This is a genomic window from Bdellovibrio sp. BCCA (assembly GCF_037996825.1).
In the GTDB taxonomy this organism is placed as follows: domain Bacteria; phylum Bdellovibrionota; class Bdellovibrionia; order Bdellovibrionales; family Bdellovibrionaceae; genus Bdellovibrio.
In genome coordinates this window covers 3,601,310-3,716,652 of record NZ_JBBNAC010000001.1, presented here as the reverse complement: position 1 = coordinate 3,716,652, position 115,343 = coordinate 3,601,310, and the positions used below count along the sequence as shown (strand labels likewise).

Here is a 115,343-nt window from a genome sequence, read left to right as displayed (position 1 = left end):
TTAAAGGATCGACATGACATTTTCCCCGTGGATAAGCCCGGGGAAAATGTTGATTTCTATAGGGTTTGCAAGAAGACGATGAGGTTCTTTTTATCTTCTTTAGACAAAATCTCTTTGCCGTCTTTGATGAAAATACGCTCGTCATGGCCAGCATTGCTCAGGCCTTTTTTGCGAGTGTCAAAATAATGGTCACGGGTCATCCATACTTTCGGAGTCTTATCTCCCAATGGGTAACCGTTGCACTCAAGATCAAAATCTGTCGCCGGATTGTTGGCTTCTCCAGAGTAGTAAGCCACAGGTCTTCTTTGAGAAGGCGTAAGAAGCGCGCAGAGATTTGGAATGGAGTTATTGTGGAAGTAAGGCCATCTTGCCCAAATACCCACAAGTGGCGGCGGCACATAACCGGGTTGGGCTTTGATCACGATGCCATTCTTTTTAGAGATCGCCAAATCATTGAGTTGTTCCAAAGACTTCATTCCAAGACGGCGATAGGGATCCGTACCGACATCCACCACAGGAGTTTTTTCTTTGTAGCGAACTTGCACAGTCTTAAGTTGGTCCTTGAGTGGAAGCGCTTCCGAACCTGCCACATTCCAAGCCTTGTCATAGTGACCATGGCATTTCGCACAGTTTGTATTGAAAACTTGCTCGCCTAGTTTTGCGCGACCCAAATCAATTTTTTCTGCAGGAATAAAGTCAGTGATAAGGGGCGCCTGGATTGAGAATACAGCCGTCGTAAGTTCTTCAATCACGTGGCTATTTTCATCAAGCCACTTTTCAAGTTTGACCAGATCAGCTCCACGACCGATTTCATTCCAAATAATATTGGTGAAAATAGGATTGCCGCTCAAAACGCTTCCGTCAGAAAGCCAGCGATTTTTATATTTTAAATTCCACCACACCGCAGGTTTCGAATCGGCAGGGTTGTTATCCAAGATCGCATCATGACGAGGGAAGGTTGCATACCATTCGCTGTAACTTGCATAAGGATCTTTAGAACGACGATTGAGTGAGAGACTCACTTGAGCCAAAGACGTATCAAGTCCTAAAGCGATCGGCTGCTTTAAAGACACGAATCGCAAATTTCCCATCGACTCTTCAAGAAGTTTTCTTTCCGCCGTCGTTGCGCCCGTGTAGGCTTGGAAAATAAGCGGATCAGAAACGGCCATGACTCTTTTTGCTTTAATGAAAAACTCGTTGGCTCTAGAAAAACGATTCGTCATTCCGAGAACTGTTTTACCAAAAAGGTTGCTTGAGTGGCAGGCCGCACAGCTAAATGTAAAGCCTTTGGCGCCATTTCTTTCAATAAGACCAAAACCCATCAACTCATCGGGGCGAATATTGTTGGGATATGGAACAGAATAAACGCCGTCGTCTGTTTGTTTTGGATAAGGGTGAAGACCTAAGTTTTTAAGGACGTCGTTAAATGTTTTATATCCGCTGATTCCTTGAAGAATTCCTTGCAGCCATTTTTTAAATGGATTGTTGGAGTCTTCATCAATCAGTTTTTTAATCGGAGCATAAGGAGGCAGCATTCCCGTCACAGTCACAGGATAAATCTGGGTGTGGATCTTGCCTTGATTTTTGTAGTGAAGAAAGTCAGTGTCGGACCACTGATAGATATTCTCGCGGCCACCTTCTGGAATCAGTGTGCCTTCAGACCAATCGGGCGTGTAAGCATTTGCAGAAATTGAAAGCAGAAATGTGAACATTGCAAGAATGTATGTCTTCATGCCCCAGTTTAATTACGAAGGCGCAACACAAGACAATCATATTCTGCTCTTTGACAGGGAGTGTAGGGCTCCGAAGCAGGAGCCCTGAAATATTTTCACCAATTAGTCTTCGCCATCAACGAGGGCATCGATCTTTCCAGCGCAGTCCACAGTGTACCAACCCCAGCATGAAGCGCCAGCAGCACAGTAACCGTCAACAATGGCAGCCGTCTGATATTTGAAAGACTTTGAATCCCAGCTTAAAGACTTCAACGCACGTTTCACGTCGTCTTTTGTAAGGATAAATTCGCCGTCGATGATCCAATAAAAATCATCATTCAAAGAGCGACCTACAAGCGGAGAAAGATAATTATTCAAAGCCGTTTTTGCCTGATCAAGAGTCACGCATTGTCTTGGCTCTAAAGGCAATTCGAGCTGTTCAGCGAAACTAGATGCAGAAAGGAATAAAGAAAGGACAACGAAAGCAACCGACTTCACAAAAACCTCCATTTGTTTTGATGGGGCTTTGTACATTGCGAACGCCCGAAAGAGTAGTGCGGTTGTGAAGTTTACATGGCGTTTATTGTTCTGATTTGGTCAGGATCCCCCCTAGGACCCACTGATTTCATACGTGATAAATTTTTTGATAATCGTCGGCTTTTGCGGCACTCTGATTCAATGCGAACCGCTTTAGTATTGGCCTTCCTCATATCAACAATGTCTATTTTCGCATTTGCTGACGAGACAGCTCTACGCGGAGGATTGCCTGCGGGCTTAGCGCCGCCGCTCTTATATAGCGGCAAAGTCGGAGAGACAAAAGGTCTCGTTGCCGACTACACAGTGGCCCTTGCAGAAGCCATGGGAAGAAAAGCAGAGCTAAGTCTCATCACTCGTTACCGTCTTGATGGTTATCTCCTTAAAGGTCAAATGGATGTTCTTTGTTATACTAGCAAGGCGTGGGCGAGCAACCAAGATGCCTTGGATTTTTCAAAACCACTTTTCACTAAAAGAGAAGTGATTCTTGGGCCGGCACCAATGCCAAAAAAGGTGAGTGATCTTAAGGGGAAGACGATCGGAACAATCTTGCAGTATGTGTATCCAAAATTAGATCCCCTTTTCGAGTCAAAGCAGCTTAAAAGAGAAGACAGTCCCAGTGAAGAGGCCAACCTAAAAAAGCTTCTTCATGGACGACTTTCTTATGTCGTTACAGATGAACTCTTCATCGATTATTTTAAGCTGGAAAATCCCAAGTTTGAAATCAACCGCGAGCGACTTTTCATGCAGGAATATCCGGTGGTATGCTCAATCAGTCGTAAGGGACGTGTCACAGAAAAAGAACTTAACGCCGCCATTGATAAAATCAAAGCCAATGGAAAACTTGAGGCGATTTTCAAGAAATACGGCGCAACTTCAAAATAAAAAACCCACGATGTCTCCACCGCGGGTTTTCAAATCTTAAAGATTTTTCTAGTCGAAGAATTACTTCAACATAGATTTCAACGTCACACCCATATCAGCAGGTGAACGAGAAATTTTGCAACCTGCAGACAACAAAGCTTCGAACTTCGCTTCTGCTGTGCCTTTGCCGCCGCTGATGATCGCGCCGGCGTGGCCCATACGTTTACCCGCTGGAGCTGCCGCACCCGCGATGAATGCAGTGACTGGTTTTTTGAATTCGCGCTTGATGTAATCCGCAGCTTCTTCCTCTGCAGAACCACCGATTTCACCGATCATGATCACGGCGTCAGTGTCTTTATCTTTATTGTACATTTCAAGAACGTCGATGAAGTTTGTTCCATTCACTGGGTCACCACCGATACCTACGCAAGTAGATTGGCCAAGTCCCAATGCTGTCAATTGACCAACGGCTTCGTAAGTCAATGTGCCAGAACGCGAAAGAACGCCGATACGACCTGGCATGTGGATGTGACCAGGCATGATACCGATTTTACATTGGCCAGGAGTGATCACGCCCGGGCAGTTTGGACCTACCAAGCGAGTTTTCTTTCCTTGCATGAATTTCTTTACTTTCACCATGTCCAAAACTGGAATGCCTTCAGTGATACAGATCACAAGATCCAACTCAGCATCAACAGCTTCCATGATAGAGTCTGCTGCAAATGGAGGTGGAACGAAGATAACAGAAGCGTTACAGCCCGTTTTTTCTTTCGCATCGTGAACTGTGTTGAAAACAGGAAGACCGATGTGAGTTGTGCCACCTTTACCCGGAGTCACACCACCAACCATCTTAGTTCCGTAAGCAATCGCTTGCTCAGAGTGGAAAGTGCCTTGGGCGCCAGTGAAACCTTGGCAGATAACTTTTGTGTCTTTGTTAATAAGAATAGCCATCGTTATTGTCCTTTAACTGCCGCTACGATTTTCTTCGCAGCATCTGTGAGGTCATCTGCAGGAGTGATGTTCAAACCACTTTCCTTCAAGATTTTCTTACCAAGTTCTACGTTTGTACCTTCAAGGCGGCAAACAAGTGGAACTTTCAGACCCAATTCGCGAGAAGCTGCAACCACACCTTCTGCGATGATGTCACATTTCATGATACCACCGAAGATGTTCACCAAGATCCCTTTTACGTTTGGATCTTTAAGGATGATTTTGAAAGCCGCTGTTACTTTTTCTTTATTAGCACCGCCGCCTACGTCCAAGAAGTTCGCAGGAGAAGCGCCGTGAAGTTTAATAATATCCAAAGTCGCCATCGCAAGACCCGCACCGTTCACTAGGCAGCCGATGTTTCCATCAAGCTTGATGAACGCAAGGTCAAATTTAGAAGCTTCGATCTCAGAAGGTTCTTCTTCGTTCAAATCGCGCATCTCAACGATGTCTTGATGACGGTAAAGAGCGTTGGAGTCGAAGTTCATTTTCGCATCCAAGCAAAGAACATCACCTTCTTTAGTCACGACAAGCGGATTGATTTCAGCAATCGAGCAGTCTGTCGTGATGAACGCGTTGTAAAGACCTGTAAAGAACTTCACAGCTTTATTGACGATCTCAGGAGACATGCCGATATCGAAAGCCAATTGACGAGCTTGGAAAGCAGCCAAACCGATTGTTGGATCGATATCTACTTTCTTGATCGCATTTGGATTGTGTTCAGCCACTTCTTCGATGTCCATGCCACCTTCAGAAGAAGCCATCATTGCCGCTCTTCCAGTTGCACGGTCGATCAAGCAAGCAACGTAGTATTCTTTAGCGATGTTGCAACCTTGTTCGATGTAAACTTTCTGAACAACTTTACCTTCAGGGCCTGTTTGGTGAGTCACCAAAGTCATGCCGATCATTTTTTTTGTAAGCTCGCCCACTTCATCCAAAGTTTTTGCGATCTTAACACCGCCGCCTTTACCGCGGCCACCAGCGTGGATTTGCGCCTTAACGACCCAAAGACTTCCACCGATTTCTTTTGCTGCAGCCACAGCTTCCTCAGGGGAGTGAGCGATTTTACCTTTTAAAGTCGCCACTCCAAATTTTCTGAGGATCTCTTTGGCCTGATACTCATGAATATTCATCTTGATAACTCCAGACTACTGAACGTTTTTAAGAGCAGAAACAAGTGTGCGAACTGCGTCTACTGATTTTTTGAATTCTTCTTGTTCAGCTGGGTTCATTTCGAACTTGTGAACTTTTTCGATACCTTTTCCGCCGATAGTTGCAAGCACACCAACCATCAAACCTTCGTTAACACCGAACTCACCAGTCAACTCAACAGCTACTGGAAGAACGCGTTTTTGATCTTTAAGAATGGCTTCTGCCATTTCAACGGCGCCACGAGAAGGAGCGTAGTAAGCAGAACCTGTTTTCAAGTGGCCGCCGATTTCAGCACCCGCTTGTTTTGTACGAGCCACGATCGCTGCGATTTTATCTGCAGGAAGAAGTTCTGTAAGAGGAATACCAGATACAGAAGCTTGACGAACAAGAGGCATCATCGCGTCACCGTGGTTACCGATAACGATACCAGTTACGTCTTTCACAGACACGTTCAACTCTTCAGCGATGAATTCACGGAAGCGAGCTGAATCCAAGCAACCGCCCATTCCAAGAACGCGCTCACGAGGGAAGCCCAAGATTTGTTTTGCGTAAACAGCCATAACGTCCATTGGGTTACAAACAACGATCACGAATGAATTTGGAGCGTACTTCTTAACACCTTCGCAAACATCTTTTACGATTTTCGCGTTGATACCAACAAGCTCGTCACGGCTCATGCCTGGTTTACGTGGCATACCTGCAGTGATGATCACAACATCAGAATCAGCGATGTCTTCGTACTTGTTAGTTCCTTTGATTTTTGTATCAAACATTTCGATCGGACCTGCTTGAGCAAGATCCAACGCCTTACCGATAGCTGCGCCCTCATTGATGTCCAAGATAACAACATCGCCAAGTTCTTTTTGAGCTGCCCAGTGAGCAGTTGTTGAACCTACGAATCCTGCGCCGATAACGGCAATTTTATTTCTTTTGTGAGCCATGACTAATCTCCTTAAGGCTTCAAAATGAATGGAAAAATTTAAAACTTGCGTTCGATGACACATTCAATATCAAATCATATATAGAAACAAGATTTACTGCTCGGCGCAGAGACCTTAGAGAGCAAGAACTGGACGACCCGATGAGCATCATCAGCCTGCAAGACATTACGGTGGCCTTTGAAGATCATGTTGTTTTAAAGCAAGTGAATCTCAATATTGCCGCTGGCGAGTCCTTCGTAATTGTGGGTCCGAGCGGGCAGGGCAAAACGACCTTGCTAAAAACCATGTCAGGCTTGATAACTCCGCAGAATGGCAAAGTTTTTATCGAACAGAAAGAGTGGATGACGCTAAGTCCCAAAGAGCGTTTGCCGCTGCTTAAAAAGATGGGAATTTTGTTTCAAAAGAACGCTCTTTTTGACTCATTGACCTGCGTTGAAAACATCAGCTTTCCTTTAGGCGAGACCACAAAACTCACGGAATGGGAAATAACAAAAAGAGCTGAGACTTTCTTGGATGTGGTCGGAATTCCGCACGCACGCGATCTTTATCCCGATGAAATCAGCGGTGGGATGCAAAAGCGCCTCGGAATTGCTAGAGCGCTGGCTCTAGATCCAGAGATTATTTTCTACGATGATCCGACAGCGGGACTTGATCCGATCACTTCGAAAAAAATCATCGAACTCATTTTGAAACTCAAAGCTGAAAAAGGTTCGACGATTGTGGCGATTACGAACGACATGAATCGCGCTTACCAAATGGCAGATCGCATCGGTGTTGTGATGGACCAACAACTCATCATCACTGGAACTCCTGAAGAAACACAAAATCACAAAGACCCGCGCGTGCACCAGTTTGTCAGAGGTCTTCTTGAGGGTCCTCTTACGACAATGGCTTAATATTCTTAGCGGTTGATCCGCGAAGAATATTCTATGGCGATTCAAAATGCGGAAGTGGCACAGACATTCAATGAGCTGGCGGATCTTCTTGAAATTCAAGGAGCCAATCCTTTTCGCATTCGCGCCTATCGAACAGCAGCGCGCACTCTGATAGAACTTTCGCAGAATGTTGCCGACGTGATTGAGGCTCACGGAAAACTTTACGAATATCCCGGCATAGGAAAAGATCTCGCCTCAAAAATTGAAGAGATTGTGCAAACAGGACACTTGCAAGCTTTCGATGAAGCCGCAGAAAAAACGCCGAAGTTCTTATTGGATTTTTTAAAAATCCCCACGCTGGGACCCAAACGGGTCAAAATTCTGCATGAAAAATTGGGAATCAAAAGCCTTGAAGATCTGCAAAGAGTAGCTGAAAGCAATGAAATCCTGAAGGTGCGCGGGTTCGGAGAAAAAACGCGTGCGGAAATTCTGGAAGGTATTAAAAAAATTCAACAAGAACAGAAAAAACATGTTTTGCTCTTAGAGGCGGAAGAGGCCGCAAATTTATTATCGCGCTATCTTTCGCAGGCACCGGGTCTACAAAAACTGGAAGTGGCGGGGAGTTTCCGACGAAGAAAAGAGGTCGTCGCAGATCTTGATATTCTGGTGACGGCGAAAAAAAGCCAGCCGGTCATGGAGCATTTTCTAAAATTTGAAAATATCGCAAAAGTCATTTCAAAGGGTTCAACACGATCTACGGTGAATTTGAAATCCGGTTTGCAAGTCGACCTTCGCGTCGTTGATAACAACAGTTACGGAGCCGCTTTGCTTTATTTTACGGGCTCAAAAGCACACAACATCGCCTTGCGTGCGAGAGCCTTAAAAAGGGGTCTTAAGATCAATGAGTACGGAGTTTTCAAAGGCGAAAAAAGCATTGTCTCTGCAAAAGAAGAAGAAATCTATGAACTCCTAAAGCTTCCCTACATCGAGCCTGAGTTAAGGGAAAATAGAGGGGAGATCGAAGCGGCACTGAAAGGACAGCTACCCCATCTGATTCAGATAAAAGATCTGCAAGGTGATTTGCACATGCATACGACGGCTAGCGACGGGCGCAACTCTTTAAAAGAGATGGCCTTGGCTGCTAAGAAACTGGGCTACGCTTACATCGGGATCACGGATCATTCTCGCCGAATGGCGGTAGCGCACGGTCTCGATAAAAAGCAGCTTTTAAAACAGATCGATCAGATTGATAAATTGAATGCAGAAATTCAGGGGATAACGATTTTAAAATCCGTCGAAGTGGATATTCTTGAGGACGGCCGTCTTGATTTACCCGATGATGTTCTAGAAAAATTAGACTACACAGTCGGCGCCATTCATTCGTATTTTCAACTGTCGTCACAAAAACAAACCGACCGTATTTTGCGCGCGATGGAGAATCCCCACCTTCGAATCTTTGCGCATCCGGCAGGGAGATTGATCGGAAAACGCGAACCTTCCGCAATGAATATCGAAAAAATCATGAAAGCCGCCAAAGAGCGATCCGTCGTCTTGGAACTTAATTCTCAACCAGAGCGGATGGATCTTTCAGACATTCTTTGCCGAATGGCGAAAGACCTGGGAGTCAAAATCGCGATCTCCACGGATTCTCACAGCGTCAATCAGCTAAACCTAATGAAATATGGAGTCGGTCAGGCTCGTCGCGGATGGCTTGAAAAGAAAGACGTCATAAACACTTTGCCTCTTACAAAACTTAAACAAATTTTCCAGTCTGGATATGATTAAATGGCACAAAAAACAGATATAAAACTTGTTTTAAATGAAGCTTATTTGCCGGTTCTTTTGGATCTTCTAGATCGGGCGCGTTCAAACATTGATATTCTGGCTTATTCGTTTGCCATTGGCAGTGCCAAAGGAATCTTATCCACAAAAAATGCTCCTTATAAAATCGCCGAAAAACTCGTCGAAGTTAAGAAAAAATATGGCAAGAAGATCTCCATTCGTCTTTATGTCGAGGGGCTCAGAGAAACCGTGACCCGCAATAAAACCACGGTCGATTTTCTGGAAAAAGCGGGAATAGAAATCATGTATGGTTCAACCCATGCTAAAGGTTTCTGCGTCGACAATCGCTATCTGCTTTTTGGTTCAACCAATTTAACAAATCAAAGCATTCTTAAAAACTACGAGACAAATTTACTCATCGATGATCCGCACACCGCTCAAGTATTTGATCAATACTTCATGCATCTTTGGAACGGTGGACATCACGGAGAAATCAAACTTGATTCACCGATGTTGGCCGATGGAGATTTTAAAGACGTCCTTATTGAAATGATTGATACGGCCAAAACCTCTTTGGATTTTTCGATTTACTTCTTTATTCATTCTGAGATTGAAAAGGCTTTTATTCGCGCGGCTCAAAGAGGTATCAAAATCTCAGGCTTTATTCATCATCATAACAGTTTTGCTCTTTGGTACGTGCGGCGCACACGTGATACGGCCATGAGGCTCATAAAAGCCGGAATTACCGATCTTCATTTCGGTCCCGGTCATCTTTTTACACACTCAAAATATCTTATTAAGGATGAAAAAGAAATTTTACTTGGAACGGGAAATTGGCTTGTCGAAGATGTAAAAATTCATCCGCAACTCTACATTCATTTGAAAAATCCAAAACTGGCTCGGGATCTTTTGAAAGAGCTTAAAAAACAGATCAACGACCATCGCAGTGTCTATAACTTTGCCGAAAAATAGCGGCATTTTCCCTCTGAAAACGGAAACTCGTGTTGCAAAAAATTATTTGTAAGCTCGGCGCACGTTAAATTTCTTATCAATCTTCGAAGAACCGTCGCCAAGATCGACACTTTAAAAGTTCTCTACAAAAAAGCGAACACTCGCGTTCGTCTCATTTTGAATTTTTACCAATGAAACAAGGGTTTGCAGAAAAATTATTGGCTCACATATAGGAACAGACTTTGAAAACAAGCCCACTTGGAGGACGTTATGAGATCACGTGATCTGTTCGTATCGGTGGTGATGGCAAGTTCGGTTTCTTTAGTGGGATGCAATAATCAGCTGCTCTTTTCTAGCAATCAGTCGGAAGGCCGGCTGTCTGTGCCGTCAATCACTCCTCCTGTTTTGGCACCGCAACCGACAATGGTTCTTAAAAGTGGAACATGCTCCGTTGCGGGTGAAAATGTTTTATCTTGTTTAAGCTGCAATTCGACAGAGGCTGTGAACCCTCCACCTCTTCTTTCTAGAAAAGCAGAAGAGCTTTTAAATATCATGGCAGCAGGGTGCTCGGTTCCCAACAAAAGTGATCCGTCGGGTTATATTCCGCCAACAAAAGAGCAACTTTTAGCGCGCCTGATTCAGTGTTCGCCCACTGATTATCCAGACACGGCGTTTGAAGGAACTCAGTTTGCAACCATTCAATCACTGCTTCACGATCCAACGTCACAGCAAAACGCGTTTGGAAGTCTGTATTACAATGGGGCTTCAAAAGATTTCTAAACTTATTTTGGCCTTGAAATCGGAGAAGCCCGTTACGCTTTTTGCCGCGGAGACGCGAGTTTCAAATCGGGCGGTGTCTATCCCAAAGAGTATTACGATGCACTTTACAACGGAACAAACTACACTTTGCCGGCAGTTTATCAGCGCGCTCAAGTCATTCGTGAAAACTTAAGAAATTGCATGGCGCAAAGCTTGAGCAATCCCACACGCAATCAACCCTCACCCGTTCCGGGGAGAAAATGTTCTTTTGAATCCGCAGAAGGTAACATGAGTTCACTTATTGTTGATAAAATTGATCAATGGCGAAACGGCGGACTGACAGTTTACTTTGAAGGCTTCGGTCAATGCGGTGTCATGACCAATCCTCGCAGTTATCTTGATAGAAATGAATTCGTAAAAGTAGCAGTGAAGAAGTGCGAATGATCCATATTGTGAGTTGACCCACGATCTTGAGCCCATCTAACATAACTAGGTGATTGAATTTAGGAACCTCGTTAAGAGATTTGGCACAAGAACAGTTCTTAATGGATTAAGTCTAAAAATCCATGAGGGCGAAATCATTTTCATCTTGGGGACATCCGGGACAGGTAAATCCGTCCTTCTAAAAAATCTTGTAGGGCTGATGACTCCTGACGAGGGAGAAATCTGGATCGACGGCGAAGAAGTTTCAAAATTCAGCGAAGAACAATATCTTCCTATCCGCAAAAAATGCGGAATGGTGTTTCAGCATCCCGCTCTTTTTGACTCTCTTACAGTTTACGAAAATGTAGCCTTTGGACTTCGTCGCCATTATCAATTGGACGAAGAAACCATTCGCGAAAAAGTCACAAAGGCTTTAAAGCTTGTGCATCTTGCTGGCATTGAAAAGAAAAAACCCGCGCAAATTTCTTACGGAATGCAAAAGCGTGTGAGTCTTGCACGTACGGTGGCTTTAGAGCCCAGAATACTTTTGTTCGATGAACCCACCACAGGTCTAGATCCGGTCACGACAACAGCCGTGAATCAATTGATCTATGATCTTTCACGAGAGCTTAAAACAACATCCATGGTGGTCAGTCACGATATGAATTGTGCGCTTTCCATCGCCGATCGGATTGTGGTTCTTGATAAAGGACAAATTGTTGCGCTGGGAACGCCTGAAGAATTAAAACGCTCGGAACATCCTCTGGTGAAAGATTTCTTAGCAGAGGTTTTTAGCGCATGACCGTTTTCATATCTATTTTAGATGAAATCGGGGGCGCACTCCTTTTTCTGCAAAAAATCCTGAGAACAATGTTTGTGAAGAAGATCAAATCGCACGAAGTCTTCGAGCAGATTTGGAAAGTCACAGCCGACAGTTTTGCAAATACAGCGATGGCAGGTTTTTTTGTGGGCGCCATCATGACGGTGCAATTTGCTATGCAAATGAAAGAGTTCGGTGCTCTTGGCTACCTGGGTGGCCTTGCCACCAGCGGAACATTCCGCGAAGTAGGACCTCTTTTAATTGCCTTCATGCTCAGCGGAAAAGTCGGTGCATTTACATCTGCCGAACTAGGAACCATGCGCGTAACAGAGCAAATCGACGCAGTTCGCTGCTTAGGGGCTGATCCTCTTCAAGAAATCATTGTTCCAAGATTTATCGGCATTATTATTTCAAGTTTTTTTCTACTCGGAGCAGGCCTTATAATGTCCGTCTTTGGTGGAATGCTGATGGGACAAGCTTTTGCCGGAGTTAATTTTGAAGAATATCTCCGTCATGTGCCGTTGATCGTAAGCCCGATTTCCATTTTAAATGGTCTTATTAAATGTTTTGCGTTTGCTGTCGTGCTTGCGACCATTTGCACTTACAAAGGTTTTACAACATCAGGCGGAGCAAAAGGCGTAGGACGTTCGGTCGTCTCCACGGCTGTTGCGACAATGATTTGTATTGTGGTGATGGATTGGCTCACAAGTTTTATCGGTGAAATTGTTCTGACAATGATAAGAGGATATCGCTCATGATTGCTCTTATTGCAGAAACTTTGACTGGTCTTTTTATGCCTCCTTTTCGTAGAAAAGAGTTCTTCCAGCAGCTCCATTTTGTTGCGAATAAAAGCTTAGTTATCATTGTTTTCTGCGTTTCTTTTGCAGCCGTAGTTACAATTCTTGAGTCGTCGTTTCATATGAAACTGGTGATTCAAAACGACTCTATGGTTCCAGGGTTTGCAGCATTGCTTATCTTAAGAGAACTGGGTGCGGTCGTAACAGCGTTGCTTCTTACCTCACGGGTGGGCGCTGGATATGCTTCTGAAGTAGGAACAATGCAAATCACAGAACAAGTCGATGCACTAAAAATGCTCGGTATTGATCCTGTGAATTACCTCGTTGTCCCAAGATTTTTGGCCTGTGTTCTTGGCGGCATGATGCTCACGGTGATTGCGAACATGACGTGCATCTTTGCGGCAATGGCCGTGAGTCAGTCCTACTTGGGATACACTCCTTCGATGTTTTTGACCTCTATGCATCGCTTTGTGCAGTTCAAAGATATTATTTTTGCGACCATTAAAGGCGCTTGCTTCGGTGGAGTGATTCCTCTCGTCGCTTGTTACTATGGATTTCGTTGTGAATCGGGTGCAGAAGGTGTGGGACGCGCGACAACTAACACTGTGGTCGTGGCTTCGATTGCAATTATTGTGATTGATTTTATTTTATCTTATACTTTTAGCTATCTTTACTAATCCGGCGTGACCGGTCAGAAGGACGTTGTATGAAGGTTGAAACCAAGGTGGGTTTGCTGGCTCTTGTCTCGGTGGCACTGATTGTGGTGTTTGCTTACTTCATGGGTTTCATTTCTCCATTCTCAAACGCAAAAGAACTCAACGTCATGTACAACTATGCCGGTGGTATCGAAGAAGGTTCTCCTGTTCGCGTGATGGGAATTAAAGTGGGCAAAGTAAAAGCGATCACTTTTGATCCGTCTTATAAAATGGCCAACGGTGAAGAAGTGAAACTGCGCCTGACAATCACGATTGATAAAAAAGCCTGGACCAGTGTCCGTAAAGATTCCAAATTCTTCATCAACTTAGCCGGTGTGATTGGGGAAAAGTTTCTGGAAATCTCTCCGGGAACAGCAGAAGCTTCCGAATTTTCTGCCGGAGATTATGTTCGCGGTGAAGATCCTCCAAGAATTGATCAATTGATCTCGCAAAGTTACGGATTGGCCGGAAAAATTATTGATTTGGTGGAAAAAAACGAAGGATCCGTGACGAATATGATCCAACAGCTGGATCGACTTACGACAAACTTCAATAAAACTCTGGCGCTTTTAGATAAAACGACAAAAAATCGTGAAGTGGCTAGATTGCTTGATAATGCGGTCAAAATCAGCGATGACATGGCGTACATGACAAACAACTTGAGATCTAAGAAAGCGGAAGAAACTTATGACCTCGTTCATAAGCTCCTTTTTAGATTGGAACCTCTTGATGGTCCCGCACTTAAAAAGTTCTTCCAAGAAGAAGGCGTAAAAGCCCGCATTTTTTAGATCTCCGTAAAAGGGAGGTCCTATGTTTAAACTTTCAGCGTGTTTCGGGGGAGCCATTCTTTTCCTTGGCTTGACGCAAGCCCAAGCTGCAACCCTGAACCTGGGTTCTGATCCCAACACGATCAAGGCAAAATCCCGCTCTATCGAAGTGGAATACAGCCGCAATATGCGCAATCAAAATCAACAAGCGGTAGACCCTGACAATCTTCCTCATCAAGGTGCGATTGTGATTGAAGAAGGTGGCGGAAATTCTGCGATGACGGCGCCAGCACCAGCTCCAACAAATAAAAATGTCGATCTTCATTCCATTCCGGGTGCAACGAACACTTATTATTCCGGCACAAACAGCTTCTCTTATCCTTCCACATTAAAAATGCGCGCGGACCGTAAAGTCGGTGCGGGCATGGCTGTGGGTGGAACTTTGGGCGTCGTCGGATTTAATATGGAACTTAATTTCGAAGATGCTGATGGAGTTCTTGCGGGATTCGGCACAGGTCCCGGATATAATTCGTTTCAACTTGCATGGAAACATGCTTTTGATGGCGACTATTTAGCTCCATACACTTCTGTGGGTTATTCACGGTGGTATAATTCACGTGGACGAGGTGATGACCTTAGCAAATCCAACATTCTGGACCGTGTTTTGAGCGATAATGAGAAAAAAGAAGGCCGTTTTGGCACGGATTTTGTGAATGCGTCACTCGGTTTGCAGTACAACCAGCTTTCTGGCGACTTCGCAGGCATTTCCTTTTTCGGTGAATTGACGGCGATGTACGAAATAAATCGCTCAATGCTGTTACCAAATGGTTCTGTTGGAGCGATTTACTACTTCTAGGTCCTTTCATTAAAAAGGGTCACCGGCACTCCAAAGCAGCATGGAACCCAAAATACTTTCCAATCCTGAATTGCAACGCAATTCAGGATTCAACCAACGAAGCAAAATTTTTCGTGTGAAATTCAAATCAAATAGAGGCGGTTCAGTGAAACGACGTCCGTCGTAGAACCCGCTCCCACAGCGGATCTCCGGTCGATATCCGGAAATAAAAAAACCCCAGAGTTTCCTCTGGGGTTTTCGTTAAGAACTAAACTAGTTCCGTAAGAATTACTTCTTAGAAGCTTTTTTAGTAGCTTTTTTTGTAGTTTTCTTAGCGGCTTTCTTAGTAGTTTTCTTAGCTGCTTTTTTAGTAGCTTTTTTTGCTGCTTTCTTTGCCATGTGCTCCTCCTAGGATGCAAACGTTGTTGTTGTTTCTTAACTTAAAAACTTTACTTACCTTAAGTCTTCACAATTCGACCAGCGCCGTCAACAAAAAATTTACCTTGCATATTTTTTGCGAGCATTCGTGTTCATGGAGGTGCCCTTTGCTTATTGTTTTTTCGATTTCGATGCTCGGACATATGCTCGTTCATCGAATTCTTTCAATCATGGCGCGCGATTTCGCGTTCTCTCAACAATTGGTTCGTCTTCTTTCGACTTCAAACCTTGTTTTGATCTGCTTCATCACGTTCAGCAGCACCTCCGCCGCCACATGCTGGCTTTTCATCGGCATTCTTTTAATAACTTTAAAGTTTTTTCCAAACATTTTGCGTTTTTTCTTATTAAAAAGACTGCGAAGCGCACTGATTCCGTTGCTTGATTGCGTGATCTTGGGGCTGCAAACGGGAAAATCTTTCCGCATTTCTCTTCATGCTGCGATCGAAAATCAAACCGGTTGGGTGCGCCTTCAACTCATGGAAGTTTTTGAATCACTGGCGATGTCGGAAAATGTCATCGCCATGAAATCCGCTCTGCTCAAGGATTTCCGCGAAGAGCTTTTGGAAATTGATCGCTCGCAAACTCGTTGCGTGGAACAAGTTCGCGCGCTTCGCAGAGAATATAAGATGCTCGAAGATTTTCGACGTAGGTCTGGACAGGTCACGCAGCAAATAAAAATGCAGGCGATAATTGTCACCGCGCTTTATCTTGCGCTTCTAACTTTTGTAATTGTGCAATTTGGATTTAAGGACCACCGAAATCTTATTTTGATGTCCTTCATAATCTTTATCAGCGGTCTTTTGTGGATATTTTTAACGGGGAGGAGGATGAAATGGAAGGTATAGCACCACCACTAGAGCTTTTAATGTGCGTAAAACGCTCCATTGAAAAGGGTCAATCGGTCAAACAAGGTGTTCTTCAATATATAAAAAAGGGCGAAGGTGAATTTGCAACGGTTGTCACTCGCTGGCTTGCGCTATTACAACAGGGACAAGACACCCGCGAATGCTTGCAGGCCGTGGTTTCGCTGCATCGGCGCACTCTTTTGCAAATTTTGGAGCGCGGACTTCGCGGTGAGTCCATCCACGGCGTTTTAATGCGCTTAGAAGAAGAAATGGTGGAGGCATGTCATGAGGAAATCACAAATAAAATTGCACAACTGCCATTTATAATGCTCATCCCGCTCTTATTATTTCAATTTCCCGCCTTTTTGATGCTCCTTTTTGGACCGCTGCTGAAAAATTTTTTTCACTCTTTCGGAGGGGGGTGATAGAGTGGCCCTGTTGGAGGATAAGCCATGGCACAGCTCGATAAAAAGAAAGCCGCTCTTGCGAAATTGGTGGATGAGTTGATGAAGGATCAACCCAGCCGTCAACTTGTAAAGCAGCTTACTACCGAACTTGGTATGACCTATTCTGTGGACCCGATGACTCAAATGAATACAGTTTTGCAGTCCATGAATTCAGTTATTCTTCCTTCCAACAGAAGAAAAGACTTAGAAAGATAGTAAATCATGTCACAAATCTATAATTCGATCTTGGATACTATCGGAAACACTCCGATGGTGGCTCTTCACAACGTCACAAAAGGCTCTAAGCACAAATTTTTCGCGAAGGTTGAGTACTTCAACCCAGGTGGCAGCATTAAAGACCGCGTGGCCGTAGCGATGATTGAAGAGGCCGAAAAAAGAGGCGATCTAAAACCAGGCGGCGTCATCGTTGAAGCCACTTCCGGAAACACAGGTGTGGGATTGGCTCTGGCAGCAGCTGTTAAAGGCTATAAATGTATTTTCGTAATGCCAGAAAAAATGAGCGATGAAAAACGTGCGATCTTGCGTGCGTATGGCGCTCAAGTGGTGATCACACCGATGGTGGAACCTGAAGATCCAATGAGTCACTACTCCGTCTCAAAAAGAATCGCTGAAGAAACTCCGGGAGCTTTCTTGGTGAACCAATTCTTCAATCCTGATAACCCAACTCGTCATTATCAAACGACAGGTCCAGAAATTTGGAAGCAAATGGATGGAAAGATCGACATGCTTGTGGGTGGCGCGGGAACAGGCGGAACTCTTTCGGGTTGTGCGAAATATTTAAAAGAACACAAATCAGACGTGAAAGTGATCTGTGCAGATCCGATCGGCAGTATTTTGTATGATCTTTATTATCATAAAAAGATCGTCGATCCTCCTGGGTCTTATAAAGTGGAAGGAATCGGGGAGGACATGCTTCCTGGAAACGTTCACTTGGATATTTATGATGGTTTCATTCGCGTAAGTGATCCGGAAGCATTTGCGATGACTCGTCGTTTGGTGTCTGAAGAAGGCCTGTTGGTAGGTCCTTCCAGCGCAACGGCACTAGTTGCTGCAATCAAAGCTTCTGAAAAAATGGAAAAACCATCGAACATCGTTGTGATTTTCCCTGACAGTGGTCGTCAATATTTGAGCAAAGCCTTTAACGACACTTGGATGATCGAAAATGGCTTCTTAAAAGCTGAAGACACGAAAAATGCATTCAACCGCGTGATTTCAGCAGCGGATGCTTTAAAAAATCTTTCTAAAAAATAGGTGTGAGATGAAAAAAGTAACAGAGAACCTAGGTTTTTCAACACGTGCTATTCACGCAGGACAAGCTCCTGATCCAACAACAGGGGCGATCATGACTCCTGTGTATTTGACCTCGACTTATGTACAAGAATCACCTGGCGTGCACAAAGGTTGGGAGTACACACGCACACACAACCCCACTCGCCGCGCTTATGAAAATTGCTTGGCAAGTCTTGAGAGCGGTAAGTACGGTTTCGCATTCGCTTCTGGTTGTGCAGCGACGACAACAGTTTTGCATCTACTTAAAGCGGGCGACCATGTTGTCGCGATGGATGACATGTACGGCGGAACTTTCCGTTTGTTCGATAAAATTTTGAAACACGATGGAATGGAATTTTCATTCGTGGATCTAACAAAAGTAGAAAACTTTGAGAAAGCCGTAAAACCAAATACAAAATTGGTATGGCTTGAAACTCCGACGAATCCTACTTTAAAACTTGTTGATATCAAAAGAATCGCAGCGATTGCGAAAACAAAAGGGATCATCGTGGCTGTGGATAACACATTCATGAGTCCTTACTTCCAAAGACCATTGGAATTGGGAGCAGACATCGTTGTTCACTCCGCTACAAAATATATCGGTGGTCACAGTGACGTGGTTGGCGGTATTGCAGTGACGTCTCGTGAAGATATTGCAGAAAGAATGGCGTTCTTAAGCAATGGTATGGGTGGAACGCAAAGTCCGTTTGATTCATTCATGTGCTTAAGAAGTTTGAAAACTTTGCCTCTTCGTATGAAGGCGCACCAGGAAAACGCGATGGCCGTTGCGAAATTCTTGGAGTCTCACCCGAAAGTGGAAAAAGTTCTTTATCCGGGTCTTGAAAGTCATCCTCAACATGCTTTGGCGAAAGAACAAATGCATGGTTTCGGCGGCATGATCACGTTCTACATCAAGGGCGGCTTGGAATCGGCTCGTAAGTTCTTGGAAAATGTGAATGTTTTTTCTTTGGCCGAGAGCTTAGGTGGGGTTGAAAGCTTGATAGAACACCCTGCAATTATGACGCATGCCTCCGTTCCGCCAGAGAATCGTAAGGCTCTGGGTATTGATGATTCGCTCATTCGCCTCTCTGTAGGAGTTGAAGACCTGAATGATCTACTCGCTGATTTAAAATCTGCCTTTGATAAAGCCTAATTGTTGACATCATAGGGGCCAAAAGATACACATTTGGTCTCTTGATTTCCGTGGCTTGGTAGCTCAGTTGGTAGAGCAGAGGACTGAAAATCCTTGTGTCGGCGGTTCAATTCCGTCTCAAGCCACCATTTTAAAACCCGCTAGATGCGGGTTTTGTAGTTTCTAGGGTCTTAATTTCCAAAAAATTTAAGTGAGATAAAGCAGAACGCAAAGGTACTGGAATGCGGTTCCGCCCATTACGCAAAGATGCCACATGCCGTGGCCGTGTTTGATTTTTTCGTCGTTGAAAAAGAAATAAACGCCGATCGCATAAGAAGTAAATCCCGCCATGATCATCGCAAATCCCATTGGAGGAACAGCGTCCATCAATTGTTTGAGTGCGGGAAGAACGGTGACACTCATAATTCCATAAATTGCTAAAGACATGCTGCGATTTTTCGGAGCGACAACAAGTTCCCACAAAATTCCAACGACGGCGAGAGCCCAAACAACTCCAAGAACCGCCCAGCCTGTTTTTCCACGCAATGCTAAAATTGCATACGGCGTGTAGTTGCCTGCGATCTTTAAATAAATTCCGATGTAATCAAGTTTGCGGAAGAAGTCTTTTTTTTGCCCGCTAGAGCCGTGATAAATAGTGGAAATGCAGTAAAGGCCGACTGTCGTCACAGCGTAAATTCCAAATGAAAAAAGACGCCACGTATCTTGTTTGTAGGCCGCAAGATAAAGCAAAAGAACCGAACCAATAAGCGTAAGAAATGCTCCTAGAGCGTGAGAGAAGGTATTGAATCGTTCGCCGTATTGGACTTGCGGTATCATTATTTAACGTGCCTCTTTCTAAAAAGAACGTTCCAGTTCTTTCCATAAATGGTATCACTGATAGAGAAAAAATTGCAGCTGATAAAATCTTTCAGAGGGGTTCAAGATGAGATTTTTTATTGTGATCGCGATGTTATTGCCAGGATTTTCATTCGCAAAATCAAACGTTGGTCCTGAGTTTACATGTATGACGGAGCTTCCAAGTACGACGTTTTATGTAAAGTCCAACGGCTCTCAAAGTGAACCTCTGACAGAACTCAAAGTTGTTCACCATTTTGGAGCGAAAACAATGCCGATTCATCAAGGTGTCGTGCTGGCGTCTGATTTTCCTTATCTGCAGCAGAAAGCAAACCTGATGAAAAAGCTCGGCGATACTTTCACTGTTCGCTTTAAGTCTGACAAATGTGAAAACTTCGGACCGGGTTTGTATTCCTGCGGTTCAGGTGACGCGATTGAGATCAATGGTTTGGACATCAAAGGATACAGCCTCGTGACCCGTGTGATCGAAACCAAAGTTTACGAATACACATTCAAGTCCTATCAAGTGACGTTTTCATTTAACTTTGAAGGCATGAACTACGACATGCCGATGGTGTATTCACCAGAAGAGTGCAACTTTAAATAAGACGGGTCTTTCCCGACCTACCTTTTTGCACGAAGTTCTTGGTCCAAACGTTCGGCGATCCAAATTTTAAGAAGTGTCTGATATCCGACGTCTCCTTTTTGTTTCGCCACCTTTTCTGACTTAGAATCGTCCCACTCGTTGGGATTGTATTTATAGTTTTTCGACTTAATCTTTTTCATATATCCCATCCAGTAATAATTCGCGCTTTGCAGCTTCCCAAATCTTGAAAAATAATCCGAAGAGATCTCCCGGCATCAGTCTTTCCATCTATTCTGAATCTTTTAGGCCCGTGCTTCTTTTTGTTGGGAGTAATAATATCTGATATCGGACAGTTTACTTTTTAGAGATAAAAAGATTGTCTTTAAGATAGAAGCGGAGAGGCCATTTTGCGGCTTCTCCGGCGTAGTCGACGCCGATTCTGGGGCAGGCGACGATTTGTTTCGGAGCGACCTTGAAATCGTCGTCGCTAACATAGAGTTCAGAATTCTTTTTCCAGAGTCTGAGACCATCGTGCTCTTTGGTGATGCCGTAGTGCTTGCATAACTTTCCGGGGCCGTTGGTTTTCAAATCTTTTTTCTTAGGATAGTGATCGGCTTCAAAAGGTTGAACGGCGCGAATTAAAACTGCTTCGGGATGTTCTGTTGTGCGAGTCACGAAATTTAAACAGTGATACATTCCGTAAATCAGATACACATAAGAATGCCCGCCGTCTAAATACATAGACTTGGTCCGTTGGGTTCTGCGATCTCCGAAAGTGTGGCAAGCAGGATCCTCAACGCCTAAGTAAGCTTCCACTTCGACAATACGAGCTTTGTGTTCTTTTCCACCAGATTTGATGTGCAAAACTTTTCCGAGCAGAGCTTTTGCAACGGAGGTCGTGTCTTCAAAATAAAACTCTTGAGGCAAAATCATGAAGTGCGGCAGATAAAACTAATCTGTCTTCCGGCTTTTTCTTTATCGCGGCGATGTGAGTGAAACAGTGGATCTGTCACAGTATCAATGTGCAAAGCAAAAACATTATCAAGTTCGACACCTTCTTGTTGCAATTGAGTGCGAACGACTTGATTTAAATCTACAAGAGCCTTCGTCGGTGAAAGAGATTCTGCATAAATATTTCTTTCAGCAGGACTTAACGGCCCCAGGCTTGAAAGAATCTGATCGCGCACATCAATGCCGACTTCAAAACTTTGTTTTTGAATATGCGGTCCGATAATCACACTTAAACGATTGGCAACGGCCCCTTCGCTAACAAGTTTCTGAATTGTTTTTGGAATGATTCGCGCAGCAACGCCGCGCCAGCCGGCATGAATTCCGGCGATCATTCCTGTCGGATGATCATAAAGAAACACAGGTACGCAATCCGCCGTGATCACACACAGTGCGAGATTTTTTTCACGAGTAAAGTGAGCGTCAGCAATGACTTGATAATCCTGTTCAGGATTTGTGGTTTCAACAACCGCATCACAGTGGATTTGTTTTACGCGCACAAGTTTGTAATCAGGATAAGCGGGTGTGAGTTGCGGAAGTTGAGATTGAACACCGCCCATAAAGACCGTGATATGCGGCGTGCGCATTTCATATCCAAATTGAGTTTGTTCCAAATTCATCTTCACAGTCCCCATTTATCCAAAAGACGTCGAATATCTTCCGGCCAATCCTTCTTAAAGGACATTCTCTCTTGAGTGCGGGGATGAGTAAATGCCAATTCAGCAGCGTGAAGCAAAAAGCGTGGTAAACTCCGAATATCTTCTTGGATAACCCTGGCCTCGACATTTTTTACTTTTTTGTCGGCCCCATAAAGTGCGTCTCCCGCAATGGGAAGACCATTTTCTGAAAGATGCACACGTATTTGATGAGTGCGTCCTGTCTCAAGTTTAAGTTTCAAATAACTAAGACCGCTTTTGCGATTCAGAACCTCAAAATGAGTCACAGCCCATTTGCCGGTGAGAGGCGGATCTTCTTGATCTTGCAAAGGTCTGCGATCATCACCAAGAACAGAAGCGTAACGTTTGCGATCCACAGGATGACGAGCTAAATAACTTTTAAAAGTTCCAGATAACGTTCGCGCAGTTCCAATGCAAACTGCATAATAAATTCTGTGAGTGCTACGTTCTTTAAACTGAGCCGTCAGTGCTTCATGTGTTTTATCATTCTTTGCAACGACGATCACACCACTGGTTTCTTTATCCAAACGGTGAACAATGCCAGGACGTTCTTCGCCAAACTTCATGGAAAGATCATCGGTGTGAGCGAGCAGCGCATTCACCAAAGTATCGTGCGCATGTCCTGCGGCCGGATGAACAACAAGGCCTGCAGGTTTATTGATGACGATCAAATCTTCATCTTCAAAAAGCACATCAAGTTTCAAATCGTAAGGTTGAAGCTCTGTGGGCTCAGGTTCCGGCAAAGAAATTTCAATCAGATCATTTTCTTTTACTGAAGCGGAAGCTTTGGCGATTTTTCCATTCAGCAGAACAGACGAAGTTTCAATCAAGTGACTTGCGCGTGAGCGAGTGCCTACTTCTTCGATCAAAGCCAATGCTTTATCAAGACGAAGTCCATGCATGTCGGCGGTGGCTGACATTGAAAGTTTTTGAGAAGATTTATTGTTTTCCAAGACCTTTGAAGTTTTTCATGTAAGAGTCTGCGACTTTTTTATCGTCAAGACCCAAGGCTTTTGCGATTTGCACGACGTAGCCTCTTACGAAAACCACTGCCGGAAGATTTGCCGGATCCATGTTTTCAACAGCAGTTACATAGTAAGAATTGATTTTCGTGATTTCGCTGAGACGTTGAGTGGAAAGCTGCTTGTACTCGCGCACTTTTTTAAGGAAAGCGCCGTCCCAGTTTTCACGAGCCGCGATTTCTTTTTCAAACGATTCATCTTTTTTATAGGCAGCTGCAGGTTTTTCAGCTTTTGGTTCTGGAAAAACTTGTTTGCTCGCCTCAAGAATCGATTCGTAAGTCAAATCGTTCAAAGAAGAGCGGCCACTCAGCAAACGCTGATCATAAATGTTTCTAAGAATTTTATTTCCAAGAACTTGGTAAGCTTCTTCGATTAAAACTAAAAGCTGGCGAGCTTCCTGTTCAGAGAAAATCGTGTAGATTGCAGGATTTTCTCCAGAGTAAGTCGCACGGGCACGCTCGTAAGCGGTCGTCACCTCGTGTTGAGGTGCGTTCGCCGTGAGTTCCAGAATTTCATAATAGTTATAACGAGACGTTGCTTCCATCGTAGCTATTATACTACGGCGCGAAGCTCCTCTGGATCAATAAGTTGTTTGCACGTAGCTAAAAATTGTCCCGCAAGTGGAGTGAATGGCTGAGAGACCAAGACATGCTCACGACTGCGGATCGACTGCCACACCGCATTGTCGTAATCGATGGCACCGAGGTAATCAATACCTAAGTCGTAGTACTTGTTGCAAACACTCTTAATTGAATAACCCAATTCAGAATTTGTCTGACTGCGAATCGAGTTCACAACCAAACGAACGGGTGTTGAAGAAAGAGCTTCAAAGAAATCATATTGAACTCCGGTTTGCTCTTTCAAATACGAACGGAATGAAAAAGGTTTTTCCAAAGTTCTTTGGCGATGATTGCGAAGAGTAGAAATCATATTGCCGTAAGCATCCGGAGTTGAATTCTCACGAAGCGAATGGCAAACAAAAGCTTCAATAAAACGATAAGTTTTCTCGATGCTTGTGGGTTCTGGAGTTGTGATCAAGAACTTCTCGTCAGCCGCTTTGAAAAGTTCCAAATGAGCTTCCAAAGCACCGGCACCCAAATCCACGATCACATAGTCAGCACGAAGTTTTTTGATTTCTGGCAAAAGAGTATGAACTTGATTGTAAGAAAAATCAGTCGGAGTCCATGAATCCCAAAAACCTTGAACGTAAGAAAGGTGAGGAAATGGAGTTGGAATCACAAGCTCCTGAAGAGTTTTTACGCCTTCAAAGAAGTGGCGAATGTTCATGTGCGAAGGAGGAAGTCCCAACGACGTGTGAATATTTGCGCCGCTCAAATCCAAGTCAACGATGACAACAGAGTGACCAAGTTTAGAAAGAGTCATGCCGAGACTCGAAGATACAAAAGTCTTTCCGACGCCACCTTTACCGGAAGCGACAACCCACAATTTCGTGTCCGTTGTTTTTTCAGAGTGAGCTTTGCGCTCCAAAGACTCTAGATAAGCTTTTTGAAGATCTCTTTCCATGATGTATCCTCTATTTCAGCGGAGAGATTAAAATTCCTTTTTTTGTCTCTTCGGCTTCAGAGGCACGAATATAAAGGGGAACGAATGATTTCCAGTCCAAGGTTTGACCCTTCAGCGCACGCTGTTCGGCCATCATTGCTAAAGTAGAAGCAAGTGGATGATCAGGGAAGTTGGAATCACGAGAAATTTTTGATGAAAGTTCTTCCGGGAAATACTCGTGATAAGCTTCCCAGCCGTCTCCGACCATAACACATTCTTGCTGAATGTGGTTTTTCAGCTCGCGAACAGGAACAGCGTCAGGACCTTTGATGTACTTTGGTTCGTCACCACGGACATCAAAAAGACCCATATACACCATATTCTTGTAAGCGTTGATCGCAGCTAAAACCGGCTTTGAAGAAGACCGGGCTTGGTGAGCTAGCAACATCAAAGAATCAATCGTCACCATCGGTTTATTAAAACTGTAAGCAAAAGTTTTTCCGGCATTCGCAGCAATACGAATACCTGTGAAACTACCAGGACCTTGGCCCACGGCAAACACATCGATGTCTTCTAATTTGATTCCGGCTTTAAGAAGGCAGTGGTCGACGAAGGGGCTGATATTTTCGCTATGGGATTTTTGTCGCAAAGAATTTTCCTCTGCGACAACTTTTCCATCAATAACCACAGCGACTCCCCCTACGAGAGTGCTGGTTTCCATAGCTAAGATTTTCATAATCCCAATAAACGAGTGAAGTCATTAAAGAGGGCAAAGATCATCAAACTCATGAGGATCGCAAGGCCCACTTGTTGTGCAACTTCCATTTTCTTCATGCTGAGAGGCGCACCTTTAACAATCTCGATGATGTAGAACACCAAGTGTCCACCGTCAAGCACTGGCACAGGCATCAAATTTAAGATGAATAGATTCACAGAGATAATCGCCATCATCTGCAAGAATTGAGTGATACCAATCTTGAAAGTTTCACTCGCTGCTTGGCCGATAGAGATCACACCACCAATGTTTTTCGGAGAGATCTTTGCCTGGAACAAACGAACAAAACTCATGACTGTCATTACTGACACGTCCCAAGTTTTTTGCACGCCGCGAACTAGAGCATCACCGATATTGCTTGTACGAAGAACCATCAACTCAGGAGCTGCGATATTTGCAATTGGAGCAATACCGATTGTATAACGCTTCTCTTCAGTTCCAGTTGGCAACATCTGTGTCGTCATCTTCGGAGTGATTTTCAAGCTCACAGTTTGGCCATCGCGAAGAACAGAAATATCGACAGGATTTTTTCCATCAAAAGATTTGATATTTGAAATTACGTCATCCCATTTCTGCAATTTCACACCATTGATTGTAACAAGACGATCCATAGCGTGAAGACCGGCTGCCTGTGCAGGAGATCCATCGATCACTTTACTTAAATAAAGCTCCGAACTTTCAAGCCCCAAGCCTTGCATTGTGAACGTTTTCATCGACTCAAGAGGAGCCAATGTCACAGTGATTGGTTTTTCAACCTTGTCACCTTCACGCATTCCCAAAACTTCAATCGTCAAAGGTTCTTTGGTGTTCAACTTTTCAAGTGCCGGCTCAAGCTGTCTCCAGTAAGAAACTTTTTGACCGTTCAAAGAGGTAATTGTGTCACCCGTTTTAAGACCCAAAGCCGCCAAAGGAGACCCACCAAGAACACCGATTGTCGTTCCTGCAGAATAAGGAGTCAGGCCATCGACATTCGCCATGAATTCAAAGCTGCTAAGAACATTTGGATTTGGTTCTGCTTTGGCTGTCGTTGCGATTTTCGCTTCTTCGCCAGTGCCTTCACGTTGCACAACGACGTCAATGTGAAGATCATGATTTTCTTTAAGGCTTAAACCTTTTTGAAAATCTTCCCAAGTCGTCACAGGCTTTTCATTGATAGAAACAATTTTATCGCCAGAGCGGAAACCCGCCGCATAAGCAGGGGAGGAAGCCGCAATATCACCTGTCACAGGAGTCTTTGCATCTTCACCGATCAAAGCCACCGCAAAAAAGATCACGATCGCAAAAAAGAAATTCATCAAAGGACCGGCAAGAACAACCGCGATTCTCTGCCACACGTTTTTGTGCGTGAAAGAATGCTTTTTATCTTCTTCAGCAATATGGTCCCCTGGCTGTTCACCAAACATTTTGACGTAACCGCCAAGAGGAATCATGGAAAGGGCGTAAACAGTGTCGCCCTTTTTGTATTTCAAAAGTTTTTTACCAAAACCAAGGCTGAAAACTTCAACACGCACTCCACACCAACGTGCTACAAGGAAGTGTCCAAGTTCATGCACGAAGATCAAAATGCCGAGCAAGATTACAAATGGAATGATCGCGGATAAGCCTGATTGAAGATAAGAAAAAATATTCATTCAAATATTCTAAATGGCACAGGGGAACTGGGCCAGAGAATTAAAGTGATTTTGCTTTGGGGCCAGACTTTTCTCTTATGACGAAAGATGAGACAGAATCAAAATTCCCGTGAGAATAACAGGACTTGCGAATAGGACTCCATCAATACGATCCAATACGCCGCCGTGGCCTGGCATGATTTTCCCAGAATCTTTCACTTCAGCGACTCGTTTTAAGAGAGATTCGAAGAAATCTCCGAACTGTCCCACGAAACCTGAAAGAGCTGAAAGAACTAAGAAAATTCCTAAAGACTGCTCTGGAAACAAGAAATGCCAACAAACAAATCCCGCGATCAATGATCCGACAATGCCGCCGATAGATCCTTGCCATGTTTTTTTCGGGGACACAGAAGGCATGACCTTATGTTTGCCAATCAGCACACCAAAAACATACGCCATGGTGTCGCCCGCAAAAACAACCGCGAGTAAAAACACGAACCAAGAAATGCCGTAAGCCTGATCTAAAATACGATAAGCAAATGAAGGAAGAAGACCGACATAGAAAAGACCCAAAGCCGCGCGCGCTTGTACGCCGGACATGTAAAGCAAATCACCTTTTTTATGGGACGAAAGAAGCACGATGATGATCATCGCAATTAAAGACAATGAATAAACCAAAGATCCCGAGCTTAAGGAAATTGTGGAAGCTGCAAATACAAGCAAAGACAAAACAAAAAACGAAGCTTTAACAACAACCGAGTTTTCTTTCTGAAAAAGAATTCCCAAAAGTTCCCATGCACCCACAATCACTGCAAATCCCACAGTGATTTTAAGACCATCAACGGCCCAGCCGACATAAAGACCAATAATAATAGCGAGTGCGACCAAAGCCGACGCGGCTCTAGTTAGAAAACTTTTCCATGTTGTCATTCGATGAGACCTTGCCGAAGCGGCGTTGTCTCATGGAGAAAGCCGCCAGGGCTTCATCAAGATGAGACTCCGTGAAGTTAGGCCACAATACATCTGTGAAATAAAACTCAGAGTACGCAGCTTGCCACAAAAGAAAATTTGAAAGTCTTTGTTCACCGCTCGTGCGGATGATCAAATCAGGATCTGGAGTTGGATAAGTGCTCAGTGTTGAATTGATCAACGACTCATCCACGTCATCCGCAGAAAGCTCACCCGCTTCCACACGACGAGCGATCTCGCGCATAGTATCGGTGATTTCCTGACGAGAACCATAGCTCAAGGCAAAGACCAAATGCAGGCCTGTGCACTGAGCTGTGGCTTCGATCGAATTTTCAATCGCTTTAGCAACGTCCGCTGGAATGCGGCTCGTATCGCCGATCACAGAGAAACGAATATTTTCTTTAACAAGATTTTCAGTTTCGCGCTTCAGGTAACGACGCAAGATTTGCATCAACAAACTGACTTCCGCCTGAGGGCGAAACCAGTTTTCTGTACTGAAAGCGTAAAGAGTCAGATTTTTAATCCCGCGACGCGAACAAGCTGTGATGATTTTTTTCGCGACGCGAGTTCCTTTGATATGCCCAAACGTACGGGGACGGCGCTTGAGCTGAGCCCAGCGACCGTTACCATCCATAATAATTGCAATATGCTTAGGCAAATTCATCGACTGCAAGATTAGATCGTCAAGATAGACTTTTCTTTTTCATCCGCAACTTGATCGACTTTTTTGATGAAATCGTCAGTTACTTTTTGGATGTCTGCTTCGGCCTTTTTGCCTTCGTCTTCGCTGACAGCTTTATCTTTTTGAAGTTTTTTAACTTCATCATTGGCATCACGACGAGCCATACGAACAGCCACGCGCGCTTCTTCAGCGATTTTCTTTACTTGCTTAGCAAGGTCCTTACGACGTTCTTCAGTCAAATCTGGAACTTTCAAACGAATCACTTTACCGTCGTTCATTGGAGCCATGCCCAACTCAGACTTGATGATCGCTTGTTCGATATCTTTAAGAATTGAAACTTCCCAAGGAGCGATCAAGAAAGATTTCGCATCTGGAGTAGAGATTGAAGCTACTTGAGAAAGAGGAGATGGAGTTCCGTAGTAATTCACACGGATATTATCAAGCATAGAAACTTGTGCGCGACCTGTGCGGATTTTTTTAAGCTCTTCACCTAAAGCCGCCAAAGTCTTTTCCATTTTTGCTTGCGCATTCTTTTTTACATCAGCAATAGCCATAGTTGTCTCCTAGTGTACGAGGGTACCGATGGTCTCACCTTGAACGGCTTTCAAAATATTGCCGGCTTGAGTGAGGTCAAAAGTGATAATTGGAAGTTTGTTGTCCATACACATGCTGATCGCTGTAGAGTCCATCACTTGCAAACCGCGATTGAGGACGTCGATGTAGCTGATCTTATCGAATTTTTTTGCATCAGTATGTTTTGCAGGATCTTTATCGTAGATGCCATCTACCTTCGTCGCTTTCATGATCACTTGTGCGTTGATCTCCATGGCGCGAAGAGAAGCCGCTGTATCTGTTGTGAAGAATGGATTTCCAGTTCCTGCACCGAAAATCACGATACGGCCTTTTTCTAGATGACGGATCGCTCTGCGACGGATGTAAGGTTCAGCAATTTCAGCCATTTCAATAGCTGTTTGCACGCGAGTAGGAACACCTTCTTTTTCCAGAGCGTCTTGAAGAGCCAGAGCATTGATACAAGTCGCAAGCATACCCATGTAGTCGGCACTTGCGCGATCCATGCCTTCAGCAGAAGCGGCAACACCACGATAGATGTTACCGCCGCCAATAACGATACCCATTTGAACGCCTGCTTTATAAGCCTCTGCCACGTCTTGCGCGATTTGTTTGATCGTCGCTGTATTGATACCAGTCCCTTGCTTTCCAGCAAGAGCTTCACCACTTAACTTGAGCAAAATGCGTTTATAAACAGGCTCTTTCAAACTAGTGTCCTTTCATTTGTGCAGCAACTTCAGCTGCGAAGTCGTTAGACTTCTTCTCGATACCAGCACCCAATTCGAAACGTACGAAACGCTTGATTGTAACGTCTGCACCGATAGTTTTACCAACAGATTTCGCCAAATCAGACACTTTCATGTCCGGATTTTTAACGAAAGCTTGGTCCATAAGGCAGTTTTCAGCCAAGAACTTGCGGATTTGACCTTCAACGATCTTTTCGATCATCTCTGGTTTTTTGCCTGACTCAAGGTTCTTTGCAGTCAAAATTTCTTTTTCTTTAGCAACAACTTCTGCAGGGATTTGATCAGAAGAGATCGCCATTGGGTTCATCGCAGCGATGTGAAGAGCAACGTCTTGAGCGAAAGTTTTCAACTCAGGATTGCTAACAGCTTCTGGCTTAGAAGCAGTTACTTCGATCATCACGCCGATTTTACCTTCACCGTGGATGTACGTGTGAACCAAACCGTTTGGAGCTGCATTGTACTTTTCGAAACGACGAATAACGATGTTTTCACCGATAGTCGCGATCGCTTCTTTAAGCATGTCGCCCACTTTTTTAGTTGGGTTTTTGTGGAAAGCTTGTTCCAAGATATCGCCCACTGCATTTACAGCGTTCAATACGTGGTGAGCAACGTCGCTAACAAGAGCTTTGAAGCCATCGTTACGAGCAACGAAGTCAGTTTCAGAGTTGATCTCAAGGATCACACCTGTGTTACCAATAACTTGAGCAAAAACAGTACCTTCAGCAGCGATACGATCAGCTTTTTTCGCAGCAGCGCCAAGGCCTTTTACGCGCAACCATTCAACAGCGGCATTGAAGTCGCCAGAAGTCGCCTCAAGCGCCTTTTTGCAATCCATCATACCTGCATTTGTTTTTTCTCTGAGTTCTTTTACAAGAGTAGCGGAAATAGACATTAGGAAGTCTCCTTCAATAATAAAGATAATTATAAAAGATCAAAAAACGAGAAGGCGGACAAAGAGAAGGGTGGCTAAGCCACCCTTGCTACTTCATTCAGCTGATGATTACTCAGCCGCTGAATCGTCTTCTTTGTTCTCAAGCTCAGCTTGGATCTCAACTTCTTCCGCTGTACCAGCAGCAACAAGTTTACGAGATTTAGTGGCTTTAACAACCGCAGGGCCAGCACCTTTCTTAGGAGCTTCTTTCGCACCAGCTTTAGGAGCGCCACGGCGTTTCGGAGCTTCTTCTTTACCTTCAGCTTTAGCTTCTTTAGCAACGTCAGATTGTTTGTCTGTCATTGTGCGAAGTTTTTGTTCCCAAGTTTTAGAACCTTCTAGGTAAGCTTCAGCAACTAGGTTTGCGAACAATTTGATTGAACGAATAGCATCGTCGTTACCTGGGATAGCGTATTCGATAGATTCAGGATCAGAGTTTGTATCAGCGATACCAACTACTGGGATGCCCAAACGTTTTGCTTCAGCAACCGCGATGTGTTCTTTAGGAAGATCTACTACGAACATAGCAGAAGGCATTTCCTTCATGTCACGGATACCGTTCAAGAACTCAGTCAAACGAAGATATTCTTTTTCAAGCTTCGCGCGTTCTTTTTTAGTAAGGTAGTTGAATTCACCTTTTTCTTTCATTGTGTCGATCTTACGAAGACGATCGATAGAAGATTTGATCGTTTCGAAGTTCGTCATCATACCACCCAACCAACGCTTAGTTACGTAGTACTGACCGCATTTTGCTGCAGCTTCTTGGATTGGTTCGATAGCTTGCTTTTTAGTTCCAACGAAGATCAAACGACCACCGTTAGCAGCAACTTCTTTTACGAACTCAGCAGCTTTGTTAGCGCGTACAACAGTCTTTTGAAGGTCAATGATATGAATGCCTCCGCGAGCTGTGTAAACATAAGGTTTCATTTTTGGGTTCCAACGCTGAGTTTGATGTCCGAAGTGGACGCCAGCGTCTAACATTTCTTTCATGGTCACTTGTGCCATGGCAGTACTTCCTTTCTGGTTAATCGTCCTCGTCAGCAGAGCCAGCTTCTTTTTTTCGCCGGAAGACCCTCTTTTTCAGTACTTGAGGGACCAGTTAATACTCACGAGTGCTTTATTGTTGGATTCTGGGGATATCATAGTGGGTCACACTGCGCAAGAAGTCTTTAGGCCAGTCCTTTTCTGAAACAGCTTTATTACATTTGACGGCCCATCATTAAAGTTTGTTTAGGCGCCGCGAGTCACGGCCGATAGGTACGGGGAAGTCCCACTAAGGAACGTAGGCGAATATGGGAATGACAGGTCAAGAACTCGGACGAAATCATCCGGAAGTAGAAAAAATATTCCAGCAGCAAATGCATGAAATCGGCATTCGTGTCGATCGAGCGTTTGCATTTCTTATGCTAATTCAATGGGTTAGCTGTGTTTTTCTGGGCGCAAGCATCACGCCTTTTACATGGGTAGGGCAGTTCAGCGGGTCTCTGGAAAACGCTTTAGTGGGATTGGTCTTCGGCGGTCTTTTCGCCCTTCCTCCTATATATTGTGCGTGGGTTTTGCCCGGTCAGAAAATCACCCGCTACATTATCGCAATTGCCCAGGTCTGTTTTTCAATCCTCCTTATATATCTCACCGGTGGAAGAATCGAAACGCACTTTCACGTCTTTGTGTCACTAGCGGCTTTAGCTTTTTATATGGATATCCCGGTTTTGTGGGTGGCTGCGGCGATCGTGGTGATTGATCACGGGCTGCGCGGAGTTTTACTTCCAATATCCGTTTATGGAGAAAGTGCTGATGTCGAGTGGCGGTGGATTGAACATGCTGGTTGGGTTTTCTTTGAGAACATCATTTTAGGCTTAGGCATTCAACGCATTCGCGCAGAATTGCGAGAGATGGCGTTCTCAAAATTTCAACTTATCGAAGCTCGCGAAGAGGCTTTGCGTTTTGCTTCTCTCAAATCAAATTTCTTAAGCAATATGAGCCACGAAATTCGCACACCTTTAAATAGTATTCTGGGGTTTTCCGATATTTTGCGCGACACAACCTTGGATGAAGAACAGCGGGAGTACATCGGAACGATTCATCGCTGCTCGGATACTCTCTTGCATCTGATTAATGATATTTTGGATATTTCAAAAATTGAAAACGGCCTTTTGCAAATTGATCACCATCGTTTTGATCTCAAAGAACTCCACCAAGATATCCACAAGATGTTTTCTGTGAAATGCATGGAAAAAGGTTTGGAGTTAGAGCTCGCCATGGATGAAGGAATTCCCAATCACACTCTGGGAGATTCGTATCGACTCCGCCAAGTGCTGACGAATTTAGTCAGCAATGCCGTGAAGTTCACAGACAGCGGGAAAGTTCGCATCGAGGTTCGCAAAGATCGCGAGGCCCGTGTGTATCGCTGGAATGTAAAAGACACCGGCAAGGGCATTCACTACGATAACATCAAAAAATTATTTAGAAGTTTCTACCAAGAAGATCCCTCGATCTCTCGCAAGTACGGTGGCTCGGGACTGGGTTTGATGATTTCAAAAAATTTAATCGAGTTGATGGGCGGACAGATTTCTGTCGACAGCAAAGTGGGAGAGGGAACGACGTTCTCCTTCTCCCTGCCTTTAGAAGAAGCTTAAAGAGAAGCTTCTTGCGGAGTTTCTTCTTCGTAATTCATTGGAACTTCTTCAGAGGCTTCCACACGGAAACCCAGAGAAGCCACAATCATTTCAGCTTGCAAAAGTGCGCCGACCAAATTCTTTTGTTCGTTCACAGTTGACGAGGCAATCCAAAGATTTTCCAACTCAGGAATAGTTAAGTTTGCGCTCAACTTGATATCGCCGTTTCCTGCGATAATCGGGGCGACAAAAATTCTTTCAAGTTTAATATTGTCCAAAGCTTCAGGATAAGCGCGCTTGATTTGGCGTTTGATTTTTTTCAAAGCCATGCCGACCACTTCGCTATCTTCCGTCACTTCTTGTTCGATAAATGTCATCCACTGAGACGCTTGAAGTTTCTGACCTTCGACTTCAACAGCTGGAAGGAAGCGACCAGCACATGGACCGATTTCATCTTGAGTTGTGCCGTTAAGGATGTGCATCGCTGTTGAATCTGTCACTTCTTTGCTATGACAAACATCCAAGCATAGAGCTGTCCAATAAGTGTTTTTTGAAAGCTTAGAACGTGCACGTGTAGAAATAGAATCTTCCGGTAAAAGCACGCCAAGGTCTTTTACAGTGCCTGCAAAAATAAAATTCTGTGCCTGCAAAGTTTTAGAACCGTTGATTGTGATGTGAGAAACCTTGTCGCCTTCTTGATGAAATTTCGTCACATAAGAACGTGGCATGAAGTCACCTTTGAATTGCTCAAAAAGTGCCTGTGTCCACTCAAAAGGCTGCGAAGCCAAATCGATGCGTTTGCTTGAAGTGAAGTAAGAAAGTTCCTCGTAAAACGCAGGCGGATTGTCGCCAAAGCCCAAGAAAGTTTTAAAACCGCCAGCTTCGTAAGTGATCGGCGCTTCTTCAGAAATGTCGGCGATGACTTTTTTGTTCAAAACATTTTCAAGAAAGCGCATAGCTTTTTCGGAAAGAACTGAATCCGGTACAAAACGAAGTCCATTGTTAATCGGACCTGTCGGGAAATTTACTTTTTTGTTTGTACCAAACGCCACATCGGCAGCTTCAATAAGCGCGATGTTGTCTGTCTCGCGGCTGAGAGCTGCGGCGATGCTAAGACCAGTTAAACCACTTCCAATAATTGCGTAATCGTAGATATGAGCCATGCAAATACCTTCCCTCATAAAGGACGGGCTTTGCAAGCCTCAAAGACGCGAAACTTTAGCTAACGCATTTAATCAAAATGCGGAGAAGTGCTCTGACTGCGGGTTTGAACCGCGGATGCTTATCGAGTAAGCAAGCAATGCGAGGAGAATGCTGATAATAAAGCACAATAAATTTGCGACCCCAAGCAGAATTGCGAAGAGTAAAATCGCGGAACTCTCGCAGAGTCATAACTTCTGCTGCAAGTGGATTGTCGAAAGCCGAGGTTGCAATAAAGCAACGTGGACGTTCTTTGTCCGACATTTTTAAAAACTGCTTAACGATTTGCGGATTGCGCGCTGTCTTTTGAAAAGACTCTGCCTTGCGGATAATATCCGGATAGATCGGAGTGAATTGCACAAACATCGCCAGTTGTTTTGCAGCGTTGGCCATGCGATCCGCATATTTGTCATGAGAATCATAAATCCGCAAAAGATCCCAGTACACGGATGCGACCACGGTCAACTCTGTTGTGCGCGCACTTTCTTTAAAAGCTTCCGGCTTTAGACGTTCGCCTTTTTTTACATCAAAAACGATATCTAAAATTTTCAGATACTTTTCGTAAGAGACCGCCGCTTCAGAATAAAGTTTTTGAGTCATGCACATGCGGGCTTTTTTAATCAGCATCACACGGCTTTTCCAAAGTTGCAGGCGGTGTTGTTCCTTGGCGCGCTCTTGTTGCATCAAAATGCCGCCACTGCTTGTCGCCAAAGTTCGGCGCAAATCAGAAATACAACCTGCACACACTTGAGGTGGCAAATTGGTTTCACCAGCCGCCTGAAGTTTTCCGATTAACTCTGGGTCGACAGGATGAAGCTCAGTAACTTGTATTCCGCAGCGAGGGCATTGAATCATTCCAGTTGAGTTTCCTTGATTTTTCTATTTTAGGAAAGTGCAGAAATTAAAGCAAACTCATTGGATCGATATCGATTAATATTTTAATTCCTGACGGAACCCACTCTTGATCGCCCAATAACTGTCTTGAAAAGGGATTTGCGGCAGCCACTTGAGTGGTTTTGATAAGAAGATGAAAGCGAAACTGCCCCCGTAACTTCGAAAGCGGAGCCTCAGCAGGCCCTAAAACTTCAATGGAGTTGTATTGAGGAAACTGCGCTTTCAAGGCATAAGCTCTTCTCGCTAAAAGTCCGGCGGTCTCTTCGACCTTTCCCAAGTGAGTTCCTTGAATACGGAAACTCACCAAACGTCCAACAGGTGGATAGCTTAATTGTGAGCGAATGTTTAATTCGTGCTGAGCAAATCCTTCGTAATCATGATTCCGAGCGAACGTGATGCTGTCATGCTCGACGTTGAAGGTCTGAATAATCACGAGTCCCGGGCTTTCACCCTCTTTGACGTGACGACCGCTGCGGCCGCTCATTTGCGTGATCAGTTGAAAACTTCTTTCGGTCGCCCGGAAATCGGGGAGGTTGAATCCGACGTCAGCAAGCACAAGGCCTACAAGTTTGAGTTTCGGAAAATCGAGACCCTTGGCGATCATCTGTGTTCCAACGAGAATATCAATTTCTCCAGATTCCATTTTCGCTATGAGGTCTTCAAGATCTGCACGACTTTGAATTTCATCGCGGTCCGCGCGCGCAATTGTTTTCCCTGGGAACAAGCGAGCAAGATCCGTTTCAACAAGCTCGGTTCCTAAACCAATCGCTTGCAATTCACCTTCCTTGCAATCGGGACATTTCGTTTTGAAATTTTCGTGATAGTCGCAATAGTGACAAACCAAGTGTGAATGCGCATGCAACGTTAAAGAAATATCACAGTTCGGACATTCGCGCGTGTGACCACAGGCTGGACAGACCACCATTTGCGCGATTCCGCGACGATTCAAGAATAACGCCGCCTGATCACCGCGCTCTAAAACTTCGCCCATGCGCTCGTAAAGTGCGGGGCTTAACCAAAATGGCAGGTGAGAATATTTGTCGATGATCTTTTTCTTTTCTTCGTCATCGGATTTTTGATGGCGAAGATCAATCACTTCAATATCAGGAAGAGAACGATTGGCAACTCTGCGACGAAGTGTGTGCAGTTGGTATTTTCCTTCTTGCGCATTCTTCCAGGTTTCAAGGCTCGGCGTTGCTGATCCTAAAACGACAGGGCAGTTCATCAGCTTACCCAGCATCACAGCGGCATCGCGACCGTTGTATTTTAATTTTTCATCTTGTTTAAAGCTAGGTTCGTGCTCTTCATCAACGATGATGATTCCCAAATCTTCAACAGGACAAAACAAGGCAGAACGGGCACCAATCAAAATTGACTTTCGTCCTTCGACGATATCCCACCACTGATTGGTTCTTTCGCGATCCGTAAGCTGTGAATGAAGGGCCGCGATTTTATCGCCAAAGCGACGCGCGAATCGTTGAATCAATTGCGGTGTCAAAGAAATCTCAGGAACAAGAACGATTCCGCGTTTTCCTTCTTTTAAAACTTTATCTAAAAGGCGCAGATAAACTTCCGTCTTTCCTGAGCCCGTCACACCAAAAACCAAATGCGTGGCAAAGCCTGTTTGTTTTGAGATGTTTTCAAAACACTCACGCTGCTCGTCGGTTAAATCCAAAGCTGAATCACTTTCAAGCTGTGGAATAACCGGAGGTCTTTTCGACTGTCGTTGTTTATCCGTTTTGCGCAGGGGAGGAAATGCTGACTGTACGACCTGTCCCACGGGATGAATATAGTACTGCGCAAGCCATTCCAGCCATTTTACAAATTGCTCTGGAAGTGGACCGTATTCTTCATCGATAGAATCAATACTTTTAATTTCAAAATCAGGAACTTTGTCGGTGGGCCCTAGAACTAAACCCTTCACTTTGCGTCGGCCCAGCGGCACGTTGACAAGCTGACCGCGCTGAAGAGGCTCTGCAAAGCTATAAGTCAAAGCTTCTGGAAGAGGAGCATCAACAGCCACTCTCCATAGCTGAGTAGAACTCATCGAAACCTCGTGTAGAACTCCGTGATAACGTCTTTTGCAGGTAAAGAATTAATTCCATCCCATTTCAGATTGGCATCCAATGACGAAGGTTGGAACAAATTCACCGCCGTTTGCGGGCGAGCCGAAGCACTGATCAAACGAATCGTCACGGTGTTGTTGCCCCAGCGAATCGTGCGAGCACGAGGATAAGAAAGACCTCGCGCGAATTGATTGTAATTATTCGCACTCATCTCAACTTGTGAAGGCAGGCGAAGCTTGCGAACGACAAATTGATCTTGCTCAATCCAGATACCAGGATAGTTTTGTTCTTGGTCCACAGGAGTCGGAATTCCCAAGGCGTAATTCACAACGCCTCCCGTGCGAGAATAGCGAACCCATGATTCCGGTTCGTTTTTAAAATCAGCGCCTGTTTTTCCAACAGGTTTCTTTTGAAATGCTGAAGCCGGAATCATTTTAAAGTGCGCTAAAGTGTTGGCGAAAATTTCTGGATTTCTAAAGTTCAAAAACTTTTCCAAGAAATCATCCGGAACCTTCGAGCTTGCGCGATTATTATTCGTCATGCTCCATTTTTGTCCGCCGTTATAGATGTACTGAAGTTTAAAACTGTTTTGCAGATCTTTAGCACCCGTGACAGTGAGGCGCATCGTGCGATCGCTGTCGATCAACCAAGTTTCTTTTACGGCGACAGTTTCTTCGCCATTAGAAAATTGCACTTCTTGTTCGATTGCATAGATTCCTGAACCTGCGTTCTCTGCCGTTTTTTGCAAGATTGTGCGCGTAGGAATAATGTAGGCCATCGCCAGGCTTGGTCCGCAAAGAGAAAGTACTAAAGAAACAAAAAACTTCTTCATAAATTTTCCTATTTCAGATTCTGCGCCAAGTGCAAGATGTAGTTTTTAAGATCCGCACCCAACTCTGGATTTTGCAATGCCAGTTCGATGTTGGCTTGAAGATAACCGATTTTATCACCGGCATCATAGCGTTTTGCAGTGAAAGTCATCGCATTCAGCCCTTTGGACTGACAAAGAACTTTCATACTGTCCGTTAGTTGAATTTCTCCATTCAATGTCGGTTTCGCTGAATGAAGGATATCCATGATGCTATTGTCGAAAGCATAGCGACCTGGCAAAGCCCAACGGCTTTTTGTCTCCGTTGGCTTTGGTTTTTCAATCAAAGATGTGACTTTGAAAAACCCTTTTGGGTTTTCTTCAACTTCTGCAATTCCGTATTTGGAAACATCTTTTTCAGAAACTTTCATCACAGAGATTGTCGAAGTGCCGGTTTCTTCAAAAGAACTGACAAGTTGAGAAGTCACATTCGGTTCACCATGAAAACCCATTGTGATTTCATCGCCTAGAAGAACGGCAAAAGGTTCTTTCCCAATAATGGGAAGACCACACAGAACGGCGTGACCCAAGCCCATCGCCTGTTTTTGGCGAATGCTGATGATGTTGGCTTTTTCACGAATTTTTGTAACACGCTCAAGAAGTTTTTCTTTGCCGTCTTTCGCAAGTTTGTCTTCAAGCTCATAAGAAGTATCAAAAAAATCTTCAATCGCATGTTTTCCACGACCGGCAATAAGAACGATATCTTCAATGCCCGCTTGGACAGCCTCTTCCACCACGTATAAAATGATCGGAGCGTCCACGATAGTGAGCATCTCCTTAGGAACTGTTTTAGTGGCAGGTAAAAAACGAGTACCTAGACCTGCGGCTGGGATGATGGCTTTTTTAATCTTCGACATACTTAATAAATCTCAGACGTTTCACTCTAAGACAACACTTAACGACAGGGGCTATGGATTCTCATGGAAATGCTAAGGGTGTCTCAGTGTGAGAAGGTCTGTGGTTTTTTGTGAATCTGCCGAAAAGGAGATGGTAGTCTAGTGTTTAGGGGAGATTCCATGAAAGTACGTTTTAACAAGACGACATGGCGAGCCGCCAGCGGCATTGTTGCCTCCTTTATTCTTGTCGTGTCGTTTCAAAACTGCGGTAAGGCAGGATTCGATTCTGACTTGGATAGCACTCTAGACGCAGGTATGTCAGATGCCGCCTTAACTGCCAAGTATGGCACAACTACGGCCTCAAAAGTGACGAGCATTCCGTTTGCGTACGATGCGGGCTTTGACACGATCACTTATAATTCTTGTGCTGAAACTCATCTCCGTAACAATAAAGCATTTACATCTCTTCAAGCGGGCGCCTTTACAACGGGCGGAATTAAAATCAAAGATGAGTTCTTCGCTTACGCCGATCAAAATTTTAAACCTATTTATCCAGCAACTTCTTTGTCATTGAATCAATATAAAGAACTTTTGCAAGATTCACCTGCAAATGCAGGCTCGGTTCCAACAGTGGGTATTCGCGTGAAAAACAGTCTCACAGACGTTTACACGACGAACAGTCAAGTGACGTTGTGGTCCGATATTATTCCGATGGTAGGAACTCTGACAGATGCATTGGTGATGGATTCTTTCTTGACGGCAAATCAAAACGACGAAGTTCAAAAGGGACTCACAGCCAACTATTTCCCGTTCTCTCCAGAGCAACGTGTGATGGATTCGGGAATCAGCTTTAACTCCAGTGAAGCTTTGGCGGAAGAGTTCCGTGGTATCTTTATGAGTTCCGGAATCTTGGCTTTGACGTACATGCCAGCGAATGCTGAAGAAGTTTATAAAGTGCGTTCTCCAAGCAGCTCTTATCCTGTGAAAACTGCTTATGGGAAAGGTTATAGTTTGACCTTCACTCCATACCCAGCTCAGGGCGGAGCGGCCACAAATCCAAATCACGTTCTTGCACAATTAATTGAGACCGATCTTGCTTCACCAGGTGTCGGAGCGAAAAGCTGGAACTGCAATAGAAAGTACGCTGTGATTCGCTCTCAAGATGCAGCGTCACTTTGCCCAGCTCTTACTTACGCGCAGATGAAAGATCCTACTGTTCGTAGTGAACTCAGTATTATGCGTCGCCATTTGCGCTCGGACCAGTGGGATGTCAATCCGCTTCGTGGTTGTGTTGTTCCTAAGAATGGTATTTCTTGCTATAAAGAAGAAAATCTTCAAGCCAAAGGCTTTGCCGAAGTTGAATACGACTTAACAAAAGAATGCTTCCGTCCAAACGGCAGTTACGGTGGCGCTACACCAACAAGTAAATGTATGCATTTTGTAACTGTATGTACTCGTGATTAGTTACTAGCCACGCGCTCCTCTAAGAGGCGCTCCATCTGTGGCGGATAAGATTTGATGTATTTAATAGGGTCGACCATTCGGCCCTTTTTCTTTACGGCGAAATGCAAATGCGCTCGCGTGCAGTAACCCGTGCAACCGACTTCCGCGATTTTTTCCCCGACATTGACCTTCAGACCCTGACGGATTTTTTTATCGATGCGGTAAAGGTGATTGTAAGCCGTCTCCATGCCGTTGGAATGTAAAAGCACGATATAGTTTCCGGCGGCGTGATTATGCCCATAGCGCACCACAGTTCCTTTTCGAGGAGCAAAAACGGGTTCACCCACTGGCAACTCAAAATCAATTCCTAAATGCGGTTGCAAGCGGCCCGTGATCGGGTGAAGACGATTGGGTTTAAAACGACTTGCCACCTTGATATATTCAACCGGTGCAAAAAAAGGACGATCTTCAATCAAATCCTGAGCACTAAAAAAGACGCCGCCGTCTTTGTAACGCACAAACTTTTTCTGAACAGGTGAACCATTGATCTCTAGCGAAGTCTGCAGAACCTCACCGTATTTTACAAACTGACCGGCTTCATATTTCTTTTCCACCGTAAACCAAAAGCGTGCGCCGCGAGTCACATCACGTGATGAAGCCATATCAAAAACGTAGGCATCCATAAACCGAGTCGCAACCCAATTGCTGTTGATTTTCGCAAGCACACTGCCCAGAAGAGAACCATACACGCGACCGTCAACGCGAGCATAAGTTGTTTTATAATTTGGTTTGTAAGCGCCTGCTTGAACGTTCGTTCCTTTTTTGAGAATGCGAAAGGCTGCTGAAGTTTGCGAATCAAACATGCGAAGCTCAACTTCATTTCCGGCTTTTCTAACAAGATATCGAGTATCGAGAGTGAGAAATAAATTGCGAAGGCCTTTATCGGAAGCGAGAACTTGTTCGCGTTGTTTTTCCGAGAATCCTTGTTGGCGTAAAATAGAAAGAAGATTGTCGCCAAGACGCACAGGTTTAGCAGTAAAAGTGTTGGCTCCGGCCTGGACCGATTGGTAGGATGTGAATGCTAAAAGAAACGCACTCACGATACTTGCGAGGTGAAAAGTCATGCCCCATCCTTTGAGCTTAATTAAAAAACTTCCTGTTTTTTTATTTGTTTATCTTATCGTGAACACAGCGTCGGCCCAAGTTTATAATTCCTCAATCTCCGCAGCGACGGGCGGAACTGGACGTGCGGCGGTGGAAGCAGGCGATGCTTCTTTTTTGAATCCAGGAACTTTGGTGCACTTAAGAGGTCACTATCTTTTCTCGTCATTTGCCAAAGACGAATTCGCCATCACGTTGAGTGACAACTCTCCGGAAAGTTTTTTGCCAGCTGCTTTGGGATACGTGCAAAAAAATTCTGACGTTCCACAGGGAGAACTAAAGTTCAGCGACATCAATATGTCTTTAGCAGAGTTCGTTGTTGATAAATGGGCTTTAGGAGTTACGGGTCACTACTTCGAATTCAAAATTCCGAACTCTTCTTATCGTCAGGTGAACGGCGACTTGGGGTTGATTTATACTCCGAAAGCAAACATTGGATGGGCCTTGGTGGTCTACAATATTTTTGGGGAAAACAAAGACATCCCGGAAGCATTTCGCCCCAAAACTTCAGTGGGCGGGGGATTTAATTATATCTACCAGGCCATGGTGCGCTTCCGCCTCGATGCCACTTCCGAGTCGGTTTATATGGCCGGGATCGAGACCTACGTGAATCAATTTATTATTACGCGCTTTGGATATTCCAACGATACGGATGATAAAAGGGAACTTATTACCGCGGGAGTGGGTTTTAAAGGCCCTAGATTCGCTTTAAACTATGCTTATCAGGGAAATCCGCAAATCTCGGGAGATTACCGCCATTCGGTTGACTTGGAGATTCCGTTTTGATAATTAACTCGTTCCGTTAAAAACTCAGGAGAGACCATGGCTTCTAAAACAAAAAAACTTGAATACATCCGCGAAAAGAAAAAATCGACAAGCGGTAAAAAGCGTAAAGCAGCTGTGCGCACTAAAGGCACTACTAAGTCTGCGAAAGTGCTTTTTAAAGACTAATTGCTTATTGATTTTAAGTACTTAGATAAGCCTTTGGGTCGCTCCCAAGGGCTTTTTTTGTTTCCCGGATTCTTCTGGATTCTTAAAGTCCTCCCGGAGAGATCCGATAAGTCCTTGGTATATGAAGGCTTTTCTGATCGTTCTTAGTTTTATCTCCATCGCTCACGCCAAAGAGTCGTGTTCCAGTATCGATTATCGATCCGAGCTGGGGCCTAACCGCGATCAGGGTGAGCTTAGCTGGTGTTTTGCTTACACTTCGGCCGATTTAATTTCTCAAAGGGTCAAACAAAGAGTTTCTGCTACTGATATCGCATCGACGTTTATTCTGGCGGACCCTTATCAGCTCGAACATTCTTCTCGACCGGAAGTGAAAAATTATTTGCAGGAAAATCCAGATTTCTACAACCGCGTGCAAACACACCGCAAAGAATCTGCGGGAAAATATGATCCGCAAAATATTTTAAATTCAGCGGGTCTTACTGATACTGGTGGCCAAGAAGATACAACAATCTTGCTTGCGAATGCCAAAGGCATGTGTGCAGAAAAAAACTTTCCGTCTACTGAAGACAATCAAATGAAGTTTTTAAAAAATATCGCGCGCGTGCACTACAAGAAAAATAAAAGCTATCAAGACGTCAATCGATGCCCTCTGTTTCGACCGCAAACAGACTTTACTTCGGCAATCGTCGATCCGCTTTCGGTAGCGATGGCCGATGTTTATGAGACAGAGCTTGATAAGCGCTGTCAGCGCAAGCCTTGGCCCGTGCCTTTAATCCCGGTGATGGTGAAATTCGGTGATGATTTAGCTCAATACGAAGAGCGCATCAAAAAAGGTGAAATCACAAAAGACCAGGGCGCCGCAAAACTTTTCGCGACCATTGATTCGGCGTTAGAAAACGGTCGCGTGTCAGCGATTGGTTACAACGCTTATACAATCATGCCTCCCGATGAAGGCGGAGATAATAAACACGCGGATCACTCCAGCGTGATTGCAGCTCGTCGTATGATCAAAGGTCAATGTCATTATTTGATTCGCAATACCTGGGGAAGTGATTGCTCGACGTACTATCCGAAATTTCGCAATCGCTGCGAACAAGGCAATATCTGGATAACAAAAGAGGAACTCAAAGAGTCCCTCTATAGTGTCACTTACATGAAATAAGTTTTCGAACTAGCGACGGCTTACACTTCGACGTAACAATCCGCCGTCTTCTTGAATACCACCTTTTAAGTCCCAACGGAATGGAAGCTCAACCCATCCTTCTTGTCCAGGATAGAAGCGCCATTTTTTTAGAGCGGCCAAAGTTTTTGAATCCAAGTTTCTAAATCCAGTCGATGAAATCATTCTGAACTGACTTGGGTAACCTTCTTTGCTGATGTAAGCAACGAAAGCCACCTTACCTTGGTCACCACGACGACGCTCTTCGCGATCATACTGTGGACGTGGATTTCCAGGCATTTGACGAAGTTGATCCAAGCTGCGAACTCCTTGCGGCATTCCTGCGACCTGAGTCCCTGGGCCTTGAGAACCCGTGTTGCCTGCGCCAGAACCTTCTTTAGTGCCAAGACCATTTCCGTTTCCACCAAGTCCTGCGCGTTTTGCAGCGGCTTCGCGAGCTGCGGCTTCACGAGCTGCAGCAGCGGCGGCGGCTTTTTCAGAAGCCAAAGCCGAGGCAATGGCGTTGGCATTTTTCTTACGTAAAGAATCCTGTGCTGCCGCTAAACGAGAAGCCTCTTCTTTATTTGCCTCGTCAAGGGCGTTCAGATTTTCATCTTGTTCTGCTGCGAGAGCGGCGGCCATGGCATCCATGGATTTCTTTTCTTTTTCAAGAGCCGCTCTTCTTGAGTTATCGATGTTTTCAAAATCTTCGTTGAAGTCCTCGTTCATTTGAGAGGCGACTTTGGCATTGGCAACTTCGCCTTCATCGAGTTCCGGAGCATCGATATCATCGATAGTCATTGGAACAGCTTTCATCGTTGCTTTAGGGGCAATACTTCTTCCCGCCGTTTTGGCAACGCCTGCCTTGGGAGTGGCATGGGCAGCGACTTTTGCAGAAGCTTTCGCTTTTGGAGTCGCGGCTTTCGCCTTTGCTACTGCTTTGGAAGTGGCCTTTGGTTTTGCAACAATAACGTCGTTAGGGCTGCCCGCGTCCTCCAGTTTTTCAACAACAGGAGTTATTTCTTTTGCCGGAGTTCCACCTTGAGTTGGCGGTACAGGTGCACCACGCGCCATTCTTACTGGCGGTTTAACATCTTCAATTTCAATCGTGATGGTTTCAGTTTTTGCTTGTTCAACAAGAGGCACGGTCATCATAGCGACCAACAAAATCGCTGCGGCATGAACAACGGCAGAGACCGTCATAAAGCGAGATGTTTTGCTTTGCTCTGGTTCGCGATGAGCCATCATCCAAATATCAAAATCAATGGCCGCGGAACCTTCTTCTTTTTTCGCAGGAACGAAGTCTGCCTTGGGTATCTGAAAGTCAAAAAGACTCAGCTGATCCTTATTATTTGACTTGTCGTCGTCCATATTAAAACCCATAGGTACTCCTGTGATATCAGGAGATGCATTATCAATTCCCGGGCCACTCTAGGTGGCCCTCAGTTGCAGATGGGTTTAGGAGGGTCTGAAATAACTACAGACCTGTTCGCGCGATTGTCAGTCCTCATCACTGGAGATCCAGACATGATGATGTTCAATACTTAAGTCGAGCCATTTTCCGATAAAATAAAAGAATGTTTATGAAGTGCATCAACAAAAATTAAACAAAAGAAAAACTGTAAACTCCAATTTATTTGATATGGCTCATAATCTGCATATGTTTTCATCATTTTAAAAAAGCCATTAAAAAATAGCGATTGCGTTTCTTCATACTTTTCTTATCGTTCTATAAACAGAATATTTTTATAAATTTCTTATGGGCATCTTGTCATTTCGAGAAACAGGAAGCACTCGTGGAGTTTGTGATGAAATACATTCCTTATTCTTTCCTATTGTTGGTTACAACTTTATCTTGCTTTGCATCTTCTAAAAAAGATGCATTGATCTCATCAAATCTCGCTGATAACGAATATCGATTTCCCGTCACCTATTTGTACAACTCGTCAGAACTTGAAGGATTTATTCAAAATACTGGTACGGCTACATTTAGTATCGCGTGGTCCGCAATCTCGACATCTTCTTCAATTAGTATAATAAGTAATAACTGCGCAGGAAGGAGTTTAAATCCAGGCCAAAAATGTACCTTTATCGCAAGATTTAAACCAACAGCTGCTCAAACTTATCAGGCTGTATATAAAGCCACGTTAACTGGGGTAGACGAAGACGGAGTTCCGCATTCTAGCACCACAGATATTTCCTTCGAGGGCACGGGTTTGGCATATAACGAACCAATTGGCGAGTGCACACGTGAGTCAAATGGTTCAATTATAAACGTAGATAATCTAACTGTTGGAGAGTTAATTCCAATAGTGGGTACAAATTTTAATCTCTATTACTCTTCCGGGTACGCCTTAGATTTTATTACCTCATACCCAAAAATTCATCGAGGTCCATCTTTTAATCCCGAAGCTTGGACTGTCGATATAGTTCACTACTATGACCGCGTGAACCAGAGACTGTTCACTGGAAACGGAAACTCTGTCGAGAAGAGTTATGCAAACTATGGAGATGGAAATGACTCTGTGGTTAGCAATGGCGAGGTCTACGTTTTCGATGGTTCTGGTAGGCACTTAAAAACACGAAGCGAACTAACTGGATATGAAAAGTACAAATTTTCGTATGATTCTTCTTCGAAGCTATCAAAAATTACAGATGCATTTGGAAATGAAACAAAATTTCTTCGAGACTCTTCCGGACGACTGACAACTATTCAATCACCATATGGGCAAGAGACTCAGGTTACTACTGGAGCTAATGGCTTGATAGCGACCGTCACAAATCCTAATAATGAGAAATATAAAATCACTTACTATTCAAATACAGAACTGATGAAACGATTTTATAGACCAAATGGTCAGTTCTCTGAAATGACGTATACGGAATCGGGACGACTGGCCTCTGATAGGGATAGTGCAGGTCCTTCTTGGGATTTTTCCTTAAATTTGGAATGGTCGGGTAACCAGATTACCAAAAAATCAAAGATGGGTAGAACTTGGACATATAATTTCAATGTAAATGAGGTCGATAACAGCTACTCAAGTATTGAAACCCAGCCGTCGGGTGAATCAGATTTACAGAAATCATATTCAAATGGTGGCACTTTTTTTCAAAGTTATACTGGAAGCCAAAACAGAGAGGTCTCAGATGACATCAGATTTGGGAGTATAAAAAAAGTTTTGGCAAGAGAAACTGACTTTATTGGTCGCAAAAGTAATCTAACGACCTTCACTTATGAAGTAACGCCCTCGTCGCTCTCGAATCCATTTTCTTTTTCCACATTGAAAACAATATCAACTAAAGTTGTAGATAACTTTAGAATGACTCAAGAGAATGTTTATAATTCCTCCTCCAAAATTCTTTCTTTTAAAAACTTTAACGGTGTTATTACTTCAACAACTTTAGATTCGTATGAGAGGCCAATAAAATCTCAATATGCTAACGACATTCCCTGGACATATTCTTACGATTTGCGTGGTCGCTTATCTGAGTTGAAGCAAGGCGCGAAAAAAGCTACGAATTTTACTTACAGCTCAAATGGTTTCCTCGAGAAAATCAAAAATGCTAGAAATGAAGAGACGGCATTTCAGTATGACTTAGTAGGTAGAGTAAAAAAACAGGTTTTTTCAGATGGGAGAGAGACAAGTTATGACTACGACGTAAATGGAAATCTCGTTAGCATAACTCCTCCAGGAAGATCGCGGCATGAGTTTACTATTAATATAATGGACTTAGTTGCGCAATATAATGCTCCGCAAATAGGAGGGAATTCTTCTAGTATACGCTATACATACAATTTGGATAAGCAGGTGACCAGCATTCAGCGGCCCGACGGAAAAGCTCTTATTTATAACTATGATTCAATTTCAGGCTTGCTTTCAAATTTCCAGTCCGGCTTTGCGAAAGAAGAATACACTTATTTTCCTAATTCAGAACGAATAAAATCAGTACGTGCAATTAGCGGAATAAAAACCGAATATTCTTATGCTGGAGAAATAGTTCGTTCCGAAAGACAAGCCGATACTTCAGGATTTTCAAGTATATTGTTTGAGCGCGATAATGAATTGCGTCTTTTGTGGCGCGTGGTAAATGCAGATACATTGTTGACATCGTCCAAGGTCAATTACGCATATAACAATATCGGAAAAATAAAGAGTATAGGCCCCATGAGCATTGCCTATTATTCCGATTCGGCAAGGTTGAAATCGACACAATTGCGAGGCATTGCTGATGTTAGAACGTATGATCAGTATGGAGACTTAGAATCGTACACTTCTACGTTCAACTCACAGGCAGGCCCTTCTCAGGATTTATACTCATATATACTAAGGAGAGATTTAACTGGAAGAATTATTGGGAAAATTGAGACAATTTTAGGTCGAACAACAGAATTCGAATACCTTTACGACAGTTCGGGCCGACTCATTGAAGTTAAGAAAAATAATTCTACATACAGTAAATATGTTTATGATGCCAATGGAAATCGAATATCAGGAGTTATCGGAGGGATTTCTTTTTTTTCGACGTTTGATGATCAAGATAGAATTCTTAGTTTTAGATCCACTTCATTTTCTTATAATTCCAACGGAGATTTAATTTCAAAACAAATAGGTGTGTTATCCAAAGACATTTATAATTATGACCAATTCGGAGAATTAAATGAAATACATTTAGGGATTGGAGAAAAAGTTCAGTATAAAATTGATTCGGCGGGGCGTAGAATTTTTGGTTTTTTAAACGATGAGAAAATATATCGAAATATTTTTCAGTCACAAAACCAAATCGCAATGCAAATAAATGAAAAGACTAAGCAAGTGAAAGAGTTTTTTTATTCTTCTCACTCGAGTTCTCCTGACTTTATGCGGGTTCACGATAAATATTATAGAATTCTTAAAGATCATCTTGGATCGCCTCGTCTTGTGGTAAATGCCGAAAGTGGCGTTCCCGTACAACAAATTGAATACAATGAATGGGGTAAAATCTTGTCAAATACCAACGTTGGATTCCAACCATATGGATTCGCAGGTGGAATTTATGACGAAAAAACTAACTTATTAAAATTTGGCGCACGTGATTATGATCCTGAAATTGGGCGGTGGACGAGTAAAGATCCAATTTTATTCAACGGTGGTGGAGTAAATTTGTACGGATATTTAAACACAGTTGGAAAAGTTCCAGGAGTTGAAACAAATCTTTATGGTTATTCCTTTTCAGATCCGGTAAATTTCATTGATCCAAATGGCAAATTTGCAATTCCAGTAATTGTTGGTGTCGCGTTGGGAGTTCTATATTCCACTGATCTGGACACGCCAGGCGCGGCGCTAGATGAATTGATAGGTGTTCCTGCCGCCGTGGGAAGTGCAGCAGCTGCGGGACCTGTATGTAAGCTCGCAAATTCCAATAGATACTTAAGAATCGGTTTAGGCAGAAATGGTGGCAATAAAGTATTCAGGGCATCCGGCCAAGTGATTGAGTGGCTTGAACGAAAAGGAGTGCCTGGTATTAAGAATGGACATATAGACTTCCTTGACTTGGGACCTCTATGAAAAATGAAATTCAAAAAAAATACGTGAAACGATTAGAAGATTTGTCTACTGAACTTGAAATCGAAATCCGATATTTATCGAATGATAATAATAAACCATATATCACTGGTAAAATTTCTGACTATAGGTTTTGGATCTATGATACCGGTGATTCCGATTTTTCATCGGAGTGGTACGATAGAAGGTTTGAAATTTATGACTTTAAAAATGAAGAGGATATAGTCGATGCTTTTATAAACTCCTTGAGAGATGCAATCGATCGAAAAGAGTATTATCGGAAGCATCCGGATAAATCTCCTCGTCCGATTTTAAATAGGCTTTTTCGTCGGACTTATAATTTTTGGAAAAGTTTGAAGTTTAAAAAATAAATAATCGTATCCAAGGAGGAGAAATGATTAGGTTAATTACCATGGGGATACTCTTGTGGGGAAGCTTTGCAATGGCACGAAGCCCGAATTTGCAAACTTCTAATCCAATACAATTTTCAAAGTTTTTAAAAAAACTTAATCAGTCAGTATCATATTCAATTGCTAGTGTTCGCTTTTCGCCTGCGCAACCCGAACAGGGAGAAAAGGTGACGGTGTTTGTCGAGCTGTCTACTGATTTTGAAGGAAATAAAACTGTTAGATCGATCGTTAGCCTAAAGATAGACGGAAGAGAAGTTAGAATTAATAATCGTTCTGAGACATTATGGATTTCCGCTCCAGTGATATTCCACTCGAATGGCGAACATACGATCGAAGTTTCGGCATTCATTGAAGACTTCAATGCTAGTCAGCAGGCAAGAGACCTATTGATTGTACTAAATCGGGAGATTGATAAACTTACAAACGATATTGCTCGTGAAACAGATATTGATAAAAAAAATCAACTCCAAGCAACGCTTGATCAAAAGAACACTCAAAAAATAGATTTGGAAACTACATTAAATTCTTTAAAAAGACCTGTCGCAAATAAGACAGAGAAGCTTACCGTTGTTCCAAGTTCGGGATCAGTTTATCCGCGTATAAATGAGTGTGAACCAAGATTCGGTTCTATTGCAGGAGGATATGAAATAAAAGTAAACGGAGGAAACCTAGAGGATGTCGATTCATTAACGATAGCTGGAATTACATTGGACGAATCCCAACTGACCCGTTCTTACAATCAAATCAGTTTTATTGCTCCAAGTATTCCGGATGGTATGCAGGATATCGTTGTTACGAAAACAATAAATGGAGAGACTGCTAGTACGATTTTAAAAAATGCGTTTTATGCATTAGACGGAAACTTTTCGGGGCCGTCGGGTGACATCCATCCTGTAGCTTTTGCGGGCTTTCCTCAAAATGTGCAGTCAGGAGTTTCTGCGCAGCTTGATGGCTCTAAATCATACGATGAACGTGGCAAGAATCTTACCTATAGTTGGTCAGTCGTTTCAAAACCTGAGGGAGCCACAGCTTTGGACGGAGTTTTTAATGATTCTAGTGTTGTGAATCCAACGTTCTTGGCACAAACTTCGGGAAGTTATGTGATTTCTTTGGTTGTCTCTAATGGTACATTAGAGAGTGTTCCTTCTTTAACCGTGATTACGGTTGGAGCCATCGACGCTTTAACAATTACGCCCTTGAATATTGCAGGTTCGGCTCTTTCAGGAGAGTTTTATATCGGAATGTTCAGAGCTTGTAACAACTTGCCGACCGAAGCCTCATATCAAATTTTAGGTTCGGGTTTTTCTCTAGTTAATGGAAGCCGTCAAGGGAGTATTAATGCACGCTCTTGTATGGGTTTTCAATTCTCCGTAGCTTATTCTGGAAATTCAGAATTGAGAGTCGACATTCCCATCATTTTGAAAGGAACTGTTACTTCAAGAAAAATTGTACACGTTAGTATTGTTCCAGCGGTTCCTTCAAGCCTTTCATTCTTTGGTAAAATCAACTCTCTGCAATGGTCAGGAGATCAAAATTTAGATGTTTTAGCAGGTATTAGCCCTATCGGGCTATATGGCACATATGATACTCCAAGCGCTACAATTATTAGAATTCGTAATACTTCCAACACGAGTTATACTATTACTTCGCCTCCCCAAATTACTCATATGGGAGGAACTTCCGGAATTTTTTCGATGAGCATTCCACCATCTGGATTGCATATTTGTTCTGGCTGCGAAGTTGAAGTTCCAATAAATGTGAGTCCGGGAAATTTCAATGGCGCTGAGACTGCGCAGGCGATTTTTGAGTGGGATGCGATACCGGGGGAGTCATCAAAAGTATTTATTCTTAAAACGGCAAAACTACCAGCTCCAAACAGCTATTCTAAAGAATTAAATTTTGGAGATATTGTGGTAGGAAGTTACGGCCCTGTGCTTTATCCAGACTTTCTCAACGATTTTTTTGGAACAGTATTGCCTTATGGATTGTATGAGGTCTCAAGTATCGTTGAGGGAACTACAAATAATTTTAGTTGGAGCGTAAGAGAGTCTACACCATGTGCGATTGGCTCTATTGACTATTTGCAGACAAATATGGATGTTACATCGTACGTAAGATCATCGTCTACGGCGGGAACTTTGCTGGATGAAGTTCAAATTAATGTTTCCGGTTATACAACGCCATTCAAGTATGTCCTAAAAGCTAACGTTGTTCCCAGTGTATTGAATCTGAAAAATAAGAAATCATTTTTTGGGAGTGCAAAATGAAATCAATCTTCTTAATTATCTTCCTATTTGTTTCGCAAGCCTTTGCGGTTAATCCACAGTTTATTGAATTGCGCACAAATAAATCTCAATATCAAGTCGGAGAAAAGGTCGTCTTGATGGCATCCATAAAAACCAGCCCTACTGATCCTGACTCTGAAATATATATGACTGGAACATGGGGAGGCGCTGCGATCAAATTAACGAAGTTCGCTGACTTTGAGGCAGCTGCGGTTACTCCAGCAATTACATCAGCTGGACAAACGGTTTTTCATGTTGACGCTTATATTCAGAAAAAGCAGGTTGCAAAAGATATTTTGTCTAGCATTGCTGGTTTAGATCAAGAAAACAATAAGCTTAGCAGCTTACTTGTCGAGGAAACAAATCCCGCAAAAAAAATTAATTTGCAACAGGCAATAGACAACAATAATCAACTGAAGCAATCTTTGCTATCTCAGCTTTCTTCACATAGAACGTTAGTTGAAACTAAAGAGATAAATGTTTCCGCCACAGCAGCCCTGGCAAGAAAAAAGATAGTATCTTCTCTTTTGTTGACGGCGGATCATCTAAACAACACCTATTCATTGGGCCAAAGTGCAAGCGTGAATGCAAATATTGTTGCCTCTGCCCTTGGCTATGACATTAAGGAAATGGAGTTGCTTCTGACTTCTAAGGTGGACGGCAATCTTTTGACATCTACACCAAATTCTTCATCGTCCTTTTTAATTTCTGTTCCATCGACGAAACTGACTCTTGGTACTCATGAGGTTAAAGCAAGCTTAACAATTCGAAACAAAAGAGATGGAAAGTCTCTAAGTGATGCTGTTTCTGCTGGATTTGTTCGAAAATCGGAAATGGTTGATGCGAAGAATAAGGCGACTGATCCTAACCTTATAGCATATTATCAGAGTGAGATTGATGACCTCAGCATGATTGTCACAGCGTTTTCGGACGTATTAGACAGCTTAAAAATATTTATCGGTGAAACGGCTCTTTCGATAAGTGTTGAGCAGCCGAGTATAGTGTTAAGTAAAGACAACTTGGAAATTTATGAGGGCAGTAAAAGCTCTTACAATGTATCTTTGGTGTCTCAACCGACTTCAAATGTAACAGTAGTGGCAACTTCTCCAACAACGGACATTACATTATCAAGTTCTGGCGGTGCCCCCTGGGCTAGTACGGCTACATTGACCTTTACAACTAGTAACTGGAATGTGCCTCAAAAAATTAGCGTTAATACGGTTGATGATCATTTAGAGGACGGTAATGCTGTTCATTTAATTTCACACAATGTTTCCGGTGGCGGTATTGCTACCGGCCAATATATGCCCGTCAGAGTCACATTGCTTGATAATGGCGTCACTCCCGTTGTTTGGGAAAGCATATCGGTGGGCGAGAAAGCGGCTTGTGGCATTAGAGGTGGAGCTCTTTACTGCTGGGGAAGTAATACTTTTGGCAGATTAGGTCTTGGTGATCTAGATAACAGAAATGTACCGACTGCAGTTCGAGGAATGTCTGCAGGTGTGCAATCGGTTAGTGTCGGAGTAGGATTTGCCTGTGCGGTTAAAGCGGGCGAGCTCTATTGTTGGGGAAATAACAACAATGGCCAAATAGGCCAGGGATTTACTGGAGGCGTTTATCCAATTCCTACAAAAGTTGCGTTAAACAATGTTTTGGCTGTCAATGTAGGTTTCAATGCGGCATGTGCGATAACCAACAACACCCTAGTAAATCCCCCAACAAAACTACTTTTTTGTTGGGGTAGCAATAATGAAGGCCAGTTAGGTGTTGGTGACAAAGTTAACAGAAGTTCACCTACATTAGTCACATTTACAAATCCAAAACAAGTATCGGTAGGACATACACACAGTTGTGCCATAAATGATAACGGTACACCGTACTGCTGGGGAAAAAATACGTTTTATACCTTAGGAAATGGAAATACGACTGCGAGTTTGACACCGATTCAGGGAACCCAGCTGGGTACCAATGTTACGAAAATTGTGGCCAGTATGAATTCGACTTGTATATTAAATAATGGGGCTGCGAAATGTGTAGGTTTAAATAGTAGTGGACAGTTGGGAGACCCAAATCAAGTCGGTTCCGCTTCTTCTCCAGTAACTCCCATCGGGATGGGCGCAGGCGTGACAGATATCGATGCTTATACGAACTCCGTAAGTGCAGTTAAGAATGGCTCTGCCTATTACTGGGGATATGTTGCACTGCCAAGCGATGGAGTTACATTCAATGTAACTACTCCTACATTGATGAGCGGAATAGTGGGAGCTACAAGTATAGATGCTGATCATTATGGCCACTGTACTGTTGCGGAGGGTAAGGGTTATTGTTGGGGAAGCGGAACTCTGGGAACTATTGGAGATGGTACATGGCAAGACTCATACACTCCGATTGAAGTAATGAGGCCGGCATCATTTCTTGGAAACGAATTTAAGTACTAAAAGTAAAGACTTCAGAAGGCCTGGTATATACCAGGCCTTTTTTTACTCTGGAAGAAGGCCGTCGGGGATTTGGCCGTTGGCGATCGCAGAGGCGATTTTTAAATGGTCAGGATGTCCCACAATGTTGACGACTTCAGACATGGGAAGTGGATCGGGTTGAGTGATCTTTGCTTTTTTAAGATCCATGATGCGACGGTAACTCGCTTCTAAATCTGTTTTTTGCAAAGAACCTTGTGCTGTCGCTTCAAGAACGGCTTCGAAAGCCTGAGGTGGAACCTCAGGGTCATTGCAATACAAAAGCAAATCAACGCCGGCTTTCAATGCGCGCACTGGAACCTCTTCAATTCCATAATGTTTTGTCATCGCTTTCATTCCTAGGTCATCAGTGATGATCAAACCACGGTAGCGGCACTCATCACGGATAATTTTTTGTATGAAAGTTTCAGACAAAGTTACAGGCCACTCGGGATCGATCTTCGGGAATTTAATATGCGAAGTCATGACCATGTCGACACGAGCCTTGAATGTTTTTTTGAATGGAATCAACTCACAAGATTCAAGACGAGCCATATCGACGTTTTCAACTGGAAGATCTTCGTGGCTATCAATGATGGTGTTGCCATGACCAGGGAAGTGTTTTGCACATGTGATGATGTCTGATTTGATATAACCGCGCACCAACGCAGAAGCATGTTTCGCGACCATCTCTGGATCGGAACTGATCGAACGATCTCCGATCACCGTGTTTGCGGGATTTGTAAACACGTCCACGCAGGGAGCAAAATCCAAATTAATGCCAACAGCTTTTAATTCTTGTCCCATTCGATTCGCAAAATGGAAAGAAACCGTCGGTGCATCGAGATCTCCGAGCTTGCGAAGCGGAGGCCACACAGTGAAAGGAGGTTTCAAGCGATGAACACGTCCACCTTCCATATCAATCCCGATAAAAAGAGGAGCTTTGTCAGCTTGTTTGTGACGAAGAGATTGAATTTCCGCGCACAGATCGTGAACTTGTTTTGGGTCAGCGACATTTCGTCCAAAAAGGCAAACACCGCCAATATTGTTATCTACGATGAATTTCTTTTCGTCAGCAGTCAGAGCGTGTCCAGAAACGCCAATGAAGAAATGCTGACCAATGATGTGATTCATGCTCATGCTTAATGTCCTTTACTATCCGCTTTCTCAGGTTGAGCTTTAAGAATAATTCCTTGTCCTTGGGGCACTCCCATCTGCTTGGATGGTGCGGGTGCTTTTGATTCAGCCTCTTTTAGTTTGGCTGATCTGACAACGACGTTGGCTTGTCCCTCAGGAACAGAACCAAAAAGTGTTTTCAAAAGAGTGGGGCTATAAGGAAGTCCCGCTGTCGCCTCAGAAGGTGTGCCTACAAGTTCTGTCGTGATACCTTGGCCCATGGCATTTGTGCCAAGAACTTCACCGCGTTCATTGACGTAGCTTAGAAATTTAATGTCTTTGAAGGTGTTAAGAATTTTAAAAGCTTTAAACCCGTTGAAAGTTTCTTCTTTTCCGACCAGAGCTTGGCCTTTATAGATGGCAGCATCTTCTTCGGCGATGGCTTGATATTCGTAGTTTGTTTCCGATTTTAGGCCTTCTTTACTTTTCAACATCAAATACACAAGGAAAGTAGAAAGGAATGTGCCTTTAGGAACTTTCTTTTCGATTCGTTGAATTTTGCCGTTATGTTTGACGACGGCACTGAGATTTCCAGCTTTGAATTTCGCATCAATCGTTTTGCTCTCTTTGCCCGCGAGTGTCGTGTACTCATATGAAATGGGACCTAGTTCGGCGTCAGCGTAAGCCTTCAAGCTCTCAGTGACTTCAGTGGGGCCCTTTCCGGTTTTCAGGAAATAAGTAGAGATGAATTGTTTTTTCTTAGCGTCAAATTCATAACGGCTGATGACGTAACCAATGTGTTGCTCTCCAGAGAGAATTTTCGAATATCCCTCAAACAAAATATCCGCCTGAGCGTTTGAAGCTCTCAATACGGAAAAACTGATAAGCAAGGCGAGCATGAATCGGACCATCGTCGAGTTCCCTTCGTAGAACTATGTCCAAAAGTCTGTCATCTCACTATAGAACAAGTCAAAGTTTTAGAGGTCGAGTTGTTGCCTCAAGAGCAATCCTACGAGAGAATGTTTAAACACAGATGTTAAACAAACGAAGCACATTTACGCAGAATCTTAACAACCGCAAAGGGCAAGTCGCTCTTTTCATCGCTTTGATTTTCCAAATTTTGTTTTTATTTTTTGCGATGGTTATCAATGTCGGTTTGCTCGTGCATCACAAAATCAATCTGCAAAACTCGGTGGATCTTGCCGCTTACTACGGAGCGATGAAACAAGCTGAAGGCATGAACGTCATTGCTCATACCAATTATCAAATCCGTCAAAGCTGGAAGTTGTTAACGTGGCGTTACCGCATGTTGGGGAGTGCCGGGGATTTCGAGGAACATCCATTTGATAAAGTGACAAGAGGCCTCAAGGGAAGTGATGAGGACGGCATCAATATGTCGGCGGAAGATTTTTATAATGCCCCTGCATTCTGCATCACGTATATCCCTTTCAAGCCAATGCCGCCCGAAGAGAATACTTGTAAATCACTGAAGAACCTCAGCGGAATTAAAATTTTCACTCCGCCTCCTGTTTTCATCGACTTACCTAACGTGAGTAGATCTGTTCGAACATTGTCTGAACAAATGCGAAGTAAAGCCTTTGAGCGTTGCAGAGACTTTGGCTCGTTCAATTATAAAATTTTAGGTAGCTTTGTAGTTGGCTATAATATTGACCAAGCCAGCCGTATGGAGTTCATCAACTATCTCGCAAGAGCAATGAGCCCCGATGACCCTAAAGCTGACTTTTATGATATTGATGGTCAAAGTGTCCGTGAAGGAATCAAAAAGACGCTCTTCAACAATCTGACTTCCGCGAATCTTGATTCCATGAAGAAGAATGAAACTTTCGAAATTTATAATTCTCTTGGAAATCCAAACTGCAATAAATCTGGTGTTCAGTCCGGTGCTCCACCGAAGTGGTTGGTTCCGATAAAAATTGCTCCGGGTTTTGTCTATGTAGATACTGTCTGCGAAGGCGCTTCTAATACGATTCGTCCGAAAAAGATGATGCTGCAAAAAGACAATAAGCCGACGCACTATAAAAATACTATTTTCGCCTCAGAGATCGATGAGATTGCCGAGTTTATTCGTGTTGCTGCACCACCATTAGAAAGTCCTTATAATTTCTCAGTTGGTGTCGAAAAAAATCCTTATTGTATGGCTTATGTCGGAGTGTCCGCTACAACGCAGCCGAATATTCCATTTTCTCCATTTGGAGCTGTGACGCTAAAAGCGCGAGCATTTTATAAACCCTTCGGGGGACGAATTGGTCCATGGGTTGGTAGAACTTGGCGATCAAAACAAGTTCCGAGCAAAGGTTCGGATCAGTTGGCAAGATCAAGTCAGCTGGATCCTAATATCCCACCGAGAGTTATTGATGTCGGAAATATCGGAGATCCGGCCGATCCATCTCGCGCAGCAAACTACAGTCGTTTTATTGGCGATCAGTGGGGGTTGAAAAGTAGACGTGCTTTATTCCAATATGGACAAGCAGTTTATAAGCTCGATCCTTTGTGGCAAGGCTCAAACAATTACAATCCTCCTATTCCAGATCCTAACGGCGTTTATTACGGCGACTCAGCTCCTAACTTTGAACACTGGAGACACTTGCCATTTAACTTTTATCGCAAGGATGACACACAAGATATTATGGCGTGGGATTCCGGAAAGAATACTCCATCGGGAATGCGCGATTTAGAAATGAGCGCCGTTTTGCCTGACGCGTTTGATTTTGCTTATTACTCAATCCAACCAAACTTTTATCAAACTTACTATAAGCGCATCAAAGACGGGTTCCTGAAAGGACCCGGCGCAGGTTATTACACTCAAGGTCCTCCAGCTTTAGGTTCGAGAGAATTTTTGGGAGATCTTGGCACTCACAAGGGCGGCGGTAAAGTCGGCGGCGTGAACTATGATGAATTTAGCGTGAAAGATCAATACACTGTCGTGAAGAACAGTGGTCATCTTCGCAACTTTGTCGATATTGAATCGAAACTGACTTATATCTCTAAACAATGGGAGCACGCTTTAACGGGATGGGCTCCGCAAAGTTTGATGGATTATAGTTTGGATACGAACAAATTCGGGAAATGCAAAACTTATCCAAAAGGCGCGAATTCAGGAAATCCTAATACGGATGTTGAAGTCCCGACATCGGGAAATTGTGTTATGGGCGGCTCTGTTGGCTATTCTGTAAAACTAATTTCTTCGGATTACCTAAGATCAGAAATTCGCAACATCGGTGGTGATGGTGTGAACGGAACTCTTCTCAATCCGCCTCCTCCTGACAACGAATTCTAATTTATTCCTTCTAGAGCGTCTCATTTCGAGACGCAAAAATATTATTCAAGACCCGTCGACTTTTGTCCGAAAAGTGAGACATAGGGGAATCTTTATGATTAGGGTCATTTCTAAACAACTCACGCTTGCGTTGACAGTCATTTCTTTTTCCTTATCTCCAATTCATGTCTTTGCCCAAGATAAAGATGGTAAAGGTGGGGAAGTAGTCAATGCGCCGAAAGACGCAAACATCGCGAGTGATCCAGGCGGTGGCGCGCCAGCAGGCCTTGACACTTCTAAGGGTGGTCCTACCGGCAACGATAGCTCTGGAAAGAAGCTTGATGATGCTCCTATGGACAATGCGATTAACTCATTGAAACAAGCTAAAGGAATGTCGGCAACTATGGTAACGCCGACATTTGAAGTAATTACCAAAGAGTACGCTGAATACAAACCGACGAAAGAAAGCTGTGTTTCGAGACACGCTGGGGCAGCTAATGCATGTTTGGAACATTTAAGTCCTAACATTTTAACGGGTATCACGACTCTTAATACAATCTTGTCTACATTAGGTGGGGCAGCAGTAAAAGATCAATGTAGTGGTTTTGCAAATGCAATGGATATTGCTAAGGCGGCAATGACTGCTTATACAGCGGCTTGTGGAACTATGAAAGCAGGTTGTGGTCTTTCTTGTGTTGGTGCAAGGAAGGGCCTTGAAAAAATGCAAAAGGCAAAGTCAGGACTAGCGACTTGTCCGGACCCTAACGATACTGCGTGCCCTGGAGCGGCTAAGGCATACAATGCTGCTTTAGGATCTCTAGATTCAGCAGCGGCCAAAGAATTGGTTCCCGGACAAGAAGAAAGCATGGCTGGTAAAGCGAAACTGTGCACGGAAAAATATGCCCAGCTTCTAACTTCAGGTCTCGCGGGTATTGCTTCACTTTTGAACTCGATCAATCAAGGTAAAAAGTGTGAAGAGGAATCCAATGGTAGCACGACTCCTCAAGTGGCAGACGTGTGTTCGGATCCTGCCAAAGCACAGACGGAAGAATGTCTTTGTAAAAATCCTCAGTCACCACAATGTATCTGTTTTAAAAATCCAAGAACTGCGGGTTGCTCGACAGGACTTGCAGGTGTTGGCGAAAACTCAGCGGGTAGTCAGGTGGCAACAGGTGCTACGGATAAATCCAATGTCGTTGCTTCAGCGGGCACACCTAATCTAGGTGGTGGCGATGGCGGCATGCAGTTGGGCGAAAGAAATCCTAGCAGTGCTGATGGTGGTGGTATTGGTGCTCCAACAGGCGGCGGTGCGGGCCTTGGTGGCAGTGGCGGCGGTTCCGGTGGCGGAGCTGGCGGTCGCGGTGAAGAATCTGCAGGTAAAAAAGGTCTTGATACAAATATCCTAGGTGGAACTGGCGGCGGTGGCGGCGGCGGTTCTTGGGGCGCTTATGGTGGCGGTAGCAGCAGTGAAAAATACCGCGCATATCTTCCTGGCGGAGCAAAAGACCCGAACAAAGCTGCGGGTCAACAAGCGTGGACGAAAGAAGTCACTGGACAAGGTGGCAAGTCGAACTGGGAAAAAGTGAAAGAGCGCTACCGTGATAACAAAAACACTTTGTTGAATAATTAAGGGGCGAAGTTATGACGAAGTCGATTATCAAATACACTGTCGCTTTGCTAATGGCCTTACAGCCTTCAGTGTTATTCGCTGCAGGCACGACAACGACAACGGGGAATTCATCTAAAGGTGTTGAAACAAGTGGTTCTTCACAAAATGGTGCTTCCGTAAAACAAGGTGCCGATCAAACTGCGAGCGCAAATAAAGGAGCCGCCGGCCAACAAGCGATGGCAGGTGCGATGATGTTTGCAATGTCTGCGGCAGCTGCAGCAGCTCAGCAATACGGGACGGCAGCAATGCTTGCGGGTTTAGGAATTCTTTCGATGCTGCAAAGTGGTCAGCACGGAAAAACAGCCGGAGCTGCAGGTTTAACAGGTTATCAATCGAATGGTTACGGTGACAGTCCTTACGACTACGGATCAGGCATCAACGATCCGAACAATCCTATTAATAAAGACCCGAGTGTAAAAGCCATGGGTTCGAATATCAAAAAACTTCAAGACGCCGGAATTCTTGATGCGAAGTTAGGGAAGATCACAACTCCCGACGGAAAATCCTATAAACCATCAGACTTCGCTTCTGAAGGAGCTATGGCAGCGGCAGGATTTTCAAGTGGCGCTATTGCAGGTGCGGTAGCTACTTATGAAGAGATTCAAAAAAGAGCTGCAGCAAAAGCAGAAAAAATGAAATTGGGCGCGCTTACGGCAGCTAGTGGTTACGAAGAAGGCGGCGGTGGCGGCGGCGCTGGAGCTGGCGTCGGTTCTTCTGATGAATCAGGAGCAGGAGTGGCAGCGGGTGGCCCTGCGGTTGCTCCAATTGGTATTGATCGTGATCCTTCAAGTCTTGCGGGTATGCAGAAGAACTACAATGGTGAGCCTATCGGTGTCGCTGCTGACAGTATCTTCTTAATGATGACTCGTCGATATAAAGTGAAAGAAAGCCAAGAGTCTTTCTACACTGATGCAGAGCTAGCTCTACAAAAATAAGGAAAAGGTACCAGGTACCTTTTTCCTCTCTTCTACAAAAACATTTTATCTGAGGCTTCGGTGTTTGCGGGAATCGCAACACCGGCGCCGACAATCACGTTCTTTAAACGTGCATTTGCGCCGATAACACTTCCCTTTCCACATACAAGCAAACCTTCTACTTGTGCAGAATTATCAATCTGTGAACTTTTAGAAATCACAAGGTGCGCAGAAGCCTGCTTTCTTGCTTCAACGGATTCAGGAGCAAAGTCTTTGAGCGTTGCTTGCAAGGCTTCTTTCTGAAAAGAGGCTTGAGGGTTTACAAGATACTGAGAGCATTTCTCAGAAGCCTCAAGAAAGTCCCTTGGATTTCCTGTTTCAAACCAACTGCATTCAAAAGGAAAAGCCTGAACGAGATCTCCGTTTTTAATTCCAGCTACTAAAGCGTCATATAAAATATTTGACTCACCACTGAGCGGAATATAATCAAAAACTTTTTCAGAAAGAATTTGCACACCCACAAAGTGCCAACCCTTTTGTGCACCGGGAATCGAGGATTTTCCAAAACCAAGAACTTTATTCTGCGGATCAGCCCAAACTCCGCCAAACTGTGTTCCCACGCGAGGATCATCCATAACTAAGATTGTCGCCAAGGCCCCCGTTCGCTTGTGGTGTTCAAAAGCCTTTTTTAAAACTTGAGGATCTTTAGGAAGAATCACTTCATCCGCATTCATCATGACGAAATCGCCGCCACCGATAAAATGTTTGCGAGCATTTCCCAGTCCACCACCACTTCCTAAAATTTGTCCCACTTCATCAGAGAAATGCAGACTTTGTGCTTTGTGAGGAAGTGTGTGGAAAAGTTCGTGGATTTTTTTGGGAAGGTGATAAGTGTTAACGACAAGTTTATTAATCGTGTTACCACGTAAGACACTTAACGAATGAGCTGCAAGGGGCACTGTTAAAAAAGGAATGGCCGGCTTAGGAAGAATCTCAGTGTAAGGGCGAAGACGTGTGCCTTCGCCTGCCGCCAGAAGCATTACATTCATAAAGATTCGTACTTTCTTTCAAGAGCACCTGAATCAATCAAGACATCCGCAAAAGTTTTATACTCTGGGAATTCGTTGATTGCCTTCATCACTCGACGAAGAGTTCCTGAAAGATATTTTAAATAACGACGGTCTTCACGGAGATGATAAAAGCTGGCAAAACTTCCGCAAGCTTTAAAACAGCGTTGGATAGACTGCAGTTCATAAACACGGTCAAAGTGTTCGCGAGAGAAATCTTTAGGCAAATACTGCTTAGATTTTTCCAAATAGTAATTGATCAGGTTTTTTGCCATTGCATCGTTCATGTCGACATAAGAGTCGCGCATAAGACTGACAAGATCGTACTGAATCGGTCCCAAACGCGCATCCTGGAAATCAATCACGCTCATCTGATCCAGTTTGATCATCAAATTGCGAGAGTGATAATCACGGTGAGCAATGCGTTTCGGTTCTTTGTCCAAGCGAGAGCAAATATCCAAAAAGATATTGGCCATTTCTTTGTTTAAAGCATCGCTAAATTGAAACTTCAAAATTCCGGAAAGCAAATTGTCTTTTCCGTAGTTCATTTCCCACATGAATTTTTCAGTATCAAATTTAATCTTAAAAGCAGTGCAGTCAGATTGATCCAAAGTCGCCGGATGATGAATTTTAACGATTTCATCAACGGCCATTTGATAGAACTCAGTGGCCGCTTCTTGATTTTGGCTTTCCCAGAATTTTCTTTCTAAAGTGAGGTCGCCAAGATCCTCAAGTAAAACCAAGCCCTCTTCTGGAGACATCGCAATCACTTGCGGCACATGAACACCGTTCTTAGCAAAGTGATTCAGAACGCTTAGAAACGGATAATTTTCAGGTTGGAATGGTTCCCAGCGCATCAAAACCCAAGATTGATGATCCAAAACGACGCGATAGTAGCGACGGTTGGAAGCGTCTCCGGCCAAAGAAAAAACTTTGTAAGCGTTGGAGTTTAATGAGCGAGTAAGAAATGGATTTAAAAATTCATCATGAGTGACCATAAGAAAAATTCTCACAGACACTCATGTTATTTTCAAGGATTAAACATTTAAGCGTCGATGGGTGAGTCTTTCATAAAGAACAACTCCAATACTTCTTTAAGACCTTGCGTCGTTAAAGGAGCACGATCGACCTCAAAACAATTCACAGAAAGTTCGTCGACTAAATTTGAATTCAAAGTCGACTTACCTAGTTCATCAAGATTCTTCAAAGAGCTTGTAATCAAAAGAGGTTCGTCTGTAGAGCGTTCTTCTGCAATGTAATCCATTAGAAGCTCTTGCTCCGCAGGATTTAGATTTTCAACATTCTCTACGAAGATGGTCATTGCGCCCATTTTTGCGATGTCTTGGGCTGAGTGCAATTGGCCTTTAATATCGTTAAACGGGACGAAAGCCCAACGACCGGTCAACTCGTGAAGTTGCAAAGCCACTTTTTTGTTGGTGTTTTCAGAGCGTCCTTCAAGATGAATTAGATGAGAAATCAATTCGGTCTCTGGACTTTCGTTGAGGACCTCAAGATTGTCGTTCAAAATATCATCAATAGATGGAAGAGGCTCTTCACCGAACAAACGAACATTATCTAAGTTCAATTGAGCACGGTTGAGTTCGACCAGGTTGGCTTCTTTTTGATCCAAATACCATTTGTACATCGCTGGCTCTAAAACCATGCGCACAAGTTGAGTCACCCCTTGGCGTTTTTCTGCATTGAGATCATCAGCAGAAGGCACAACAGCAGTTCCCAAAATAGATCCGTTCACGCGGATCGGAATGTGAAGATCACGCCCCCGCGTGAAAGCATCTTCTGAAGTTCCAAGCTCTGCCAGATCCATCAATTGACGAATCTGTAAACCCTTCCCATAGCGGCTGGCGAGAATTTGCTTCAGTCGATTTACGAATGAGCTATCCAATGTTGAGTTCTGCATAAACCACGTATCCCCTTAACACACAGACTCTTAATACAAGAGTAGTGCCAAGATTTGTCGCCCTAGGGATTGTCATGTGATTTAGGGAGGTTAAGCGTGTTGCGTGTTTAAAAAATGATCTCTTCTGGACCCCGTAAAAAACCGCTAAATTTCGATCACATCGGTAATTTCTTTAGGGTGGGGAGCCCAAAAGGGCACCCACTATTTAATAGGTAAAGTGATTTGCGTGTGAATATCTTTTTCAGGCCGCCCATCAGGCATCGTTTTATAAAGTTCATACATAGGGATGCTCTTTGCGACTTTCTTTTTCTTACCGCGCTGATAACTCACGATCATGGACCATGGATTTCCGATGTTGCGATAAGGACCATAGTAATCAACGACAAGTGCTTTGTGATTTGGAACTTGTGTGACTTCAAAGTCTTTAGGAATCTTTGGATGCTGATTCGATTTATAAAGATATCCCGCCGTAAAAGTCGAAGTGCCGTGAGGAATGTCGTGCTTGTGACTTAAAGTCACGATGCCATCAGGAGGAGTAAGCTCGCCACTTTGAAGGCGCTTATTCAAGTCCTCGAAATCAGCACGAATCGTCGTTCCTAAATCCGAAATCTTACTGGTCGTTTTTCTGCCGATAACTTGAAAGCCAGGGAGTTCTTTTTCTCCTTGATAGATAGAGCGAGAAACCACAGAACCGGTTTCAGCATATTCTTTCAACATTTTTAGGCCGCGCTCAAAATCATTGCCGATGTAGGCTGCCATCATGTTTTTAAAAGCGAACATGAACCACGGAAGATTTGAATTCATCGTCCAAGTGACTTTGCATTGTTGAGGCGAAACTTCTTTTACGTCAAAGATCGCTTCAGCAAAACTTTTCCACGGCGTGAAGAATTCCAAATTCATTTTCATCAACTGATTTTTCTGAAGATCAACAATCGTCATGCGACCTGAGCCGATGACCTCGCCTTCCCAAGATTGTGTTTGTCCTACTTGCCCTGAAATTCCCGAAGATTGAGTTTTGGCGGTAGGTTCACTTTGCATCCACGGGGACCAAGTATTCCATTGCTTAAGATCGGCAATGATATTGAAGACGGTCTGTTGTGGCTTTTCAATATTGATACTGCGTTGAATTTGAACCTTCATAGAACGAACTCCTTGAAGATTCTTATTGTAGGAGAGAAGAATTTTTTTGACCATCACTAAAATCGTGGTCACCGAGGACAATAAAAAAGCACGAATCTTTCGACTCGTGCTTTCTGGTTTTGTTTTTATATTTGGCTGTTATCTAGCAAGCTTACGCTTATCAAGACCGTATTTTTCAACTTTCATGATAAGACCCGCGCGGCTGATACCAAGCTCTTTGGCAAGTTTGGATTTGTTCCAACCTGTGCGGCGCAGACCTTCGCGGATCATTTCGCGCTCAAGATCTTCCAACGCGTCTTTCAACTTACCTTGCAAACGAGAACCTTGAACTTTGTTCTTTTCGCCTGCTTCCAAAACTTTTGGAGAAAGAAGTTCTGCCATCAATTTTGTTTCGTCGCCGGAAAGAACACAAAGTCTTTCGATTTCATTTTGCAATTCACGAACGTTACCTGGCCATGGATAGTCGTACAACTTTTCCAAAGCACGTTTTGTGATTTGGCGTTTTGGTCCACCTTGTTGATCGTGGATTTTATTTAAGAAGAAATCCACTAGGAATGGAATATCTTCTTTACGCTCACGAAGAGGCGGAACACGGATATTGATAACGTTCAAACGGTAGTACAAGTCTTCACGGAACGTACCTTGCTCAACCATCTCTTTGAGGTTGCGGTTTGTCGCCGCTACGATACGCACGTCTACTTTTCTAGACTCTGTCGCACCGACTGGCATGAACGTACCTTCTTGCAATACGCGAAGAAGTTTGACTTGCATTTGTGGAGACGTATCCCCGATCTCATCGAGGAAGAAAGTTCCTTTGTCAGCCATCTCGAAAAGACCTTTTTTGTCTTTCAAGGCGCCTGTGAACGATCCTTTCACGTGACCAAAAAGTTCTGATTCCAAAAGGTTGTCATTGAATGCAGAACAGTTTTGGATAACGAAAGGTTTGTCTTTACGGTTGGAGTTGTAGTGGATTGATTTTGCAATCAACTCTTTACCTGTACCGTTTTCCCCTTGGACAAGAACTGTTGAATCCGCACCTTTGATTTTATCAAGAAGAGCGTACAACGATTGCATTGGTTTAGATTTACCAATCATGTTGTCGTACTTGAAACGATTGCCAAGTTCTTTGTTCAATTCTTTGATGCGGTCTTCACGAGAAGAGATTTCCAAGTGAAGAGTCACGATCTCTTGAGCCACAAGTTCGCAAAGCTCATTGAAGTGCGCGCGTTCTTGATCGTCCAAGAATTTCAATTTGCCCAAACATTTTTCAATCACTTCGCCGGACATACCGAAAGCGGCTAAGCGCTCACGGATTTCGCTCATGCGAGCTGTGAAGTTCGCTTCACGGAAGAAGCCCATAGCAACAACAGTTCCTACGCAGTCATTTTCGATCATGATAGGGAAGACACCAACGTCAAAACCCACCATGTCCCATTTGCGAAGGCTGAAACGATTTTGTGAAGTGCGAAGATCATCAAGTGATTTAGTTACAAGCTCGGCAATGCTTGCTTGTCCCGCTTCTTTTTTAACAAGAGCGTTGATAGCTGGGTTGTTGAATGTGATTTTATCAGAATCATATCCTTTCAACATTCCACGCTCGTCCGTGAAGACAACGTCAATGTTCCACCACGCGCTGAGAATTTGTTTGAGCTTGTTGATCACATGTATATGTTCAAACTCATCCCAATTAATCATAAATCAGTTCCTTTCAGTGAACGTAAAAAGTGTCGATTCTTTTATCGTCAAGAAAGTAGACGAACTTTAGAAGACTGTCTAAAAAGCGTGCAAACCTAGACTTAAGACGTGTACGCATGTCTCAGACTAATACAAATTGTTCGTGTATTCTAATGTGATGTCGAAGAGTTCCGACGCCATTTCGTCGAAACTGTTTGCAGTTCTTAGGTATGTTGAAGGCTGTGGAAACGGAAGTACTCACCTTGCTGATTGAGCAAGTTTTCGTGGTTGCCGATCTCAGCAATTTCTCCGTTTTTAAGGACAACGATTTTGTCGGCCTTTTGGATTGTCGAAAGTCTATGCGCTACAACGAGGGCTGTACGACCTTCCATCAAATGATCGATCCCTTTTTGAACTTCGATTTCGCTCGCTGTATCGAGAGCACTTGTCGCTTCATCCAGGATCAGCAGGGGAGCATCTTTAAACATCGCGCGCGCAATGCTCACACGTTGTTTTTCACCACCGGAAAGTAGGCTTCCGCGGTCGCCAACGCGGCTTTGATAGTTCGCTGGCATTTTCATAATAAAGTCATGGGCATTGGCCAATTTTGCCATATCCACAACTTTGGCGCGATCCCGTGTGTAGTCGCCAGCCCAAATGTTCTTTTCAATCGTATCACTGAAAAGGAACACGTCTTGAGTGACAAGAGCAATATTGCGACGAAGATCTTTAAGATCCATGTCTAAGATGTTCACGTCATCAAATAAAATTTCACCAGAAGTCGCGTCGAAGAATCTTTCTAACAAATTCACGATCGTTGACTTACCACTGCCGCTGGCGCCCACAAGGGCGACGACTTCACCACGGTTGATTTCAAGATTCACGTTCTTAAGGATTGTGTCCTTGCCGTAGCTGAATGTGACGTTTCTATAAGTGATCTTTTTCCAATTTTTTGGGAAAGGAACAGGGTTCGCAGTTTCACGAACTTCCGACGGATTTTCGATGATATCAAAAATACGACGAATTGAGATTACGACTTCTTGGATGCGAACATAAGCTTCTTGGATTTTCTTAATCGGCGCATTCACCATCAAAAGTGAAGCCACGAATCCAATAAAGTTACCCGCAGTTCCGCGTCCGGCTGCAATCTCATAGCTGTTATAAAGAAGAATCAAAGGAACAATCGCTGTGGCGATGAACTCTGTTGCAGGACCCGCAGCTTCCTGGCGTTTGTAAATTGTTTTGCGAATGTCGAGATACTTGTTTGTTTCATCAACCAGGCGTTTATTCATATCCTTTTCAAGATTGAAGGATTGAATAATACGAACGCCATCCAGACTTTCTTTAATCGTTGAAGTCATGTACTCCAAGACTTCACGCTCTTGAGGAATATACTTACGCATACTGCGAGCAATCGACTTAAGAACAACTCCGATCAATGGCGCAATCACAAGAACCGCCAGAGTCAATTTCCAGTCAATGATGATCAAGTTGGCAATAAGACCCACTAACAAAAGCGGATAAAGGAAAATATCAGCGACAACACGAAGGCCGTCTTGAATGATTTTAATATCGTTCAAGATACGACTGATCAATCCACCGGAACCTGCCGCGTAGTTGTTGTGGAAAGAAAGATTTAAACGCATGAACTTGTATTGAAGCTTTTCACGAATCGTTGATACGACACTTTCAGCAACGAAGTTCATGTTGTAGATGTGATAGTAACGCGCCAAAGCCTGAATAAAACCAAGACCAATAACGATAGGAACTTGTTTCATCAACTCTTGTTGATTGTTTGCTGAAAGAGCATCAAAAAGAACTTTGGATAGGAATGCCAAACGAGCTGTAGCTAGTGCATTTACAATTCCAGTGACAGCGACAACGCTGATTCGGCTTTTGTGAGGTTTTAATTCTGCAACTAGCTTTTTAATCTCTGGTAGCATTCTACTTCCGTCTAACGGGGACTAGGCGGTCCCGTCGATATAGCGTTTTAAGTACTGACCCGTCAGACTCTTTTTGACCTTCATAACGTCACTCGGAGAGCCCACGGCCACGATGTTTCCGCCTTTTTTACCCGCTTCTGGCCCGAGGTCAATAATATAATCGGAACTGCGAATCACATCGAGATTATGCTCTACCACGACGACACTGCCGCCAGTTTCAATGAGCTTGTTTAGAACCTTCATTAAAAGGTCCACTTCGCGGAAATGAAGCCCCGTTGTCGGTTCATCCAGGATGTACAAAGTCGATTTCTGTTGAACCTGAGAAAGCTCCTTAGCGATTTTAAGGCGCTGAGACTCACCACCGCTTAAAGAGTTGGCTGGCTGACCTAATTGCAGATAATCCAGGCCTACTTCTTTAAGAACGCTTAAAGGCTTACGGATGTTCGGATGAGCCACGAAAAAGTTCATAGCTTCATTCACAGTCATCGAAAGAATTTCATGAATATTTTTATTTTTATACTGAATCTCAAGAATCTCAGGACGGTATTTTTTTCCATCGCAGACATCACATGGAATCACAACGTTATCCATGAACATCATATCGATTTCTTCATAACCCGTTCCTTTGCAAGCAGGGCAACGACCTCCATCGACATTCAAGCTGAATGTTCCAGGAGTATAACCACGAGCCTGCGCTTCCTGAGTTGTCGCCATGATCGAGCGGATGGCATCGAAGGCTTTTAAGTAAGTAATCGGCGAACTGCGCGCTGATTTTCCAATCGGAGACTGGTCAATCAGAAGCACATTTTTAATATGCTCAACACCTTCAAGGGCGGCATAATCTTGTGCCGGAAGATATTCCAAATCCAGAGCGCGCGCCAAAGCCGGGTACAGGGTTTTTGAAATCAAAGTCGATTTTCCTGAACCGCTGACTCCAGTCACTGTCACCAAACGATTAAGTGGAATTGTCACATCCAGATTTTTTAAGTTGTGACCTTTCGCACCTTTAAGCTCCAGTTTCACCTTATAAGTTTCAACGTCCACAGGACGAATCGTGCGTAAAGGAGCATTGTGCTTAGAAGGTTTTAAGTAAGGAACTGTGTTTGATTTTTCGTAGTTATAAAAATTTTCAGTCGTTCCAGAGTAAACGACTTCTCCACCGAGATATCCAGATCCTGGACCCATCTCAATGATATGCTCACTGGATTTAATCACGTCATGATCGTGTTCTACGATCACAAGGGTATTTCCAAGTTCTTTAAGATCTTTAAGAATTGAAATCAGTCGATCATTATCGCGAGGATGCAAACCCACGGTCGGCTCATCAAGAACATACAAGGCTTGTGATAAGCCCATGCCTAATTGATTTGCCAAAATCAAACGCTGGTATTCACCGCCAGAGAGAGTTCTGGTTTCACGGTTCAGTGACAAGTAATGAACCCCAACACGCATTAAAAATTCTAAGCGCGAACGGATTTGTTTTAAAACTTCACCAGCCACTTCCTGCTGATGAGGCGTCACTTCTAACTTTTGGAAAAAGCCATGAAGTTCTTCAATCGTCACGGAGGAAAGATCGTTGATGTTGGAACTTGCAATCAAAACGTGATTGGCTTCATTGCGCAAACGAGCACCCTTACAAGTTGGACACAAGAAAGGACTGCGGAAACGCGAGATGAATACACGCACGTGCATTTTGTATTTGATTTGATCCAAATATTCAAAAAGCCCTCGCACGCCGAAAAATTCTTTATTGCCGTTCCAAATCGTATCGCGATGTTCTTTCGGAAGATCTTTCCATGGAGTATGAACGTCGATCTTCGCTTTCTTGCAATACGCCAGAAGTTGTTTTTTCTCATGCGAAGCACTGGGCATCCAGAAAGGACTTAAAGCACCTTGAGCCAAACTGAGATTCGGATTCGGGATTACTTTTTCTTCGTCAATATCCAAAATATTTCCGAAGCCTTTACAAGTAGGACAAGCGCCAATCGGTGAATTAAAACTAAAAAGACGAGAACTCAATGGCGGTGGAGTGTAACCGCAAACAGGACACGAAGCCTCTTCACTGACTTGCAGGCGTTGACCTTCTGTTGTGAGGATCGTCGCTCTGCGAGTGACCAGAGTTGTATTGTATTTGATACTCGCTTCATACGCTTGAGTTAGAGAATCGGCAATACGACCACGTTCATCTTCGTTAAAGCTCATACGGTCAATAACTAGATAAAACGTTTCTTTCGGAAGACCTTTTTTAATTGCTGCTGCATCACCAATCTCAAGTACGGTACCCATTTCTTCTTGGGTCACACCACCAGGATTTGTTGGAACGACTTCAACAGTTTCTTTTTTTGAAGTTTTTTTGCCAGCAGCTTTTTTGGTCGCCTTTGCCGGAGCTTTTACCTCCGCCACTTTTGGAACATAGATACGCAAATATCCATCTTGCAAAAGGAGCGAATGCAGTTTCTTACCTTGAGCGACACGGCCTTCTTCGGTGATCTCCACAAGAATGTAACCGCGCTTGCCAGAAAAACTTTTAATCACTTTGTCTGTGGCTTCAGTGACACTTTCTTTTTCCGTGGGGCAGTGATGAATCGGGCAGTAAGATTTACCGATTTTTTCATAGAGCAAACGAAGATAGTCAATGATCTCAGTTGTCGTTCCCACCGTAGAGCGAGAACTCTTCACCGTATTTTTTTGCTCAATTGAAATCGCCGGAGGAATATTATTGATGCCTTCAATGTCAGGCTTTGGGGCTTTGTTCAGAAACTGACGAGCATAGTTGGACATGCTTTCAATAAAGCGGCGCTGGCCTTCGGCAAAAAGAGTCTCGAAGGCAAGCGATGACTTACCTGAACCACTGGGGCCGCAAATCACCGTCATAGATCCGACGGGAATTTTGACCTCAATGTTTTTTAAATTGTTTTGTTTCACCCCCCAGAGGTGAATATCTTTCATTCTGATAAATCCTGTTTGTAAAAGTCTGTGGCTTCTTCGGCCTTATTTGAAGAAGCTGTAGGTTCTGTTCCTTCAACAAAGGCCTGACGAATGATTTTCTTCGTCGCAGCTGAAGCGAGTTTGCCAGTGTCGGCGTCGATATTAGCAAACACGATTCCTTCCGGCACTGGGAAAGTCATCTGAGGCAGTCCGTCGTGAGCCGCTTTCATGTAATCGACCCAAATAGGTAACGCCGCACGTCCACCGACCTCGCCCTTACCAATACTTTTTTCTTTGTCAAAACCCACCCAAACGCCTGTGGCAATTTGCGGGCTGTAACCGATAAACCACGCGTCAAAGTAGTTGTTCGTCGTTCCTGTTTTACCAGCAACTTCGCGACCGACAGCGCGAGCACGTCCTCCGGTTCCACCTGGATCTTCGACAACACCTTTCAGCAATGTCGTCATCACATATGCCGTTGTTGGACGGATCAATTGATCTGCATCTTGGAAGAAAATTTTATCGTCCAATTTTGCATGTTTCGGATCCTTCTTCTGAAGCTCTTCGAGTTTCGCAGGGTCATTCACCATTTCTAAATACGCTTTACGACGAGTTTCAAAATCATCTGAGATAGTTTTGATTTCTTTATCAAAGCGTGTATCCAAAGAAACGTTTTGAATTAAAACTTTTCCATTCGCATCTTCAACCTTGTGAATAAGAAGCGGAGAAATGCGCTTTCCAAGTCGCCCGAACTCCGCAAATACTTTTGTCATTTCATACAAAGTCACGCTGCTGGATCCAAGGGCCAATGTAAAATCAGGATTCAGCGGGGAATAAATTCCTAAACGTCTTGCATACTCTGTTGCCCAAGGTACACCCACGTCTTCGATAATTTTGACTGTTGGAATATTCAAAGACTTCACAAGAGCATTGCGGAAAAGAATGTCTCCACCGAAACTCTTCGAGTGATTTGAAGGCTTCCAAACTTTCGGATCGCCTTGTCCTTCGGAATCATCCGCATTGCCGCCTTCTTCATAAACAATCGGCGCATCCATAATCGGTGTCGCAGGATTGTAGCCCTTGTCTAAAGCCGATGCATAAACAATGGCCTTAAACGCTGAACCGGTTTGACGGGGAGCTTGGATGGCGCGATTGAATTCGGATTTTCCAAAACTTGCGCCACCCACCATAGCCACGATGTCTTGCGAGCTTTGATCAAATGAAATCAAAGCACCTTCGACTTGCGGCTCTTGATCCAATTCCAATGCTAGGAATTTGGAGAAATCAGGCAAGGCTTGCGTCGGAGTTTTTTTCTTTGCGGCATTCGCCAAACGATTCGAAGAAAACTTGTCAGCCACGACTTTAACTAAAATCACGTCACCTTTTTTTAACGCTTCCGAAGGTTTTTTGATCGCGGCTAGATCGAAGCGGGCTTCTGTGTCAGGCTTACGTGCCCAAGTCATTGTTTCGATATCAATCAAACCTTGTGTTTCAGGCAAAGAGATATAAACCAATCCCGAAGCATCATCCACATTCGTCACAACACCTTGAACAGTGTCATTGATCTTGATGTACGGAGGAAGAAGAGGATGCTCTTTTGAGTCTTTCGCATTTTTTGTTGGAACAATGTCAGCGAATTTTCCGTCCGGAAGAATGGTTCTTTCAGGAGTGAAGTCAGAAATCAGTTTCTTCTGATTTTCTTTTAAGAACTCTGCAATATCGTCAGCCTCTGAAAGATTTTTTAAAGGGCCACGATAACCTTGGCGCTTATCCAAAGCTTTAAGACCTGCAAGCACGGACTCTTGCGCTGCCAATTGTTTATCCAGATCCAAGCTTGTGTAGATGCGAAGACCTTTATCCAAAACCATGTCTTCACCCAGTTGCGCTACGAGAAGCTGGCGAACTGTTTCTAAGAAGAACGGAGCATACTCTTCGTAGTTCTCACGCACGTAAACTTTCACAGGTTCTTTGATCGCAACTTCTGCTTCGGCTTTAGAGATATAGCCCACATCAGCCATACGACGAAGCACGTACATCTGTCTTTCTTTGGCTCTTAAAGGATTGCGAACAGGGCTATAACCGCTTGGTGCTTGCGGCAAACCTGCAAGAATTGCCATTTCAGGCAAAGTTAATTTACTGACCGATTTACGATAATAAACTTGTGCTGCTTGTTCGATACCGTGCGCACCTTGACCAAAATAAATCTGGTTCAAGTAAAGATACAAAATATCTTCTTTGCTTAAGTTTTTTTCCATCTCTAGAGCAAGCAAGATATCGCGCAATTTACGTGTCAAAGTTTTTTCTGAAGAAAGAAGTAAAGTCTTTGCAACCTGCTGAGTGATCGTTGATCCCCCTTGCACTGAACGTCCTGCGCGCAAGTTTGCAAGAGCCGCACGGAAGATCGCTTGAGGATTGATGCCTTTGTGTTGGAAGAACTGATCGTCTTCGGCCGCCAAGAAAGCATTCACTAGGTTTTTAGGAATTTTGTCGTAAGCAACCAGTGTTCTTCTTTCACGCAAAAACTCACCGATGCGTTTGCCATTGCGATCAAAAACTTGGCTCACAAGAAGTGGTTCGTAATCTTTAACGGTGATGAGTTGTGGAAGACCTGATTGGACAGACTTAACGATCAAATAAAGACTGAGAATTCCAATAAGACCAAGAGCGACGATAAACAGTAAGATCTTCTTTAACACAGGCGGGGGCTCCTTTAATAAGCCCCCATTCTAACAGTGTGATTGGGTAGGGTCTACTATCTATACTAGGCCTTAGGCTGGGTTCCTCTTACTTCGTTCCGTAAGTTTTTTGAGCTTCTTTCACGGCTTTTGAAACCGTGTCGTTGCAACTTGCAGGAAGACCATACTTCGCGCGTTCAATGACACTGATTTGTGCATCGATCTCACCGGAAGCATCACCCGGAGTATACTCTGAACTCTTTGACTTAGGAGCAGGACCTAAGGTCATAAGAGCTTGATTGGCGCGATTAAGTGCTGCTTGCAAACTTGCTTGTTTCGCAGCCAAAGTTTTTAAGTTCTCTTGAAGTTTTGTATAAGCCGCTTGCATTTGTTGTTGTGAACGCGTGCCCAAATCGATAACGCTTTGAAGAGCGTCCGTTTTCTTTTTAACAGTGGCCTGTTTCATTTCATCAAGCTGGTTATTTGCCAATGTTAGGCTGTTTTGAATCTCGTCCAAAGAAGATTGTGCATCGCGAATTTGCTTATCCAAGTCTTCTTGCTTCTGGCGAGTTTGTTCGTTCAAAGCAATGCGCTGTTGATTGAAGTCGTTCATGCAAGTGTTATAGAAATCAATCATCTCCTGCTTTTTCTTTTTAGCTTGAGCAATATGATTGGAGCTTGAAACGGCTGAGCTAGAATACATTTTTTCATAATCAGCTTTCATTTTAGCCAAATCAGAGACGCACTTACGTTTCCCCGCACTTTCAGACATCAAATTTAAAGAACGAGCTTTGTCGCGTTGAAGTTGAGTCAACTGACCGCGCAAGTTTAAGATCTCAGATCCTTTTTTACGCATAGATTCTTTAGCTTGGTTTTGACTGTTGTTGAACTCAGCGATGCGCTCGCGCTCTTCTTGATCAAGCTCAGACTCTTTCTTTTTGTAGTCTTCCTGAGCCTTCGTTAAAGTCTCCTGGATTTTTTGCATCTCTTTATTGTAGTCATCCTGAAGATTGGCTTTGTCGTCGTTCAACTCCGCCAATTCCTTTTCTGTATCTTTGATTTCTTTCTGGATTTTGTCTTTTTCAGCGAAATAATCGCGACCGTTCATTTGTGGGCAGGCTGAGCCGATCCCAGCCGCAGCTCCTGCAGGAACACCAAGAACTGTGGCAAAAGCGCCGACAGTATCAAATGAATCCGTTCCAGATTCGTCAGCACAACTGCGAGCTTTAGAAACGCAATTAGAGCTTCCTGACATTCCCGCTTTTCTACAAGCTTCACCGATTTTGCGAGTCGCTTCGTCGATTTTGTCTGTGGCTTGTTTGCAAAGCTGAGCTTCTTTGTCTTTGGCTGCAGCCTCGCGATCTTCTTTAAGTGCGTCAGCAACAGCTTTAGCCGCATCAGGATTGCTTGCTGCTGTTACTGCAAGGGTCGCTTTGTCCGCCGCGAAAGCACTATAGTGAGGAAGCAGCGCCGCGCTTACTAGGATGTTGATAAAGATTTTGACAACTGTTTTGTTGGTTTTGCCTGAAATCTTATTCATTTGAGTTCCTCCCCGATGAAAATAGATGATGCAATAGCAGTACCAATTATCGGCAGGTGCGCCCAAAAGGTTTACGTATCAAAGTGAGACGAAGAGTTTCTATCTATTATATAAAAGAAAAGAGCCCAAGATGTTCTCTTGGGCTCTTTAAAATATCTGTCAATTTTTAATTAAACAGCTTGAGCACTTCCACATTGAGAGCACTTGCGGGCTTTCAAAGGAATCGTCGAAAGACACTCTGGGCATTCTTTTGTATTTGGTGGTGGTGGAACGTCCTCTTTTTTGAACTTATTCGCCATGCGCACGATCATGAAGATAGCGAAAGCCACGATCAGAAAATCAATCACAGCATTGATGAAAAGACCGTAGTTCACAGTCGCTGCACCTGCTTTTTTTGCTGCGTCTAATGTAGCGTAACTTTCACCATTCAATGCAACGAACAGGTTTGAGAAATCAACTTTGCCAAGACCCAAGCTGATGATCGGAGTCAATACGTCAGCAACGAAAGAAGAAACGATCTTTCCGAAAGCCGCTCCGATGATGATACCGACTGCCAGATCGAGGACATTGCCTCGCATGATAAACGCTTTAAATTCCTTAAACATGTGAAACGTCCTTTCTTATTAGAACTTTGCAACAAGGTTCATAGTAGTTGTAGTTGTCGTGTATTTGCCACTTGCTGGCGGAACATTTTGGTATTGTAACAAGTAAGCAAGCTTCAAAGAGAAAACAGAGTTCAACATGATATTCAGAGAAGCTTCTGTATTCGCAAGGTAGGCATCTGTTTCAGTAAAGTTTGGCAAATACTCAGCCCAGTATTTGAACGACAAAGTTTTATCCAAGGCTTTGTTAAACTCTGTGTACAAACGACCCATGTTGTCGTGAGTGGATCCGCCCGCTGTAGGAAGAGTTTTTTGGTAACGATAACCGGCTTCCACAGTCCAGTTCATTTCATCGCTCTTGATCAAGTAATATTTAAGACCCGCGTCTGTTGAATCCCTTTGGATGTAGCCGTTAAAGATATCACTTTCCGCTTTTTGCCCGACAAAAACACCAAGGTAGTCTGTCAATTCTCTTTCGTAGCGAGCACCGATTTCCCAATTACGAGCGCTTTCAGTTCCAGCAGATGTCGTTTTCAAATAACGACCAAATGCGCTGTAAACATTTTTTTCGTGAGTATAAACGGTCTTTGCTTTCGCATTATAACTTTCGGAATCATTGTTGCCGCTCACGATAATAGCACCGGCTTCAGCTTCTCCCGTGAAAGGCTCTGCAGAGTAAGCAGACAGAGAACTTAAAATTACACACGCACCAACAACATACTGGAACAATCTCATTGTTAAATCTCCTTTGATTTACACCCATTGACTTTAGTTTCAATTGCGTAAGAGCCTCAAGAGAAATTTAGTGAGATCGAACAAATTTTCTGATAAGTTTTAGCACTGAGGTTTTGTAAAAGTGCAAAAAGGTTTTAATTCAGACATCACGGTTCGCGGCCAAAAATATCACGTACAAACGGAAGACTGGGGATTGCAGAATCCATTTCTGGTCAGCCGCATCTTTTGTAACGGCGCTGTGATGAAAACGATCAAAACTCCCTATGATACGGTTCTGCGTTTGGGCTCGTCTCAGACGGAAGAAGCGATCAAGCTTGCTCTGCGTCGTCAGCATTCCACGATCATTGATACCCTCATGGCAGGGGGAATGCCCTAAAACTCGACTTCGGGCGAGTACTCATCTCTCTTGGTCTTTCATAAGATAGAAGGATGATTGAATTCTCGCATGTCTATAAGACTTATCCCGGCCCGGTTCATGCTCTAAAAAATGTGGATCTGCGGATCGACAAAGGTGAGTTCGTTTTTCTAACGGGTCCCAGTGGCGCAGGTAAAACAACTCTATTTAAAATGATCTCAGCATACGATATTGCCACGTCAGGTGATGTTCAGGTTGCGGGATACAATCTTCTTTCAATCAAAGATTCTCAGGTTCCTCTTTTCAGACGAAAAATCGGCGTTGTCTTTCAAGATTTTAAACTTCTTAAAGACAGAACGATTTTTGAAAACGTTGCTTTGCCTTTGCAAATTCGCGGTGACAGTGCTCCTGCAATTCAGCGTCGTGTGTATGAAGTCTTAGAACAGGTGGGCTTGGCTCACAAACATGATCAATATCCCGATTATATTTCTGGCGGTGAGCAACAAAGAACGGCGATCGCTCGTGCGATCGTTCATCAACCAGGGGTTCTGATAGCCGATGAGCCGACGGGGAATTTAGATCCGCGTTTAAGCGAAGAAATCATGGATCTTTTAGAGCGCGTCTGTGCACAAGGAACGACGGTATTTGTTGCAACTCACGATCATGAGATGGTGAAAAGAAGAAAGAAAAGAACCCTGGAACTTCGCGATGGCATGATCGTGGGAGACTCTAAATGAGAGCTCCACAAAAAAACTGGGCTTTGAAAGTTTCAACTCTTGTCGTCGTCACGGCTTGTTTTGTTGTGATGGGTTCGACGCTGCTTCTATCGCAAAATTTTAAAAATCTTCTGACACTTTGGGGTGAAGACGTTCAGATGACTGTCTATCTTTCCCAAGACCTTTCGGATAAAGGTCGTCAAGAGATCGAAGAAAAAATCAAAGCCACGGGTAAAGTGGGTGAAATCAAACTCGTCACTCAAGAAAAAGCTTTAGGAGATTTTCGGTCTCAATTAGCCAGTTATGCTCCGGATATTGCACAAGATGAAGAGCTTCTAAAACTAATCCCTTCTAGTTTTCAAGTGCGCCTGGCTGATAACGTAAGTGCGGCGGAACAAACTCAAGTTTTAAGCAGTTTGTCTTCGCAAATCAAAGGACTTCAAGGCGTCGATGAAGTGAGTTACGGTCAAGACTGGGTTGAAAAATATGCGGCTCTTGTCACAGCCATTCAAACAACCATGCAGCTTTTGGGTTTCGTAATTGTGATTGCTGCGCTCTTCGTGATTTCCAACGCCATTCGTGCCTCCATCCAGAATCGTAAAGAAGAAATCGTTGTGCTGGAAATGATCGGTGCGACTTCCTCTATGATTCGCAAACCTTTTATGATGGAAGGGGCGGCCCTGGGATTGGGTTCTTCCACTCTGGCTGTGGTTCTTTGTTTTACTTTGTTTGTCGGAATTAAAAATCTTCTGGTGACGAAGCTAAGTTTCCTGCAAATCGGAGAACATCTTTTGTTTATTAGCCCTCTTATGATCGCCGTATTTATTATTGGTGGGACATGCCTTGGAGCTTTGGCCTCGTATCTGTGCGTGCGTCGTTTGAATGACGGCTATGCCGGAAGTCAGGGGTAATTCTTTGAAGTGGATGCAAAGTCTTTTAGCTGTGGGATTGTCTTTGTCTTTGGGAGCACACGCTGCCACGGATGTTGATAATTTGGCGAAAGACTTTGAAGCGCAAAAAAAACGCATTGAAGATGCCGAGATCAAACAGCGCCAGGTTCTTTCGGCTCTTTACCAGCTCAATAAAAAAATCAAAAAAATCGTGACGGAAAAAGGGGAGCTTTCGCAACAAAGAGCCTTTTTAGAAGTCAACGTGCGAACTTTAACCCAAAAAGTGGACGATCTGGATCAACGTTCAAAGTCACAAAGAGCTCTGCTGGCGGAAAGACTTCGTGCGATCTACAAACTGGGTGGCGCTTCCATGGCGCGTTTTCTTTTTTCTTCGACGAGTTCTGCCTCGTTAGAAAGAAATCTTAAAATCATGGGTATCGTCGCTTCCCGAGATCTTGAGCTTATCAAAAACTACGGCCGCGACCTTCAGGACCTGCAAAACAAAAGAAAAACTTTGGCGGGCCGTTTGGAAAGTCTGAAGGGCGTTGAACTAAAAATCGTTGCGCAAGAAAAACAATTACGCCGTGAGCAGGACCTTAAAGGCAAAATTCTCGACGGGATTCGTAAGAATAAGCTTTTTGCGATGAACAAGATCAACGGTCTTCGCGAAAAGTCCCTGCAGTACAATATCGAGGATGCTGGACTCTTTGATCTTCTCTTCAAACCTTCCTTTGCGGATCAAAAAGGGGAGCTTCCTCATCCTCTGCAAGGTGTGATCACGCAAAAATTTGGACTTATGAAAGGGGAGGAACACCCTTATACTCTTTCTCACAAGGGAATTTTTATTTCCGCGGCGAAGGGGAGTCCGATCAAATCGATCTTTGAGGGTCGAGTTTCTTATGTTGGTGAACTTCCGGGTTTTGGAACCACGTTGATTGTTGATCATGGCGATCACTACTACAGTGTCTATTCCCACGCTCAAGAAGTGAAGGTAAGTACCGGGGACGAGATCACGCAATCGCAAATCATCGCGGTTGTGGGTGAAGCTCCTCAGGAAAGTAGCCCTGGATTATATTTCGAAATTAGACATTTTTCAGAACCCTACGACCCGCAGCAGTGGATGAAAGGACTCTAACACTATGCAATCACTCAAACGCTACTGGAAAACCTACATCTTGGGAGCCATCTTGCTGGTGACTCTTTTCATCATGGCGGAATCCGGTTTTCAAGTTCGCGCTTTCGCCCAAGAACGTTATGCGGATCTTCAAAACTTCAGCAAAGTTTTAAATCTCATTCAGCAATACTATGTGGAAGAAGTGAATACGAAGAAACTCGTTTACGGCGCCATCAAAGGGATGCTGCGTGAACTTGATCCTCACACGAACTTTATGCCACCGGATATTTTTAAAGACTTCGAAACTGAAACCAGTGGCGAGTTCGGCGGATTGGGTATTGAGATCTCTATCCAAAACGGAGTTCTCACAATTATTTCTCCAATTGAAGATGCTCCTGCTTGGGAGGCCGGAATTAAAGCCGGTGACAAAGTCATCGCGGTTGACGGGACAAGCACAAAAGGCATGAGCCTTGTGGAAGCGTCTCAGTTAATGCGCGGAAAAAAAGGCAGCAAAATCGTTTTGCGTGTCGTGCGTGATGGTGAAGAAAAACCTCGCGACATCACAGTCGTTCGCGGCAGTGTAAAAATCAAATCCGTGAAATACACAGATTTGGGTGAAGGCTTTGCTTATATCAAAGTTACAAGCTTCATCGAAAACACAGCCAAAGATTTGCAAAAAACAATTGAGAAACATCAAAAAGAAAAAGGCAAAATCGCTGGTTTGTTAATCGATCTTCGCAGAAACCCAGGCGGTCTTTTGGATCAAGCCGTTAAAGTGAGTGACATGTTCTTAAAAGAAGGAACCATCGTCAGCACAATTGGTCGCAATAAGAATGATAAAGAAGTGGCAGTGGCGACGAAAAAAGGTCAGTACACGAACTTCCCAATCGTGATTCTTGTGAATGAATACACAGCGAGTGCGAGTGAGATTGTTTCCGGTGCTCTTCAGGATAACAAACGCGCTTTGATCGTGGGTCAACGCACGTTCGGTAAAGGCTCCGTCCAATCCGTGATTAAACTTGGTGATGGCAGCGGTTTGAAACTGACGGTGGCTCGTTACTACACTCCAAGTGGAGTGTCGATCCAAGCTGAAGGTATCCATCCTGATATTGAAATTGAAGATGTGGATCCAGAAGCATTTGCAAAAGCCGTTGTGAAATCTCCAACAACTCGTGAAGGCGATATCGCAGGTCACTTAAAAGGTGATCGTGAGAAGGCCGCAGAGAAGCTTGACACACGACAAGGAGCCGAAGAGGGTGCCCTTGCATGGTGGAAAGATGTGGGCTCGAAAAAAGAAGAAAAACTGTCTCCAAGAGAGCGTTTATTCAAGTCAGATTACCAAGCATATCAAGCATTTAGCTACTTGAAGGCCTGGGACACATTGAAGGTCTTGACGCGCTAGTTATTGATTCTCCCTATTAGAGGCCCTACTCTAGCCGCACAAAACGAAGGCGAGGCAGAGGGGGCCTTTTCTGATGTTGAAAACAGTTGTTTTGCTTCTGGCATTTTGTTCGTTTGCCCAAGCCAATGTCGGCTTTTCTCACGGCAACGAATTCACAGCTTCTGCGATTCAAGGCACAGTTCGAGTTTTCTGCAACGGCTTTAACGGCTCAGGTTCTGCCGTTTACTCCTGCCGTGATGTTGTTTTAGATCCTCAAGCTTACGATTACTTCGTAGGTCCTCAAGATGCACGTGCTGATAGAATTGAGCTGACAGCTTCCCACGAAGATGGTTCTTCACGTTCTAAAATTGTTGAATATGATGGCGTACGCGGAAAAAGTCGTGATGCTTTTAATTTGTGGATCTCCACACTTTTCCAAAAGCCTTTGTTGGAATATGGCACGAATAACATTCGCTACAGAATTTATTCCGGCAACAGGTTGATCGAAGCCATGGGTGAAGGAAATTTCACAGCACTAGTTAAACGCGGACCTGCCCGCACATGTCCTGCCGCTCAATACAATTCGACAGATGTGACTGACTGCAATTCGCAATACTCCATCTGCCAAAGATACTTCGAAGAATTTCACAACTGCCAATAAGTCATTCTAGTGGCTTGTTGGTTTTCGTGTAATAGGTTCTTCCTTTGCAAACTGCAAAGAGATTGAACTAAGCTTTTGCGTTTGTGAATTCATGTTGATGGAAAGAGGACCTTCCTTCGCCGTATAGGCTGAAATTTCTTGTCCCCAGGCGCCTTCTTTTGCAATAGGCTTTTCCTGGAATTTAATGTTTGGAAACTGAGAGAGGGCTTGTTGTAACGTCAACTGTTCAGAAGGATTCGCTGCAAACCAATGTACGCTAAGAACTTTGTCTGTTTTTCCGTCATAGATCACTAGAAGTTGCGGAGTTTTTTTATCCTGGGATAAATAAACTAATCCTTCATGATCTGTCTTCGGAATACTTCCAACTGAGTTCGGTTGGCCAAGAATCTTTTCGATGCCTCGTCTATTGGACTTTTCCCAATCGACCTTTTTAAACTCTGACAATTTATTGGACGTAGCCATTGTTGCACATCCGGAAAGAGCAAAAATACAAAGAGTTAAGATTAATACTTTAAACATAATGACTAAAATCATGCATTTCAGTCACAGAATATGTCAAATTTAAACAAGGGCAAGATTACTCTCTCAAATCAGTTACATCACAAGAATTGAAAAAGTTTTTTTCGCTGGAACCATGTCCATAAGGACGTGGCAGCGGACGGAGCTTCCGTCTTTTTGAGGAACCTCAAGATAAGTGGCTGAAGATTTTCCGTCACCAAGATCCAATGCGGCCGTCGGGTCTTTGATTCCTTTTTGTGTGACGTACAAAACTTTTTTTCCAGATTGGAGTTGCGGCCAGATTGTAGATTCGCCGACGTTGATGAAAACGCCGGATTCACCTTGAACCACTTGGCTTGTCATATTGCCAGACACATCCACGCAGTAAGTGCGCGTGCGCAGAGTTTCTCCGGCAAGAGCATTCATTCCGAAAAGTGTGATTGCGATCATAACAAGCTTTTTCATAAAACCTCCGACAGTCCCAAGTGGTTTTTTTCTAACCAGTGTCCTTTGAGCAAGGAACGGGCCACGGTATTTAAGGAACTTGGGGAGAAACGTATAAACTACTGAAAGGACTTAGCTTCAAATGGCTTATAAACGAAAATGGGCCTTCATGAATGTGAAGACCCATTGCCCAATTCGTAGACAGAGAAGACTGCAAACGGCGTTAGCGTACGCCTGGAGACGCTGTGCTGGAGCTTGCACGAGAGCCACTAGATGCACCGTCAAAATCATTAATAGATTCTGCGCAAGCTTGAACAGCGGCGTTGATAGCTTTGATACCATCCATCGAGTTTGAAAACTCTTGCGCCGTCTTATCAAGTTCTTCAGAGGTTGTTGCGGAACTTAAAGATGTAAAACTCCAAGTCTTGTTACCCGTAGAATTTTTAATATGATCCTTCAAACGGCTAAGATCTTGTTCGATCACATCATTGTGGCGCTTTTCAACTTGCAAGGATTGATTCCCGAAAGCTTTCGCCATATTCGCGTAGCTTCCTAAAAAGTTCATACAGCTTTCCGCTGTTTTAGAACTCATTTTATTTTTGCCGCCTTCCGCATTGTAAGCCTTCATCAAACGATCACAAGAACGCTTTGTCGCCGTTACGCATTTCAAATTGTTCTTCGCAGGACTTAATCCAGAACCCGCAGAAGCATCACCATAACAAGTCGTCGTCGCTCTTAATTTGTTTTTATAGAAGCTTGAAGTGCGAGCGAAAACCGAAGAGCCTGAATTGCCGCGATTTGTTTGGAGCGTTTCATTCAGCGTGAGCACGTCGCTGCCTTCGATATTTTCAGATCCCCAATTCATATCGTACTGGCCATTAGAGTTTTTAGATTTCGCCCAACGCTCTTTATTGTTGAAGCTAGTGCCTGAATCATTGTTGGCAATCTTAGTTCCATCAAAAGTGAAACTGCCTTTATAGTACTTTTGCAAAAGACCGGGATTCGCTTCAAATGCAAAAGAAGATGAAGCGACAAGAACGAGCGCAGAAATAACCAGAAATTTCATTTTGACTCCGACTGTTGAGGACCTCTTTTAAGAGTAACTTAAGTCCTTGTTTTCACAGTAGTCGAAGAGAACGCATTTAGACCAAATGCCAGGAGTATGTGAGGAGGTTTAAATAAAAAAAGAGCGACCTTGTGGGCCGCTCTTTTTAAAGTCTTCAATTATAAGAAGTCTTAGTTCGCTTCGTCTTTGAAAGTACCTGCTGGAACTTCTTTAACTTTCACAGTCTTGTTCAAGAAAGCGATCACTTTCTCTTCTGTGATCATGTAAGTAAGACGGCTAGCCTGTTCAGGGCGACCGTAGAACTCACGAATGCGTGATTCTTCGATGTGTGTTTGTTGAGCGTACTCAGCAAACTTCGCATCAAGATCTTCTTTTTTAGCGAAAAGATCATGTTTCTTTGCGATAGCATCAACAAGGAAAGAAGACTGAATCATTTCAGCTGCTGTTTTTTCAAAATCAGCATCCCATTTCTCAACGTAAGAAGAGAAATCGTTTTCGCCCATGCCTTGTTCAGCCATACGCTTTTTGAAATCTTCGATCAAAGAAGCTTTTTGTTCTTTCATCAAAGAAGGCGGAACTTCAACTGGGTTTTCTTTTACAAGAGTTTTCAAAAGACGGTTTTTGAAAGCGTCATCAACACGTTTTTGCTCAGTTTGTTTCAAATCTTCTTCGATAGATTTTTTCAAAGCGTCTAGATCGCTAGGGCCGCCCAAAGATTTAATAAATTCTTCAGTCAACTCAGGCAAAACTTTGGCTTTGATTTCGTTCAAAGTCACTTTGAACTCAACTGGTTTACCAGCAAGATCTGCAGAGTGGTATGGATCTGGGAATTTCAAAGAAAGCGTTTTTGTTTCGCCGACTTTCATTCCTACGATGCCTTCTTCGAAACCTTCGATGAATTGTTTCGCGCCAAGCTCAAGGTGGTGATTTTTACCAGAACCGTTTTCAAGTGGAGCTCCACCCATGAAACCTTCGAAATCAACAACCGCGATGTCGCCCATTTTAGCAGCGCGAGCTTCAGTCACAGTTTCGAAAGTGGCGCGAGAAGCGCGGATGTTCTCAAGAACTTGATCCACTTTTTTAGAATCAAATTCCACTTTCTCTTTTTCAACTTCAAGACCTTCGTATTTTTTCAACGTGATTTCAGGACGGATGTCAAAGTTTGCAGAGAAAGAAAAATCTTTGTTTTCTGCTGGATCAGCGAATTCAAATTCTGGATAGCTGATGGGCTCAAGTTTGTGCTCTTCAAGAGCTTTTACGTAATGCTGTTGGATCAAGTCTTGAACCACGTCTTGTTTTACGCGGTCGCCGTAAAGACTTTTGATTGTTGCCAAAGGAGCTTTACCTTTGCGGAAGCCTTTGATTGTGACGTCTTTCTGAATGCCATTGAAGATTTTTTGGAAAGCAGTGGAAACTGCAGCTGCAGGAACTTCGACTTTCAATTTTCTGGACAGATTAGAGACTTTTTCTACATTCGATTTCATGTCTTTTTCTCCTAATATAAAACCGATGGATAGTAGAGGATGCGCTGCTTTAAGGCAACGCTATCGCAGCGCGTAATGCCTATATTTCAGAGGTCAGCGACACTCTAAGAACTTATGAAGCAAGAGATTCACTTTGTGACCGGAAAAGGGGGAGTGGGAAAGTCGGTGATCGCCGCAGCCCTGGCCCTAAAGAAGAGCCGCGAGGGCAAAAAAGTCCTGCTCGTCGAGCTAGGTGATCAGAGCTTTTTTAAGGATTTTTTTGAGCTTCCCTCGGTGGGTTTTCAGCCCACATCCATTCGAGAAAATCTGTCTTTGGCACTCTGGACCGGAGACGCCTGTCTCCAAGAATACGCGCGCTATCTCATCAAAGTTGAAAGTCTGGCAAAATTATTTTTTGAAAATGCGGTGATGAGAGCCTTCATCAACGTGGCACCGGCCTTGCCAGAACTGGCCATCTTAGGAAAAGTAACAAGTGGTCCGCGCAAACACGGTCCTCCTTTGCCATTTGACTGTTTGGTTGTCGATGCGTTTGCTACAGGACATTTCATCGCGCTTCTTGAAGCTCCTAAAGGAATGGCGCAGGCCGTACAGTTTGGTCCGATGGGAGAGCAATCACGTAGTATCGATGCCTGCATTCGAAACGAAGATCTGTGCAAATATCACATCGTGACCTTACCTGAAGAACTTCCAGTGAAGGAAGCAACGGAGCTTGTGCAAAGATTAAAGGCCGAGTTTTCAATTTCCTCAGAACTCATTCTTAACAAAATGGTTCAAACAAATATTCCGGAAGCTTCTCTTAAAGAAGTGCAAAGCGAAGACTCAGACCTTGGCAAATTTGCCGCCTACATCGAACATCAACTGGCTCATCAAACGGAAATGCGCGAAAAAGCTCAGAAGACAACAGAGAACATTCTTTCAGTTCCTCTATTCTTTGAAACAAAACCGTGGAGCCTTGTAGAAAAAATTGCGGAGGTTCTAAAGTGAGCATCCGCAGTTTTGAAAACATAAAAATTCTTGTCTGTGTAGGAAGCGGTGGAGTCGGGAAAACCACGGTGGCGGCATCTTTGGCGGTGCTTGCCGCTAAAGAAGGAAAAAAAGTTTTAGTTCTCACGATTGATCCGGCCAAGCGTCTTGCGCAAACCCTGGGGATCGAAGGAACGAAAGACATCACGAAAGTTCCAGGCCAAAATTTCAAAGGCGAGCTTTATGCTTCCGTCATTGATCACAAAAAAACATTTGATGACTTTGTCGCAAGAGCCGCCAAGAAAAGCGAAGCGGTTCAGAAAATTTATAAAAACCGCCTTTATCAGCAACTTTCAACAAACTTAAGCGGCTCTCAAGAGTTTACGGCGTTAGAAAAACTCTACTCTTGCTATGAGTCTCAAGAGTTTGATTTGATTATTCTGGATACGCCACCAACAAAACATGCCATCGACTTTTTACAGGCACCACAAAAACTTTCGGCTCTTTTCAATGAAGGTGTTGCGAAGTGGTTCCGTGATCCTGACGGAAAAAAATCAGGTTTCTTCGGGCAGCTTTTGCAAACGGGAACAAGACAGGTTCTCAAAATCTTAGAAACTCTCACGGGCTCTGGTTTCATTCATGAACTCGGCGATTTCTTCGTCAACATTGAACAGTGGCAAGAACAGCTTTTAAAAAGAACCGTGGACGTACATAGAATGATGGTGGCTCCCACAACGCATTTCTGTCTTGTGACGTCCTTTGATCAGGCGAAACTCAAAGAAGCTGAGTACTTTTTAAAAGAAATTAAAAAAGGTGGCTACCACCTGACCACGGTTGTTTTGAATAGAGTTTTCCCTTACTGGCTAGACCTCCGTTCGGAAGGGAAGTCAGAAAAAGCTCATCAAGACCTTGTGAGCTTGTACTCGCAAATGAGGTCCTACTACAATCAAAGGGACGTTTTGTATCAGGGCTTTGAAGCGAATATGAAAAAAGACGCCCGCGTCTTTAGAATTCCTGACCTTGTGAAAGACATTTCTGATTTGTCGGGTTTAGAAGAACTCAGTGATTTGATTGTGGAAGGGGAAAAGAAAGCATGAAATGGATCTTAATTGCTTCTGTGATTTTGCTTTCCGGTTGTGCCAGCCTTTTTGAAAATCGCATGAGTGAAGAAGAAGTCGCACAGATTCGTGCGCAGAAGGCTTCCGAGGAAGCTGAAGTCGTGAATGCTGAAAAAGTGCTCGAGAAAGCACGCTTTGAAGAAGCAAGAATTCTTTTCCGTGATTTTCAAGGTCGTCATTCTCAATCTGTTTTTTTTCAACAAGCTCGCCTTGGAGAAGCTCAATCTCTTGAAGGATTGGGACGTTATCAAGAAGCGGCCGATCTTTATCGCGACATCTATTTAAAAACTTTAAAGCATCAGCCGGAAATCGCAGCGCTTGCTTTGTATCGCATGTCGTTTGCTTATGAAGCATTAGGTGATGATTTAAAAACGGTGGCAGCGCTTTTAGACGCCAGACGAATGGGCGAGCACTTGCCTCTGGAAGTGGCGTATGCAGAAGTGCCTGCGCGTTTGGCAGCGGCGTATGCTCGTCAGAACAGAGAAAACGAAGCACTCACGTACTTGAATGAAGCTGAAAAAGGCATTTCGATTGTTCAACAAGAAAAAGGCGCCAATCTTAGATCTGACTGGCTTGCAAAAACATACGTGCAAATGGGAACTGTGTCCACGAATCAGCTTTCCAGTGATAATTTCTCGGAATTTGTTCAGGGCCAAAAGCTTGTTCAGGTGTATTTAATTAAAGCGTTGCGGTTGAATGACTCTGCTTGGTCACCGCGGGCTTTGAGTAAGCTTCAAGAAACTTATCGCGATCTTTATACTCAAGTGGAGTCTGCAAAAAATCGCGAGACGCAGAACAGCCTGGGCGGAGATCTTTTTGATCTGCTGGATCAAGCCGAACTTTATCGTCCTATGACAGGGCAGAAAATGAATTCCTATGAAAACTCATTCTTTGCGTATCTGTCTGAAGTTAGAAAGAAAACAGAAAAAATAGTTTACGGAAGCGGCGGGACAATGAGTCTCACGGAAGAATCTGCGAAACTTAACAGCCTGAAGCGTGGCTTGCCACAGACAAAGAAACGCTCTATACCTCTTCCTCCCAAAGTTGTTCCTGAAGAAGATCCGAACTTGTAAGAGGAACAAAGGAGATACCTATGGCGAAACTAATACTGCACAAACAAACTCTCGCCAATATGAATGAGATTTGCGCGTGGTTTTCATCAAAGACGGCAAATCTTTCTTATCCGATTTACTCAAGCTACGACATTCGTGATTCGGGTTATAAAATTTCAAATGTCGATGCCAATATTTTTCCAGCAGGTTTTAACAATATCTGCCCAACGGATAAAGAAACATCGATTGGCCTGATGAACAAGTACATCACTAAGCACTACGGCCCTGATGTAAAAAACATTTTGCTTGTCACAGAAGAACATACTAACAACGCGTTCTATTGGGAAAACGTTCACACGATTCGCAATTTGATTGAAGCAAGTGATCGCGTCGTTAAAGTGGCCATTCCCCGTGAATTGCCAGAGCCTTTAAAACTCACAAGCTCCGCAGGCAACGAAGTCATCGTACACTCTGCTTTAAAAGACGGTGAACTTTTAAAAACATTTAAGCCTGACATTATCATCAGCAATAACGACTTCTCTGAAGCTTACGAGGATTGGGCACAAACCGTGACGGAATTCCCAATGAATCCTCCGCGTGAGTTGGGTTGGTATCAGAGAAAGAAAAGCACGTATTTCAAATACTACAATCAACTCGTGAATGAATTTGCAGAGATCACAAAAATTGATCCTTTCTTGCTTCGAGTTGAAACGGAACTTTTTGAAAATTTCGACATCGCCGATGAAAACAGTCGTAATGCTTTGGCTGAAAAAGTCGATGCAATGTTAAATCGTCTGCGCGAGGAATATAAAAAACGCGGTATCAACCAAGAGCCTTTCGTGTTCGTAAAAAATAACGCGGGGACTTATGGTTTGGCGGTGATTCGTGTAGGCTCTGGAGCCGAAGTCAAAGAATGGTCTTACAAATCACGTAAAAAAATGAAAGCCGCTAAAGGCGGACGTGACGTGGAAGAAGTGATCATTCAAGAAGGCATTCCGTCCATTGTTCAAGCCGATGGCGCAAGTGCTGAGCCGGTGATTTACATGATCGGTTGTGAGCTTGCGGGGGGCTTCTTGAGAACTCACGCAGAAAAAAGCTCAACAGACAGTCTGAACAGTCCAGGCGCTGTTTACAAACGCCTTTGTGTGTCGGATCTTGCGATCAATACTCCAGGATGCCCGCAAGAAAACGTATATGGTTGGACTGCGAAATTAGGACTGCTAGCCATCGCGCACGAAGCGCAAGAGTTGGGAGCGACTTTCAAAGGATACCAACCTGTCGGTTGCGGAAAGTAGCCTTAAGGGCCTTTGTTAAAAGCAAAGGCCTAGTTCCGAAGTCATAACTCCGTTTTCATCTAGGGAAACAACACTGTCGGACGAAAAGTTTCTTGGAGTAAATATCACGCTTTGATTCAACGGACTTCTGCAAGCCGCGCCACCTAAAGCGATCTTGCGCAAGTTCATCTCTTTATCAAAAGTAAATTGAGTTTCCACTGTCACGGGCTTAAACGGGTCCCAAGCAAGAACGTAGTTTGTTCCGGCATAGTTGAGTTGAAACTGCTCTGCGGTCGACAAAGCGCCTTTCACCGTGACAGGCTTTTCGTTGGCATCAAACTCCCAAGAAGTTCCGCTAATTATGAACTGGCCTTTTGCACTTTCATAAGGAATGAAAGGAAGCGCGCATTCATTCTTTTGAACGAAATCAGAATTCACGCGTAAAGAAATCAAAAGACCTTCGGAATTTAATGTCACAGTTCCAAGCTCAGGCGTTGTCGCAGTGTCGTCGCAATAAAATTTGAAATACGAGCGTTCAAAAGGATGACGGCCCGACAAAGAAGCTCTCACTACATTGCCATTTTCAAAAACAAGAATGCTGTTGTTCCATGCACCTTTTGTGTCTGTGTACCCCAAAGCTAGATTCAGACCTTTATATTCGTAATTCGTAAAATGAAGTTCTTGAAGCAAAGCCAAGTATTCTTGCGCAGACAAAGTTTTTAAACCATCTGCATGAATAAACGAATTAAACGCGCGGATTCTTTCCGATGTTACCTCAAACGCGAGGCTGTTCATGAATTCACGGTAGATTACTTCATGAACAATCAAAGCTGCTTGGTTGTCAGCATCAAGTTTATTCCACAAAGTGCTATTCACGATGTAACGAGACTTATTCAAGATCGACGGGTTTCGTTGGAAGACCGCTTGCTCTAGCTTGCAATCCGTCGGCAATGTCACAAGGCCTGCATCCGGAGTTTTCACAAACTCATTTGCGGCAGCCACAAACGTCGCAGAACCCATAAAGTCCTGAGCCCATAAACGGTACATCTTTGCGCGAGCAGGATCTAAAGAATTTAAGCGCGACAATAAATCCACGGCTTTTTCCACAGCCGAAGATTTGTTTGAATAAGACGCCACCAAACCATGACGTTCAGAAACTTCATAGAGATCCAAAGTTTGAGCTTTCACGCCTCCCGCACAGAGGATTGCAAAACCCGCGTTGCCACGGTCATACCAGTTGTTAGCTAGTGCCACAGAAGAAAGAACAAATGCTGATAGAAAAACTAATGATTTCATTTTTGCACCTTCGTCACCGGAAAGAGCTGCACGTTCAAATTATAAACGTCGGTCTTCGGTCCTTGAGTCATAAGAGTCGCCATCTTACGACGGAAAGTTTTAATCAAACGTTTCGCCTCAGGAATCTTTTTTCTATTCATCGGGAAAGTGATCGAGGTCACGTCACGCAATTCCAAAGGAATGCGGTCCATATTGTCGAGCACTTGCACCAAGGATTGTTTGTGAGAGCGACGTAAAGACTCCGAAGGAATATTGTGTGTCGTCTCAAGTTGTTTTTGCGTGACGATGAATTTGCCGTTCTCAATGTTAAGTAAGCCAAGGCGGCAAAGTCTTTCAATAGCAGCGGAAGCGACTTCCACGGGAATATTCAAACGGTCTGCAATCCACGCTGGAGAAGGTTGGAAAGTTTTTACCGGAACCAACGCAAGAATCGCGAAATGATACCAGTCACAGATCACGGCGAACTCGTCCTCTTTAAGTTGAACTTCGGGTAAAAGAGTTTTGAGTTTTCTTTTATCGAATTCGATCAAACTTTTTAAATGTTCAAAATCATTATCAGCTAATCCCAAACCTTTGATGACTTGACGACCAATACTGACCGTCATGATGCGACGACCGTTGATGTAGTCACTTAATCGGCTGGAAGGAATACCCAAGACTTTTGCGAACTGAGCATTCGTAAGCGCAGGATTGTAAGAGCGACGACGCTGATATTCATTTAATAAAAATTCTGAGGTTTTGTTCATAACGAGGATTTTTATGGCGAACCCGCGAAGAGAGTCAAAGGCTTAATAACCTTGGGGAATTAGAGGTCGGCTCCTATTGAAAATTACCGGTAATTGTGACTGAAATTTAAGAGCTTGCAGAAAAAATTACACAAGAAATCTGGCTTAAAAGGCCCGACTAAAGCCAATTTCACTAAGACTTATGCCTAGAACCAACGAGAAAATGCGAGACCCTCTATGCTCGCATGTTAATCTACATGAAAGAGGGACCTACAGTTTATGAGAAAATTCTACGGAGTGTTTTGTCTTTTTGCTTTGTGTTTTGTCTTTGGTTATTCCGTCATCAACTACACAACAGATGAATATCAAGTGAATCGCGATCCTGCTGCGATTAAAAACACGTTCGACTTCTCACACCTGCGTGGTGAAAAACTTCATGAAGCTGTCAAACAACGCCTGCTTTCGGGTCTTGAGCTGCGCAAAACTTCGGGCGGCGCTGGGATCGGCTTAGGTCACTTTGTTTTCGTAAATCAAAACGGCGAAAAGAAATTAGCTTGCCAAGAGTTTGGAAAAGTCGCTTTGTCTTTTGAAGCTGAAGGTGTTTCTGTCGCGGGTGACAAGCCTGTGATGGAAATCGAGGGTCGCTGTCAATTTTCTGCAGACATGGCGAAAATCAATCCGCTGTTTTTACCAGTTGCAAAGATCGTGGGCGAGCGCCCTGGCGACGGTGAATTTCAATTTAACGAAGGCTCGGCTGTTACCGTTCGTTTTACGAATCTTCCTGAAGAGTGGCCGCGCACTTGGTTGCTAAAATCCGTGAAGCTTGTGAATGAAAAAGATTCGGAAGCTTTGGTGATTGAAAGCGATGAAGTGGCACGATACCTCGGCCACCCCATGGTTCTTAATTTTTAGAAATTAAATCTCAACGAACTTTCTTTGTTCGTAACTGAACTCAAGGAGTTTTCCTCCTTCGAGCTGGAAAAACCAACCGTAAATTTTCAATTCATGAGCTTTCATTCGTTCTTCAATGAACGGGAAGCTCATAAGATTTTCCATAGAAATCAAAACGGCTTTTTTCGCACATGAATTCAGTTGTTCTTTGAGTGGCGCATTGGGGATTTCACGTAAAACTTCAGTACGAGCTTCCGCCGCAATTTTCACCCAAGAACCGATGAAACTTTGTGAGCTGTTGTCATGGGTACCAGTCAAAAGCGCGTGGATGCCGCCACATTGTTCATGACCAAGAACAATGATGTTTTCTACTTTTAGATTTTTAACGGCAAATTCAATCGCGGAACTGACCCCGTGGAATCCGCCGCCTTCTTCATAAGGAGGCACGAGATTGGCCACGTTGCGGATCACAAAAATATCACCAGGATTTGCTTGAGTTAAAAGTGCAGGATCAACACGAGAGTCACTGCAGCCGATAATCAGCGTTTTCGGTGCCTGCCCATCGGTTCTGAGGTGATCGAAAAGATCCGTGTCTTTTACAAAGTATTTATTTCTGAAACTATGAAATCCGTCGACTAGCTTTTTAACTTCATCAGACATAAAAAAACCCTCAAGAATTTTATAATTCAAGAGGGTTTCTTTGTTTATCAATTATTGCAAAAAATGATTAGGCGTGTTGTTTCGCGAGTTCCACGAATGTACGCACCATCACACCAGAAGCACCTTTTTTCGTGCAGTATGGAAGACGATTTCCAACAGCCCAGCCAGTGCCTGCGATATCAAAGTGGGCCCAAGGAATGCCTTCGCCCACGAATTGCTCAAGGAATGCTGCTGCTGTTGCAGAGCCCGCACCTTTACCCGCAGAGATGTTCGAAAGATCAGCGTAAGTGCCTTTCATATCTTTTACGTGGAAGTCGACAAGTGGCATGTTCCATACCCACTCACCAGATTCAACAGCGGCTTTTTCAACTTTGTTTTTCAAAGCGGAATTGCGAGTGAAGTAACCTGTGTGTGTATTGCCAAGAGCAACAACCATCGCACCTGTCAAAGTCGCAGCATCAACAATCACTTGTGGTTCAAGCTCTGTTGCGTATGAAAGTGCATCTGCCAAGATCAAACGACCTTCAGCATCTGTGTTGTTCACTTCGAACGTTTTGCCGTTACGAGCTGTGTGAACATCGCCTGGCTTCGTCGCTGCAGGACCTACAAGATTTTCAGTAGAAGCAACAAGACCCACAGCATTGATTTTTAATTTCAATTTCGCGATCGCAAGCAATGTGCCGATCACGTTCGCGCCACCGCACATATCGAATTTCATTTCTTCCATACCTGCAGAAGGCTTAATAGAGATACCACCGCAGTCGAAAGTCAGACCTTTACCTACGAACACCACTGGCTTTTTAGAAGCCGCAGCTCCTTTGTATTCCATGATGATGAAACGTGGTTCTTGGGCAGAACCATTTGATACGCCCAAAAGACCGCCCATGCGTTCTTTCTTAATGCGTGCTTTATCCCAAACAGTCACTTTAAGGCCTGTGCCTTTTGCAGCATCAACTGCAGAGTCTGCAAGAATTGTTGGCGTCATCAAGTTGCCTGGCATATCACCCAAACGACGAGAGAAGTTTGTGCAAGTCGCAAGGATCACACCTTCGTTGAAAGCGGCTTTAACAGCTTTGTCAGCAGCCAATTTAGTCACGATGTGAACGTCGATTTCTTTTTCTTCTTTTTTACCGGACATCAATTCGTTGAATACGTATGAAGTCAGGATCAAACCTTCAACAGTGGCTTTTGTGAAATCAGCGGCGTCTTTTTTAGAAGAAGTGATGCCATCAAAGTGCAAGGCCGCTTCTTTCACTCCCAAAGCTTTAACCGCTTCGAAAGCTGTTGCTACAGATTGACGAACGCTTTCATGATCAATCTGATTTTCTTTGCCCAGACCAACAACGATCACATGACGGAAGCCTTTGTAATTCATTTCACGGAAAGTAACAGCTTCTTGGTGTTTTCCAGTGATCGATTTTTCTTCCAAACAAGCAGCTAGTTTTTTGTTGAGCTCAGAATGAGTCACTTTTGCGAGCTTATCTTTTTGAGAAGATGACTTAGAAAACACGACCAAAGCCGGGCAAGTCAGTGTTTCGATGTCTTTGTTGAGCAAGTTGAAAGCCATATGAACCCCTTAATATGATTCGGTTTTGTGAAACGTTAATAGATGTAGCACAGCAGTTTTACGGGTCAAAGGCTTTTTGATAAAGTCTTGTCTAAGTATTCCGATAGGTAGCACAGAATGACACCTCAATCACAACCACAGGAGACAGCAGTGGCACTCATTCCATACGTCATAGAGCAGACCTCAAAGGGTGAAAGATCATACGACATCTACTCCCGCCTTTTAAAAGACCGTATCGTGATCCTTGGATCAGCGGTGACGGACGAGGTTGCAAACGCGATTATCGCGCAGTTCCTTTTCCTTGAAGTGGATAATCCAGAAAAAGATATCCATCTCTATATCAACTCTCCAGGTGGTAGTGTTTCTGCGGGTCTTGCGATCTACGATATTATGCAATTCGTAAAATGCGATGTGGCTACATACTGCATGGGTATGGCGGCAAGTATGGGTTCACTTTTGCTCACAGCGGGAACAAAAGGAAAGCGTTACAGCCTTCCGAACACGCGCATCATGATCCACCAACCTCTTCTTTCTGGAGGCGGTTTGTCAGGTCAAGTCACTGATATCGAAATTCATGCGAAAGAGTTGCTCAAGACAAAAGAAAAACTCACTCGCATTTATGAAACGCACACAGGCAGACCTTATGATTTCTTGAGAGATCAGATGGAAAGGGATAACTTTATGGACCCTTACCAAGCTAAAGAATTCGGATTGCTTGATCACGTTGTTGAATCTCGTAAAGCGAAAAAAGGATAACAACCAATGACGACTAAAGATACTAACGGCGCATTGAGATGCAGCTTCTGCGGCAAAGGCCAAAAAGAAGTCAAGAAGCTGATTGCGGGTCCTGGCGTTTACATTTGTGATGAGTGTATCGACCTTTGCAATGACATCATTGACGAGGAAAAAGAGCGCGAGACAGCGGTCAAAGGAACGTTCAAAGTTCCGAAACCGTCTGACATCAAAACTTATCTTGATGATTACGTGATCGGCCAAGTGCAGGCGAAGAAAACTTTGGCTGTTGCGGTTCACAATCACTACAAGCGCGTGAACGCGATTTCCAATGGTAAAAAAGCCAACGACGTTGAGATGCAAAAATCCAATATCTTGCTTATCGGACCAACGGGTTCCGGTAAAACGTTGTTAGCACAAACAATTGCTAAGATTTTGAACGTGCCATTTGCAATGGCCGATGCGACGACTTTGACGGAAGCCGGTTATGTCGGTGAAGACGTTGAAAACGTAGTATTAAATCTTTTGCAAGCTTCAGACTACGACGTAGAAAAAGCACAGCGTGGCGTGATCTACGTGGATGAGATCGACAAGATTTCTCGTAAGTCGGAAAACCCATCAATCACTCGCGACGTGAGTGGTGAGGGTGTTCAGCAAGCACTTCTAAAAATTCTTGAAGGCACGGTGGCGAATCTTCCTCCGAAAGGCGGTCGTAAACATCCGCAACAAGAATTCATCCAAGTTGATACAACAAATATTTTGTTCATCGTGGGTGGTGCGTTCGTAGGTCTTGATAAGATCATCGAAAACAGAACTTCAAATAAAACAATGGGTATCGCAGCGGACATCCGCACGTCAGAGGAAGTGGAGAAGAGCTCCAACCTTCTTGCGAAAGTGGAGCCAGATGACCTTTCTAAATTCGGTTTGATTCCGGAGTTTATCGGTCGTTTGCCGGCGATTGCAGTTCTTGCGCCTCTTGATGAAGAAGCGTTGATGGACATCTTGGTAAGACCAAAAAATGCCATCACAAAACAATACCAAAAGCTTTTCAGCTTTGAAGGTGTTGAGTTGAAGTTTACAGACAAAGCTCTTCGTGCAGTAGCACAAATGGCTTTGAAACGTAAAACAGGTGCCCGCGGTCTTCGCGGTGTTCTTGAAACGGCGATGCTGGATATCATGTACGACATTCCTTCAAAATCAAACGTGAAGGAAGTTGTAATCGATGAAAACGTGATCAACGACGGCGCACAGCCAATGTTGGTTTACAAAACGGACGAAGAAATCCAAGCTGAAGAAGAAGCAAAAAAGAAATCTTCTGCGTAGGATCCTAAAACAAAATTTGAAAAGAAAAGAGGGCTGGCAAAACCAGTCCTCTTTTTATTTCGGAATGTCGTAAGCATTTTTTTCTTCTTTGGTGGAAAAACGATCGCGATTCATTGCGAGATAAATAACGACTCCGATATTCACAATCGTTATCCCCATTTTTATCCACGAGAAGCGATGAAAGAGTTCATAAAACTCATAGGGCAGGTAAACCCCACCAGAAATAATGCCCAGCCAGCGGGCCCAGGTGCGCTCATACCACAGGCCATACGCTTCCGCAAAACGCAGGACCGAGTAAACGACGATACCCACCGCTAAAAGTAAAATGGTTTTATTGTTCACGCCCCAAAGAATTTGCAGCAGCGCTTTAGAATAGTGATGCTCCGGATTTAATCCAATGTTCGCGGTTAAAATATTTCCGATATGTTGAAGATGGAGATGAAGATATTCCAGCAGGCCCAAGCCGCCAAAAAGGACGAAAAGACCTTTAAGTGCTTCAGCAATGGCAATCCAACGTAAGCCCGACACAGCTCCTCCTAAAGTTCATCTTTGCAGGAGAATTTCTCTGCCTTCGTTACGAGTGTGCGAAGATGATGAGATTAGTTTAATAAACAGAGAAACTCTTACACAGTTTACGCTCGAAAATTTGTAAAAGCACAGAGCTTTGGAAATCTTATTTATACTTAAAAAGCTCCTTCATAAACTCTCTTTCAAGCGGGGGGGAGTATGAAGGAGCAAGTCATTGCTGCCATGCTGACTCTGTCTTTGGCTCTTGGTTTTATTTTTTCCATCGAAGTTTTAGCGCAATCAAACCGAACTGCAAAAATCTCTTGCGAAGAGAAAATGCAGAAGTACTGCCAAAATTCAGAGGCTGGCGACGGATTGAAAACGGAATGTGAATGTCGTGACGATGTGAAACTTTTGGTGCGCAATCGCTAGACATCTGCGTCTTTGACATGGTGAAATCACGTCACCATGTTTTCTTTTGTCATTTTAGGTATTCTTATAACATGTGTTCTATGCACCGTTTTGTCGGTGTTGTTGTGGCCTTACAGGCGTTCGACGGTGCACGGCTTTTTATTGGTAACTCAAATCATTCACGCTTTGTGGGCGTTTTTGGTTTTAAGTATTTTTGTCACAGATGATTTTGAAACGCGTGTGCTGTTGACACGGATGCGACAGTTGATTTTGCCAACGGTCGTGTCGATGGGCATTGTGACCATCGTGATGGTGTTTTACCGGCCTTTCTGGGAAAGATATAAAAGATATTTTGTTCTTCTCTTTATCATTCCGGCAATCACGATCCTCGGAAATATGGCAAGTATTCTGGGATTTTCTTTTGCGGAGCATCTGGTTTTCTATAACTTTCAGGAGTTTCCCGGCTACAAAGGTCTTTTGAGCTACAGCTTAGGTCCTTTGATTTCGATAAATTTTATTCACGGCTCTCTGGGCATTCTTCTTCTCAACGTCATTTACATTCACAACGCCATTTGTGCCAAGGGCCTGCGTCGCAAATACGCGATTTATTTCTTACTGGGAAGTGTACTCTCTACGAGTCTGGATCTTTGGGGTATGTACATTTCGCCAAATCCTATCGCGAAACAAGTCTCTGTAGGTGGATTCTGGGTCTTTTGTTTAATCATTTATTTTGCGGTCACGCGATTGGAATTTCTTGATATAAAATCTTTAGCGCAAGAAAGAGTGATTGAAAATCTCCCAAACCCGGTTGTGACACTGTCCCCGCATGGGGAGCTGTGGGACGCCAATAAAGCAGCCAGAGATCTTTTCTCCTTAAAGCCTTCGGATCAAGGCCGGCCTCTAAAAAATAACTCAGAGCTTCGAGAGCTTTCGCGGAACTCCGGAAATCTAACAACACAAGATAAAGTCTATCAGGTCTTTCACTATGAACTCGCCACTCAAGGCGGGGAATCTCACAGCTCAGTTTATGTCCTAAATAACATCAGCGACATTGTGCAATTGAATAAAGATTTGGAAGAAAGCAATCTTGTTCTAAAACATCTCACAGACTTCAACAAAAGAATTCACGCCGTTCTTTCCCATGATATGTCAGGCTCCTTGGGAAGTGTGCACACACTTCTTACGGGCATGCGGCACATGAAGCCGGACTCTGCGGAATACAAAACATACGTGGATCGTCTTATTGATGCGAGTTCCGCTTCCTTGACGTTATTGCAAAATGTTTTGGCTTGGAACAAAGAAGACAAAGAAACCAAACGCATTAGTTTAAAACCCATCGTGGAGTCTTCGATCCGTCAGCTTTCTGCCCAGGTGATCAGTAAGAATATCCATGTTGAAACTTCATTTCCCGAAGGGGACGTGCATGTTTGGGGAACAAAAAATATTCTAGAAGCGATCTTTAGAAATGTTTTATCGAACGCGATTAAGTTTAGTCATGCTGAAGGAAAAGTCCAGCTCACCTGTCATCATCGCGAAAAGTGGATTGAGATCCTTGTTCAGGATTGGGGAGTGGGGATGACGCCGGAAGCGGTAGAGCGTCTTGTCTCTGGCACAAACCAAGAGCGTGAAGCGCAAGAGGGTTTCGGCGTCGGCATGCACTTTACTATGAATTTTATTAAAGAGATCAAAGGACATTTGCATATCGAATCGGAAGTTTCTAAGGGAACTCGTGTTCATCTGCGCTTTCCTGCAGAAGTTCTTGCATAGAGTGTTTGACTCTTTTTCTAACAACCGAGAACCTAGTTTTTATGAGATGTTTTATTGTTGAAGACCATCCGCTTACACGCGATGGCATGCGAATGGCCTTTCAGGAAGTGATTCCGCAATGTGAAATTATTGGGGAAGCTTCCGATGTATCCTCAGCGGTCGAAAAAATTCTAGCCTTATCACCGCAAATCGTGTTTCTAGATCACACTTTAAAAGGCGGTACCGGTATCGATGTGATAGAAAAAGTGCGCGCATCCGCTTTGGGTCTTCGCTATATTCTTGTCACACAAACGCAAGACAGAACCACTTTGCAGCGTTACAGAAACTTGGGCGTAAAAATATTTATTTCAAAACTGAATACCAAAGATGAAATGAAGGCAGCCTTTGAACATTTTCAAAAAGGCACAAGCTATATTTGCCCCTCGTTACAAGAAGTCATGAATGCCCCCAATCCTGCCGAAGTTTTAACTCGCAGAGAGCTTGAAGTCGTTAAACTGATCGCTACAGGTAAAACTAATAAAGAGGTTGCAAGCGTACTGGGTTGTACAGACCACACAGTAAAAACTCACAAGGCGAACATCATGGAAAAGTTGAACTGCTCCACTTCTGTCGAAATCACCGTGTGGGCCCTTAAAAACCTAGCTGAAACTTAAAGACTGGCTGGTGGCAAAGAAAGATCTTTGCGAAGCATATCGCCCAGCAAATGGAAGTCGACGGGCTTGCTTAAAAAGCGTGTGGCCCCGAGGCTGTCGGCTTTAAGGCGAAACTCCGGAGATTCATAAGCGCTGACCATATAAAATGGAATATTGGCATTCATCTCATGAACTTTTTGAAGAAGTTCAAATCCATCCATGTCAGGCATGTTGATATCGGAAAGAATCAAATCAACGGGCGGAATATCTTTGCGCTCTAAATAGCGCAAACAATCAGGAGCGTTCAAAAAAGACACCAGATTCAAATCGCCTGAGTTGGCAAAAAGCTTTTTGAACTTCAGTTTGTATAAAAGATGAGTGTCTGCCTCATCATCAACGATCACAATATGAATCATGGATTTGGTCTCTCATGTACAAGTGGTAAAGCCATGACAAACTCAGTCCATTGGCCGAACTCACTTGTATACTTTAAAGTGCCTCCATGTTTTTGGGCAATATTAAAAGCAACAGTCAGACCCAGACCAGCCCCTTCTCCTGCGGCCTTTGTTGTTAAAAATGGATCAAAGATTTTTTCACCCAAAATAGCTGGTATGCCGACACCATTGTCACGAATAGTGATTTCCGCCATGTCTCCGCGCACGGCCGTGGACAGTGTCAACTCAGGCTCGAAGTTTTTATTGGTGATAACTTTTTTCTCTAAAGCGTGAATGGCATTGTCCACAATATTCGAAAGCGCACGCAAGAGGGACGTTGCATAGACAGGGGCCACGACATTATCACTCAAACGGTAAGTAACCTTTGGCGGAACATAACTTGAACCCAAAGCGCGTGTGGAGATTGTTTCCTGATAAGCGCGTTTAAGAATCTCGTTGATATCCGTGCTTTCCAAAACATCACTATCATAACCTGAAAGGATCTGCATAGAGCGCACAATTTGGTCAATGCGTTGACTGTGTTTTAAGACAACACGGCTGATTTCTTTTACTTCTTCCAGATTTTCTGAGTCCGTTAAAAGCTCACTGAAATTCAAAACAAAGTTCAACGGATTGCGGATCTCATGCGCCACACTGGCAGTGAGACTTCCCAAAGAAGCCAGACGTTCCTGGGCCACCAAGGTCGCTTGCATGCGTTTGATCTGCAACATGGCCTTTTCAAGACTTTCATTTTTCGTCGTCAACTGACGCGTGCGATCCGTGACTTTTTGTTCAAGAGCCTGGTTTAAAGATTCCAATTTTTGGTTGGCTTCTAAAAGCTCCGAACGGAAGGTGTTGATGGAGGCAACGAGAACATCCAATTCGTCTTCTCCACGATGGTGCGGTCGATGCAGTTGCAAATCTTCGTTGGCCCTTCCTCGATTGCTTTTTAAGTACTGAGCAATATGCTGGATGTGAATGACCAGAATCTGATTGAAAATGAAGTACAAGAAGAACACGACGACCATGGTTTTCGCCGCTTGACGGATGAAAATCCAAATCGCTTCCTGGAAATATTTTTGGCGCAAAGAACGAACATCCAACTCCACGTCCAGAGTTCCTAGAATTTCGTTCGTATTTTTGTGGTAAATATCAAAGCGTTTGTGGCTCTCTTCAGTCGGATCGGATTTCCCGGATTCGTAGATCGTTTTGTTATCTGCCACAAGACGAAGGTAGCTAACACCCTGCAAACGGCTAAGACCATCGAGCTGGATTTCTAGCAGTCTAGTGTCATAAGACCACAAGTGTTCGGCCATGGAGTCGAGGTAGGAATTTTTAATAATGGCGAAGTTATTTTGTAGTTTGTCGAAGTCACGCTGGTAGTCCATAAGGAGCTGAAACGCCGTTAAAATAAGCGTGGCAAAAGAACTCACGGCCCATGTCGCAATGAGAAGCTTTAGAGAGAGAGAATTTCTGCGGAACCAGCGTCTGGGATCTCTAGGTGTCACAGTGCACTTATCGAACAATTTGGACAAAAAGGGCACGAAAATCTGACTCCCGGGAATTACAATTAGGAAAGATTCTCAAAATCCGACGCAAATAAGAATAATTTTCGAGTAACATTAGGCTCTTTAATGATGCCCAAAATGTGAGCAATTTGGACTCGTGGCAAGGACCAGAACTCTTTTTTTTCCAAATATATTTACTTCCCAGTAATCGAACACATAGTTAAGCTTATTAGTAGGAACAGCGAAGGTTGGATAAGGATATTTAACCGACGCAGATCCGGCTTGTGTCCTATGCACAAGTAAGCTCGTTAACCCACAGGGAGGGAGAGGATATGAGCGAGGGAAAAGTACAACAACTACCACTTTTGCCCCTAAGAGACCTCATCATTTTTCCACATATGATGATGCCATTGTTTGTAGGTCGCGAAAAGAGTATCAACGCTCTTGAAGAAGCGATGAGCAAACAGACAGATATCGTTTTGGCGGCTCAAAAAGACGCTAAGACAAACAATCCCGAACCTAAAGACATCTTTGCTATCGGAACCGTGGGCACCATCATTCAGCTATTACGCCTGCCTGATGGAACTGTGAAAGTTTTAGTAGAAGGCAAACGTCGTGTAAAGATTAAGAATTTCTTAAACAACGACAACTTCTTTATGGTTTCTTGCGAGGCCTTGGATGAAGACCCAACGAACATCGTTGAGGCCCAAGCTTTGGTTCGCTCCGTCAAGTCGACTTTTGAGACTTACGTAAAACTTAATAAGCGAATTCCACCAGAAATTTTGATGCGTGTATCGACTATCGAAAATCCTGGTGAACTTGCGGATATTATTGTTGCGCAACTCAATTTGAAACTTGAAGACAAACAAGCGGTGTTGGAGATCGTTGATCCTTCAAAACGTTTGGAACATTTGCTCAACTTGATGACAGGTGAGATCGAAATTCTTGAAGTGGAAAAGAAGATTCGTACTCGCGTGAAGAAGCAAATGGAACGCTCTCAAAAAGAGTACTACCTCAACGAACAAATGCAGGCGATCCAGAAAGAACTTGGTGAGAAAGACGATTACCAAGCAGAACTTCAGGATCTTGAGGTGAAGTGTAAAGCTAAGAAAATGTCCCAAGAAGCTAAAGACAAGGTGATGAAAGAGATTAAAAAACTCAAAATGATGTCACCAATGTCAGCGGAAGCGACTGTGGTTCGTAACTACATCGACTGGGTTCTTTCACTTCCTTGGTACGATTACAATGAAGAGAAACACGATCTTAAGAACGCTCAGCGCATCCTCGATGATGATCACTGGGGTCTTGAGAAAGTTAAAGACCGTATCCTTGAATACCTTGCCGTTCTTTCAATTTCGAAAGACATGAAGGGTCCTATCCTTTGTTTGGCAGGTCCTCCAGGGGTTGGTAAGACATCTCTTGCAAGATCAATCGCTGAATCTTTGAATCGTCCTTTTGCGCGCATCTCTTTGGGTGGCGTGCGTGACGAAGCTGAGATCCGCGGTCACAGAAAAACATACGTCGGTGCGATGCCAGGTAAAATCCTGCAAGCGCTTCGTAAAGTAGATAAAGGAAATCCACTTGTTCTTCTCGATGAGATCGACAAGATGGCCAACGATTTCCGTGGTGACCCAGCAGCAGCGATGCTTGAGGTGCTTGATCCTGAACAAAACAACAACTTCCAAGATCACTACTTGGAGTTGGAATACGACCTTTCAAAAGTGATGTTTATCGCAACGGCGAACTCATTGCATACAATCCCACGTCCATTGTTGGATCGTATGGAGATCATCAATCTTGAAGGTTACATTGAGCAGGAAAAATTCCACATTGCGAAGAACTACTTGGTTCCGAAGCAATTGGAAAACCATGGATTGAAAGATTATAAAGTCACGATCAAAGACGAAACGATCCGCGACATCATTCGTTACTACACGAAAGAAGCCGGCGTTCGTAACTTGGAAAGACAAATGGCCAATGTGTGCCGTAAGGTCGCTAAAGAGATCGTGATGGGCGAAGCTGTTGAGAACTTTAAAGCAGAAGCGAAGGGCGATAAAAAGTCCGCTTCTAAAAAAGGCGCGAAAACAGCAGCGAAGACAACAGCAAAACCAGCAGGCTATGTGGTCACTCCGCAAAAACTTGTTGAGTTGTTGGGTCCTCACAAATTCAAGTTCGGCGTGATTGAGACGGAAAACGAAATCGGTCTGACGAACGGTATGGCTTGGACGGAAGTGGGCGGTGACCTTCTTGCTGTCGAAGTGAGTGTGGTGCCTGGTAAAGGTAAATTCACAGTCACGGGCCAACTTGGTGATGTGATGAAAGAGTCTTGTGCAGCAGCGATGAGCTACGTTCGTTCAAGAGGTCCTTTGTTTGGTTTGGACAAAGAATACTTCTCAAACATCGACGTGCACATCCACTTGCCCGAGGGTGCGGTTCCTAAGGACGGTCCTTCTGCAGGTATTGCTCTGACGACTTCGATTGTTTCTGCGATCATGAAGATTCCTGTGAAGCGCACAGTAGCGATGACAGGTGAGATTTCTCTTCGTGGCCGTGTGATGGCAATCGGTGGCTTGAAAGAGAAGATCCTAGCCGCTCACCGCGGTGGCATTAAGATGATCATCTGTCCTAAAGAGAACGAAAAAGATCTCAAGGACATCCCTAAGGAAGTGATGAAAGATCTTAAAGTGATCTTGGTGGATCATGTAGACCAAGTATTGATCAACGCTTTGGATATCAAATCGCCAAAAGAACTTTTCAAAGTTCAAAAAGAGCGCGAATTCGGTATCAAAGCCCAATACACAGGCCAAGCCATCCATCACCACTAAAAGGTGCCTGCTTCTTTTTTCTGGCAATAGTGCATTAAACTTAAAAGGCCCTCGATAAGAGGGCCTTTTCTTTTTGTATTTTGATTCATCAATACTTATTGCGCGTGATCGAACTAGGTCGGCGTGGGAGATCGGAACTCTCTGCAATGTTATCAACGGGTTTATCCGTCGAACACAGTGGAGCTACGTTATAAATTTCTGGTGGATCGTAAGTCTTGTCATTGTAAGCATCAATACCCATTCCGATGATTCCACCGAAAACAATATTTCCAAGAATACCCGCGGTTGCATCGTATTCAGTTTTAATCACACCTTCGCGTGTTTGTTGATTGCATGTCACGGTGATAGGAATGTCTTCTTTGGAGCGACTCACTAACACTGTGGTTCTTCCATTCAGTGCTGTGTACTGCCCATCAGGCAAACTGATTTTTGTCTCGCCTCTTTCAAGTCCTCCGACAAACTTGACGGGAATCTTGTCTGATTTGACGATCGTTGCGCATGCGCTTAAGCCGAAAACCGATACTAACAACATCAACTTGTTCACGAATTGCACTCGGGGCCTCCTCTACTTTAGACCTGTGATATTTTTTCGGCGGGCAACAGAATAAACTTTAAATTATTTGTTTATCTTTTGGGCGGGTGAGGAAATTGTTGGAAAATATCAGCTACTTAAATGAGATCAATTTTTTGTTAAAAGATCCTTATCGCGGTTGATAGACACAGCGAAATCCAATGTTGTTCATTTTGAGATTCCACGATGCCGGGGCTTGAAGATCATCGGCCGTAATGTCGCCAATGTTTGCGGCGAAAATTCCAGTGACTCCTTTAGAGTGGATGCAAACAGCTCCGCCACGAATGACTTTGCCCGAACTTCCGCCGAATAAGTTTCCAAGATAGACATCGTTTTTAGGAACGCTGCTCATTCCAGTGAAATCAAAAAGTTGCGGAGAGCCGGGTTTTATATCCCAATTGTTGTTGTGATAATTGCGACCATAAGGACTTGAAAGGTCCGGCGTGTATGAGTTTCCGTAAATAGTGTCAGAGACCCATTCCCAAGCGTTGCCACCGAAATCCCAAATAACATTGCCGCTTGCAAGATAGAACGTGCGTCGCTCGATCCCTTTTTTTGCGCCGGTGCTATCGTAAGGGTCGTTAACGTCTTTGATCTCAACGGGTTCACTCCATGCACTGTAGAAACCAGTGTAGAGAGTTCCGTCTCCGTGACCTTTTCCTGTCCAATTGAGTTTGTTGTTGTAAATTTCTAAAGCGGCTGCATTCCATTCGTAGTTCGTTGGAAGTCGATAGCCGTTTCCAAGATTAGCACAAGCTTCTGTCGCTGCGGTTTTTCCAGCGAGCCACGGTTTTCCTGATGGCGCCGAAGAAGCAAGGCCGTTCACTTTTTTCATTTCAAATTTTGCGATACAAAACGCCTCTGTTTTCAGAGAGAGATTTGCCTCCACCTTTTCGAAATTCACAGGACAATTCAAAGCCACCGGAGGCTGCGGCACAGGCGTTGGCGTTGGCGTTGGCGTTGGCGTTGGCGGCGCAGGTTCTGGTGATGGTCGTGGTACTGGAGACGGCTCGGGTTGCGGAGTTGGAGTAGGGGCAGGAACTGGACCCGGCGCCGGAGATGGAGCCGGTGTCGGGATTGGCGCAGGAGTTGGAATCGGAGTCGGCTGCTCTGCCGTTTGATTATCTGGCTTTTGTGTTTTTTCTTCTTCCTTAGGAGAACACGACAGCAAAGTAACTGCTGTAAAACACATGATGAAAAAACGCAGATGACCCATCCGTTGTCCTTGTGAGTGTTATACGGTTTATTTTGACAGTCTTTTAACGTCTTTCAGAGTCCTAATAAGCCGGACTTATTAAACTTGGACCAAAGGCTCCGCGCGTTAAGTGACGCCCAGTGAGCGCACTTTATTAAATTACTGAAATCAATTCTCACTATGCACAGTTTTTGTGCAAATGTTCGCGTCTTACATTGACGAAATCCTGACAATCTGTAAAAACCTGTACCCCAGCGAGTAATTTAGATTTTGTTTTGGAGTTTTAAGAACTTATGAGCCAACTAGATCGTGCCTTTGAGCTCGGCAAGTTATATTCCGATCGGGGAGAATTCACCTCCGCGATCACGCATCTCAACGATGCGTCTCAGGGATACTTTGCTGAGAAAAATTTCTCTCAATACTTGAAGTGCTTGAACATTCTTTTGCGTATCTATGCAGAGCGCGAACAGTTTGAAGAAATCAATCTCACAAAAGAAAAACTCCAAGATCTAGTTCTTAAAGAAGGCTTTGAACTCAACTCCAAAACTTATTACACGCTCGCTATCTGTGCTTTCTACAAAGGACAACAAGACGTCTCTTTGGATTACGTTCAAAAGGCTCTTGCTATCGCTCTTGCCTCTGACAACAAAGAAGATATTTGCAACGCGATCTTCGGTCTTGCGATGGTTTACTCAAGCCCATCGATGGCTCGCTACGCAGATGCATTGAAAGAGATCTACAATCTTGAAGTTTTCTTCCAGGTTTACAATCTTCCAGAACTTAGAATTTCTTCGCTGATCCTAAACGGAAATATCTTGGCGCAAATGAAAAAGTACGAAGAAGCGGTGACGGTTCTTTGGAAAGCTTACGATGCGCTTAAAGAAACTCGCAACGTGGTGATGGCTTCTTATTTGATGATCCAACTTGGAGACGTTTACTTCGAGATGGGTGATAAAGATTTAGCGCGCGTGTATTTGTCACTCGCACAAAAATCTATCGACACAGAAAATCATGTAAGACTTAGTAAGATTGCTGACTTCTACGCATCGAAAATCGGTGCAGAACCTCAGACAAGTTATGATTTGATTTTTGACGAAGGTAATCATGCGGTCACAGAGAGAAAATTGGGTCGCATTGATTTCAAAAATCAGTTCATTCTTCTCGACCTTTTGCGTTTGTTCGTTCAGAATCAGGGCCAAATTTACTCGAAAGAGTATTTGGTTGAGAACGTATGGAAGCAACCTTACGATCCCGCGATCCACGACAATAAGATTTACGTGACGATCAAACGTCTTCGTAAACTCATTGAACCGGATTACGAGAAACCAAAATATATTTTTAGAGCTAAAAACGGATACTACATGAATAAAGCGGCTCGAGTTCATTTCGAGCACTAGGGGGGATTCATGTTACGCAACATCTTGATGGCAACATTGATTTTTACAAGCCTGACTCTGTCAGTGGGCGCTCGTGCGGCTGATGACGAGCACATCATTCCGGCGAGCGATAATCGTCCGGTTCCTTGGCCGTGGACATTGGCTCAGCCATTCCCATGGACAGATATTCAAGGCTTGTGGAAAGTGGAACAAGGGGACTTCACTTCTTACTTCGCTTTGAAAGTGGTTCGTCAAAAAGCAACAGGCATCCGCCAATTGCAAGTAAAGCAATTCGACGGAGACACTTGTAAGATGTTAGCAACAGGCGTGGGCTTAGAGCGCAACCAAAAGGTTTTGGCGCAAATGACCAGCCGAGCGGGTACTACATACCGTGTTCAATTGACGGCATTTAACGAGAAAGATTCACCAATTACACCACTGAAGGGCAACGTCCCAACTCAAGGTGTGATGGTTCTTTCAATGGGCGCTCTTGATAATAAGGCTGCGGATGAGATGGTTCACATGCAAATCGTGAAGATTTCAGCGCACTTAACTCAAAGAGTGTGCATGGAAGATATAAAAAAGTAATATTTTTGAAAAAAGAGATTGCAAGATCGGAAGGACCACGCTAAAAAATGGACCTTCCGAACGAATAGGGAATTAGCTCAGTTGGTAGAGCGCCACCCTTACAAGGTGGATGTCGTCGGTTCGAATCCGGCATTCCCTACCAAATAAAAACACCGCCTTCTGGCGGTTTTTTTATTTGTACCGTCTGGGATCGGATCTACCCAATGGATCTACCCAATTAGGATCTACCCAAGGATCTACCCAATTAGGATCTACCCAATTAACTGGGGCAGTCAAAAACTCTCGCTAAGAACAATACTCTAAAACTCTTAATCTAAAATTCTCAAAATTTCTAAATCCATAAGCTCGTCTTATATGGGCCTTTTCTTAATAGACTGCTTTTTCTTAGGAGGGGGCAGAGGTCTTTGGCTTCTTTACTTGTTTCTGTGGCGCTCATCAGTCCGCCTAGGCCGTGGTGGTGTTGTGGTTTTGGGGATTCGTCTCCGCAGCTTCCTATGAGTTGGTGGGCTATTTCGTGTGAGAGTGTTCGATCATAGGCCTCGTTGGTTTTGCTGACTAGAGAGCTGTGAAGCGTTTGATTGTAAAAGTCTAAATTTTTTTGTTCTTCATTTGTAATCGGTGGTCTGATCGTAAGCGGAGTTAAACCATTCTTGCTATAAGTGCTCCAGCCTGCGGCCCATTCTGATGTGTCGGGTGCAGCCATGTGAATGGCTGGGCGGCCCATCGGAAAGCTTGCTACTGCGAGTTCGGCCGACGTGCCTTTGCTTTCTTCAATGCCGGGTTTGCATGTAAAGAGTTTTCCTCTTTCTCTTTTGCATTGAGGTATGAATTTATATCTGAAAGCGCTTTGTTTGTATTTTGCTTTCACCAGTTTGATATTTCCAAAACCGATGCCGCATACACCAAGAATTTTGCTGGCACTTTTATAGGCGTTCATCGCTTCTTCTTCACTCCAGCCGCTGTCTTCAAGAATCATCGCGCTGATATCTAAAACCAATTCGGGCTTTTTGCCGCCTACGGATTCACTAAAGTTTTTAATTTCTTTGACTGAGATGTTGGAAAAACCATTGTGTTGAAGTGCGTCCATCATTGCGACGTTCGTGATACTTTTTATTTCTGAAGCAGAATAGGTCAGCGACGATGTCGATGCGGATGATTTGCAATCGACTTGCGCGAAAGAGAAGCTGCTTAAAAGAACGAACCAAAATGCAGACAGCATAAAAATATATCGGCGCATCAAGATAAAATCTCAAGACTCTTCACGTCTTAAAATGAGATTGCTTCGACTGAAAAACAGCCATAGCCTTTTTGAAACTGAAGGGAGTTTTATGCCTCATATTCAACTTAATAACGACATGCCTGGTATTATTGGATTGATGGGTTTTAGACCTGAAACTGCAAAGCCTCTGAATGAGCTTGCAGAAACTTTGTTGGTTGGTCCTTCTTCTTTGAGCCGTGGAGAGCGTGAGATGATTGCCTCTTACGTTTCGAATCTTAACAACTGCCAATTCTGCACGCGTTCTCATTCTGCTATTGCGGGTGTTCTACTTGAGGACAATTTTGATCTTGTTGAGCAAGTGAAGACGAATTTTGAAACAGCACCGATTTCAAACAAACTTAAATCTTTGCTGAAGATTGCGGGCCAAGTGCAAAAACAAGCTTTGGGAGTTTCTGAAGAGATGATTAAAAATGCAAAAGCTCAAGGTGCGACGGATATTGAGATCCATGACACTGTTTTGATCGCTGCGGCTTTCTGCATGTACAATCGCTACGTTGACGGTCTTCGCGCGACAACTCCAGACGCGACACCGGTTTATCATGATATCGGTCGCAGAATTGCACAAACTGGCTATCAGTTTAAATAAAGGTTGGAAGTCAGAAAAAGGAGTGAGAAATCACTCCTTTTCTTTTTTTAAAGATATGCGATCGCGAGAATAGCCTGAATGATTGCATGGCCAACACCGAATGCCAGTCCTACTTTCGTGAGCCAGTTGATGAATTTCCATTTCGGTTCATCGGCCGCGTAATAAATTCGGCAGTCTTCGTTTCCACGGACATCTAAGAATAAAGCGGCAAAGCTGATTTCAAAACACAACATTAACACCGTGACTGCACAATAAATGAACGCCATCCAGTTTGTCATGTTTTCCGGCCAAAGTTTTGCAGTTGCCACCATTCCAGCGAATAACAAAATCACATGAAAAACGTCATGAGTGATTCCGTAACGAGGTGTCCAGTTAAAGAACTTATAAATCATCACAAGTTCTAAAGGCCCACGAATCCACCAAATAAGAGCATGCAAACCGATCAAAATTTTCAAAGAGATATGCAAATCTGGAAGAGACAAATACACTAAGGGCACTAAGAACCAAGAAAAGATCGCATGATAAAGCCACACAGCTTTGGGCCAACTGATGGGACCGCCAACGAAAGCCCCTTTGTTTTGTTTGTAGTAAAACCATATCGAACATAAAAATTGAACGACCAACAATACTGGAAACAAAAAAGCCATTTGTGCCCCTTACACTAATGCCATTTCAAAGCCGTAGTCCTTTTTACTTGTAGGAGCTTCGTCTTCACTTCCCATCACTTCATGGATGGCCATGGCCACGTCATTTGTGATGAAAGAATCCGCCGCTGCTTTTAAGGACACCTCTTTAAAGTCGCAGAAACTTAAGAAATGATAACCTTTTTTCTCGCGAACTTTCCACGCTTCTTTTAAAACTTCTTTAAAGATTTTTACTTTTTCGTCTTGGGAAAGTTTTTGATCAAAAAGAAGATGAGTGACGTAAAGAACCTTTAATTCTCCCGCAAATTGAAACTTTCCAAAACTTAGAACACGCAAGAAAGAAAAAACGGCGCGAAGATGAAAGGGAACCCTTGTGAGAAGGATGCGCTTACATTCGCGCGGCGACCATAAAGCACAAGCAGCCACGACGCGGCCTTCATAGCGGACAATCAAAAAGTCTTTTTTTGAAAGCTGTGGCCATTTATTCAGACGTTCGGGAATCTCTTGGGAATACAAATATCCCGCCGTCGTGGAGTCTTCATTCTTCTTATAAAAGTCGATCAAGGTTTCAAGTGAAGGATCATCGGTCACTTCGTGTTCCGTCGGCGAAGTCGGTAAGCCGGGCTTTTTCATCATCAAGGCCACCATCGAATAAGGACAGACGCGATGATACGCAAATCCTGATTTTTTATTGCGCGCAAGACTTCGCTGAGAAAGTTCATTGTCGTCAATTAAGCACGTATAAAAAAGTTCGACGTCTTTCAGTTGATCAATTTCACTTTTGCGGGCAAAAAATTCCCCATAGATTTTTCGCCAAAGAACGGCGCCTTTGCGATCAAATCCCATGCGTAGATCACCTAGGTAACAAACCTCAGAGACCTTTCCATCTACGTAGCCTTTTCGAAAAAGCATAGTGGCAACGCCCTGAATGTCGCCAGCCACACCTCGATAGATAAGAACCAAGAGGCGTGGAGAGTGAATTTTTAAAAACGCGAAAAAATCTGGAGTCCGATCATAAACAATATTTAACCCGCGCCCTTGAATCTGCGTTTGGCTAAAAAAGTTTAAAATTTCCTGGTTGTCTTTCTCTGTCGCAACGGTGACGCCAGAATGAGACTTTAAAAATTCACTTATATCCAAAACTGCTTCTCACTTTTCTTGGCGAAGGTGAAAGTTTCAGGTTTGTCTTCAATTCCGTAGCGGCGGATTTTTTCAATAGCTAAGTGCAATTCATCCGCTTCGCTGGAACGGAAAGGCACATCTGGGAAAAGTTTTAAATTATCGCCCTGATTTTTCATGATCTCGACGTCTTGTTCGATCACCTGGCGAGTATAAAACTGCATTAGTGGTTTTAACAAAAACGCATAATTCAAAGTTTTAAAAGCGATGTACGTATACACCCGGGACTTCATTGTCGAAACTGGAGTGCACTGAGAGTTAATGATAAACGCGGAAGAACTTCCAAATGTATAATCCACACGCGTGATATTCGGAAAAATAAAACGGTCCGTGTGGGTCATTTTTTCATTTAGCGGATTAATCAAGAATCTTGTAAATCCAATGGAGTCCTGAGGCTGGTGATAAGTCACATTTACTTGACCGTTTTCCACATCCACGGTCATTGGAACGTGAGTCATCTGACGATCGCGAAACCATCCTGAGTGCACGAACACGGTGTGCGGAACATCCATGAAATTTTCCACAAGATTCGTCACTTCGTTATCAAAGTCCGTGATCATGTAGTAGTGACACCATTTGCTTTCCCCATAATTGGGAAAACGCCAAGGAGGAGTTTCCGTTTTAGGAGGGCCTTCTCCCATCCACACCCAAATCGCTCCATCTTGTTCAATGGTTGGATAAGATCGTTGTTGATGGCGGCCTTTGCATTCACCTTTTCCTTCAGAAGGGATTTCATTCACGACACCTTGCGAGTCGTAGCGCCAGCCGTGATAAGGACAGCGTAAGTGTCCTTCATCGCAATATCCAAGCGAAAGCTGGGCCCCGCGATGCACACAGCGATCTAAAAGAGCCGTAGGTTTTCCTTGAGGATCTCTAAAAAGAGCAAGAGGCGTGTCGTAAATCACTCGCTTCAGCGCAGCCTTGGAAGTCAATTCGTTAGAAAGACAAGCAATGTACCAGTTATTGATTAAAGCTTTGTCTCGTTCGCGAAGACTTAACATCATAAAAAATTCTCCTGGAGTTCTTTTTCCGAAATGAGGCGCAAAGACTCCGTTTTAATATTCCCTAATACCATACCGCGATTTAAATGAAGCTGTAAGTACTTCTCGTGAGCCTTTTCGTGCACCAGCACCTGAGCCGGCCCTAGTTGTTGCAATTCGCGGGCGAGTTTGTAGTGAAATGATTCTGATAATAATTCTTCCAATTCTTTTGAGAGTTCAGCGAGAGTTTTATTGCCTTGGCGACTCAGAACCGCACAGTAGTGCTGATTTGTCTCTGCTTTCACGGCAAACAAATAAGATTCCTGATGGGGAGCAAACTTGCTAAGTGCGGATAAAACTTCTTGAGCGCGAAGGCTTGAGGTTTTTTCGCCGACCATGTCAACACCATCAGCACGCCCTAAAAAATTTAAACATGGTGTTTTTCTATTAAAGCCTGAAACTTCTAAAACATCCTGCATTTTATAACGAATCAATCCGCCAGTGGTCGTAAGAATCGGACTGACTTTTTGTCCAATCCGTAACTCCCATGACGGAAGAATTTCTTTTGATTCGATATCTTCAAATTCAAA

At 43.8% G+C, this 115,343-nt stretch carries 107 protein-coding genes and 2 tRNA genes (1 of these 109 cut by a window edge); 51 read left to right on the top strand and 58 right to left on the bottom strand.

Annotation, left to right across the window (positions count from 1 at the left end):
• Window positions 1–56: 56 nt before the first annotated feature.
• Window positions 57–1,733, bottom strand: coding sequence for a c-type cytochrome (locus AAAA78_RS18035; protein ID WP_340593525.1), 1,677 nt, complete (start codon window positions 1,731–1,733; stop codon window positions 57–59).
• Window positions 1,734–1,835: 102 nt separating this feature from the next.
• Window positions 1,836–2,210 (bottom strand): hypothetical protein, encoded by a 375-nt coding sequence (locus tag AAAA78_RS18030; RefSeq protein WP_340593524.1) that lies wholly within the window; start codon window positions 2,208–2,210, stop codon window positions 1,836–1,838.
• Between the two features lie 219 nt (window positions 2,211–2,429).
• On the opposite strand from AAAA78_RS18030, the gene AAAA78_RS18025 reads away from it, so the two are divergent.
• Window positions 2,430–3,131, top strand: coding sequence for a substrate-binding periplasmic protein (locus tag AAAA78_RS18025; protein ID WP_340593523.1), 702 nt, complete (start codon window positions 2,430–2,432; stop codon window positions 3,129–3,131).
• A 60-nt stretch (window positions 3,132–3,191) separates the two neighbouring features.
• Here AAAA78_RS18025 and sucD read toward each other — a convergent pair whose 3' ends face one another.
• From sucD to mdh, 3 genes are read right to left on the bottom strand one after another with little or no spacing between them, the layout of a single operon-like run.
• Window positions 3,192–4,061, bottom strand: coding sequence for a succinate--CoA ligase subunit alpha (gene sucD / locus AAAA78_RS18020; protein WP_340593522.1), 870 nt, complete (start codon window positions 4,059–4,061; stop codon window positions 3,192–3,194).
• Between the two features lie 2 nt (window positions 4,062–4,063).
• Window positions 4,064–5,230 (bottom strand): ADP-forming succinate--CoA ligase subunit beta, encoded by a 1,167-nt coding sequence (gene sucC, locus AAAA78_RS18015; protein ID WP_340593521.1) that lies wholly within the window; start codon window positions 5,228–5,230, stop codon window positions 4,064–4,066.
• A 15-nt stretch (window positions 5,231–5,245) separates the two neighbouring features.
• Window positions 5,246–6,190, bottom strand: a complete 945-nt coding sequence (mdh, locus tag AAAA78_RS18010) for a malate dehydrogenase (RefSeq protein WP_295901011.1) — start codon at window positions 6,188–6,190, stop codon at window positions 5,246–5,248.
• 140 nt (window positions 6,191–6,330) lie between these two features.
• Between mdh and AAAA78_RS18005 the strand changes: the two genes are divergently transcribed.
• The 16 genes from AAAA78_RS18005 (at window position 6,331) to AAAA78_RS17930 (ending at window position 19,194) form a co-directional block, all read left to right on the top strand.
• Entirely contained in the window at window positions 6,331–7,086 is a 756-nt protein-coding gene (locus AAAA78_RS18005; protein ID WP_340593519.1) for an ABC transporter ATP-binding protein, read from the top strand.
• A gap of 33 nt (window positions 7,087–7,119) precedes the next feature.
• Window positions 7,120–8,850, top strand: a complete 1,731-nt coding sequence (gene polX / locus AAAA78_RS18000) for a DNA polymerase/3'-5' exonuclease PolX (protein ID WP_340593518.1) — start codon at window positions 7,120–7,122, stop codon at window positions 8,848–8,850.
• On the top strand, window positions 8,851–9,819 hold the full coding sequence (locus AAAA78_RS17995; protein WP_340593517.1) for a phospholipase D-like domain-containing protein: 969 nt from the start codon (window positions 8,851–8,853) through the stop codon (window positions 9,817–9,819).
• A gap of 249 nt (window positions 9,820–10,068) precedes the next feature.
• On the top strand, window positions 10,069–10,578 hold the full coding sequence (locus tag AAAA78_RS17990) for a hypothetical protein (protein ID WP_340593516.1): 510 nt from the start codon (window positions 10,069–10,071) through the stop codon (window positions 10,576–10,578).
• Between the two features lie 267 nt (window positions 10,579–10,845).
• Window positions 10,846–11,001 (top strand): hypothetical protein, encoded by a 156-nt coding sequence (locus AAAA78_RS17985; protein ID WP_340593515.1) that lies wholly within the window; start codon window positions 10,846–10,848, stop codon window positions 10,999–11,001.
• Window positions 11,002–11,050: 49 nt separating this feature from the next.
• The gene (locus tag AAAA78_RS17980) at window positions 11,051–11,782 is read left to right on the top strand and encodes an ABC transporter ATP-binding protein (protein WP_340593514.1); all 732 of its coding nucleotides are present in this window, start codon (window positions 11,051–11,053) and stop codon (window positions 11,780–11,782) included.
• A 68-nt stretch (window positions 11,783–11,850) separates the two neighbouring features.
• Window positions 11,851–12,558, top strand: a complete 708-nt coding sequence (locus AAAA78_RS17975) for an ABC transporter permease (protein ID WP_340593645.1) — start codon at window positions 11,851–11,853, stop codon at window positions 12,556–12,558.
• A complete protein-coding gene (locus AAAA78_RS17970) occupies window positions 12,555–13,274 on the top strand; it encodes an MlaE family ABC transporter permease (RefSeq protein ID WP_295901020.1) in 720 nt (239 codons plus the stop codon). The genes AAAA78_RS17975 and AAAA78_RS17970 overlap by 4 nt, the downstream gene beginning before the upstream one ends.
• Window positions 13,275–13,303: 29 nt before the next feature.
• Window positions 13,304–14,080, top strand: coding sequence for an MlaD family protein (locus tag AAAA78_RS17965; RefSeq protein ID WP_340593513.1), 777 nt, complete (start codon window positions 13,304–13,306; stop codon window positions 14,078–14,080).
• 22 nt (window positions 14,081–14,102) lie between these two features.
• Entirely contained in the window at window positions 14,103–14,915 is an 813-nt protein-coding gene (locus tag AAAA78_RS17960) for a hypothetical protein (protein ID WP_340593512.1), read from the top strand.
• Window positions 14,916–15,439: 524 nt separating this feature from the next.
• Window positions 15,440–16,177, top strand: coding sequence for a hypothetical protein (locus tag AAAA78_RS17955; RefSeq protein WP_340593511.1), 738 nt, complete (start codon window positions 15,440–15,442; stop codon window positions 16,175–16,177).
• Entirely contained in the window at window positions 16,165–16,602 is a 438-nt protein-coding gene (locus AAAA78_RS17950) for a type II secretion system F family protein (protein WP_340593510.1), read from the top strand. The genes AAAA78_RS17955 and AAAA78_RS17950 overlap by 13 nt, the downstream gene beginning before the upstream one ends.
• 27 nt (window positions 16,603–16,629) lie before the next feature.
• Window positions 16,630–16,839 carry a hypothetical protein gene (locus tag AAAA78_RS17945; RefSeq protein WP_295901026.1) on the top strand — a complete coding sequence of 70 codons (210 nt, stop codon included), beginning with the start codon at window positions 16,630–16,632 and terminating at the stop codon, window positions 16,837–16,839.
• 6 nt (window positions 16,840–16,845) lie between these two features.
• Entirely contained in the window at window positions 16,846–17,895 is a 1,050-nt protein-coding gene (locus tag AAAA78_RS17940; RefSeq protein ID WP_340593509.1) for a PLP-dependent cysteine synthase family protein, read from the top strand.
• A 7-nt stretch (window positions 17,896–17,902) separates the two neighbouring features.
• Window positions 17,903–19,066, top strand: coding sequence for a cystathionine gamma-synthase (locus tag AAAA78_RS17935; protein WP_340593508.1), 1,164 nt, complete (start codon window positions 17,903–17,905; stop codon window positions 19,064–19,066).
• 52 nt (window positions 19,067–19,118) lie between these two features.
• Window positions 19,119–19,194, top strand: a tRNA-Phe gene (locus tag AAAA78_RS17930).
• A 58-nt stretch (window positions 19,195–19,252) separates the two neighbouring features.
• On the opposite strand, the gene trhA is transcribed toward AAAA78_RS17930, so the two are convergent.
• Complete coding sequence (gene trhA, locus AAAA78_RS17925) at window positions 19,253–19,882, bottom strand: PAQR family membrane homeostasis protein TrhA (protein ID WP_340593507.1); 630 nt, start codon at window positions 19,880–19,882, stop codon at window positions 19,253–19,255.
• Window positions 19,883–19,988: 106 nt separating this feature from the next.
• Between trhA and AAAA78_RS17920 the strand changes: the two genes are divergently transcribed.
• Complete coding sequence (locus AAAA78_RS17920; protein ID WP_340593506.1) at window positions 19,989–20,507, top strand: hypothetical protein; 519 nt, start codon at window positions 19,989–19,991, stop codon at window positions 20,505–20,507.
• Window positions 20,508–20,524: 17 nt separating this feature from the next.
• On the opposite strand, the gene AAAA78_RS17915 is transcribed toward AAAA78_RS17920, so the two are convergent.
• The 14 genes from AAAA78_RS17915 to rpsB all read right to left on the bottom strand — a co-directional run bounded on the left by AAAA78_RS17915 (window position 20,525) and on the right by rpsB (window position 31,984).
• The gene (locus AAAA78_RS17915; RefSeq protein WP_340593505.1) at window positions 20,525–20,686 is read right to left on the bottom strand and encodes a hypothetical protein; all 162 of its coding nucleotides are present in this window, start codon (window positions 20,684–20,686) and stop codon (window positions 20,525–20,527) included.
• Between the two features lie 154 nt (window positions 20,687–20,840).
• Window positions 20,841–21,419, bottom strand: a complete 579-nt coding sequence (locus AAAA78_RS17910; protein ID WP_340593504.1) for a DNA-3-methyladenine glycosylase — start codon at window positions 21,417–21,419, stop codon at window positions 20,841–20,843.
• Complete coding sequence (gene pgeF, locus AAAA78_RS17905; RefSeq protein ID WP_340593644.1) at window positions 21,416–22,114, bottom strand: peptidoglycan editing factor PgeF; 699 nt, start codon at window positions 22,112–22,114, stop codon at window positions 21,416–21,418. Before pgeF ends, AAAA78_RS17910 begins: the two co-directional genes overlap by 4 nt.
• A 2-nt stretch (window positions 22,115–22,116) precedes the next feature.
• Window positions 22,117–23,091, bottom strand: coding sequence for an RluA family pseudouridine synthase (locus tag AAAA78_RS17900; RefSeq protein ID WP_340593503.1), 975 nt, complete (start codon window positions 23,089–23,091; stop codon window positions 22,117–22,119).
• Between the two features lie 19 nt (window positions 23,092–23,110).
• On the bottom strand, window positions 23,111–23,737 hold the full coding sequence (locus AAAA78_RS17895) for a helix-turn-helix domain-containing protein (RefSeq protein WP_340593502.1): 627 nt from the start codon (window positions 23,735–23,737) through the stop codon (window positions 23,111–23,113).
• An 8-nt stretch (window positions 23,738–23,745) separates the two neighbouring features.
• Window positions 23,746–24,717 carry a P-loop NTPase gene (locus AAAA78_RS17890; protein ID WP_295901044.1) on the bottom strand — a complete coding sequence of 324 codons (972 nt, stop codon included), beginning with the start codon at window positions 24,715–24,717 and terminating at the stop codon, window positions 23,746–23,748.
• Between the two features lie 10 nt (window positions 24,718–24,727).
• Window positions 24,728–25,432, bottom strand: a complete 705-nt coding sequence (gene tsaB, locus AAAA78_RS17885) for a tRNA (adenosine(37)-N6)-threonylcarbamoyltransferase complex dimerization subunit type 1 TsaB (protein WP_340593501.1) — start codon at window positions 25,430–25,432, stop codon at window positions 24,728–24,730.
• Window positions 25,429–27,102, bottom strand: a complete 1,674-nt coding sequence (rseP, locus tag AAAA78_RS17880; RefSeq protein ID WP_340593500.1) for an RIP metalloprotease RseP — start codon at window positions 27,100–27,102, stop codon at window positions 25,429–25,431. Before rseP ends, tsaB begins: the two co-directional genes overlap by 4 nt.
• Window positions 27,103–27,177: 75 nt before the next feature.
• A complete protein-coding gene (locus AAAA78_RS17875) occupies window positions 27,178–28,011 on the bottom strand; it encodes a phosphatidate cytidylyltransferase (RefSeq protein ID WP_340593499.1) in 834 nt (277 codons plus the stop codon).
• A complete protein-coding gene (locus AAAA78_RS17870; RefSeq protein ID WP_340593498.1) occupies window positions 27,983–28,714 on the bottom strand; it encodes an isoprenyl transferase in 732 nt (243 codons plus the stop codon). Before AAAA78_RS17870 ends, AAAA78_RS17875 begins: the two co-directional genes overlap by 29 nt.
• 11 nt (window positions 28,715–28,725) lie before the next feature.
• The gene (gene frr, locus AAAA78_RS17865) at window positions 28,726–29,286 is read right to left on the bottom strand and encodes a ribosome recycling factor (protein ID WP_340593497.1); all 561 of its coding nucleotides are present in this window, start codon (window positions 29,284–29,286) and stop codon (window positions 28,726–28,728) included.
• A gap of 9 nt (window positions 29,287–29,295) precedes the next feature.
• The gene (pyrH, locus tag AAAA78_RS17860) at window positions 29,296–30,009 is read right to left on the bottom strand and encodes a UMP kinase (RefSeq protein ID WP_295901464.1); all 714 of its coding nucleotides are present in this window, start codon (window positions 30,007–30,009) and stop codon (window positions 29,296–29,298) included.
• Between the two features lies 1 nt (window position 30,010).
• Window positions 30,011–30,940 (bottom strand): translation elongation factor Ts, encoded by a 930-nt coding sequence (tsf, locus tag AAAA78_RS17855; RefSeq protein WP_340593494.1) that lies wholly within the window; start codon window positions 30,938–30,940, stop codon window positions 30,011–30,013.
• A gap of 108 nt (window positions 30,941–31,048) precedes the next feature.
• A complete protein-coding gene (rpsB, locus tag AAAA78_RS17850; protein WP_340593493.1) occupies window positions 31,049–31,984 on the bottom strand; it encodes a 30S ribosomal protein S2 in 936 nt (311 codons plus the stop codon).
• Between the two features lie 287 nt (window positions 31,985–32,271).
• Between rpsB and AAAA78_RS17845 the strand changes: the two genes are divergently transcribed.
• Entirely contained in the window at window positions 32,272–33,615 is a 1,344-nt protein-coding gene (locus tag AAAA78_RS17845; RefSeq protein ID WP_340593492.1) for a sensor histidine kinase, read from the top strand.
• Here AAAA78_RS17845 and AAAA78_RS17840 read toward each other — a convergent pair.
• The 5 genes from AAAA78_RS17840 to galU are packed head-to-tail and all read right to left on the bottom strand — an operon-like array spanning window position 33,612 to window position 39,479.
• Complete coding sequence (locus AAAA78_RS17840) at window positions 33,612–34,757, bottom strand: FAD-dependent oxidoreductase (protein ID WP_340593491.1); 1,146 nt, start codon at window positions 34,755–34,757, stop codon at window positions 33,612–33,614. The two genes, AAAA78_RS17845 and AAAA78_RS17840, sit on opposite strands and share 4 nt — an antisense overlap.
• A 55-nt stretch (window positions 34,758–34,812) precedes the next feature.
• On the bottom strand, window positions 34,813–35,649 hold the full coding sequence (locus AAAA78_RS17835; RefSeq protein ID WP_340593490.1) for a CFI-box-CTERM domain-containing protein: 837 nt from the start codon (window positions 35,647–35,649) through the stop codon (window positions 34,813–34,815).
• Between the two features lie 46 nt (window positions 35,650–35,695).
• Window positions 35,696–37,735 carry a replication restart helicase PriA gene (gene priA, locus AAAA78_RS17830; RefSeq protein WP_340593489.1) on the bottom strand — a complete coding sequence of 680 codons (2,040 nt, stop codon included), beginning with the start codon at window positions 37,733–37,735 and terminating at the stop codon, window positions 35,696–35,698.
• On the bottom strand, window positions 37,732–38,586 hold the full coding sequence (locus AAAA78_RS17825) for a hypothetical protein (protein ID WP_340593488.1): 855 nt from the start codon (window positions 38,584–38,586) through the stop codon (window positions 37,732–37,734). The genes priA and AAAA78_RS17825 overlap by 4 nt, the downstream gene beginning before the upstream one ends.
• A gap of 8 nt (window positions 38,587–38,594) precedes the next feature.
• On the bottom strand, window positions 38,595–39,479 hold the full coding sequence (gene galU, locus AAAA78_RS17820) for a UTP--glucose-1-phosphate uridylyltransferase GalU (RefSeq protein ID WP_340593487.1): 885 nt from the start codon (window positions 39,477–39,479) through the stop codon (window positions 38,595–38,597).
• A 159-nt stretch (window positions 39,480–39,638) separates the two neighbouring features.
• Here galU and AAAA78_RS17815 point away from each other — a divergent pair, with 159 nt between their 5' ends.
• Complete coding sequence (locus AAAA78_RS17815) at window positions 39,639–40,922, top strand: hypothetical protein (protein WP_340593485.1); 1,284 nt, start codon at window positions 39,639–39,641, stop codon at window positions 40,920–40,922.
• Here the strand turns inward: AAAA78_RS17815 and AAAA78_RS17810 are convergent.
• A complete protein-coding gene (locus tag AAAA78_RS17810) occupies window positions 40,919–42,025 on the bottom strand; it encodes a M23 family metallopeptidase (RefSeq protein ID WP_340593484.1) in 1,107 nt (368 codons plus the stop codon). The two genes, AAAA78_RS17815 and AAAA78_RS17810, sit on opposite strands and share 4 nt — an antisense overlap.
• On the opposite strand from AAAA78_RS17810, the gene AAAA78_RS17805 reads away from it, so the two are divergent.
• The 3 genes from AAAA78_RS17805 to AAAA78_RS17795 all read left to right on the top strand — a co-directional run bounded on the left by AAAA78_RS17805 (window position 42,024) and on the right by AAAA78_RS17795 (window position 44,175).
• Window positions 42,024–42,848: a hypothetical protein gene (locus AAAA78_RS17805; RefSeq protein ID WP_340593483.1), complete on the top strand. Its 825-nt coding sequence runs from the start codon at window positions 42,024–42,026 to the stop codon at window positions 42,846–42,848. The two genes, AAAA78_RS17810 and AAAA78_RS17805, sit on opposite strands and share 2 nt — an antisense overlap.
• Before the next feature lie 36 nt (window positions 42,849–42,884).
• Window positions 42,885–43,013, top strand: a complete 129-nt coding sequence (locus AAAA78_RS17800; protein WP_295901433.1) for a hypothetical protein — start codon at window positions 42,885–42,887, stop codon at window positions 43,011–43,013.
• Window positions 43,014–43,134: 121 nt separating this feature from the next.
• On the top strand, window positions 43,135–44,175 hold the full coding sequence (locus AAAA78_RS17795) for a hypothetical protein (protein WP_340593482.1): 1,041 nt from the start codon (window positions 43,135–43,137) through the stop codon (window positions 44,173–44,175).
• A 9-nt stretch (window positions 44,176–44,184) separates the two neighbouring features.
• Here the strand turns inward: AAAA78_RS17795 and AAAA78_RS17790 are convergent, their stop codons facing one another.
• Window positions 44,185–45,555 carry an energy transducer TonB gene (locus tag AAAA78_RS17790; protein ID WP_340593481.1) on the bottom strand — a complete coding sequence of 457 codons (1,371 nt, stop codon included), beginning with the start codon at window positions 45,553–45,555 and terminating at the stop codon, window positions 44,185–44,187.
• A gap of 425 nt (window positions 45,556–45,980) precedes the next feature.
• Between AAAA78_RS17790 and AAAA78_RS17785 the strand changes: the two genes are divergently transcribed.
• Genes AAAA78_RS17785 through AAAA78_RS17770 form a run of 4 tightly spaced genes read left to right on the top strand, consistent with a single transcriptional unit; the run spans window position 45,981 to window position 54,848 of the window.
• The gene (locus AAAA78_RS17785) at window positions 45,981–49,718 is read left to right on the top strand and encodes an RHS repeat domain-containing protein (RefSeq protein WP_340593479.1); all 3,738 of its coding nucleotides are present in this window, start codon (window positions 45,981–45,983) and stop codon (window positions 49,716–49,718) included.
• A complete protein-coding gene (locus AAAA78_RS17780; RefSeq protein WP_340593478.1) occupies window positions 49,715–50,086 on the top strand; it encodes a hypothetical protein in 372 nt (123 codons plus the stop codon). Before AAAA78_RS17785 ends, AAAA78_RS17780 begins: the two co-directional genes overlap by 4 nt.
• A gap of 23 nt (window positions 50,087–50,109) precedes the next feature.
• Complete coding sequence (locus AAAA78_RS17775) at window positions 50,110–52,392, top strand: PKD domain-containing protein (RefSeq protein ID WP_340593477.1); 2,283 nt, start codon at window positions 50,110–50,112, stop codon at window positions 52,390–52,392.
• The gene (locus tag AAAA78_RS17770) at window positions 52,389–54,848 is read left to right on the top strand and encodes an RCC1 domain-containing protein (RefSeq protein WP_340593476.1); all 2,460 of its coding nucleotides are present in this window, start codon (window positions 52,389–52,391) and stop codon (window positions 54,846–54,848) included. Before AAAA78_RS17775 ends, AAAA78_RS17770 begins: the two co-directional genes overlap by 4 nt.
• A 42-nt stretch (window positions 54,849–54,890) precedes the next feature.
• Here AAAA78_RS17770 and nagZ read toward each other — a convergent pair whose 3' ends face one another.
• Together nagZ and AAAA78_RS17760 are read right to left on the bottom strand one after the other, a co-directional pair.
• Window positions 54,891–56,003, bottom strand: a complete 1,113-nt coding sequence (nagZ, locus tag AAAA78_RS17765) for a beta-N-acetylhexosaminidase (RefSeq protein WP_340593475.1) — start codon at window positions 56,001–56,003, stop codon at window positions 54,891–54,893.
• A gap of 2 nt (window positions 56,004–56,005) precedes the next feature.
• Window positions 56,006–56,878, bottom strand: coding sequence for a hypothetical protein (locus AAAA78_RS17760; RefSeq protein ID WP_340593474.1), 873 nt, complete (start codon window positions 56,876–56,878; stop codon window positions 56,006–56,008).
• A 134-nt stretch (window positions 56,879–57,012) separates the two neighbouring features.
• Here AAAA78_RS17760 and AAAA78_RS17755 point away from each other — a divergent pair, with 134 nt between their 5' ends.
• From AAAA78_RS17755 to AAAA78_RS17745, 3 genes are all read left to right on the top strand, one after another.
• Entirely contained in the window at window positions 57,013–59,277 is a 2,265-nt protein-coding gene (locus tag AAAA78_RS17755) for a Tad domain-containing protein (RefSeq protein ID WP_340593473.1), read from the top strand.
• Between the two features lie 94 nt (window positions 59,278–59,371).
• Window positions 59,372–60,886: a hypothetical protein gene (locus AAAA78_RS17750; protein WP_340593472.1), complete on the top strand. Its 1,515-nt coding sequence runs from the start codon at window positions 59,372–59,374 to the stop codon at window positions 60,884–60,886.
• 11 nt (window positions 60,887–60,897) lie between these two features.
• Window positions 60,898–61,860 (top strand): hypothetical protein, encoded by a 963-nt coding sequence (locus tag AAAA78_RS17745; RefSeq protein WP_340593471.1) that lies wholly within the window; start codon window positions 60,898–60,900, stop codon window positions 61,858–61,860.
• A gap of 32 nt (window positions 61,861–61,892) precedes the next feature.
• On the opposite strand, the gene AAAA78_RS17740 is transcribed toward AAAA78_RS17745, so the two are convergent.
• From AAAA78_RS17740 to AAAA78_RS17690, 11 genes are all read right to left on the bottom strand, one after another.
• Window positions 61,893–62,888 carry a sugar phosphate nucleotidyltransferase gene (locus tag AAAA78_RS17740; protein ID WP_340593470.1) on the bottom strand — a complete coding sequence of 332 codons (996 nt, stop codon included), beginning with the start codon at window positions 62,886–62,888 and terminating at the stop codon, window positions 61,893–61,895.
• Complete coding sequence (locus AAAA78_RS17735; RefSeq protein WP_340593469.1) at window positions 62,885–63,919, bottom strand: aminoglycoside phosphotransferase family protein; 1,035 nt, start codon at window positions 63,917–63,919, stop codon at window positions 62,885–62,887. Before AAAA78_RS17735 ends, AAAA78_RS17740 begins: the two co-directional genes overlap by 4 nt.
• Window positions 63,920–63,951: 32 nt before the next feature.
• Window positions 63,952–64,824 (bottom strand): hypothetical protein, encoded by an 873-nt coding sequence (locus tag AAAA78_RS17730; RefSeq protein ID WP_340593468.1) that lies wholly within the window; start codon window positions 64,822–64,824, stop codon window positions 63,952–63,954.
• 201 nt (window positions 64,825–65,025) lie between these two features.
• Entirely contained in the window at window positions 65,026–65,964 is a 939-nt protein-coding gene (locus tag AAAA78_RS17725; protein ID WP_340593467.1) for an SRPBCC family protein, read from the bottom strand.
• A 138-nt stretch (window positions 65,965–66,102) separates the two neighbouring features.
• Window positions 66,103–67,659: a sigma-54 interaction domain-containing protein gene (locus AAAA78_RS17720; RefSeq protein ID WP_295902487.1), complete on the bottom strand. Its 1,557-nt coding sequence runs from the start codon at window positions 67,657–67,659 to the stop codon at window positions 66,103–66,105.
• A gap of 203 nt (window positions 67,660–67,862) precedes the next feature.
• Window positions 67,863–69,581 (bottom strand): ABC transporter ATP-binding protein, encoded by a 1,719-nt coding sequence (locus AAAA78_RS17715; RefSeq protein ID WP_340593466.1) that lies wholly within the window; start codon window positions 69,579–69,581, stop codon window positions 67,863–67,865.
• A 21-nt stretch (window positions 69,582–69,602) separates the two neighbouring features.
• Window positions 69,603–72,530 carry an excinuclease ABC subunit UvrA gene (gene uvrA / locus AAAA78_RS17710; protein WP_340593465.1) on the bottom strand — a complete coding sequence of 976 codons (2,928 nt, stop codon included), beginning with the start codon at window positions 72,528–72,530 and terminating at the stop codon, window positions 69,603–69,605.
• Window positions 72,527–75,205: a penicillin-binding protein 1A gene (locus AAAA78_RS17705; protein ID WP_340593463.1), complete on the bottom strand. Its 2,679-nt coding sequence runs from the start codon at window positions 75,203–75,205 to the stop codon at window positions 72,527–72,529. The genes uvrA and AAAA78_RS17705 overlap by 4 nt, the downstream gene beginning before the upstream one ends.
• 88 nt (window positions 75,206–75,293) lie before the next feature.
• The gene (locus AAAA78_RS17700; RefSeq protein WP_340593461.1) at window positions 75,294–76,724 is read right to left on the bottom strand and encodes a hypothetical protein; all 1,431 of its coding nucleotides are present in this window, start codon (window positions 76,722–76,724) and stop codon (window positions 75,294–75,296) included.
• A 170-nt stretch (window positions 76,725–76,894) separates the two neighbouring features.
• Window positions 76,895–77,329: a large conductance mechanosensitive channel protein MscL gene (gene mscL / locus AAAA78_RS17695; protein ID WP_295902526.1), complete on the bottom strand. Its 435-nt coding sequence runs from the start codon at window positions 77,327–77,329 to the stop codon at window positions 76,895–76,897.
• Window positions 77,330–77,347: 18 nt separating this feature from the next.
• Window positions 77,348–78,061 carry a DUF481 domain-containing protein gene (locus AAAA78_RS17690; protein WP_340593460.1) on the bottom strand — a complete coding sequence of 238 codons (714 nt, stop codon included), beginning with the start codon at window positions 78,059–78,061 and terminating at the stop codon, window positions 77,348–77,350.
• A gap of 121 nt (window positions 78,062–78,182) precedes the next feature.
• On the opposite strand from AAAA78_RS17690, the gene AAAA78_RS17685 reads away from it, so the two are divergent.
• The 6 genes from AAAA78_RS17685 (at window position 78,183) to AAAA78_RS17660 (ending at window position 83,178) form a co-directional block, all read left to right on the top strand.
• Window positions 78,183–78,437 (top strand): hypothetical protein, encoded by a 255-nt coding sequence (locus AAAA78_RS17685; protein WP_340593459.1) that lies wholly within the window; start codon window positions 78,183–78,185, stop codon window positions 78,435–78,437.
• Between the two features lie 53 nt (window positions 78,438–78,490).
• On the top strand, window positions 78,491–79,153 hold the full coding sequence (gene ftsE, locus AAAA78_RS17680; protein ID WP_340593458.1) for a cell division ATP-binding protein FtsE: 663 nt from the start codon (window positions 78,491–78,493) through the stop codon (window positions 79,151–79,153).
• Window positions 79,150–80,043 carry a cell division protein FtsX gene (locus AAAA78_RS17675; RefSeq protein ID WP_340593457.1) on the top strand — a complete coding sequence of 298 codons (894 nt, stop codon included), beginning with the start codon at window positions 79,150–79,152 and terminating at the stop codon, window positions 80,041–80,043. Before ftsE ends, AAAA78_RS17675 begins: the two co-directional genes overlap by 4 nt.
• A gap of 13 nt (window positions 80,044–80,056) precedes the next feature.
• Window positions 80,057–81,157 (top strand): murein hydrolase activator EnvC family protein, encoded by a 1,101-nt coding sequence (locus AAAA78_RS17670; protein ID WP_340593643.1) that lies wholly within the window; start codon window positions 80,057–80,059, stop codon window positions 81,155–81,157.
• Window positions 81,158–81,161: 4 nt separating this feature from the next.
• Window positions 81,162–82,538: a S41 family peptidase gene (locus AAAA78_RS17665; protein ID WP_340593455.1), complete on the top strand. Its 1,377-nt coding sequence runs from the start codon at window positions 81,162–81,164 to the stop codon at window positions 82,536–82,538.
• Window positions 82,539–82,611: 73 nt separating this feature from the next.
• The gene (locus AAAA78_RS17660) at window positions 82,612–83,178 is read left to right on the top strand and encodes a hypothetical protein (protein WP_340593454.1); all 567 of its coding nucleotides are present in this window, start codon (window positions 82,612–82,614) and stop codon (window positions 83,176–83,178) included.
• Window positions 83,179–83,184: 6 nt separating this feature from the next.
• Here AAAA78_RS17660 and AAAA78_RS17655 read toward each other — a convergent pair whose 3' ends face one another.
• The 4 genes from AAAA78_RS17655 to tig form a co-directional block, all read right to left on the bottom strand.
• On the bottom strand, window positions 83,185–83,697 hold the full coding sequence (locus AAAA78_RS17655) for a hypothetical protein (protein WP_340593453.1): 513 nt from the start codon (window positions 83,695–83,697) through the stop codon (window positions 83,185–83,187).
• A 75-nt stretch (window positions 83,698–83,772) separates the two neighbouring features.
• Complete coding sequence (locus AAAA78_RS17650) at window positions 83,773–84,141, bottom strand: hypothetical protein (RefSeq protein WP_295902551.1); 369 nt, start codon at window positions 84,139–84,141, stop codon at window positions 83,773–83,775.
• Window positions 84,142–84,343: 202 nt separating this feature from the next.
• Complete coding sequence (locus tag AAAA78_RS17645) at window positions 84,344–85,186, bottom strand: hypothetical protein (protein WP_340593452.1); 843 nt, start codon at window positions 85,184–85,186, stop codon at window positions 84,344–84,346.
• 170 nt (window positions 85,187–85,356) lie between these two features.
• Window positions 85,357–86,670, bottom strand: coding sequence for a trigger factor (tig, locus tag AAAA78_RS17640; protein WP_340593451.1), 1,314 nt, complete (start codon window positions 86,668–86,670; stop codon window positions 85,357–85,359).
• A gap of 114 nt (window positions 86,671–86,784) precedes the next feature.
• Here tig and AAAA78_RS17635 point away from each other — a divergent pair, with 114 nt between their 5' ends.
• Genes AAAA78_RS17635 through gshA form a run of 4 tightly spaced genes read left to right on the top strand, consistent with a single transcriptional unit; the run spans window position 86,785 to window position 91,098 of the window.
• Window positions 86,785–87,654 (top strand): ArsA family ATPase, encoded by an 870-nt coding sequence (locus AAAA78_RS17635; RefSeq protein WP_340593450.1) that lies wholly within the window; start codon window positions 86,785–86,787, stop codon window positions 87,652–87,654.
• Window positions 87,651–88,730 carry an ArsA family ATPase gene (locus AAAA78_RS17630; RefSeq protein WP_340593449.1) on the top strand — a complete coding sequence of 360 codons (1,080 nt, stop codon included), beginning with the start codon at window positions 87,651–87,653 and terminating at the stop codon, window positions 88,728–88,730. Before AAAA78_RS17635 ends, AAAA78_RS17630 begins: the two co-directional genes overlap by 4 nt.
• Window positions 88,727–89,824 (top strand): tetratricopeptide repeat protein, encoded by a 1,098-nt coding sequence (locus AAAA78_RS17625; RefSeq protein ID WP_340593448.1) that lies wholly within the window; start codon window positions 88,727–88,729, stop codon window positions 89,822–89,824. Before AAAA78_RS17630 ends, AAAA78_RS17625 begins: the two co-directional genes overlap by 4 nt.
• A 20-nt stretch (window positions 89,825–89,844) precedes the next feature.
• Window positions 89,845–91,098, top strand: coding sequence for a glutamate--cysteine ligase (gene gshA / locus AAAA78_RS17620; RefSeq protein ID WP_340593447.1), 1,254 nt, complete (start codon window positions 89,845–89,847; stop codon window positions 91,096–91,098).
• Window positions 91,099–91,113: 15 nt separating this feature from the next.
• Here the strand turns inward: gshA and AAAA78_RS17615 are convergent, their stop codons facing one another.
• On the bottom strand, window positions 91,114–92,373 hold the full coding sequence (locus AAAA78_RS17615) for a hypothetical protein (RefSeq protein ID WP_340593446.1): 1,260 nt from the start codon (window positions 92,371–92,373) through the stop codon (window positions 91,114–91,116).
• Window positions 92,370–93,119: a TIGR02147 family protein gene (locus tag AAAA78_RS17610; protein ID WP_340593445.1), complete on the bottom strand. Its 750-nt coding sequence runs from the start codon at window positions 93,117–93,119 to the stop codon at window positions 92,370–92,372. Before AAAA78_RS17610 ends, AAAA78_RS17615 begins: the two co-directional genes overlap by 4 nt.
• A 258-nt stretch (window positions 93,120–93,377) precedes the next feature.
• Between AAAA78_RS17610 and AAAA78_RS17605 the strand changes: the two genes are divergently transcribed.
• Window positions 93,378–94,010, top strand: a complete 633-nt coding sequence (locus AAAA78_RS17605; protein WP_340593444.1) for a hypothetical protein — start codon at window positions 93,378–93,380, stop codon at window positions 94,008–94,010.
• A 3-nt stretch (window positions 94,011–94,013) separates the two neighbouring features.
• On the opposite strand, the gene AAAA78_RS17600 is transcribed toward AAAA78_RS17605, so the two are convergent.
• Window positions 94,014–94,649: a carbonic anhydrase gene (locus tag AAAA78_RS17600; protein ID WP_340593443.1), complete on the bottom strand. Its 636-nt coding sequence runs from the start codon at window positions 94,647–94,649 to the stop codon at window positions 94,014–94,016.
• A 67-nt stretch (window positions 94,650–94,716) separates the two neighbouring features.
• The gene (locus AAAA78_RS17595) at window positions 94,717–96,216 is read right to left on the bottom strand and encodes a leucyl aminopeptidase (protein ID WP_340593442.1); all 1,500 of its coding nucleotides are present in this window, start codon (window positions 96,214–96,216) and stop codon (window positions 94,717–94,719) included.
• 117 nt (window positions 96,217–96,333) lie between these two features.
• Here AAAA78_RS17595 and AAAA78_RS17590 point away from each other — a divergent pair, with 117 nt between their 5' ends.
• Together AAAA78_RS17590 and clpX are read left to right on the top strand one after the other, a co-directional pair.
• Complete coding sequence (locus tag AAAA78_RS17590) at window positions 96,334–96,972, top strand: ATP-dependent Clp protease proteolytic subunit (protein WP_295904447.1); 639 nt, start codon at window positions 96,334–96,336, stop codon at window positions 96,970–96,972.
• 6 nt (window positions 96,973–96,978) lie between these two features.
• A complete protein-coding gene (clpX, locus tag AAAA78_RS17585) occupies window positions 96,979–98,271 on the top strand; it encodes an ATP-dependent Clp protease ATP-binding subunit ClpX (RefSeq protein ID WP_340593441.1) in 1,293 nt (430 codons plus the stop codon).
• A gap of 54 nt (window positions 98,272–98,325) precedes the next feature.
• On the opposite strand, the gene AAAA78_RS17580 is transcribed toward clpX, so the two are convergent.
• Window positions 98,326–98,799: a DUF2127 domain-containing protein gene (locus AAAA78_RS17580; RefSeq protein WP_340593439.1), complete on the bottom strand. Its 474-nt coding sequence runs from the start codon at window positions 98,797–98,799 to the stop codon at window positions 98,326–98,328.
• A gap of 198 nt (window positions 98,800–98,997) precedes the next feature.
• On the opposite strand from AAAA78_RS17580, the gene AAAA78_RS17575 reads away from it, so the two are divergent.
• From AAAA78_RS17575 to AAAA78_RS17565, 3 genes are read left to right on the top strand one after another with little or no spacing between them, the layout of a single operon-like run.
• The gene (locus AAAA78_RS17575) at window positions 98,998–99,210 is read left to right on the top strand and encodes a hypothetical protein (RefSeq protein ID WP_340593438.1); all 213 of its coding nucleotides are present in this window, start codon (window positions 98,998–99,000) and stop codon (window positions 99,208–99,210) included.
• Between the two features lie 36 nt (window positions 99,211–99,246).
• Window positions 99,247–100,956, top strand: a complete 1,710-nt coding sequence (locus tag AAAA78_RS17570; protein ID WP_340593436.1) for a sensor histidine kinase — start codon at window positions 99,247–99,249, stop codon at window positions 100,954–100,956.
• Window positions 100,957–100,997: 41 nt separating this feature from the next.
• Complete coding sequence (locus AAAA78_RS17565; protein WP_340593435.1) at window positions 100,998–101,609, top strand: response regulator transcription factor; 612 nt, start codon at window positions 100,998–101,000, stop codon at window positions 101,607–101,609.
• Here the strand turns inward: AAAA78_RS17565 and AAAA78_RS17560 are convergent.
• Together AAAA78_RS17560 and AAAA78_RS17555 are read right to left on the bottom strand one after the other, a co-directional pair.
• On the bottom strand, window positions 101,606–102,004 hold the full coding sequence (locus AAAA78_RS17560; protein ID WP_340593434.1) for a response regulator: 399 nt from the start codon (window positions 102,002–102,004) through the stop codon (window positions 101,606–101,608). The two genes, AAAA78_RS17565 and AAAA78_RS17560, sit on opposite strands and share 4 nt — an antisense overlap.
• Window positions 102,001–103,455 carry a sensor histidine kinase gene (locus tag AAAA78_RS17555; protein WP_340593433.1) on the bottom strand — a complete coding sequence of 485 codons (1,455 nt, stop codon included), beginning with the start codon at window positions 103,453–103,455 and terminating at the stop codon, window positions 102,001–102,003. Before AAAA78_RS17555 ends, AAAA78_RS17560 begins: the two co-directional genes overlap by 4 nt.
• Before the next feature lie 407 nt (window positions 103,456–103,862).
• On the opposite strand from AAAA78_RS17555, the gene lon reads away from it, so the two are divergent.
• Window positions 103,863–106,355, top strand: a complete 2,493-nt coding sequence (gene lon / locus AAAA78_RS17550) for an endopeptidase La (protein ID WP_340593432.1) — start codon at window positions 103,863–103,865, stop codon at window positions 106,353–106,355.
• 88 nt (window positions 106,356–106,443) lie between these two features.
• On the opposite strand, the gene AAAA78_RS17545 is transcribed toward lon, so the two are convergent.
• Together AAAA78_RS17545 and AAAA78_RS17540 are read right to left on the bottom strand one after the other, a co-directional pair.
• On the bottom strand, window positions 106,444–106,908 hold the full coding sequence (locus tag AAAA78_RS17545) for a hypothetical protein (protein ID WP_340593431.1): 465 nt from the start codon (window positions 106,906–106,908) through the stop codon (window positions 106,444–106,446).
• 148 nt (window positions 106,909–107,056) lie between these two features.
• Window positions 107,057–108,142, bottom strand: coding sequence for an SUMF1/EgtB/PvdO family nonheme iron enzyme (locus AAAA78_RS17540; RefSeq protein ID WP_340593430.1), 1,086 nt, complete (start codon window positions 108,140–108,142; stop codon window positions 107,057–107,059).
• Between the two features lie 272 nt (window positions 108,143–108,414).
• On the opposite strand from AAAA78_RS17540, the gene AAAA78_RS17535 reads away from it, so the two are divergent.
• The 3 genes from AAAA78_RS17535 to AAAA78_RS17525 all read left to right on the top strand — a co-directional run bounded on the left by AAAA78_RS17535 (window position 108,415) and on the right by AAAA78_RS17525 (window position 110,227).
• A complete protein-coding gene (locus AAAA78_RS17535) occupies window positions 108,415–109,518 on the top strand; it encodes a winged helix-turn-helix domain-containing protein (protein WP_295906241.1) in 1,104 nt (367 codons plus the stop codon).
• Window positions 109,519–109,527: 9 nt separating this feature from the next.
• On the top strand, window positions 109,528–110,085 hold the full coding sequence (locus AAAA78_RS17530) for a hypothetical protein (RefSeq protein WP_340593429.1): 558 nt from the start codon (window positions 109,528–109,530) through the stop codon (window positions 110,083–110,085).
• A gap of 66 nt (window positions 110,086–110,151) precedes the next feature.
• Window positions 110,152–110,227: transfer RNA gene (locus AAAA78_RS17525), tRNA-Val, on the top strand.
• Window positions 110,228–110,416: 189 nt separating this feature from the next.
• Here the strand turns inward: AAAA78_RS17525 and AAAA78_RS17520 are convergent.
• Window positions 110,417–111,175 (bottom strand): hypothetical protein, encoded by a 759-nt coding sequence (locus AAAA78_RS17520; protein WP_340593428.1) that lies wholly within the window; start codon window positions 111,173–111,175, stop codon window positions 110,417–110,419.
• A 238-nt stretch (window positions 111,176–111,413) separates the two neighbouring features.
• Here AAAA78_RS17520 and AAAA78_RS17515 point away from each other — a divergent pair, with 238 nt between their 5' ends.
• Window positions 111,414–111,950: a carboxymuconolactone decarboxylase family protein gene (locus AAAA78_RS17515; RefSeq protein WP_340593426.1), complete on the top strand. Its 537-nt coding sequence runs from the start codon at window positions 111,414–111,416 to the stop codon at window positions 111,948–111,950.
• Between the two features lie 47 nt (window positions 111,951–111,997).
• On the opposite strand, the gene AAAA78_RS17510 is transcribed toward AAAA78_RS17515, so the two are convergent.
• The 4 genes in view from AAAA78_RS17510 to AAAA78_RS17495 are tightly spaced (at most 9 nt apart) and all read right to left on the bottom strand, a layout consistent with a single transcriptional unit that may run on beyond the window.
• Window positions 111,998–112,597 carry a hypothetical protein gene (locus tag AAAA78_RS17510; RefSeq protein ID WP_340593425.1) on the bottom strand — a complete coding sequence of 200 codons (600 nt, stop codon included), beginning with the start codon at window positions 112,595–112,597 and terminating at the stop codon, window positions 111,998–112,000.
• A 9-nt stretch (window positions 112,598–112,606) separates the two neighbouring features.
• Window positions 112,607–113,734 (bottom strand): hypothetical protein, encoded by a 1,128-nt coding sequence (locus AAAA78_RS17505; protein ID WP_340593423.1) that lies wholly within the window; start codon window positions 113,732–113,734, stop codon window positions 112,607–112,609.
• Window positions 113,725–114,777: an aromatic ring-hydroxylating dioxygenase subunit alpha gene (locus AAAA78_RS17500; protein ID WP_340593422.1), complete on the bottom strand. Its 1,053-nt coding sequence runs from the start codon at window positions 114,775–114,777 to the stop codon at window positions 113,725–113,727. Before AAAA78_RS17500 ends, AAAA78_RS17505 begins: the two co-directional genes overlap by 10 nt.
• Window positions 114,774–115,343, bottom strand: the 3' portion of a protein-coding gene (locus AAAA78_RS17495; RefSeq protein ID WP_340593421.1) for a GH3 family domain-containing protein. It continues 987 nt past the right edge of the window; only the last 570 of its 1,557 coding nucleotides appear in the window; the start codon falls outside the window, past its right edge; its stop codon occupies window positions 114,774–114,776. Before AAAA78_RS17495 ends, AAAA78_RS17500 begins: the two co-directional genes overlap by 4 nt.

What these genes read in the sequence shown, in the direction of transcription:
- AAAA78_RS18035 (WP_340593525.1), bottom strand. Translation starts at nt 1,733, where the DNA reads ATGAAGACATACATTCTTGCAATGTTCACATTTCTGCTTTCAATTTCT.
- AAAA78_RS18025 (WP_340593523.1), top strand. Translation starts at nt 2,430, where the DNA reads ATGTCTATTTTCGCATTTGCTGACGAGACAGCTCTACGCGGAGGATTG.
- sucD (WP_340593522.1), bottom strand. Translation starts at nt 4,061, where the DNA reads ATGGCTATTCTTATTAACAAAGACACAAAAGTTATCTGCCAAGGTTTC.
- sucC (WP_340593521.1), bottom strand. Translation starts at nt 5,230, where the DNA reads ATGAATATTCATGAGTATCAGGCCAAAGAGATCCTCAGAAAATTTGGA.
- mdh (WP_295901011.1), bottom strand. Translation starts at nt 6,190, where the DNA reads ATGGCTCACAAAAGAAATAAAATTGCCGTTATCGGCGCAGGATTCGTA.
- AAAA78_RS18005 (WP_340593519.1), top strand. Translation starts at nt 6,331, where the DNA reads ATGAGCATCATCAGCCTGCAAGACATTACGGTGGCCTTTGAAGATCAT.
- polX (WP_340593518.1), top strand. Translation starts at nt 7,120, where the DNA reads ATGGCGATTCAAAATGCGGAAGTGGCACAGACATTCAATGAGCTGGCG.
- AAAA78_RS17995 (WP_340593517.1), top strand. Translation starts at nt 8,851, where the DNA reads ATGGCACAAAAAACAGATATAAAACTTGTTTTAAATGAAGCTTATTTG.
- AAAA78_RS17990 (WP_340593516.1), top strand. Translation starts at nt 10,069, where the DNA reads ATGAGATCACGTGATCTGTTCGTATCGGTGGTGATGGCAAGTTCGGTT.
- AAAA78_RS17985 (WP_340593515.1), top strand. Translation starts at nt 10,846, where the DNA reads ATGAGTTCACTTATTGTTGATAAAATTGATCAATGGCGAAACGGCGGA.
- AAAA78_RS17975 (WP_340593645.1), top strand. Translation starts at nt 11,851, where the DNA reads ATGTTTGTGAAGAAGATCAAATCGCACGAAGTCTTCGAGCAGATTTGG.
- AAAA78_RS17970 (WP_295901020.1), top strand. Translation starts at nt 12,555, where the DNA reads ATGATTGCTCTTATTGCAGAAACTTTGACTGGTCTTTTTATGCCTCCT.
- AAAA78_RS17965 (WP_340593513.1), top strand. Translation starts at nt 13,304, where the DNA reads ATGAAGGTTGAAACCAAGGTGGGTTTGCTGGCTCTTGTCTCGGTGGCA.
- AAAA78_RS17960 (WP_340593512.1), top strand. Translation starts at nt 14,103, where the DNA reads ATGTTTAAACTTTCAGCGTGTTTCGGGGGAGCCATTCTTTTCCTTGGC.
- AAAA78_RS17950 (WP_340593510.1), top strand. Translation starts at nt 16,165, where the DNA reads ATGGAAGGTATAGCACCACCACTAGAGCTTTTAATGTGCGTAAAACGC.
- AAAA78_RS17945 (WP_295901026.1), top strand. Translation starts at nt 16,630, where the DNA reads ATGGCACAGCTCGATAAAAAGAAAGCCGCTCTTGCGAAATTGGTGGAT.
- AAAA78_RS17940 (WP_340593509.1), top strand. Translation starts at nt 16,846, where the DNA reads ATGTCACAAATCTATAATTCGATCTTGGATACTATCGGAAACACTCCG.
- AAAA78_RS17935 (WP_340593508.1), top strand. Translation starts at nt 17,903, where the DNA reads ATGAAAAAAGTAACAGAGAACCTAGGTTTTTCAACACGTGCTATTCAC.
- trhA (WP_340593507.1), bottom strand. Translation starts at nt 19,882, where the DNA reads ATGATACCGCAAGTCCAATACGGCGAACGATTCAATACCTTCTCTCAC.
- AAAA78_RS17920 (WP_340593506.1), top strand. Translation starts at nt 19,989, where the DNA reads ATGAGATTTTTTATTGTGATCGCGATGTTATTGCCAGGATTTTCATTC.
- AAAA78_RS17915 (WP_340593505.1), bottom strand. Translation starts at nt 20,686, where the DNA reads ATGAAAAAGATTAAGTCGAAAAACTATAAATACAATCCCAACGAGTGG.
- AAAA78_RS17910 (WP_340593504.1), bottom strand. Translation starts at nt 21,419, where the DNA reads ATGATTTTGCCTCAAGAGTTTTATTTTGAAGACACGACCTCCGTTGCA.
- pgeF (WP_340593644.1), bottom strand. Translation starts at nt 22,114, where the DNA reads ATGAATTTGGAACAAACTCAATTTGGATATGAAATGCGCACGCCGCAT.
- AAAA78_RS17900 (WP_340593503.1), bottom strand. Translation starts at nt 23,091, where the DNA reads ATGTCAGCCACCGCCGACATGCATGGACTTCGTCTTGATAAAGCATTG.
- AAAA78_RS17895 (WP_340593502.1), bottom strand. Translation starts at nt 23,737, where the DNA reads ATGGAAGCAACGTCTCGTTATAACTATTATGAAATTCTGGAACTCACG.
- AAAA78_RS17890 (WP_295901044.1), bottom strand. Translation starts at nt 24,717, where the DNA reads ATGGAAAGAGATCTTCAAAAAGCTTATCTAGAGTCTTTGGAGCGCAAA.
- tsaB (WP_340593501.1), bottom strand. Translation starts at nt 25,432, where the DNA reads ATGAAAATCTTAGCTATGGAAACCAGCACTCTCGTAGGGGGAGTCGCT.
- rseP (WP_340593500.1), bottom strand. Translation starts at nt 27,102, where the DNA reads ATGAATATTTTTTCTTATCTTCAATCAGGCTTATCCGCGATCATTCCA.
- AAAA78_RS17875 (WP_340593499.1), bottom strand. Translation starts at nt 28,011, where the DNA reads ATGACAACATGGAAAAGTTTTCTAACTAGAGCCGCGTCGGCTTTGGTC.
- AAAA78_RS17870 (WP_340593498.1), bottom strand. Translation starts at nt 28,714, where the DNA reads ATGAATTTGCCTAAGCATATTGCAATTATTATGGATGGTAACGGTCGC.
- frr (WP_340593497.1), bottom strand. Translation starts at nt 29,286, where the DNA reads ATGGCTATTGCTGATGTAAAAAAGAATGCGCAAGCAAAAATGGAAAAG.
- tsf (WP_340593494.1), bottom strand. Translation starts at nt 30,940, where the DNA reads ATGTCTATTTCCGCTACTCTTGTAAAAGAACTCAGAGAAAAAACAAAT.
- rpsB (WP_340593493.1), bottom strand. Translation starts at nt 31,984, where the DNA reads ATGGCACAAGTGACCATGAAAGAAATGTTAGACGCTGGCGTCCACTTC.
- AAAA78_RS17845 (WP_340593492.1), top strand. Translation starts at nt 32,272, where the DNA reads ATGGGAATGACAGGTCAAGAACTCGGACGAAATCATCCGGAAGTAGAA.
- AAAA78_RS17840 (WP_340593491.1), bottom strand. Translation starts at nt 34,757, where the DNA reads ATGGCTCATATCTACGATTACGCAATTATTGGAAGTGGTTTAACTGGT.
- AAAA78_RS17835 (WP_340593490.1), bottom strand. Translation starts at nt 35,649, where the DNA reads ATGATTCAATGCCCTCGCTGCGGAATACAAGTTACTGAGCTTCATCCT.
- priA (WP_340593489.1), bottom strand. Translation starts at nt 37,735, where the DNA reads ATGAGTTCTACTCAGCTATGGAGAGTGGCTGTTGATGCTCCTCTTCCA.
- AAAA78_RS17825 (WP_340593488.1), bottom strand. Translation starts at nt 38,586, where the DNA reads ATGAAGAAGTTTTTTGTTTCTTTAGTACTTTCTCTTTGCGGACCAAGC.
- galU (WP_340593487.1), bottom strand. Translation starts at nt 39,479, where the DNA reads ATGTCGAAGATTAAAAAAGCCATCATCCCAGCCGCAGGTCTAGGTACT.
- AAAA78_RS17815 (WP_340593485.1), top strand. Translation starts at nt 39,639, where the DNA reads ATGAAAGTACGTTTTAACAAGACGACATGGCGAGCCGCCAGCGGCATT.
- AAAA78_RS17805 (WP_340593483.1), top strand. Translation starts at nt 42,024, where the DNA reads ATGCCCCATCCTTTGAGCTTAATTAAAAAACTTCCTGTTTTTTTATTT.
- AAAA78_RS17810 (WP_340593484.1), bottom strand. Translation starts at nt 42,025, where the DNA reads ATGACTTTTCACCTCGCAAGTATCGTGAGTGCGTTTCTTTTAGCATTC.
- AAAA78_RS17800 (WP_295901433.1), top strand. Translation starts at nt 42,885, where the DNA reads ATGGCTTCTAAAACAAAAAAACTTGAATACATCCGCGAAAAGAAAAAA.
- AAAA78_RS17795 (WP_340593482.1), top strand. Translation starts at nt 43,135, where the DNA reads ATGAAGGCTTTTCTGATCGTTCTTAGTTTTATCTCCATCGCTCACGCC.
- AAAA78_RS17790 (WP_340593481.1), bottom strand. Translation starts at nt 45,555, where the DNA reads ATGGGTTTTAATATGGACGACGACAAGTCAAATAATAAGGATCAGCTG.
- AAAA78_RS17785 (WP_340593479.1), top strand. Translation starts at nt 45,981, where the DNA reads ATGAAATACATTCCTTATTCTTTCCTATTGTTGGTTACAACTTTATCT.
- AAAA78_RS17780 (WP_340593478.1), top strand. Translation starts at nt 49,715, where the DNA reads ATGAAAAATGAAATTCAAAAAAAATACGTGAAACGATTAGAAGATTTG.
- AAAA78_RS17775 (WP_340593477.1), top strand. Translation starts at nt 50,110, where the DNA reads ATGATTAGGTTAATTACCATGGGGATACTCTTGTGGGGAAGCTTTGCA.
- AAAA78_RS17770 (WP_340593476.1), top strand. Translation starts at nt 52,389, where the DNA reads ATGAAATCAATCTTCTTAATTATCTTCCTATTTGTTTCGCAAGCCTTT.
- nagZ (WP_340593475.1), bottom strand. Translation starts at nt 56,003, where the DNA reads ATGAGCATGAATCACATCATTGGTCAGCATTTCTTCATTGGCGTTTCT.
- AAAA78_RS17760 (WP_340593474.1), bottom strand. Translation starts at nt 56,878, where the DNA reads ATGCTCGCCTTGCTTATCAGTTTTTCCGTATTGAGAGCTTCAAACGCT.
- AAAA78_RS17755 (WP_340593473.1), top strand. Translation starts at nt 57,013, where the DNA reads ATGTTAAACAAACGAAGCACATTTACGCAGAATCTTAACAACCGCAAA.
- AAAA78_RS17750 (WP_340593472.1), top strand. Translation starts at nt 59,372, where the DNA reads ATGATTAGGGTCATTTCTAAACAACTCACGCTTGCGTTGACAGTCATT.
- AAAA78_RS17745 (WP_340593471.1), top strand. Translation starts at nt 60,898, where the DNA reads ATGACGAAGTCGATTATCAAATACACTGTCGCTTTGCTAATGGCCTTA.
- AAAA78_RS17740 (WP_340593470.1), bottom strand. Translation starts at nt 62,888, where the DNA reads ATGAATGTAATGCTTCTGGCGGCAGGCGAAGGCACACGTCTTCGCCCT.
- AAAA78_RS17730 (WP_340593468.1), bottom strand. Translation starts at nt 64,824, where the DNA reads ATGCAGAACTCAACATTGGATAGCTCATTCGTAAATCGACTGAAGCAA.
- AAAA78_RS17725 (WP_340593467.1), bottom strand. Translation starts at nt 65,964, where the DNA reads ATGAAGGTTCAAATTCAACGCAGTATCAATATTGAAAAGCCACAACAG.
- AAAA78_RS17720 (WP_295902487.1), bottom strand. Translation starts at nt 67,659, where the DNA reads ATGATTAATTGGGATGAGTTTGAACATATACATGTGATCAACAAGCTC.
- AAAA78_RS17715 (WP_340593466.1), bottom strand. Translation starts at nt 69,581, where the DNA reads ATGCTACCAGAGATTAAAAAGCTAGTTGCAGAATTAAAACCTCACAAA.
- uvrA (WP_340593465.1), bottom strand. Translation starts at nt 72,530, where the DNA reads ATGAAAGATATTCACCTCTGGGGGGTGAAACAAAACAATTTAAAAAAC.
- AAAA78_RS17700 (WP_340593461.1), bottom strand. Translation starts at nt 76,724, where the DNA reads ATGAATAAGATTTCAGGCAAAACCAACAAAACAGTTGTCAAAATCTTT.
- mscL (WP_295902526.1), bottom strand. Translation starts at nt 77,329, where the DNA reads ATGTTTAAGGAATTTAAAGCGTTTATCATGCGAGGCAATGTCCTCGAT.
- AAAA78_RS17690 (WP_340593460.1), bottom strand. Translation starts at nt 78,061, where the DNA reads ATGAGATTGTTCCAGTATGTTGTTGGTGCGTGTGTAATTTTAAGTTCT.
- ftsE (WP_340593458.1), top strand. Translation starts at nt 78,491, where the DNA reads ATGATTGAATTCTCGCATGTCTATAAGACTTATCCCGGCCCGGTTCAT.
- AAAA78_RS17675 (WP_340593457.1), top strand. Translation starts at nt 79,150, where the DNA reads ATGAGAGCTCCACAAAAAAACTGGGCTTTGAAAGTTTCAACTCTTGTC.
- AAAA78_RS17670 (WP_340593643.1), top strand. Translation starts at nt 80,057, where the DNA reads ATGCAAAGTCTTTTAGCTGTGGGATTGTCTTTGTCTTTGGGAGCACAC.
- AAAA78_RS17665 (WP_340593455.1), top strand. Translation starts at nt 81,162, where the DNA reads ATGCAATCACTCAAACGCTACTGGAAAACCTACATCTTGGGAGCCATC.
- AAAA78_RS17660 (WP_340593454.1), top strand. Translation starts at nt 82,612, where the DNA reads ATGTTGAAAACAGTTGTTTTGCTTCTGGCATTTTGTTCGTTTGCCCAA.
- AAAA78_RS17655 (WP_340593453.1), bottom strand. Translation starts at nt 83,697, where the DNA reads ATGTTTAAAGTATTAATCTTAACTCTTTGTATTTTTGCTCTTTCCGGA.
- AAAA78_RS17650 (WP_295902551.1), bottom strand. Translation starts at nt 84,141, where the DNA reads ATGAAAAAGCTTGTTATGATCGCAATCACACTTTTCGGAATGAATGCT.
- AAAA78_RS17645 (WP_340593452.1), bottom strand. Translation starts at nt 85,186, where the DNA reads ATGAAATTTCTGGTTATTTCTGCGCTCGTTCTTGTCGCTTCATCTTCT.
- tig (WP_340593451.1), bottom strand. Translation starts at nt 86,670, where the DNA reads ATGAAATCGAATGTAGAAAAAGTCTCTAATCTGTCCAGAAAATTGAAA.
- AAAA78_RS17635 (WP_340593450.1), top strand. Translation starts at nt 86,785, where the DNA reads ATGAAGCAAGAGATTCACTTTGTGACCGGAAAAGGGGGAGTGGGAAAG.
- AAAA78_RS17625 (WP_340593448.1), top strand. Translation starts at nt 88,727, where the DNA reads ATGAAATGGATCTTAATTGCTTCTGTGATTTTGCTTTCCGGTTGTGCC.
- gshA (WP_340593447.1), top strand. Translation starts at nt 89,845, where the DNA reads ATGGCGAAACTAATACTGCACAAACAAACTCTCGCCAATATGAATGAG.
- AAAA78_RS17615 (WP_340593446.1), bottom strand. Translation starts at nt 92,373, where the DNA reads ATGAAATCATTAGTTTTTCTATCAGCATTTGTTCTTTCTTCTGTGGCA.
- AAAA78_RS17610 (WP_340593445.1), bottom strand. Translation starts at nt 93,119, where the DNA reads ATGAACAAAACCTCAGAATTTTTATTAAATGAATATCAGCGTCGTCGC.
- AAAA78_RS17605 (WP_340593444.1), top strand. Translation starts at nt 93,378, where the DNA reads ATGAGAAAATTCTACGGAGTGTTTTGTCTTTTTGCTTTGTGTTTTGTC.
- AAAA78_RS17600 (WP_340593443.1), bottom strand. Translation starts at nt 94,649, where the DNA reads ATGTCTGATGAAGTTAAAAAGCTAGTCGACGGATTTCATAGTTTCAGA.
- AAAA78_RS17595 (WP_340593442.1), bottom strand. Translation starts at nt 96,216, where the DNA reads ATGGCTTTCAACTTGCTCAACAAAGACATCGAAACACTGACTTGCCCG.
- AAAA78_RS17590 (WP_295904447.1), top strand. Translation starts at nt 96,334, where the DNA reads ATGACACCTCAATCACAACCACAGGAGACAGCAGTGGCACTCATTCCA.
- clpX (WP_340593441.1), top strand. Translation starts at nt 96,979, where the DNA reads ATGACGACTAAAGATACTAACGGCGCATTGAGATGCAGCTTCTGCGGC.
- AAAA78_RS17575 (WP_340593438.1), top strand. Translation starts at nt 98,998, where the DNA reads ATGAAGGAGCAAGTCATTGCTGCCATGCTGACTCTGTCTTTGGCTCTT.
- AAAA78_RS17570 (WP_340593436.1), top strand. Translation starts at nt 99,247, where the DNA reads ATGTTTTCTTTTGTCATTTTAGGTATTCTTATAACATGTGTTCTATGC.
- AAAA78_RS17565 (WP_340593435.1), top strand. Translation starts at nt 100,998, where the DNA reads ATGAGATGTTTTATTGTTGAAGACCATCCGCTTACACGCGATGGCATG.
- AAAA78_RS17560 (WP_340593434.1), bottom strand. Translation starts at nt 102,004, where the DNA reads ATGATTCATATTGTGATCGTTGATGATGAGGCAGACACTCATCTTTTA.
- lon (WP_340593432.1), top strand. Translation starts at nt 103,863, where the DNA reads ATGAGCGAGGGAAAAGTACAACAACTACCACTTTTGCCCCTAAGAGAC.
- AAAA78_RS17540 (WP_340593430.1), bottom strand. Translation starts at nt 108,142, where the DNA reads ATGGGTCATCTGCGTTTTTTCATCATGTGTTTTACAGCAGTTACTTTG.
- AAAA78_RS17535 (WP_295906241.1), top strand. Translation starts at nt 108,415, where the DNA reads ATGAGCCAACTAGATCGTGCCTTTGAGCTCGGCAAGTTATATTCCGAT.
- AAAA78_RS17530 (WP_340593429.1), top strand. Translation starts at nt 109,528, where the DNA reads ATGTTACGCAACATCTTGATGGCAACATTGATTTTTACAAGCCTGACT.
- AAAA78_RS17520 (WP_340593428.1), bottom strand. Translation starts at nt 111,175, where the DNA reads ATGATGGACGCACTTCAACACAATGGTTTTTCCAACATCTCAGTCAAA.
- AAAA78_RS17515 (WP_340593426.1), top strand. Translation starts at nt 111,414, where the DNA reads ATGCCTCATATTCAACTTAATAACGACATGCCTGGTATTATTGGATTG.
- AAAA78_RS17510 (WP_340593425.1), bottom strand. Translation starts at nt 112,597, where the DNA reads ATGGCTTTTTTGTTTCCAGTATTGTTGGTCGTTCAATTTTTATGTTCG.
- AAAA78_RS17500 (WP_340593422.1), bottom strand. Translation starts at nt 114,777, where the DNA reads ATGATGTTAAGTCTTCGCGAACGAGACAAAGCTTTAATCAATAACTGG.